This is a genomic window from Neorhizobium huautlense (genome assembly GCF_002968575.1).
Taxonomy (GTDB): Bacteria; Pseudomonadota; Alphaproteobacteria; order Rhizobiales; family Rhizobiaceae; genus Neorhizobium; species Neorhizobium huautlense.
The window spans coordinates 165,972-276,804 of sequence record NZ_PVBM01000002.1 but is presented as its reverse complement, the minus strand read 5'-3'; the positions used below and the strand labels follow the sequence as shown (position 1 = coordinate 276,804).

The following is a 110,833-nucleotide window of genomic DNA, read 5'->3' as shown; positions in this document are numbered from 1 at the left end:
ACTCGGCACCTGGACCGCGGTCATCTCGCCCGATACGGATTTGCTGGCCGAGGGGATGCGCAATTTTTCCACGCGCACCGAATGGGACAAGCTCAAGGGGCGCATCACGGTCTACGAAGGCGCGGACAAGGAACCAAGCGAGGTGCCTGTCGGCCAATTCCGCTTCAGTCCGACGCAGCCGTTCTCCTTCGAGAACGCCCGGCTGATCGCAGCGAACTGGCTTTCGGACAACATCATGTCCTATGCGCTGCTTCTGGGGGCGGGCAGCGTGTTGCTCGGCCTCGCGACCGGTGGCCTGCTTTCCCTGCTCGGCCGCGATAAATGAGCAGCTCTACGGAGCCGGGACGCCCCGGCCGACAAACCTCTTGCTGACATAAGGCGAGCCGGAAAGGCCAAAACGCCAGGGTTGGTCGACCGCCTGCGAAATGCCGATCCGCCGCCCTGTGACGATCAACGGCGGTACCTGCGGAGGGCTGAAAGCGAAGGGCGGGCCGAAAAGCGACAGCCCGTTGTGTTCTATCGTTATCCCCAGAGCCTGGCAGACCCGTCCCGGCCCTGCGCAGAGCAGCAAGGGATCCGCCCTTCCGCGCCTTTTCTCCATTTCAGCCAGACCACGGACTGGCTGCAGCGCCCTGACCAGCACTGCACTGCCCGGGCGGCATACGAAATTCAGGCACCAGTGAATTCCGTAGGAGCGATAGACATAGGCATGGCCGGGCGCCCCGAACATCACCGAGTTCCGCGGCGTCGGGCCGCGAAAGCTGTGCGATGCGAGATCATCAGGCTCATAAGCCTCGGTCTCGACGATGATCCCGCCGAGGCCCGACACATCGAGTTCGACGCCGATCAAATCACGCGCCACCTCTATCGAATTTCTGTCGAAGAACTGCTGATCCAAGGATATGTCCTGCGCATATTGTCCGGCATTGATAAATGCGCTCGCAGCGACTTGTCTTCGACTGCTAGCGGACGCCAAACAAGATGCATTGCCGAACTTTTCGGGAATAATGGTGCCCGGAGGCGGATTTGAACCACCGACACGCGGATTTTCAATCCGCTCAAAAGCCTTCGTTTCCAGCCATTCTGCTCCTACATGTTGCGTCCATGTCGCGTTAAGCCAACAAGGCGCGCTCTGCTGCGGCCATTTCGTCGGCGTCATCACCGCGCGGAAACAGGTGGCCGTAAACGTCCATGGTCATCACGATTGAGCTATGTCCAAGCCGTTCCTGAACGACCTTCGGCGGCAGGCCGAGGCCTCCATCCGCAGGCCGATTGATGCACCAGGAGGCATAGAAGTGGCGTAGGGCGTGCATGCCGGTATAGCGGGCTTTCATTATCGTCTCGCCACCCTGTAAGTCGCCAGGTTGGCGAGTTACAGGGTCGCAAACGCTGGCCGCCACCTGAACCGGAAGGAGGCCGCGATTGATGATGTTTGCCAGGCTCTCAACCTTTCCGATGCCATTGGGAAAAACAAGATGCTCCGGCCGCGCGTCCTCGCGGATCTGCTTACCGTTCTCATCCCTACCGATGACTGGGCGCGGATAGGCCAGCTTCCATTCCTTCAGCGCGTTCGCCACCATTGGCGGGATTGGAACCGTCCGATCGCCGGCCTCTGATTTCGGCCGGCCGATCTCGTTGAAACGGTCGGCGCGCTGGTGAACGTGGATTTCCTTCCGATCTAAGTTGACGTCGGCCCAACGCAGCCCACGCAGCTCCGAAGCGCGTAGGCCGGCGAAGATCGCCACGAGCAGCAGCGGTTTCCACCGGCCCTCCAGCGCGGCTACAATGGCTTTGATCTCTTCGCGGGTGGGAATATCTACCCCAACTTTGAGCTTGCCCTTCTGGCGGCGCTCCTGCCGCTTATCCTTGCCCTTCTGACGAGCGCGGGCCTTCTCCCTGACCACGTTGCGCCCGACAAGACCACGTTCAAGCGCATCGGCCAGTAGGGAGCCAAGGCTGACCATCAGTTTTCGCACCATAGCCCCAGACCTTCCGGCTTCCCGTAGCCCGTCCTCGAAAGCGCGCACCGCCGGCACGTTCAATTTCGACAGCAGCGTCTCGCCAATCAGCGGATTGATGTGCAGCTCAACATGCTGGCGATACTGATCCAGCGTGGACCGCTCTAGACCCGATGCCTTCGCGCTAGCTAGCCAGAATTCGGCCGCCTTGCTGACGGTGACGCTGGCACTATCTGCGACGTGTACACCTTCCCGAACTTCCACAGAGGCCGTCGCGGCGAAGGCGTCGGCCTCCTTCTTTTTCGCGAAGGTCTTAAGGCGACGCCTGCCGCCTGTATCGACGTAGTCTACCACCCAGGCGGACTTTGCGTCGCCTTTGGGAGTGCTCCATTCGCGTTTGCGGACACTCATTTCGAGGCTTTTGCCTCTTTGGAATCAGCCTTCGCCCGCTCCTGAAGCCACTCCCAAATCTCTTCTTTCTCTGCATCGCTAAGTAGATTGGATCGGTAATGCCCAGGCGGAAGTTTCCGGTAAGTCCGCTCCAACGTGTCTATGATTTCCGCGTTCATACTTCGCTTATTTTGCGCGGCCGCTTCTCTGATGAGGTCACGCATCCCGTCGGGGAGGCGTAAGACGTATTTGTCTTGTGGCTGCATTGTAGTTTTCTTTGTCATAATGGCTATTAGCCATAAAATATCGCTTGACGCAATGATGGCTATTAGCCATGGTTAACGTGTGGCTACTAGCCATCACCACTGACAACCAACACTGGCTCAAGGGAATCTAATGTCTGGAAACGAAAGCAAGATGGATCTGATCTGGGGAGGCGAGGAGATCGCCAAAGTTATTGGGCGCACCGCGCGCATAACCTTCGCGCTTCTCGAAAAGGGTGAAATCCCCGCCAAGAAAGTTGGCGGCCGCTGGGTCGCTGAGCGGAGCAAGCTGGTCGCCTTCTTCATGGAGGCCGCTTGATCATGACCCACAACGAGAAAGGCCCGACCAGTGCGCCAACACTGAACCGGGCCGGTTCAATCAATCCCACGAAGGATCAGAAAATGAACGAGCATGGATATAACACCGATGCTGCCTGCGCGCCAGCCCTGACCCGCCGTAAGCTATTGTCCGCCCTCGCCGCCGCCAGCACCGCTGCAACATTGCCGGCCGTGGCGCTGGCAGAGGCAAGCGGCAAAACCAGCCGCTTGCCTCTGCCTCTCGATCGCCAACTCGAGGAGTGCGTTGCTCGCCTGCGCGAAATCCTCGCTGAAATGCACCCCAACGCAACAAAGCTACACCATTACCTCGGCCGATATGATGATGGATCGTTCAGGTTCTCGTTACAGGGAGACGTGAAGTTCGGACCCTTCCAGGGCGCTGGAATCTACTTGGTCAGCGTCGCGGGCTGCATAGGGGAATACCTGGTCCGTGAGGAGCCGGTAGTTACGCTGGCGGGCAGGAGCTTGGGATATTCGCATTATTGGGGCCGGGTGCGTCTCGACGATGGCGAATGGGCTGACGACGAACGGTGGATGTCCAACTTCATCCGAAAAATAGGCGAGGTGCCGGCATGAAGCGGGAAACCACGCGTCTCGATGAAGCTCAAGAGCTGCTGTTTAACGCGCTTGCCGTCATGCGTTTGACCGAGCGTGTCGCCTTTGAAATGTCGCAGACGCCTATGAAATCGAACGATCCAAGCGACCTTTCAGCGCTCACTCGCTCGATTGCAGTTTCGTCGCGTTTGGCGCTGGAAGCGCTGCAGCTCGTCGAAACAGAAGAGAGCGAACAGCGGCAGGGGGCGGTGTGATGGAGTGCACCGGACCCGATAAAATAGAAATCGCCGGGACGTGGCTTTCACGCAATCGCGGCACTGTCGTTGGCCCACTCCTGCCCTTTCTTCGCCGCAGGTTCGACCTGACCACTTTGGAGGCCATCGAGGCCTCCAGGCTCGCTCACCGGCTGGAATACGATGAGCGATCGGCCTGAGCTTCCAGACAAGAGCGATATTCCCATTGCGTACAGGGCGATCTGTTTGGCGTCGATTTCAGGTAACGCAAAGCAGATTGCCGCGATCATCCTTGGCCATTTTAACGTCAAAACAGGGCAGTGCGACCCCGGAACGGAGACCTTAATGCGACGTGCGAACGTAAGCAGAAGAACAGTCGTCAGCGCTACGGAGGAGCTTAACCGCATCGGCATGGTTGTAAAAATCCGGCATGGCGGGAACGGTTTCAGGTCGCGTTATCAGCCAAATTGGAGGCTCTTTCGGGAGATCGTTGACGGCTTTGAAAGGGGCGAAAATCCACCTGAGAAGGTGCAGAAAGTTGCACATAGTAGGTGCAGAAAGTTGCACTTAGATAGTGCAGGTTTTTGCACCCTAACTCAATCAAGGAACTCAAGCCAGAAACTCAATGGCACTGACGGAGCAAGTGGAGGGGTTCAGGTCTCCAAGCTTGAGAACACGTCTTCGGCGGTGTCTGCGGAGAGGGTACAGGGGCTTGTGAGAAGAAGCCTGCGGCGTTCGTCTCAATTTCAACGAGGACCACTCTCGGTTGTAGATGCGGAAGAGGCGGCGAGACGACAGCTCGATGAAGCCATCGAAGCGCTAGGCGAGACGATGAGGACCATCGTCCTCGGTCGAATAACCCCAGAGATCGAACAGGCTGCCCTCGTGGCCGAGCAGAAGAGCCGAGGCGCAGGCCTTCGGCTTGTGGTCGACCGCGTGTCTAGCATCACAGGAGGCCGATAGGTGGTAAAGCTCACAACTCTGAAACCCCGCCTGTCGACGCTGCCGCCACGCCTCGGCGCTGCAAAGCCTGTCAGCCGCAAAGATGCCGAGGCACGGCGTCTCAAGCAACGCGATGCAGAGCTGCATTGGCGGAAGTGGTACGGCATCCAGCGCTGGAAGGATCTGCGTGTGGAGGTCTGGAAGCGTGATGACTGGATCTGCCAGAAAACTGGCGTGCTGTGCATCGGCGCGTACCCTGCAGGCAACAGCCCCGTCGCCGACCACATCAAGCCTCACAACGGCAATCCTGATCTCTTCTGGGACATGAGCAACATCCAGACCGTGAGCAAAGAATACCACGACAGCCAGAAGCAGCGCGAGGAGAAGGCCAGATGGTGAGCAGGATTGATCGCTCCAAGAAAGCTTTCGGCAAGATGGTTCGCTCGCTGGAACACGACGGGGTGGCTGCCAGGGATATCAACGTCGCTCTGTTTAGCCTAGCGATCGACAGATGGCTTGCTGAGGTCGGAGAAGACAAGCTTCGCAACGTGTTGCAAGGCACGATCAATCAGATCGAGGAAGGCGCGTATCGCGACGGCTATGTGACGCCGGAGGCGAGGATGTACGACGAGGAAGAGGCGCACCGACGACGGATGGCGCTGACAGTCATCGAGGGAGGGGGCGGGTCAAAAGTCTAGGAAAGCCTCATTTCCCCACCCGCATCCCCCGCACTCGCACATTTTTTTTCCGCGAACTCGGAAATTTCGCCACGCCCTTTAGCAACGGCCAATTTGGCCGCTGAAAAAGACAGCAGTAACAGTTAGTTACGCTCTCCTCGCGTCTACCGGACCGTCTCTTTCATCGAATATTTTCCTGTTTGTCTTCAGCCAGAAAGGAACCACTCATGGCGACGAAAGCCGAGACAACTGACGCAGCCCGGAAGGCGCTGTGTGACCAGCTCATCACCGGCGCAGTGCGGATGATGATCGAGGATGCGGGAGCTCCCGTTCCGCTAATCCTCGACCGATTGCTGACGTTTGCCGCCGCTCAGTCCTGCGCTATGGACGGCAAGGCCAAGACTGCCGCCGCTTTCCGCGATCTGGCCACACGGATCGAGGCTGGCGCTCTCGATAGGAAGGGCCTGCAATGACCGTCGTGAAAGCCTCTCAGCCAAAGCGGCGAACAAGTCGAGGCAAAGCGGCGGCGGCCCTCAAATCACATCCCGGCAAGCCTTCTGCCGTGCGGATCGTTGATCACGCTCTACGCGATGCCGGCTGGTCGGTCAGTGCGCGTCGCGAGATCATTCGTCTGCTTAAGGCTGGCGTCGGAGACGCGCCATTCGTCCACAGCACAGCCGATGATGCTCGCTTGACAGAAAACGGCGGTTGCCCTACCTCTGACGTTACGCATGCCACGCGCTGCGAGTGTCAGGGCATAAATCCTGACGCGGTTTGGACCTCCGGCATGTCAAGCGCTGCCGACCCAATCGACAAATGACCGCCTCGATGCGGTTCGTTTTCCACCGTTCAATTCAACGGCGGCGATTGGCAGCGCGATCTCAAGAATAGCTCCGGTCCCGCCTCAGTAGAGGCAAGTCTCATGAAAAATAATCGAATGCCACTGGTATCGGCAGCTCTGATGAGCTGTGCCTTTCCGGCTGCCGTCATTTTCGCGCCGCGCAATCAAACCGGAGATCCGGTTATGCAAGCGCTTCGGGAGATCGGGCAGGAGATAGGCCGCATCAACAATGACGTTCGGTCGCAACTCGACCGCCAGCAAGAACGGATCGAGGGGCTGGAAACCCGCCAGATCGATCTTGAACAGTCCGGAGCCGGGGGCCGGCGGCGGCGTGGCGACAGCGAAATGTCATGGGGACAGACTGTCGCCAACAGCAGCGATTATCAGGCTTTTGTCGCCAACAGCTGCAAAGGCAAGGCGAAAATCAGCGTCGCAAACTCCCTCACATCGATCAGCACTTCAGGCGGCGCACTGATCCGGCCGGACCGAGATCCTAACGGAGTCATGCTTCCGCGCCGGCGGCTCACTGTCCGCGCCCTCTGCGGTGCCGGTCGCACTACCTCAAACGCCGTCGAGTACTTCAAGGAAAAGACCTTCACGAATAACGCGGCGCCCGTCGCGGAGGGCGCTCAAAAGCCGGAAAGCGTGCTGGAGTACGAGCTGGACAATGCGCAGGTTCGCACCATCGCGCACTGGATCCCGGCATCTCGCCAAGTCATGGAGGATGCTCCGCAGCTGGCCACACTTGTGGACGGCTCCCTGCGTTATGGCCTTGCCATCAAGGAGGAGTTGCAGCTTCTCTATGGCGATGGAACCGGCCAGAACATACATGGAATGGTCCCGCAGGCCACGGCCTTTGAAATCGCTCGTGTTGAACCGGACGACACGAAGATTGATGTCATCCGCAGAGCCATCAGCCAAGCCGAAGAGTCCGACCTTCCGGCTTCGGGGATTATCCTGAACACGCGGGATTGGCTGGACATGCTCGGTCAGAAGGACGCTGACGGAAACTACCTCTCCAATGGTCCTTGGTCTGGCGGTCCCAACACCCTCTGGGGCCTGCCGGTTGTCTGGACGAACAGCATGAACCAGGACGAATTCCTTGTTGGCTCGTTTGAAACGGCGACGCAGATTTGGGACCGCATGGACCCTGAAGTTCTCACCTCCGATGAGGATCGGGACAACTTCATCAAGAACATGCTCACTGTCCGAGCTGAGGAGCGCCTGGCCTTCGCGGTCAAGCGGGCCGCTGCGCTCATCACGGGCACATTCGAAGAAGCTCTGACTCCCACTCCGTAAGCAGGTGGGTTCGGTTCCCCGCCTGCGCGGCTCCCTGGCAAAGTCAGGGGGCCGCATTGGTGGCAGATGCATATGATCTCCAATCGGGAAAAAAGTGATGGCAACCGACAATGAGAGCCTGGTGCTGTCAATCAGCGCCGATACTCGCCAAATCCAGCGGCAATTAAAGCAGCTCATCGGGCAAACCGAGCGTGACACCAAGTCGATCGAGAATGCTTTCGGCGGGATCGACAAAGCCGCAACAGGAGCGTTCGGCCGCGTGGCCGCTAATGGAAATTCTGCTTTCAGGTCGGCCGAGCAAGGCGCAAGGCGGTTCGGCTCCGCAATGGACGTCTCTAAAGTCCAGACCGCAAACCTCGCGGCGCAACTCAACGATATTTCAGTGCAGCTCGCTGGCGGTCAATCGCCCTTCCAGATCGCGCTCCAGCAGGGAACGCAGATCACGCAGGCCCTTGGAAGCCAAGCGGGTGTGCGAGGCGCGGTCTCGGCCGTGGCCGGCGCATTCACGTCGCTTCTCAATCCTGTTTCGCTTGCCACGATTGGGATTATCGCCCTCGGTGGCACGGCCATCCAGTACTTCACCGAAATGCTATCTGGCGGCGAAGCGACGGAGGAAACGCTGCAGAAGCAGGCGCAGCTTATCCAGCAAGTTGCCGATCGATGGGGCGACGCCGTTCCAGCGCTGCGAGAGTATGCGGACGAGCTGAAGCGGACGCAGGAGAGCGCCAGCCTTCAGGAAGGCGTAGCGATCATCAATGAGAAGAAGCTCGCGGACGTCCGAAAAGCAGTCGACGACACCAAGGTGAAGGTTGCAGATGTTGTGTCGCAGCTACAGGCGGCCGGTGAGGAGACGGAAACAATCACCGCATTGCAGGCCTCGTTCAACGACTTCGCTAAATCGGCCAAGGATGGATCGCTTCAGGTGGAGCAAGTTCAAAAGGTCACGGACGCCCTGGCGACCGCAATCAACAATACTGGTCTGCCTATCGTCGTTGATTTCAAGGCCGCTTTTGAGGAGTTGGGCAAGGCAGCTTTGGGCGCGGCCACTGGCGTCAATCAGGTTAAGCAGCAAGCTGCTGCTGCCAGGCTTACCTCCGATAATCTTCCCGCTCTCGGAACTCTCGCGCCGCTGCAAAGCGTCAACGGGCAAATCACGGCCGATAGCGTTGCCATCCAGAACGACCGGGCGAATGCGACAAAATCTCAGTACCAGCAGGAGAAGGAAAGGGAGGAGCGCCTGGCGTCGCGGTCGCGCGGCAAGGGCGGGCGATCTCAGGCCATCAGCGAGGCCGAGCGAGAGAAAAAGGCGGTTGTTGATCTCATCGAGCAGCTCGAATTTGAGCAAAGTATGGTGGGTAAAACTGCGGCCGAACGCGCTGAAGCAAATGCCCTGCGGCGCGCTGGATCTGCCGCAACGGAGGAGCAGCGGGCCAAGATTTCGCAGCTCGTCGAGGCGACATATGCCGAGCGCGATGCGATACGTGCCAACGAGGAGGCAATGGAGCAATTGCGGGATGTCAGCCGCGATGTTCTGGAGGGCCTCGTTTCCGATCTAAGAGAAGGCAAAAGCGGCGCCGACATCCTGGCGAACGCTCTCAGTCGCATCGGTGACCGGCTCCTCAGCTCGACATTTGATGTCATTTTCGGAGGCACGGGCGGCGCTGCGTCCGGAAAGGGTATTCTCGGCACACACTTCACCCTCAATCTAAGGAGCATCTTATGAGCGCTTATATGAGCATTTGCTACGAAGACCGGATCGAGCTGCTGACAGACGGTGCGGTCTATACCCCAGACGGGGTGTTGGTCGAAACCGCAGAAAAAGTGCGTCGCTCGTCGCGGTGGCCGCTGGCGATCACTGGTCGAGGATCCTCGGCAATTGTAGACATACTCGCCTCCTACATCGAAACACTCGGAGAGATGTCGGCGACGGTCAACGAGGTGATTTCTCGCCTTCAGATCTGGCTCGACGGTCGCAAGTTGAAGGGATCTCCAGAGCCTTTCGAGATCCTGATCGCGGCCTTTGTAGATGACGCCGGACCGGTCAACCTCTACTTTTCGAGCGAAAGGATGATCGACGGTGTCGAACCGTGGGTTATCCATACCATGGGAACGGAGTTTGGTGGCGGTCCGGCATTTTCTTTGGACGAGCTGCGCGCCGCGGGGATCTCGATTGAAAGCCTCTCGGCCGGGCTGGAAGAAGCGGGAGCCGACCTGATGGAGATGATGCGCCATCGGAAAGGCGGCAATCCGGCAGCCCCGCATTTATCCGAAGTGTATGGCATTGGCGGTCATGTGGATCTTACCGTAATTCGGCTTGATGGCGTTACCACAAAACGGCTTCGCACCTGGCCGGATGTAATTGGCGAGAAGATTGACCCGTTTAGGGAAGAAGCGGCTGCCGCTTAGATGGAAGAGCGCTTCGTGATGGTGATGTCGAAGGTATTCATGCACGGGTCGCCTTTGCGGCGGCCCGCTGGCGAACCTTCATGACCATTGCAGGAGTAGGTTTGCCGATATTCCGACCCGTCTTTCGGGGCAAACATGACCTGCATCTGCAGATCAATCCCCCCTTGTTGGCAGCGCGGATTTAAGCACCTAGCAACCCTTGGCACAGTGGCTTTAGAGTATCTGGCCGTGCGACTTGCCTCGGAACCGCTGTACATGCCGTATTTATCTTGCATTACCAAGACTTCAAAATCTTCACCGGGGAACGCCTTTTCCGGATCGGTAGTAGTGCCGAGAAACGGTCTTTTGTTAGCCAAATGCTTCCTCCCATGCGCCGTTTCGACAGCAGATCATTTTAGCTTACCACCATCAGAGCTTGCGAACGCAGAGATTATGGAAATTGCCAGCGTCGGGAAGAGATCTACGTACACCACAGGTCTATCCTTTGAGCTTTCCAGCCAGTCGAGCAACTTCGGCGGCAAGGCGCTTGTCAGCTTCCATTTTTTCCTTCTCAGCTAAATCCTGTTCGAGAATCGCAATCACGCCCGACCTGACGATCGGAAAATAGTCCCGACATTCCTCCTCGCTAAGCGCGTGTATTCCCTTTGATAGGATGGAGTAGATTGCCTTGTTCGCAACCAAGGTTTTTGGCAAGACATTGGCAAGAGCCGCTATTTTTTCGTCCATACGGAGAGTCTCGAACCCCTCTATGTCGCCCTTCTCCTTCTTGTGTTCGCTGTAGTGCTCCCAAATGAGCATCTCAAAGATGCGACGGAGATAGACGAAGGCGCCGATGCCGATACCGTGGCTCGCCAAACCTCCTGCTCTACGTAGCTCTTGAAAGTATCCCTTACCGAGAATTTTGCGAAAGCGTTCAATGTCCGCTCCCGCTATGTCTTCAAGAGACGGAAGCTGACCGACTTTCTGTATCCGGCCGCCTTCGAAACTGACGATGAAAATCAAAGCGTGCGTCTTGTTTCTCTGACAGATCATCACGACCGTGAGTAAGTGATGACTTGTCGTCAGCTCCTTAATTATATCGGTCTGCCCTCCCTGAATTCGAGCGAATGGAGAATACTTGATATAATCCGTGAACTGATCCCCGCTTTCACGTCGGAAGACACTATGTTTCCCGCACTCGGCACAATGGCAGTCGAAATTCAGTTCACCTTGATCGACCTGATATAACACCGCTGCTCCCCGAGCGTCGCGGCCGACGTCAGTAGCGTTATAAAGAGGCTGATTTAGTAGAAAATCATTTACCCATTCAATTTCACCAGAGAAGGTCTTGGCGAAATTCCTATAGTCTAGTTCGTCCGTCATGCTCGATCCGTTTTGACGCTGTCTATGCCAACCACTGCCGCGATCATGCTTCCCCGTCTCAGCATGTTGCATCCATGTTGCATGGATCAGCCGAGTGTCTACGGAAGCGCCGAGAAATCAAGGGGAATAGCACGCAACACAGCGCAACATGAAAAGCGTTCCAGAGAAGAACACTTTTACAGCAACTGATTGAAATCACTTGTGAAAAAATGGTGCCCGGAGGCGGATTTGAACCACCGACACGCGGATTTTCAATCCGCTGCTCTACCAACTGAGCTATCCGGGCATCGAGGCCATTCAGCCTTCCGGCCGAGGCCGGCGGGGGTAACTCCCCCGGAAGCGAGCGGGGTTATAACATCTTGTTCGGCCATGTCCAGCACCACAGCCCACTTTTTTGACAGCTTTGCGAAATTCCGAATTTCATCAATAAAAACAGCATAGGCCTGGACCGGCTGACTGCCGGGTTAGCGATTTCATCAAAGCGATAAAAAGTTCGCGGGTCCCTCGGTTCGGGCCTGCTGAAATTCGGTCCGGGAAAAGTTCTTGAAACCGGGTCTGCCGGTTCTACTCACTCGCGTTCGTCGGAACCGTCTGCCTTGGTCTCGTCTTCCGCCACGGGGATAGCATAGGAGCCGGTCAGCCACCGTGAGAGGTCGAGCGTCCGGCAGCGGTCCGAGCAGAAGGGATAGTGCTCGCGTGAAGATGCCTTTCCGCATTCGGGGCAAGGTCTGGTTTTTCTCAGCGGCTCGACCTTGCCGCCGGTCTTGATGGGTTCGGATGCCATAGTTTCGAAGCACTCCATTTCTTGGGGGACACCGGCGCGGAGGCTGCACCGGCTTCCTCTCAGGCTTCCGGCCAGGCGGCAGCCACGTCGAAGCCTTCGCCGGAAAGCAAGCTCGTCACCTCATAAAGCGGCAGCCCGACGACATTGCTGTAGGAGCCGACGAGCTTCTGAACGAAGGTGCCGGCGACCCCCTGGATCGCGTAGGCGCCAGCCTTGCCGCGCCATTGTCCCGACGCGATATAGTTTTCGATCTCGCGGCTGGAAAGCCGCTTGAAGCGCACTTTGGTCTGCACGACCTTCTGACGGAACTGGCCCCCAGGCGTCACCAGGCAGATCCCGGTGTAGACCCAGTGGCCGCGCCCGGAAAGCAGGTGCAGGGCGGCGGAGGCCTCTTCCGTATATTCCGTCTTCTCCAGAATGCGGCGCCCCACGGCGACGACCGTATCGGCGGAAAGAATATAGCTGTGCCGCCAGTTGGGATCGCCGTTCACCGCCGCAAACGCTGCCTCGGCTTTCTCTGTTGAAAGCCGGCGCGCAAGCGATCGGGGATGTTCGGACTTCTTCGGCGTCTCGTCGATATCCATCGGCATAAGCCGCGCAGGCGCCAGACCGGCCTGATTCAGAAGGTCGAGACGGCGCGGAGAACCGGAGGCCAGTATCAGCTTTTGTTCCAGCGCCATGGGTGCCCGCTGCAAAGGATGTGGTTACTTGAAGCGGTAGGTGATGCGGCCCTTGGTGAGGTCGTAGGGCGTCATTTCGACAAGCACCTTATCGCCCGCCAGGACACGGATGCGGTTCTTGCGCATGCGACCAGCCGTGTGGGCAATGATCTCGTGCTCGTTTTCAAGCTTCACGCGAAACGTCGCATTCGGCAGCAGTTCGGTAACGACGCCCGGGAATTCAAGGACTTCTTCTTTGGCCATCTAAAGGGTTTCTTCCTGTTTTTGAATCGAAAGCGGGGGAGCCTTTTCCGCCCGCCCGAAAATGTGCGCGGAAACTACACAATCATGTCCGCTTTGTGAACCTCGCTTGAGAGCGATTCTGAATGTCTTTCAGGCCGTCTCTGCCGAGCGCCGGTTCAAGCCCGAAAGTCGCTGCTCAATCAGGCGCCAGAGATGGTCGCGAACCTCACGATAAGCGTCGAGCGTCTGGTCACGGGTTCCCGTCGCTGCTGTGGGGTCCATGGTCGGCCAATAAACCACATCAACAGCATTGGAACGGGTCAGTTCCAGCGCCGAATGATGGGCTTCCGGCGTGAGCGTCACGATGAGATCGAAAAAATCATCTTCAAGTTCATCGAGTGTGCGGGGCTGATGCCGGCCGATCGACAGGCCGACTTCTTCCAACACGGCATCCACGAATGGATCGCGTTCGCCGGCGCGCACACCGGCGGACTGGATGTAGATATCGTGCGGCAGGAGCCGTTTTGCAATGGCTTCCGCCATTGGCGAGCGGATGGAATTGAACCCGCACATGAAAAGGATGGCGCCCGGCCGCTTGCTTTTCGTCTCGGGCGTGGGAGCGGTTGCCATGCTCAGCCGCGCCAATAGAGAACGCAGACCAGGGTAAAGAGCCGCCTTGCCGTATCGAAATCGACACGGATCTTGCCGTCCAGACGATCCATCAGCGTCTGGGAGCCTTCGTTGTGAATACCCCGGCGTCCCATGTCGATCGCCTCGATCCGGCTCGGCGTGGAGGAGCGGATCGCCTCATAATAGCTTTCGCAGATCATGAAGTAATCCTTGATGATCCGCCTGAAGGGCGTCAACGAGAGGATATGGGTCGCGACGGCCTCGCCGGCTTCCGTGGCAATGCCGAGCACCAGCTTGGAATCCACGAGCGAGAGCTTGAGCTTGTAAGGGCCGCCGGCATGACCGATGGGTTCGAATGAATTTTCTTCGACGAGATCGAAGATGGCGACCGCCCGCTCGTGCTCGACATCAGGGGTCGACCGCCCGATCGAGGCGTCGAGTTCGACATCGGAGAGCCGGAAGTCCCCCTGGCCCATCCTCACCCTCCGTCATTCACGCGAATGGCGACGGAGCGCGCATGGGCATCAAGCCCCTCGGAATGGGCAAGCGTGATCGCCGCAGGCGCCAGTGCGCGTAACTGATCCGGGCCAAGGCGCAGGATCGAGGTGCGCTTGACGAAATCGAGCACGGAAAGGCCCGAGGAGAAGCGGGCCGAACGGGCTGTCGGAAGCACGTGGTTGGAACCGCCGACATAGTCGCCGATGACCTCCGGCGTATGGCGCCCGATGAAGATCGCGCCGGCATTGCGGATCCCCGGCATGAGCGCATCCGGATCCGCGACCGCCAGTTCCAGATGTTCGGCCGCGATCCGGTTGGCGAGCGGCAGCGCGGCCTGCAGGTCCGATACGAGGATAATCGCGCCGAAATCGCGCCAGCTCGCAGCAGCGGTTGCGGAGCGGGAAAGCGTTTTCAGCTGGCGCTCGACCGCTGCCTCCACTGCCTGACCGAACTCGCGATCGTCGGTGATCAGGATGGACTGGGCTCCTGCGTCGTGCTCGGCTTGAGCGAGCAGATCGGCCGCAAGCCAATCCGGGTCGTTTTCCCTGTCGGCAATAACGAGGACTTCGGAGGGACCAGCGATCATGTCGATGCCGACCGTTCCGAAGACGTGCCGCTTGGCGGCGGCGACATAGGCATTTCCCGGACCAACGATCTTGGCGACCGGAGCAATGGTCTGCGTGCCATAGGCAAGAGCGGCCACGGCCTGAGCTCCGCCGATCCGGTAGATTTCCGTCACGCCGGCAATGCGGGCCGCAGCCAGCACGGCTGGATTGACTTTGCCGCCGCTCGTCGGAACAACCATGACGACACGCGGTACACCGGCAACCCTTGCAGGGACGGCATTCATCAGCACCGAACTCGGATAACTTGCGGTGCCGCCGGGCACGTACAAGCCGACCGCTTCAATCGCGGTCCAGCGGGAGCCGAGACCGACGCCAAGTGCATCCTCATAGATATCGTCTTTCGGCATCTGCCGCGCGTGATGCCTTTGGATCCGCTCGGCCGCGAACTTCAACGCATCCATGACCTTCGGATCGGTCTCGGCAACCGCGGCGTCGATATCCGCTTTGCTTACCCGGATACCCGCCTTGGCGAGGTCTATGCCCTCGAAGCGGGCAGAATAATCGATGAGCGCTGCATCGCCCCGGGCGCGCACATCGTCGATGATGGCGCGCACCACGGCATTGACATCCTCCGACACCTCGCGCTTGGTGGAGAGAAAGGCGGAGAATTTCGCCTCAAAATCCTGCGATGCCTGCTCCAGCCAGATTGCCAAGCGGATATTCCTTCAACTCAAGATGACGTTCTATCACGGTCGGGGCGGTCCCGGTCAGGGATGTCGGGGCCTGGATGCCGTTTCCCACGCGCCGCCGATATCCGCAAGAGCAACTTCGATGCATTCGACATCAAGCGCAATCGTGGCCTTGCCGGAGAGGACAAGTTCCACCGTTCCTTCCGGGCCGTCGCCCTTTTGCGTGAAGGTCACCGCAAGCAGCGACAGCACGTCGTCCTTCCTGTTGCGGTCGATGCCGCTGGAGCGGACCGCTTCCACACGCTTCAAGACGAGGGCCGAGCGGCGACGCTCGAAGCCCTTTCGCCTTTTGCCGGCCTCTTCCCAGACGAACCGGTTGGCCGCCAGCGAAAAGTTCTTATCGGAAGGCGACCAGCGGACATCGCCCACCTTGAACACCGCATCCTGCATATGAGCGGAAATTATCCCCAGATCATCCGTATCCAGGGCCAGCAACTTGAGTTCGGTCATCGCCTTCGACTATCCATCCTGAGACGCGATCCCGCGTCAATGTTCCTAAATCCGAAATAGGATGCCGAGAGCGCGGACGCAACTCCAGGCTAGGCCGGAAAATCCGCAGAAAGGCTGGTTTCCTTCCAGCGGTCGATCTGGGCAAGCCGCTCTTTCAACTTGTCAGTGACCGCGCTATAGGCAATCGCACCCAGCACCAGATGGCGCGGCGCCTCATCGGCTTGGGTTGCCGCGATCATCGCCTCGCCGGCCCGGACCGGGTCGCCGGGCTGCTTTCCGCTATATCCGGCGGTGGAACTCATGCGCGCGCCGGCCGTCTCGGCATAGTCGGCGATGCGGCTTGGCGTCTGTTTCAGCGAACGGCCCGCCCAGTCGGTGCGGAAAGGGCCGGGCTCGACGCCGATGACCTTGATACCAAGCGGCGCGACCTCCAGGCGCAGGCTGTCCGAAAACCCTTCGACGGCGTGCTTGGTCGCCGCGTAGTAGCCCGAGCCTGGCAAGCCCATAAAACCGGCCATGGAGGTGATGTTGATGATATGCCCGCTGCGGCGGGCGCGCATGCCTGGCAACACCGCTCGCGTCATGGCAAAAAGACCGAAGACGTTTGCGTCGAACATGGCTCGGATCTCATCCTCCTCGCCCTCTTCGATCGCTGCCTGGTAGCCATAGCCGGCATTGTTTACCAGCACGTCTATGCGGCCGAATCTCTCTTCCGCGGCTTTCGCGGCAGCATGGACCTGACCGCTGTCAGTCACATCCAGATCGAGCGCCAGGACATTGTCCCTGTCTTGGGCGAGATCGGCGACCCTTGCTTTGTCGCGGGCAGTCACAACCGTCGGCCAGCCGCGGTCGAGCGTGAGCTTGGCGAGTTCGCGGCCGAAGCCGGTGGAGCAGCCGGTGATGAACCAGACGGGATTGGAAACTTCAGCCATGGGGGATCTCCGCGATATACCGGATCAGGATTGTGAAGCGGGAGGCAAAGGTGGAATGCCTGCGGGAGATAGGAATACAAAAAAGAACGGCAAGGGCAATGCCCCTGCCGTTCCCGCGAAATCCGAATTTCAAAAGCTGTCAGTCGCTGACGCGCTGAACCGTCGCGCCGCAACGGGTGAGCTTTTCTTCAAGCCGCTCGAAGCCGCGGTCGAGGTGATAGACGCGGCTCACCATCGTCTCGCCCTCGGCTGCCAGGCCGGCAATCACCAGAGAAACGGAAGCACGCAGGTCCGTCGCCATCACCGGAGCACCCTTGAGGCGCGAAACGCCTTCCACTCTCGCCGTCTGACCGGACAGTGAAATTCTGGCGCCGAGGCGGGCCAATTCCTGCACGTGCATGAAGCGATTTTCGAAAATGGTCTCGGTTATGTTGGAGACGCCGGAGGACCGGGTCATCAGCGCCATGAACTGCGCCTGCAGGTCGGTTGGAAAGCCCGGAAAGGGTTCCGTGGTGATGTCGACCGGCTGGATGCCGTTGCCATTGCGAACCACCCGAATGCCGCTTCCGGTTTCGGTGATCTGCGCGCCGGCCATTCGCAAAGTATCGAGGGCACCCTGGAGTAGCGAAGCATCCGTGCCTTCCAGCGTCACGTCCCCGCCGGTCATGGCAACCGCCATGGCATAGGTGCCTGTCTCGATGCGATCCGGCAAAACGCGGTGGCGTGCGCCCGAGAGCGATGTGACGCCTTCGATGGTGATGGTTTTCGTGCCGGCGCCGGAAATCTTGGCGCCCATCGCCGTGAGGCACTTTGCCAGGTCAACGATTTCCGGCTCACGCGCGGCATTTTCGATCACCGTGGTGCCCTTGGCCAGCGTCGCCGCCATCAGCATCACATGCGTCGCGCCGACGGAAACCTTCGGAAAGACATAACGTCCGCCGACAAGCCCGCCCTTCGGCGCGCTGACATTGACGTAACCGCCATCGATCTCGATCTCGGCTCCGAGCGCCTGGAGCGCCTCCAGGAAAAGGTCGACGGGACGAGTGCCAATGGCACAACCGCCGGGCAGCGATACACGCGCCCTGCCCTCACGGGCAACGAGCGGACCAATCACCCAGAAGCTCGCGCGCATCTTGGAAACCAGCTCGTAGGGAGCAGTGGTATCAACGATCGTGCGGCAGGTAAAATTGACGGTGCGGGAATAGCCTTCTTCCTGACGTTCACGGCGACCGTTCACCGCGATATCGACGCCGTGATTGCCGAGAATTCGCATCAGGAGCTCGACATCGGCGAGATGCGGGACATTTTCAAGCGTCAGCGTGTCACTCGTCAGAAGCGATGCGATCATCAATGGCAGGGCCGCATTCTTCGCTCCGGAAATCGGAATGGTGCCCCTCAATTCATTGCCGCCGACGATTCTGATGCGATCCATGCGTTGTCACTCTTTCTTGTGCGAGCGCGAAAGGAGGCGTCCTTAGACGAAATCCGCCGCTACTTCAATGATTGCTAAATTTGGCCCGCCGTCAGGTCCGGTATAGATCAGGATGATTCGTCCGTTTTTGCGGCAGGCAATCCATGTGCGGTATCGGCTTCGCCCGCGCGCCGGGAGCGAGCCTGACTCTTGCGCCGCATCAGGTTCTCACGAAGCTTCGCCGCAGCGCGGGCCTTGCGCTCTGCCTCCCTCGCAGCCGCCGCCGCACGTGCACGCGCGCCCCGCGTCTCATTCGCCTTTCCCGTTTGCGAGTGCTGGTCTTCTTCTTCGGTCATGATTTTCCATAGCGAAAAAGCCGCGCCGGCGAAAGCCGCGGCGATGTTTTCCTCATTCGGGCACAAGAACTTCGAATTTGCGGCTTGCGCTACCGATGAACCTATGGCAATAGGCCCCTCGCCGACGACGCGGACATTTCGCGCCGGCCAAATGCTGCTATAGCTCAGGGGTAGAGCACTCCCTTGGTAAGGGAGAGGCCGAGAGTTCAAATCTCTCTAGCAGCACCATTTCCCCCGGAAAGATGCCTCTGTTGTCCGGACCAGCGATGAGCATTCGAAATTGCCTTCCTGTTCCTCCCCGCCTCGCGCAATATAATCCTCGACCATCCCATGCAACAAGTTGCGCTTTCGCGCGTTGCGGGGCATCGGCGTGCTTTGCGCCATCATGATTGAACGATGACCGGTGTCTCGTGCGGATAAGTGGAATTCTCAATCACTGGAACGATCAGTCGCTTGCCAGGCAGTTTCTTCTCGCGGGCGGGCTCGTCTCCTTCTGCGCCATGCTGCTTGTCGGAGCATATGTCACCAGCCTCATCGAAGCTGCCGTTACCCGCAATTCCGCCGCGTCGACGGCACTCTACGTCGACAGCATTATCGCACCCTTACTTCCCGACATGAAAACCAGCCATACGCTCGACGACGTGACGACCCGGGCGCTCGACGAGACCTTTGGGCAGGGTGCGCTTGGCGGCAAGGTGATATCCTTCAGGCTCTGGCGCAACGACGGAACAGTCCTCTATGCCACGGACAAGAGCATGATCGGCAAACGGTTCGAGCCGGACGGCGATCTGAAGGCGGCATTTTCCGGCCAGATGGTGGCGCAATACGGGCCGGTCGAGGATCTGGAGAGCGAATTCGAGCGCTCGAAGGGCGTTCCTCTTCTCGAGATCTATAATCCTATTCTCCAGCCCTGGTCGGGCGAGGTCGTTGCGGTTTCCGAATTTTACGAAGTTGCCCAGGATTTTGAAAACAGCCTGCATCAGGCTCAGCTGAGAAGCTGGCTTGCAGTTGCAGGCGTCACCGTCGCTTTCTTCCTCCTCCTTTCTGCAATCGTGTTTCGCGGGAGCCGCATTATCGACAATCAGCGGCAGGCCCTGACCCAACGGGTGGCGGAGCTTTCGGAGCTGCTCTCTCAGAACAAAGCCCTGCATGCCCGCGCGCAGCGCGCTTCGCGGCGGGCGACCGCGCTCAATGAAAGCTATCTGCGCCGCCTCGGCGCCGACCTGCATGACGGCCCCGCCCAGCTCGTCGCCTATGCTGCCTTGCGCGTGGACAGCAAAGTGCTTACCGATCCGGCCACTCCGCCGAGCGCCCGCGAAGAGGAAGTGTCTACCATCAAGGCACGGCTGGACGAAGCCATGGACGAGATACGCAGCATCTGCAGCGGCCTTGTCCTGCCGCAAATCGAAGCGGCAGAGCTGCCGGACGTGCTTTCCCGAGCCGTTGCCGCGCACCGTCAGAGGACGGGTTTCGATGTCATGCTGTCGATGTCAGAAAGCCCACACTCCCTTTCCCCCGCGGCGAAGATCTGTATCTATAGGTTCGTGCAAGAGGCCCTTAATAATGGTTTTCGGCATGGCGGCGGCGTCGGCCAAAGCGTCCGCCAGACGTTTGAGAACGGTAATGTGCTTGTCGAGGTCTCCGACCAAGGTCCCGGCTTCGATCCGGCGGCAGCGCGTCCGGAAGGGTTGGGGCTCGCAGGCCTTAGGGAGAGAATCGAGAGCTTGGGCGGCACATTCGAAATTTCTACGTCGAAAAACGGAACCAGGGTCAGGATGTCCCTGAACGTGCAGGAAATGGAGCAGGCCTGATGACAGCAGTCAAAATTGCCGTTGTTGACGATCACCCTTTATTCCGGGAAGGCGTTACCCGCAGCCTCGGTGAAATCGAAGGCTTCGAAATGGTCGGCGAAGGCGGATCCCGGGAGGATGCCATCCGCATCGTGCGGGAAATATGTCCCGACGTCATGCTGATGGACATTTCCATGCCCGGAAACGGCCTGGATGCAATTGCCGAAGCGCTCGATATCTGTCCGGAGCTGAAGATCGTGATGCTCACCGTTTCGGAAGCAAGCGACGACATAGCCAAGGCGATCAAGCTCGGTGCGAAAGGATATGTCCTTAAAGGCGTGGGATCGAGAGGACTTGCAGAGGTCGTCAAGACCGTCGCTTCCGGTGAGAGCTACGTGTCACCGGCCCTTTCCGCAAAACTTATTGCAGGCCTCTCCGCACCTGCGGAAAAAGCGGAAAAACAAGATCTGCTGGCGGAACTGACGGAGCGCGAGCAGGAAGTGTTGACGTTGGTGGCCTCAGGGCTCAGCAACAAAAGAGTAGCGCGCGAACTCGACCTTCACGAAAAGACCGTCAAGCATCACATGACCCGGATTCTGTCGAAGCTGAAAGTGTCCAACCGGACAGAAGCGGCACTCACCCTTCGCGATGCCGCAGATCAGCGCTCAGCGGCCGAACGACTTTAGGCGCGAAGCATCGGACGGAGTGGCAGCGCGGTTAACGATGGTCCTCGAACGGGAATCGCGCATCTCGTAGCGGCCCCCGGACAGCTTCTCTGTCGTCCCGTTGCCGTGGCGAACGGTGATCGAGGAACTGCGGTGATCCACCTGCACCTCGGCGGCCTTCGGCGAGGCCGGCGCCGATCTGCTAGCCGAAGGCGTTGTTACTGACGTCGATCCGGCGCCCGCCCCTTGGGCTGAGCCGGCAGACGAACCATTCCCGCTTCCATTTCCATTGCCGGCCCCACCACCTTCGGAGCCGTTTCCGTTGCCTGAGCCGTTTCCGTTGCCTCCGGAATTGCCATTGTCGTTCCCGTTGCCGTTGCCGCCACCGTTGCCATTGCCGCCGCCGTTGCCATTGCCGCCGCCATTGTCATCTTGAGCCAAGGCAGCCGGCGAAGCAAAGGACGGCAGACCGTGAAAATCGGTTGCCACCCGAAACGGCATAACGGCGAGAACGATCGCCGTGAATGTCGTGCCAAGGGCCGTGATCTTACGCGGGGCCATCTGCAACTCCTGACATTGCTTTGTTTATATCTGTCGCACTTATAATAGCGATGAAACCGGATATTTCCTTCATGGTTCCGATTCCGGCAAAAAGCCCGCCGGTCGTCACGTGACGATCGGCGGGCCAGATTCTGCGCTGAAAGGGACCGATGTCGCGCAGGAATCCTCAAAATCTTTAGCCGGCGAGCGCCCCCAACGCAGTGACGACGACAAAAAGCCCGCCCACGGGAATTAACAGCCATCGGGCCTGAAATACGCTGTTGTCCATGCGGAACCTCCTGAAGAAGCTCCGGGCCAACCACATGATAAGTCCATGGTTCCGTAATTTCATCCCCCTTGGACCTTTGCGTCGTTCAATCGGGACGAAAGGCCTATAAGCGATGGGCCTGAAGTCCCTTCCTTACCCGACTGAAGCCCCAGAGCAGGAACGTGGCTTGTTAGGCGGCGTTGGAGAACGAGTGGGCTCATGCGGAGCCTCACAAGCGAGATAAGAACAAGAGGAGACACCATGAAGGCCTTTATGAAACACACGCTCGCGATCGCCCTTTTGGCCGGATCAACGCTTTCGGTCATGCCGGCAATCGCGCAAGCTCAGCAAAGCCAGGGCGGCACGGGTGCTGCTCCGATCCTTCCCCGCCAGGGTTCCGGCACTCAGGGTTCATCTGGCACGACGGCGCCACAGGGCGGCACGGCGGGCCAATCTCAGTCGCAGTCCCAGGATATGGGCGCCACGACACAGAGGCCCTCAGACTCTGGAACCGCCAGCGGCCAGAATGCTCAGAGCCAGGAGGCTAATCCCCAGTTGAAGCCGAAGGGCGAAAGTGCGGGCCAGGAAAAACCGGCTGACGCCATGAATGCGGAAAGCGGCGATCCAAAGAAGCCGCGCAGCGACGATACCGCGCAGCAGAAGCCCGCAGGCGAGACCGGTCAGACGCAGGATTCGAACCAGGCAGCGACGAGCGCTCCCTCGAACGAGACCACCGGCAGCATTAACGTTTCGACGGAACAGAAGACAGAAATTCGCAGCATTCTCGTCGAGAACAAGGTCGAGCCCGTAGATATCGACATCAACGTGAGTGTCGGCGTCGCCGTACCCGAAACGGTGGAATTCCACCCGTTGCCGCCGCGGATCGTTGAAATCGTACCTGCCTATCGCGGCTACGAATACTTCGTGCTTGCCGACGGCCGGATCATCATCGTCGAGCCGAAGACCCATGAGGTTGTCTACATTCTGGCTGGTTGATGCCCATCTGGAGGACCGCAACCATGAGTGACCGCGAACCTACAGTGATCGGAGATAGCGGCAGCGGTTGGACGGTTGCTGCCATCTTGCTGATCGTCGTCATCGTCGGCGGATTCATTTTGTATGCGAGCGGTTATCTCGGAGACCGAGACGTCAATATCGATGTGAGCCTGCCGAAAGTCCAGGCACTTGAACCAGTCACGAAATAGGCATGACCATCCCGGAATGCTGCCCAAGACAGCCATTCCCAAACGCCCGAAGGAGAATTGTCATGAATACCAAGATCATCGTTCTTTCTGCAATGGCCCTTGGCATGTTGGCTCCGGCCGCTTCCGCTCAGCAGAGCACGGTCAACGGTGCAGCAGGCGGGGCCGTTACCGGCGCCATCGTTGGCGGGCCGGTCGGTGCCGCAGTCGGCGGCGTTGTCGGCGCCATCGCCGGCACTGCAATCGACCCGCCGCCGCAGCGCGTTGTCAGCTACGTCGAACAGGCCCCGCTTCCGGCCGACCCGATCGTCGTGGAAGAAAGGATCGTGGTCGGCAAGCCGGTCCCATCGGCCGTCGTGCTGACGCCGATTCCGGAGGCTCCGCAATACGCCTATGCGGTCGTCAACCAGCAGCGGGTGATCGTCGATCCCCAGACCCGCACCGTCGTCCAGATCGTCCGCTAGCAGCGATTTTATTATGTAACGATCATTAAAGAGGGGCCCCAGTGGCCCCTCTTCGCCGTTCAAATTCAGCGCCGGGTGCTATTGCGTGGTGCCGGCGTCGCCGGTCCCGCTGACGTCCGAAAGCCGCACGAACTCGAACCCTCTGCCCTTGAGTGCAAGAAGCGCATGCGAAACACCTTCGCCAGCTGCGTGGGTTGGCTGGTTGATGTGGGCAAGTATCACGTCGCCATCCCTTGCCGCCGCAATACGCCTCTGGGCGGTGCCGGCATCCAACAGGGACCCGCCATCGCCATTCAACGAATAGCCGGCGATCCGATATCCCATGGCCCGGATCTGCCGTATTGCGGAAAGATCGTATTTTGCCGTCGAGCCGCGAAACCAATGGGGTTGGGCAAAGCCGGCCGCCAGTATCGCCTCCGCTCCACCAGCCACTTCCTGCCGGACGCCTTCCGGCGAACCGGCAGCCGCAATGCCATAGATGGAAATTGCTACATCCACTGCCGGCACATGGTTTTGGCCATGATTTTCCAGTTCGAAGAGATCGGGATTTTGCAGGAAAATGGTCACTGTCTGCGGGTTTTTCTTGATCCAGCGGGCCGTGACGAAAATCGTCGCCGGAATTCTCTCGCGCACAAGAACCGAGAGTATCCGTTCGTCCGCCTCCCCCATGCAAGCGTCGAACGTCAATGCCACCCTGGGCCGGGCCGCGTTGCCGGTACCCTCCACGCGCAGGTGGGGCTCGATCAATTTCGGCCGTTGCGGCTCATTTGGCTGGCCGGGCAGATTTTCGGCGCTCGCAGCAAAGGCCACCAGCGCAAAGAACGCGGAGAAGGAAAGGAAGCGCATGAGATACCGAAGGTGAGATGGTTCTCGTTAACGCCAAATTCCGAAAATCTCCATGCGACCAACTGACCCGGCAGAAAAAAGGCCGGTCCAAGCCGGCCTTTCGCAACGAAGTCCTTATTCCTCAGCAGTCGCTGGCCTGGCCGTTGGTATTGGCACCAGCTTCGCCGGCGGAAGTCGAAGCACTGCCTGTCGCATCCGTCGAAGCAGAACCTTGAGCCTGAATGTTAGGCGCGCAATTGGTGCGCTTATCCATCGTCGCACCGCCGCTTGCGCTACCGCCAGTCGTGCTGTTGGTCGTATTCGGATCCAATACCCGATTGGTATCGTCGCTGCCTTGCTGCTGCTGTGAACCGGCACCAAGGTTTGCCCCGCCGGTTCCCAATTGAGCAAACGCGCTGGTGGCCAGGCCGAGGGAGAGAACGGTTGCAGTAACAAGTTTGAAATTCATTGGGATTCCTCCGTGAAAAACCGGCTGGGCCGGTAGGTTTGTTTGCCTACACGGCCCCAACCCAACACAATGGAGGAAGTTCCAGTTAAAATTTCCGTGTTCTTCGGGAACCTCAGAACCGGACGGCTGCCAGTCGGTGCTGCAGAGACCGAAGATCCTCGGCCTTGCGAGAAGCCAGGCCTCTCTCCCAGGCGATCGCCGTCTCGACGATGAGATCCAGTTTGTCATGACGCGGCGTCCAGTCGAGCAGCCGGCGCGCCAATGTCGAATTGGCGACCACGCTCGCCGCATCCCCGGGACGGCGGGGGCCAAAGCGAATTTCAAATTTCCGGCCACCGATCCGCATCACGGTCTGCAGGACTTCCAGGACCGAATAACCGCGACCATATCCGCAATTGGCGATCAGGGGCTCGCCGCCACGGCGCAAATAGCTGAGTGCCTTCAGATGCGCATCCACCAGATCGGAAACGTGAATATAGTCGCGGATACCGGTACCATCGGGCGTCGGATAATCCGTCCCGTAAACATCAACGCCGCGCCGCTTTCCAAGCCCTGCCTCGCAGGCGATCTTGATGAGATGCGTCGCCCCGTCGGTCGACAGCCCTGTCCGCCTAAGTGGATCCGCGCCGGCAACGTTGAAATAGCGAAGAGCCACGAACCGGAAATCATGAGCCATGGCGGCATCCCGGAGCATCATCTCGGACATCAGCTTGGATTGGCCGTAGGGATTTTTCGGCTGCAAAGAGGCGCTTTCGAGCACCGGGGCGTCGTCCTTCTGATCTCCGTAAACGGCGGCCGTGGATGAAAAGACGAAATGACGAATGCCGGCTTCGATCGCGGCGGCCGCGAGCAATCGCGTGTTTCCGGTGTTGTTTTCGTAATAATCCAATGGCTGGGCGACGGACTGCGGTACGACGATGGAGCCCGCGAAATGCAAGATGGCGTCGATGTGGTTTTCCGCAAAGATCTGCTGAAGGATCGAACGATCACCGACATCGCCGAGATAAAAGCGTGCCTCACCGGGAACCGCCCAGCGAAAGCCTGTCGAAAGCCTGTCGAGGACAACGACCTCCTCCCCGGCATCAAGCAAAGCCCAAGCCATGTGGCTGCCGATGTAACCTGCACCGCCTGTTACCAGAACTGCCATGCTATTCTTCCCTGCCTTTTGTCTTGGCAGGAGAAAAACACGGGCTCGCTTCAGCAATGCTTACCCGATGGGACGTGCGCCGGGTTTATCTCGCATCAGGGCAAACCTACTCTTGAGCAAACCGTTCGAATTTTATCGATTCATCTCAAATCGGCTCAGAGCCGGATGATATATTCCGCGAGACGCCCGGCAGCCTCTGAGATTTGCTGCGCGTCGCGCAGGAAGCAGGCGCGCAGGAAAAGCTCTCCTCCCTCGCCGAATGCGGAACCCGGTGCAAGTGCTACGCCGATCTTGTCGACGATATCGAGCGCGGCCCTGCGGCTGTCGGTAATTCCGTCCACCTTCACGAAAGCATATAGGGCGCCCTCCGGTTTTAAGGTCTCAACCCGATTGGTCGCGATCAAAGCATCGCAGAGGATGTCGCGCGCCTTTGTCGCCCGGCCGATATTTTCCTGGACGAAGTCATCACCTTGGTTGAGAGCCACGACTGCTCCGCGTTGCATGAATTGCGCCACGCCGGAATTCGAATACTGCACCAGGTTCTCGATCACCTGACCCATTTCAGGCGGAGCCACCAGCCAACCGATGCGCCAACCCGTCATCGACCAATTCTTTGAGAAGGAATTGGCGAAGATGATCCGGTCTCCCTCCTCCATGATGTCGAGGAAGGAAGGAGCCCGGGGCGCGCCGCCGTAATAATAACGCGCGTAGATTTCATCGGCGATGATCCAGAGGCCGTGCCTGCGCGCGAGCGCCAGGATGTTCTTCAAATCGTCGAGGGTGGCTGTCCATCCCGTTGGATTGGAAGGCGTGTTGATGAAGAGACCTTTGGTCTTCGGTGTAATCTTCGCTTCAAGCTTGGCGAGGTCGAGCGACCAGCGCCCGCCGATGAAATCAAGCGGAAGCCCGATCGAACGGGCACCGGAAATGTCGATTGCCGAGATGATGTTCGGCCAGGTCGGCGACAGATAGATCATCTCATCCCCGGGGGAGGTGATGGCCTGTACCGCCAGCATGATCGCGTGCATGCCCGACCCGGTCACATAGAAATGTTCGACCGGGAGGCTGACGGCGAAATGCCGGGTGTAATAGTCGGACAGCGCCTGACGGAGTTCCGGAATGCCCCTCTGCCAGGTGTAGAACGTCTCGCCGGCCAACAGCGCGTCGGCTGCCGCCCGGTTGACGAAGTCCGGGCTTGGCAAATCCCCTTCACCTGCCCAAAGCGGAATCAGGCCCTCGCGGCCACGGGCATGGTTGATGATTTCGACGATCCCGCTTTCAGGCGCGGAGACGGCACGGGGGCTGAGGCTGGCAATGATCGACATGAAATTTTCCTGCGTGTTTCCTTTGTGTAACTCAGGAAGGCCTGAAAATCCCATGATAATCCGTGCGCCAGCAATCGATTCCGCTGATGATTGCCGAACGTGATCAAAGGATCATTTCGACTGAAGAATGTCTCTGATCTCAGTCAAAAGCTGAACATCAGCCGGTGGCGGAGCGGCTTCGGCCGGTTTCTTCTCCTCCATCATGCGCATCCTGTTCACCGCCTTGACCATCAGGAAAATGATCCAGGCCAGAATGAGGAAATTGATGAACACGGTGATAAAGCTGCCATAGGCGAAAACGGCACCTTGTTCGCGGGCCTGAGCAAGTGTCGGCGCGGTGACGGTGCTCGAGAGGGGCAGGAAATAATTGGAAAAATCGAATCCGCCTCCGGTAACAGCGCCAACGATCGGCATGACGATGTCGTTTACAAGAGAGTTTACGATTCCGGTGAAGGCCCCGCCGATGATGATGCCGACCGCGAGGTCAATCACATTGCCCTTGGCGACGAAAGAACGGAACTCGCTGATCATTGACATTTCTGTACCCCCGGCTTGTCAGGTTTCGCTCCCGCCCAAGATAGCGCGTTCGGCGGGCCGGAAAAGACGAAAATTTCCGGACCCGCGAAGCTGACCCTCTATTGGACTTTTTGCCGAGAGCGCCGCGATTTCCAACCGCATGCTTTTCCCCTAATGTTCAAGCTGCCGCAATTCTTTGCGGGGAGGAACGATGCTTCCAGGCTGGATCATATTGGCTGCGGCTTTCGCCTATGTGCTGCTGCTGTTTGCGGTGGCAAGTTATGGCGACCGGCGAAGCCGTGTGTTCGGCGTACCGAAGAACGGCCGGCCCGTGGTGTATGCGCTGAGCCTTGCCATTTATTGCACGTCCTGGACCTATTTCGGCGGCGTCGGACTGGCCTCGCAGCGAGGATTGGAATTCACCGGGATCTATATAGGCCCGATCCTCGCCTTTACCCTCGGAATGCCGGTGCTTAGGCGGATCGTCGACCTGGCAAAGGCCGAGAAGCTGACTTCGGTCGCGGATTTCATCGCCGCCCGCTATGGCAAGAACTCCACCGTCGCGATGATCGTTGCATTCATCGCGCTTGTCGGTGCGGTTCCTTATATCGCCCTGCAGCTCAAGGCCGTGTCGAGTTCAGTTGCCGCCGTGGTCAATCCATCCGACTACGGCATCGGCAGCGGCAATCTCTATTTCATCGACCTCGCGCTGATCGTGACGCTGCTGATGGCCTGCTTTGCGGTAATGTTCGGCACACGGCATACCGATGCGACGGAACATCAGGACGGGCTGATCCTGGCGGTTGCGATGGAATCCGTCGTGAAGCTGGCGGCTTTTGTCACCGTCGGGCTTTCCGTTCTGTTCGTGCTGTTCGATGGCCCCGCCGACCTGCTTGCCAAGGCGTCCGACAATCTGCTTGTCCAGTCGGCCCTCGCCTACGAGACGCCGCTCAGCCGCTGGCTGATCCTGATCGGGTTGTCTGCTTTCGCGATCATCCTGCTGCCGCGGCAATTCCATGTGACGGTGGTCGAGAACCGCACCACGCGCGAACGCAAGGTCGCCGGCACGCTGCTGCCCCTCTATCTCATCGCCATCAATCTTTTCGTCCTGCCGGCGGCAATGGCAGGCCTCGTTACCTTCGGCGGTATCGGCGATCCCGACCTCTATGTCCTCACGCTGCCGCTCACGGGCGAACTGCAGGTCGTCTCGCTGATCGCCTTCATCGGGGGGTTTTCCGCCGCGACTGCGATGGTGATCGTCGAATCCGTCGCCCTGTCGATCATGGTGTCGAACGACATCATCATTCCGATCTTTCTCCGACAGCGCCTGATGGCCGCCCGTTCCGGCCAGCGCATGGATTTTACGAGAACACTCCTTAACATCCGGCGGCTGGCAATCTTCGTGGTGTTGTTTCTCGGCTATGGCTACTACCGCATGGCCGACAGCCAGTCGGGCCTTGCGTCGATCGGACTACTTGCCTTCGCGGCAATCGCTCAGGTCGCGCCTGCCCTGTTTGGCGGCCTGGTCTGGCGGCGTGCCAATGCCCGCGGCGCCATCCTCGGCATGTCCTTCGGCTTCCTCGCCTGGGCCTATCTGCTCTTTGTCCCGAGCCTTGGCGGCCCGGACAATTCCTACGTGGCTGCAGCAATCCTGAACTTCATCTTTCCGGGTACCACGATATTTGCCGGCCCGGAAACCGACCCGCTCGTCAATGCGACGATCTTCAGCCTGTCTTTGAACACGCTCGCCTTCCTTCTCGGTTCTTTGTCGCGCAATCCGCGGCCGGTCGAGCGAATCCAGGCGGGAATCTTCGTCAAAAGGCATCTGCGCTCGCAGTTCGCCACACGCGGATGGAAAACCCGCGTCAGCGTCGGTGATCTGAAGGCCGCCATCGCCCGCTATCTCGGCGAGGAGCGCATGCACCGCTCCTTCTCGAACTATGAAAGAACCGCCGGCCGAACCTTCAGCGACGAACAACCTGCCGATATGGCGATGATCCATTTTTCCGAGCAGTTGCTCGGCAGCGCGATCGGCTCCTCCTCCGCAAGGCTTGTCTTGTCGCTGATCCTGCAGAAGGCGGAAGACACCAATGCAGACACGGCCTGGCTGCTCGATCAGGCCAGCGAGGCGCTGCAATACAATCAAGACATGCTGCAGACGGCGCTGTCGCAGATGGATCAGGGTATCGCCGTCTTCGACAATTCCGAGAGGCTCACCATCTGGAACCGCCGGTTCCGCAATCTTCTCGATCTGCCCGAACAGGTTGGCCAGGTGGGTTATCCCCTTGCAGATATCGTCGCGATCCTTTCCGAGCGGGGCGATATCGTCGCCACAGAGCAGGCGGAAGTGATCCGCCACTTCCATACGCTGGATGCGCCGTTTTCCCTGGTGCTTGCCGGCGGCGAACGAATCATCGAAGTCCGCTCCAACGCCATGCCGGACAAGGGAATAGTCGCCACCTTCACGGATATTTCCGAACGCGTCGCGGCCGACAAGGCACTCAAACAGGCCAATGAGACGCTGGAGCAGCGCGTTGGCGAACGCACGGCCGAACTCACCCGCGTCAATCACGAACTCGCCGAGGCCCGCGCCTCCGCCGACGAAGCGAATATCGGCAAGACCCGTTTCTTCGCCGCCGCGGGTCACGACATTCTTCAGCCTCTCAATGCTGCCCGCCTCTATTCTTCGGCCCTCGTGGAACGCCTCGGCGGCTCCGATGCCGACAGTACACTGGTGCGCAACATCGACTCCGCACTCGAATCCGTCGAGACAATTCTCGGTGCGGTTCTGGATATCTCGCGGCTGGATACGGGTGCAATGAAGCCGCGCTTCACGTCCGTCCCGCTCGACGATCTCCTGAAGCGGATCGAAACCGACTATGCGCCCATGGCGCGCGAGAAAAAGCTGGAATTCGTGGTCATGCCCACGTCGCTTCGGGTTCGGTCGGACGCCAATCTGCTGCGCCGTCTGGTGCAGAACCTCGTCTCCAATGCGATCAAATATACGATCGACGGCAAAGTGCTGATCGGCGCCCGACGGCGCGGCGATAAGGTGATCATAGAAATCTTCGATTCCGGCATTGGCATTCCTTCGTCAAAATTCCGCACCGTCTTCAAGGAGTTCGCCCGTCTCGATGAAGGCGCCCGAACCGCGGCGGGCCTCGGCCTTGGTCTCTCGATCGTCGATCGGATTTCCCGTGTCCTCAGCCATCCGGTCCAGCTCTCGTCGACCCCCGGGCGCGGGACGCGCTTCCGAGTGGAGATGCCGATCGACCTTTCCGTACCGCAGGCATCACGGACCGGCGATCAGCCGGAACGACGTCACCGGTCGCAGCCGCTCAACGGGCTCCGCGTCCTTTGCATCGACAACGAGCCGAGGATCCTCGAGGGCATGGCTCTGCTGATCAGCGGCTGGGGCTGCACGGTGGGTCAGGCGGACTCGATTGCCGCGCTCGACGAAATCATCGCCCGCCGCGAGCCTCCGCCGGAGATCATCATCGCCGACTACCATCTCGACGATGGAAACGGCATCGACGCAATCCTTAAATTGCGGGGGGAATATCAGGCGGCCATCCCGGCCCTGATCATTACGGCCGATCGTACGCCGGAAGTCCGCGCCGAGGCTGAGCGACACGAGATAGCCGTGCAGCACAAGCCGGTCCGCCCGGCTGCCATGCGAGCCTATCTTACCCAGGTTGCAAGCATCAAACGGATTGCCGCCGAATAGTCAGGCCCGCAGTCAATCTCGCGTTCATCGCAGGGTCATCACGCATTGTTTAGGATATATCCGGTCTAAGCGTTCGTTTCGGCTGGAACTGTCCGGCTTTTTATGACGTTTAGGCGCGTGACATCCTGGCCCGCAGAGGCCTTACGGACCCAGAGGCGCAAGCCATCGGGACCGGCAGAGACGGAGACCGCGACCGATGAAACGCTTTGATATTATTGATGGTATGCGAGGATATTTCCTCGTTTTCATGGTTCTGAACCACCTGATCTTCGCCGGCGGCTATTTCCTGGTCAAGATCAATCACAATCAGCTCGCTTTCGTGGAAGATGCTCAGGGCTTCGTCTTCCTGTCGGGTCTGCTGATCGGCATGGTCTATGCCAAGAAAATGATCAAGAACGGTTATGCGGCCGGCCGCGCGGCAATCTACAACCGCGCCTTCGAGCTCTATCGCTATGCTATGGGCATCGTGCTGGTTGTACTGGTCGCACAGATGCTGCTGCCTGGGGCATACACCATCTGGTTCAACTGGTTGGGCTACACTAACTTCGATGATCCGCTTCGTCTCGCGGCGATTGCGGCCTTTTTCTATCAGCCGACCTTTATGGATATCCTGCCGCAATACATCGTCTACATGCTGTTTGCGCCCATGCTTGTGAAGCTCGTGCTGGAAGACAAGTGGCATTACGTCATCGCCGGTTCCGTGATGCTCTGGATGGCCGCCCAGCTAGGCCTGCAGCAAATCGTGACCACGCCTGTCCACGACATGATCATGGGGGCGGACGAACAGGGCATTCGCGCGTCGTTCAATCTGCTCGGCTGGCAGATCGTCTTTTATACTGCGCTGGTGCTGGGTGCACTCACCTCCGCAGGCAAGATCGACTGGAAGAAGATCCTCTCCCCGGAGAACACCTTCATACCGAAGGCTGCGCTGCTGATGGTGCTTTTCTTCCTGCCGCTTCGCCTCATCACCGCGCATGAGTTGATGCCTCCGCACATGATCGGCAAGTTCGCCTCGATGGAAATCCGTGCCGACTTTGGCCCAGTCTATCTGCTGAACTTCGCTGCCATGGCGATGTTGGTTACCTGGCTGATCGTTGCGGGGCCGAAGCACAAGGCCGCATGGGTACGCCGCATCGCTTCCGCGATCACCTGGGTCTTCTCGCTGAAGTATCTGCAGCTGCTCGGCCGCCACTCGCTCTATGTCTATGTGTGGCACGTCGCGATCGTCTACTTCGTCTACTATTTCGACGGACGTTCGCCGGAACTCAACGAGATCACCAAGACGGCAATCGCGCTGGTTTCGATCGGCCTGCTGTCGCTTCCCGCGCTCTGGCGCGAACGCGACAAGCTGTTTGGCGCAACACCGGCTCCGCAACCGGTGAAGGCCCAGCAGTCGCAAACAGCTCGGCCGCAGCAGATGGTACTTCGGTAAGGGAAATTCCCCGAGACAAGGCATAACGAGGCGGCTACCTGCCGCCTCGTTTCGTTCAAAGGCTGCCGGCAGGCAGACGAGAGGGTCAAGCGACAGAACGCGCCTTCCCCCTCATCCGTACCTTCGAGCCACTTTTTCCCCGAAGGGCGAAGGGAAGATCAGGTCACCGCCCCGACCTGCCACGGCACGAATTCGTTGTCGCCGTAGTCGTAGATTTCGCTGAGCGTCTTCTTTCCCGACGCAACCGCGATCACATCCTCGAAAATCCGCCTACCCGCCTCCTCGATCGTCTCGTCGCCGGTGACGATCCGGCCGCAGTTCAAGTCCATATCCTCCTTCATGTGTTCGTACATTTCGGAGTTGGTGGCAATCTTGATGCACGGCGCCGGCTTGAAGCCCGAGACCGAGCCGCGGCCGGTGGTGAAACAGATGACATTGCAGCCGCCTGCTACCTGCCCGGTGACGGCGACCGGATCGTAACCGGGCGTATCCATGAAGACGAAGCCCTGGTCCGTCACGGTCTCGGCAAACTCGTAAACCGCCTTCAGCGGCATGGAGCCACCCTTGGCGACTGCACCGAGCGATTTTTCGAGGATCGTGGTCAGTCCACCGAGCTTGTTGCCGTGGGAAGGGTTGTTGTTCAGCTCATCGCCGTTGCGGGCCGTATAGTCCCGCCACCAGTCGATACGCTGCAGCAGTTTCTTGGCCACATCAGGCGTTACGGCACGACGGGTCAGCAGATGCTCGGCACCATAGATTTCCGGCGTCTCGGAAAGCACCGTCGTGCCACCGTTGCGGACGATGAGATCGGAGGCGTAGCCGAGCGCGGGATTGGCGGAGATACCGGAATAGCCATCGGAGCCGCCGCATTCGAGCGCCAGCTTCAACTTCGACAACGGCTGCGGCGTGCGCTTTGCGGCGTTCACGCCCGGCAGCATTTCCTTGATGATGGCGATCGCGGCATCGATCGTCTTCTTGGTGCCGCCATGCTGCTGGATCGTCATGGTGCGGAGGCGGTCGCCCTCTTCCATCCGGTAATGTTCGAGGATCGGCGCGATCTGGTTCGTCTCACAACCGAGGCCGATCATCAGGATGCCGCCAAAATTCGGATGCTTGGCATAACCCTGGATGGTGCGGATGAGCAGCCGATAGCCTTCCGACTTGGTGTTGAGTGCGCAGCCGCCGCCATGGGTGAGCGCCACGACCCCATCGACATTCGGAAAGCCGTCCAGGCCTCCCATGCGATTGAAGTAGTCGGCGATGTAACGCGACACGGTGGCGGAACAGTTCACGGACGAGATGATGCCGATGAAGTTTCGCGTTCCCGCTCCGCCGAAGCCGCGGTCATAACCAAGGAACGTACGCCGCTCCGCTTCCGGCAGCATTCCTTTTTCCTCGATATCGACGCTGAACTGATATTCGTGTTCCGACGGGAGCATGGCGAGGTTATGCAGATGGACATGGCTGCCAGGCGCAATATCCTGCGTGGCGACCCCGATCACCTGCCCGTATTTCTTCACCTCCTGGCCGGCTGGGATGGCCTTGATCGCCACCTTGTGGCCGCGACCGATCAGTTCGCGTGCGACCAGATCCCCATAGCCCGTAGCCCCCCCGGCGGGCATGGGCTTCCGCGCCACACCGACATCGTCGACCGGGTTCAGGATGATGATTGGCGAAACCGCCTCGTTCATGTCTTGCTCCTCCCAAGGCGCTGCTTCAGCGGGCCTCGTTATTCATCCACCGCTGTTTCGATTCCTCCAGATGCGCATGCATCATGGCCTGGGCGAGCAGCGGATTGCGCGCTTCCAGGGCGGCGTAAATTGCTTCATGTTCGGCAAGCGCCGAACTCCAGGTTTCAGGCGTCTCGTAGCGCACCCGAATTTGAGCCGAAAGCGGACTGTGCCGCTCGTCGAAGAGATCGCCGACAATGTGGGCGAGCACCGAATTTCCCGACTGATTGGCAATCGTCAGATGAAACAAACGATCAAGGTCGAGCGGTTTTCGTCCCTCGGCAATTTCCGCCTGCATCTGGTCCAGCGTCTGGCGCAGCGACTTCAGCCCTTCCACGGTGATCTTCGAGGCAGCTAGCACGATGACCGCCCCTTCCACGGCGGCGCGGGCCTGCATCAGCTCCAGCGGGCTTTCGCCCATGGAGCCCGCCTGCCACTGCCGCCGATCCGGCTCAGCCGTGACATAAATGCCTGATCCCATGCGGATTTCGACGCTTCCGTCGATTTCAAGCGCAATCAGGGCTTCACGTAAGGAGGGCCTGGACACCCCGAGCTGCTGCGCGAGATCACGTTCGGCAGGAAGTCTCGTGCCGATCGGAAAATGCCCGCCCTGAATGAGCGATCGGATCTGATCAGCAATTTGCTGATACAGCCGACGCGGCTCCGCTGCCTTGATGAATCCGTTCATGGTTTGGCGATCCTAAGAATGCGGCCTTACCATAACTGCCGAAACCGCGGAGAGCAAGGAGCAAATCAGATCATTGAAATTTCAGGATTTTTCTAGATGTTCCACTGTACTCGCCTGCAGGAACAGCCCTCTTTCGTATTAAGAGGTAAAAATTGGCTTGACCAGTTTTAGATGCGGGTTTACGCATTAAAGAAGTCCTCGGGAGGAGCCGAGGGGATATCGGGCTGCAATAGCCTGGGAGGGGAGTTCATGGAAAGCCGGCCGACCGAGCATCACGGAAGCGTTCCGGGCATCGCCACGACGGCGACCCGCGGCGTGCCGGCTTCCAGTACGGAATTTCTGCTGCGCCTCGACAATATCAGCAAGGAGTTTCCCGGCGTACGGGCGCTATCCAACGTACATTTCGACCTCCGCCGCGGCGAGGTGCATGCGGTCTGCGGCGAAAATGGTGCGGGCAAATCGACCCTGATGAAGATCATCAGCGGCGTCTACCAGCCAAGCGGCGGCACGATCATCTACAAGGGCGAGGAACGGCAGTTTTCGTCGACGCGCGAGTCCGAGGCGGCAGGCATCGCCATCATCCATCAGGAACTCAACCTCGTTCCGCATCTTTCGGTCGCCGAGAACATCTATCTTGCCCGTGAGCCAAGGCGAGGCTTTTTGGTCGACCGCAAAAAGCTGCGCGCCGATGCAAAGCGCTGTCTCGATCGGCTTGGCGTCGACATCAACCCGGATGCTCCGGTACGCGGCCTGTCGGTCGCCCAGTGCCAGATGGTGGAGATTGCCAAGGCGCTTTCGCTCGACGCCGAAGTGCTGATCATGGACGAACCGACCTCCTCGCTGACCGAGCAGGAGACGCGGCTTCTCTTCAAGGTGATCCGCGACCTGAAGGCATCCGGCGTCGGCATCGTCTATATTTCGCACCGGCTGGACGAGATGGCGGAGATCGTCGATCGCGTCACCGTGCTCCGCGACGGCCGCTATATAGCCACCGACGACTTCGGCGCCACCAGTATCGACGCGATCGTTTCGAAAATGGTCGGTCGGTCGCTGGAAGAGAAATTTCCCGACCGGACCTCCGTCCCGAGCGACGAGATCATCCTGAGCGCCGAAGGCCTGTCGCGCGCCGGCGTCTTCCGCAACGTCTCCTTTACCTTGCGCCGCGGCGAAATCCTCGGCTTTGCCGGCCTGATGGGCGCCGGCCGCACGGAAGTAGCGCGCGCCATTTTCGGCGCCGATCCGCTCGATGCCGGCAAGGTCACGTTGCACGGTCAGGCTCTTTCGATCACATCGCCACGCGATGCGATCGCTGCCGGCATCGCCTACCTCTCGGAAGACCGGAAAGCTCAGGGTCTCGCGATCAAGATGCCGGTCGACGTCAATATGACGCTTGCCAACATGGAGGCGGTGTCGAACCGCTTCGGGCTGATCGATTTCGGCAAGCATGCCACGGCCGCGAAGGAATACATCGATCTGCTGAACATCCGCACGCCGTCGATCAAGCAGCCGGTCCGGCTGCTCTCGGGCGGCAACCAGCAGAAGATCATCATCGGCAAATGGCTATTCCGCAAGTCGAAGGTGCTGTTCTTCGATGAGCCGACCCGCGGCATCGATGTCGGCGCGAAGCTGGCGATCTACCGCATCATGGACGAGCTTGCGGCCGAGGGCATCGGCGTCGTGCTGATCAGCTCCGAGCTGCCGGAAATATTGGGCATGACCGACCGCGTCGCCGTCTTCCACCAGGGCCGGATCACCGGCGTCCTGGAAACGAAGAAGACCGACCAGGAAGAGATCATGCGATACGCCTCCGGCTATGGCCGGCGGGATGGGGAAAGACATGGCTGAGATTACCGAAGTTTCCAAGCAGAAGAGCGTCTCGCTCAGCGACCGGCAGAAGGACATCATCCAGAAATTTGCGGCACTTGGCAGCCTTTTCGTGCTGATCGCCGTCTTTTCGTTCACGAGCAGTGCCTTCTTCACCATCGACAATGGGATGACGGTGGCGCTGCAGGTCACTTCGATCGCACTTCTCGGCATCGGCGCCACTTGCGTGATCATTACCGGCGGCATCGACTTGTCGGTCGGCTCGGTTCTGGCGCTTTCCGGTGTCGTGGCGGCGCTTGCCGTCAAGGACTACGGAACGCCGGTCTGGCTCGGCATGATGATCGGCATTCTGACCGGCGCGATCTGCGGCTGGATCAACGGCTTCGTGGTCACGCGCCTGCGACTGCCGCCCTTCATCGCGACGCTCGGCATGATGCTGATCGCTCGCGGCGTTGCACTGCAGATCACCGGCGCAAGGGCAGTTTCCGGTCTCGGCGAATCCTTCGGCGAGCTCGGCAATGGTTCTTTCCTCCGGGTCGTGAATATCGGCGAGGACGGGTTTCCGACCGTCGTTTTCCCGGGCATCCCCTATCCCGTCATCCTCATGGTGGTGATCGCGGTCGCCGTCTCCTTCATGCTGAACCGCTCGGTGCTCGGCCGGCATATCTATGCCGTCGGATCAAACCCCGATGCCGCCCGTCTTTCCGGCGTCAATGTCAGCCGCATCGTCAGCTTCACCTATGTGCTGTCCGGCACGCTTGCAGGCCTCACCGGCTGCGTGCTGATGTCGCGGCTCGTGACCGCCCAGCCGAACGAGGGGGTGATGTACGAGCTCGACGCCATCGCCAGCGCCGTGATCGGCGGCACCTCATTGATCGGTGGCGTCGGCACGATTTCCGGCACCGCCATCGGCGCCTTCGTTATCGGTATCCTTCGCAACGGACTGAATATGAACGGCGTCTCGGCCTTCACCCAACAGATCATCATCGGCCTCGTCATTCTGGTCACCGTCTGGATCGACCAGCTGCGCAACCGCCGCTGAGGAGGGGGCACGCGGTCCTTTAACCGCGACACTGCCAAGAGAGCGAGGAGCTCTCCTGAAACCGGCCGGTCAGGCCAATCTCAAGAGGAGGAATACAATGAAAAAGCTTGCTGCAGCACTGCTGACATCCGCAATCGCCCTTACGACGGCCTCGATGGCTCAGGCAGGCGAAATCGCGGTCATCGTGAAAACCGTCAATTCCACCTTCTGGCAGAACGTCCAGAAGGGCGCCGATGCAGCCATGAAGGCCGGCGGAGGCAGCAATACCATGACCTTCCAGGGTCCTGCGGCGGAATCGGCGATCGCCGACCAGGTCAATATGGTCGAGAATGCCGTCAACCGTAAGGTTTCCGGCATCGTGCTGGCGCCTTCCGATCCGGACGCGCTGGTTCCGGCCGTAAAGAAGGCATGGGAAGCCCGCATCCCCGTCGTGATCATCGACTCCATGCTCTCCAAGGGCTCGGAGCAATATTACCAGTCGTTCCTGGCGACCGACAACAAGAAGGCCGGCGAACTGGCCGCCAAGGCGCTGATCGACAAGGTCGGCAAGGAAGGCAAGATCGCCGTGATGTCCTATGTCGCGGGCGCCGGTTCGGAAATCGGCCGTGTCGGCGGCTTCACCGATTACATCAAGGCGAACTCCAAGCTCCAGATCGTCGGACCGTTCTACTCGCAGTCGCAGATGGCGACGGCACTCAACCAGACCACCGACGTTCTGGCTGCGAATTCCGATCTCAAGGGCATCTTCGGCGCCAACGAGCCGACGGCAATCGGCATGGGCCGCGCCCTGAAACAATCCGGCAAGGCCGGCAAGGTGGTCGCGATCGGCTTCGACGGAAACCAGGACCTGCAGGAATTCGTGAAAGACGGCACGCTTGCCGGGATCGCTGTCCAGGGCTCGTTCCAGATGGGCGAACTCGGCGTCCAGACCGTGCTCAAGGCCATGAACAAGGAAAAGGTCGAAAAGTTCGTCGATACCGGCGTTGTCGTCGTCACCAAGGACAACATCGAAAAGCCGGAAGCCAAGAACGTCCTTTACTGATCCTCCCCCGCCTGGGCACGCGTCGCAAATGGCGCGTGCCCCCTTTATTCAGCCGATTGCTCAAGGTCATACTGATGAACGTCGCCGACAAGAGAACCCTGCCCCGCCGCCCGGTCGAAATCACCCTCATGGGTCTTGGCTGCGCCCAGATGGGCAATCTCTATCGCAAAACGTCCTATGAGGAATCGGCAGGCGCCTTCAAGGCAGCCTGGGATGCCGGCATCCGCTACTACGACACTGCTCCCTTCTACGGTTTCACCCGCTCCGAACGCCGGCTAGGCACGATGCTGACCGACCTGCCGCGCAGCGACTACGTCCTCAGCACCAAGGTCGGGCGCGTCATGACGCCGGACGACACCGTCGGCCCGGAAGAAGATGGCTATATCGAGCCTCTGCCCTTCCGCCCAGTTTACGATTACACCTATGACGGCATCCTGCGCTCGTTCGAAGCAAGTCAACAGCGTCTCGGCATCCTGAAGCCGGACATCCTCTACGTCCACGATATCGGCAGCGTGACGCATGGGGACAAGCACCAGCACTATTGGCAGCAACTGACCGAAGGCGGCGGGTTTCGCGCCCTCGGCAAGCTGCGCGATGAAGGCCTGACCAAGGCCGTTGGCCTCGGCGTCAACGAATGGGAGATCATCCGCGACGCCATGCAGGTCTTCGACATCGACGTTGCCATGCTTGCCGGCCGCTACACGCTTCTGGAGCAGGAGAGTCTCGCCTTGATGGACGATTGCACCAAGCGGGGCGTGGGCATTGTCGTCGCCGGCCCCTTCAATTCCGGCCTGCTCGCCGGCAACAAGAAGTTCAACTATACCGAGGCGCCTGCCGATATTCTTGCCCGCGTCGACGAACTGCAGGCAGCCTGCAGCCAGGAAGGAGTTTCCCTTCAGGCGGCCGCGCTGCAGTTTCCCCTTGCCCATCCCGCGGTGATCACGGTCGTTTCCGGCGCGCGCACGGCAGGGCAGATCAAGTCGAATGTCGAGTGGTTTGCGGAAGAGGTTCCAATGTCCTTCTGGAGGCTCCTGAAAGAGCGCGGATTGGTTGCCGAAGGTGCACCTATCCCCCGTGAAGGCGCCTGAGTCATGCGGATCGACGCGCACCAGCATTTTTGGCGGATTGCCGACCGAGTGGGTCAATGGCCGCCGCCGGAACTCGCCGCGATCCATCGCGACTTCATGCCCGAAGACATGAAGCCTCTGCTTGATGAAGCGAAAATCCACGGCACCGTGCTGGTGCAGACGGTGGAACACGAGGCAGACACCGCCTTCATGCTTCGCCTTGCGGATAAGACGCCGTTCATCTTCGGGGTGGTCGGCTGGACTGACATGAATGCGGCGGACGCCGCGGCCAATATCGCCGATCTGGCTAAGCACCCGAAGCTCAAGGGTTTCCGCCCGATGCTGCAGGATATTGCCGACGACAGGTGGATCGACGATCCCAGACTGGATGCCGCGGTCGCGGCGATGGCCGAACGCCATTTGGTCTTCGACGCACTCGTCCTGCCGCGTCATCTGGAGCCTCTGCTTGCTTTCGCCCGCCGCCATCCGGATCTGCCGATCGTGATCGACCATGGGGCCAAGCCGCCGATCGCGGAAGGCCGCTTCATCAGTTGGTATGGCCGCATGAAGGCGCTTTCCGAAGTTCGGAATGTCCATTGCAAGCTTTCGGGACTGCTGACCGAAGCAGGCGACCAGAAGCCTCAGGCCGTTCGGCCCTACGCGGAAACGATTCTCGATCTCTTCGGTCCGCAACGGGTGATCTGGGGCAGCGATTGGCCGGTGCTGCGGTTGGCCGGAGAATATAGCAAGTGGCTGGCTCAATGCCTGGATGTCGTGCCCGCCGAACATCATGCGGCGGTTTTCGGAGGCAATGCCAACCGCGTCTATCGGCTTGGAGTGTAAGTAAATGCTGACGATAATCTGCGACGAACCCGGTCGACTCAGCGCCATCCACCGCCCAAAGCCGGTCCGCGGCGAAGGCGAAGTTCTAATAAAGCTGCAGCGCATCGGCGTCTGCGGCACGGACCTGCACATCTTCACCGGCAACCAGCCGTATCTCTCCTATCCGCGCGTGATGGGTCATGAGCTTGCGGCAACGGTGGAGGAGGCTCCGGCCGGAAGCGCCCTTTCGCCCGGCGATACGGTTTCGGTCATCCCCTATATTTCCTGCGGCCGCTGCAGCGCCTGCCTCAAGGGCAAGACGAATTGCTGCCGCAATATCGGCGTGCTCGGCGTCCATCGCGACGGCGGCATGACGGAATATCTGAGCTTGCCGGAAGAATTCGTCCTCAAGGCGGACGGTCTTTCGCTGGACCAGGCTGCGATGGCGGAGTTCCTGGCGATCGGCGCCCATGCGGTAACCCGGGCTCGTGTAGAGCCCCGCCAAAAAGTGCTCGTGGTCGGTGCCGGTCCGATCGGGTTGTCGGTGGCAATCTTCGCCAAGCTCGATGGCGGCGAAGTCACCATCATCGACGGCAGAACCGACCGGCTCGATTTCGCCAGCCAGCATCTCGGCATCTCCTCCACCGTCACCCTCGGAGCCGACGACGCGCAGCAGCTTGCGGCCGTGACAAACGGCGATTTCTTCGACGTCGTCTTTGATGCCACCGGTAATCCGAAGGCGATGGAACGCGGCTTTGGTTTCGTCGGCCACGGCGGTACCTATGTACTCGTCTCGATCGTCTCAAGCGATATCACCTTCTCCGACCCGGAATTTCACAAGCGCGAAACCTCGTTGCTCGGCAGCCGCAACGCAACGCGGGCGGATTTCGAGCGCGTGATGCAGGCCATGCGCGCAGGCGAAATTCCCGATGCCCTGATTACACACCGAATGACACTGTCTGAAGTGCCCGAGCGCTTTGCCGGACTGACCGACCCTTCGGCCGGCGTTGTCAAGGCGTTGGTGGAAGTCTGAAGGAGAAGCGCATGCAAAGAATGGGCATGGTTATCGGCGTCGAGCCGGGAATGGTCGCCGAGTACAAGCGGCTGCACGCCGCAGTCTGGCCGGAAATCCTCGATCTCATCAGCCGATGCAACATCCGTAACTACACGATCTTTCTGCGGGAGCCGGAAAACCTTTTGTTCGGCAGCTGGGAATATCACGGCACCGATTTCCAGGCCGACATGGCGAAAATGGCGGCTGACCCGAAAAATCAGGAATGGTGGTCCTTCACAATCCCTTGCCAGAGGCCGCTCGAAAGTCGCAAGGAAGGCGAATGGTGGGCGATGATGGAAGAGGTCTTCCATCATGACTGACGCCTTCCGCCAGAGAGTTGAGGACAAGACATGACGATCAGACTGGATGGAAAAACCGCCCTCGTAACCGCTGCAGGCCAGGGCATCGGTCGGGCAAGCGCAATCGCATTCGCCGAAGCGGGCGCTACCGTCTACGCCACCGACATCAACGAGCAGCTTCTCGCCGCCCTGCCGGCGCTGCCGAACCTGAAGACCGCGAAGCTCGATGTGCTCGACGATGCCGCCGTCAAAGCCTGCGTCGAAAAGATCGGCACAGTCGACGTCCTTTTCAATTGCGCCGGTGTCGTGCATGGCGGAACCGTCGTCGACATGAAGGACAGCGATCTCGAATTCGCCTTCGACCTCAACGTGAAGGCGATGATCCGCACCATCCGCGCCGTGCTGCCGGGCATGTTGGCGAAACAGGAGGGTTCGATCGTCAACATATCGTCCGTCGCCTCCAGCATCAAGGGCGTGCCGAACCGCTTCGCCTATGGCGTGACCAAGGCCGCCGTGATCGGGCTCACCAAGTCGGTTGCCGCAGACTATGTCACGCAGGGCATCCGCTGCAACGCGATCTGCCCGGGCACCGTCGAAAGCCCTTCGCTGCAGGATCGTATGAAAGCCCAAGGCGACTACGAAACCGCTCGCGCCGCCTTTATCGCCCGCCAGCCGATGGGCCGGCTCGGCACGCCGGAAGAAATTGCCGAACTCGCCCTCTATCTTGCCGGCGCCACATATACATCAGGCCAGGCTTACGCAATCGACGGCGGCTGGACCATCTGACTTCACGAAGAGAGCCTCATGACCCGTATCACCGATCTCCGCGTCTTCGACCTCCGTTTTCCCACATCGCAAAGCCTTGACGGATCCGATGCGATGAATCCGGATCCGGATTACTCGGCGGCTTATGTCATTCTCGACACCGATAGCGAAAATCTGTCCGGCCACGGACTAACCTTCACCATCGGGCGCGGCAACGACATCTGCTGCATGGCGATCAAGGCCATGCGGCATCTGGTGGTCGGGCAGGAGCTGGAAGCGTTCCGCCAGAACCCGGGGAAATTCTGGCGGCACCTAACGAGCGACAGCCAGTTGCGCTGGATCGGCCCCGACAAGGGCGCGATGCATCTCGCAACCGGCGCAGTAGTCAACGCTTTCTGGGATCTTTATGCCAAGGATGCGGACAAGCCGGTCTGGCAGCTTGTCGCGGAACTATCGGTCGAACAGATCGCCGATATTGTCGACTACCGCTACCTAACCGACGTGCTGTCGCGCGAGGACGCGCTGGCGATCCTGAAAAAGGCGGAAACGGGCAAGGCCGAACGGATCGCGACGCTGAAACGCGAGGGTTACGCCTGCTATACGACGTCCGCCGGCTGGCTCGGTTATCCCGAGGAAAAACTCCGCCGGCTCTGCAAGGAGGCGGTCGATGCCGGCTTCAATCACGTCAAGATGAAGGTCGGCCGCGATCTGGAGGATGACATCCGCCGCCTCACCATCGCCCGAGAGGTGATCGGCCCCGACCGCTACCTGATGATCGACGCCAACCAGGTCTGGGAAGTCGGCCAGGCCATCGACTGGGTGAAGAAGCTCGCCTTCGCAAGGCCCTTCTTCATCGAGGAGCCAACAAGCCCGGACGATATCGCCGGTCACCGCAAGATCCGCGAGGCGATCGGCCCGGTCAAGGTCGCGACTGGCGAGATGTGCCAGAACCGCATCATGTTCAAGCAGTTCATCGCCGAAGGCGCGATCGACATCGTGCAGATCGATTCATGCCGCATGGGCGGGCTCAACGAAGTTCTGGCCGTGCTGCTGGTCGCCGCGAAATACAATCTGCCGGTCTGGCCGCATGCCGGCGGCGTCGGGCTTTGCGAATATGTGCAGCACCTGTCGATGATCGATTATGTTGCCGTCTCCGGCACCAAGGAGGGCCGCGTGATCGAATATGTCGACCACCTGCATGAGCATTTTGTCGATCCTTGCGTCATCAAGAATGCCGCCTATATGCCGCCGCTAATGCCGGGTTTCTCGATCGAAATGAAGCCTCAATCGATCGCCGAATATACCTTCAAGGGCTGAGAGAACGGGTAAGAAAACAGGCAACGCCGGCATCAGCCGGCGTTTAGCTTTTCGAGCTCTGCATTCACCCGCGCACGCCATGCGCCATTTTCCATGAGAGCCTGCGGGAAAAGCCCAGGCAGTTCGAAAAACGGAGCCGAGGGGTCGTTGCCGGCGGACCTGGACGCGGCAGCGCACAACTCGTCGCGGCGCGGATCATCCAGATCCGGCGTACGCATCACATAGGCGATCCAGAGAGCGGTCGCAAAGGCGCAGGAGTCGGCGTCACCTTCGGCCGCAAGCGCCTCGGCTGCGCCCGCAAAAATCCGCTGCGGCAGTTTCTGGCTGCCGTCCATGGCGATCTGCCTGGTCTTGTGAGCAACCGTCGGGTTTTCGAAGCGCTGGATCAGTTCGTCCATATAGCCATCGAGGTCCATGCCGGGCACCGGATCGAGCGTCTTGCGCGCCTCATCCATATGCCGACGTGCAAGCGCCCGATACTCCGGCACGGCCATGACGTCGCGGATATATTCCAACCCTTTCAACTGCCCGAGATAGGCCATCAGCGAATGGGTGCCGTTGAGCAGCCGGAGCTTCATCTTTTCATAGGGCTCGACATCGTCAACGAAAAGTGCCCCGCCGGCTTCCCATTTCGGCCGACCAGAAATGAAGTGGTCCTCGATCACCCACTGCAGGAAAGGTTCGGTATCGAGCGCCAGCTTGTCCGCAGCGCCGAGCAGCTTTTCGGCACGTTCACGGGTTTCTTCCGTGGCCGCCGGCACAATACGGTCAACCATGCTGCAAGGGAAAGCGCCCTGCGCCGCGATCCAGTTGGCGAGCGCCGGGTCGCGGGCGCCTGCCATTTCGATTACAAGACGGCGGACGATGCGGCCGTTGGTCGGCAGGTTGTCGCAGCAGAGCACCGTGAACGGCGGCAGCCCGACGGCATGGCGGCGGGAAAGGCCCTCTACGATATAACCGACGACGCCGACGGGTGAGGCGGGATCGGCGAGGTCAGCGGCGACCGACGGATGCTTGCGGTCCAGGCCTCCGGAACCCGGATCGTAGCCATATGCCTTTTCCGTGACCGTCATGGTGACGATCTTTGTCGTCGGATGGGCCATCAGCGACAAGATTTCCTCCCGATCTTCGGTTCCGGACATCCCTCTGATCACCGAGCCCACGACGCGTGCATCGTCTCCCGCCGCGCTGCGGGCGACGACAGTGTAGAGGCCGTCCTGGGCTCTCAAGTCGTGGACGATATCGACGGAACGTAAGCTCACACCGACGATGCCCCAATCACCGAATTCCGCTTCCAACGCTGCATCCGTGCAGACCGCCTGATGCGCCCTGTGGAACGCGCCAAGCCCCAGATGAACGATGCCGGGCTTCAGCGCAGCCCGGTCATATCCGGGCTTTCCAACATCGGCAGGAAGGGGTGTGGATGCGGTGAGACGAGCCATATTTGATCAATGATGCCCGGCACTTCACGAGGCATCCTCCCATTGGAACAGCATCGAGTGATAGCGTTTGCCGGCAAGCATGGTCAACGGCATACTTCCGACATTTCGTCCTTTTCGTCTTGCCCACGAGGCGGCTTGAGAATGACGGCATGAAGCTTATCTCCATGATAGAAATTCTCGCCCGCAGGAGACCAGCATGACGGCGCCTCACCCTTCGAAGACGCATATCGGCAATCACAAGCTCCATCCCGAAACACAGATGCTGAACTATGGTTACGACCCGGAACTTTCCGAAGGCGCCGTGAAGCCACCGGTCTTCCTCACCTCCACATTCGTGTTCAAATCGGCGGAAGAAGGCCGCGACTTCTTCGACTTCGTTTCCGGTCGCAAGGAGCCGCCACCCGGGACCGGTGCGGGCCTCGTCTATTCCCGCTTCAACCATCCGAACAGCGAGATCGTGGAAGACCGGATGGCGGTCTACGAGCAGACGGACAGCTGCGCGCTGTTTTCTTCCGGCATGTCGGCGATCGCCACGACGCTGATGACCTTCGTGAGGCCTGGGGACAGCATCCTTCACTCCCAACCGCTCTACGGCGGGACCGAAACGCTGCTGGCCAAGACTTTCCTCAATCTCGGCGTTGCGGCGGTGGGTTTTGCAGATGGTGTCAACGAAAAATCCGTCATGGCCGCTGCGGAAGAGGCGATGTCGAAGGGCCGCGTTTCGGTGATCCTGATCGAGACACCGGCAAACCCGACCAATAGCCTCGTGGATGTCGCGATGATCCGTCGCGTCGCCGAGACGATCCGGGAAACCCAGGGGCATCTGCCGATCATCGCCTGCGACAACACGCTGCTCGGCCCGGTCTTCCAGCGGCCGATCGAGCATGGGGCTGATATCTCCCTTTATTCCCTGACCAAATATGTCGGCGGCCATTCGGACCTGATCGCCGGGGCCGCGCTCGGCTCCAAGGCGGTAATCAAGCAGGTGAAGGCCTTGCGCGGGGCAATCGGCACCCAGCTCGATCCGCATTCCTGCTGGATGCTCGGCCGCAGCCTCGAGACGCTGTCGATCCGCATGGAAAAGGCGAATGCCAATGCGGCGGCGGTCGCCGAGTTCCTGCGCAGCCACCCGCGGGTTGAAAAGCTCCACTACCTGCCGTTCAACGACCCGCAGTCTACGACCGGACAGGTCTTTGCCCGCCAATGCACCGGTGGCGGATCGACCTTCTCCTTCGACATCAAGGGCGGGCAGCCGGCCTCCTTCCGGTTTTTGAACGCGCTGTCGATCTTCAAGCTGGCGGTCAGCCTCGGCGGCACGGAATCGCTTGCGAGCCATCCGGCGACGATGACGCATTCCGGCGTGCCGGCGGATGTGCGCCAGCGGATCGGCGTGCTCGACTCGACCATCCGGCTGTCAATCGGCATCGAACACCCGGACGACCTGATCGCCGATTTGACGATGGCGCTCGATAAGGCGTGACGTCCGCTTCCAAAATCCCCGGAATCTGTTAGCAAAGACGGCGGGTAAAGGGGATAACTGCCGACCGGATGGCGACGGGAGCCTGCAGGGTTCCGAAGCGTGGCGGCAGCCGGCACGGGGGTTACGGCATGCGTTTTGCGACAATTCTGTCGATCGGCCTCGCCATCGCTTTGGCGGGGTGTTCTCAAGTTGCGGAAAAGGCGGAGAGTGCCGCCAACCGCTCGTTCACCAGCTATGCGCTGGGCAAGCCTTATCAGGAGGTCGCCAATCTCGGCCAATCGCCGATGGCGCGGCTTTCCGGCTCGGAGGCGCCATTCGGGCCGATGATCGGTGAGACACTACTTACCAATGGCATGACGATCTACCGCCACATGGCGCCCGGCGCCAGGACCGAGAGCGGCACGAATTTCGCCGGCCTTGTCGGCAGTTCGAGCGTCTCGCAGAACAACCGGCTTTCCTATTTCCTGGTGGGGCCGGACGGGATCGTGAGGGACTGGGCGACCGGTTCGGTGCAGGGAACCGCCAGCGACTGCGTGCAATATATCGGCGGCATCATCAACCGCTGCAGCGACATGCGGCAGCTTCAGGCCTCGCTTGCGCTCTACGACATGCGCGTTGCGACCAAGGCGGGCCAGCCGATCTCGACCTGGGGCCAGCCCGCGGCACCTGAGATGAATTGAGAGCGGTGGGAGCATCATTTCTCTCTCCCGCCATCCCGCCTGAATTCCACCGGTGTCTTCATGATGATCTCCCGGTGCGGGAAAGGTATGTCGATGCCAGATGCCTTGAAGGCATCCCAGAGCGCCAGCAGGACTTCGCCGCGGATATTGGTGAGACCGTTGGCGGGATCGGAAATCCAGAAGCGCAGGCGGAAATCGAGCGACGAGGCGCCGAAGGCGGTTAGCCAGCAGACGGGCGGTTTGTAATTGTTGGCGACGCGCGGCACGGCGGAGGCCGTTTCGATGGCAATCCGCACCACCTCGTGGGGGTCGCTGTCATAGGACGTGCCGAAATCGACATCGATGCGGACATAATCGCTGGAGAAGGACCAGTTGACCACCTGCTGCGAGATGAAATCCTCGTTGGGAATGAGATATTCCTTGCCGTCGCGGGTGATGACCGAGACGAAGCGGGAGCGGAGATCCCGGATCGATCCGAAGGTATCGCCGAGCGTGATGGTGTCGCCGGGTTTGATCGACTTGTCGAGCAGGATGATGATCCCCGAAATGAAGTTCGACACGACTTTCTGGAGCCCGAAACCGACGCCGACGCCGACGGCGCCGGAAAAGACGGTGAGCGCGGTCAGATCAATCCCGGTGGCCGACAGCGCAACGGCGCCGGCAACGATGATGAGGCTGATCTTGATCAGCTTGGTGATCAGCACTTTGAAGGACGGCGACAGGTCGCTGGAGCGCTGCACCCAATGGCCGAGCACGTTTCCGAAGAGCACGGCGAGCCAGACGAGGGCAACCGCCAGCACGATCGCCTTGACGATGACGAGCAGCGAGAGCCGCATGGCGCCAAGCGTGATCGCCGCGCCGTCCATGGCCGAGATCAGCGGCCCGTCGAGGCCGATCGCGTAAACCGCGACATAGGCCCAGCTGACGACCGCCACCAGCCGCGACAGGGTCGGGTTGCGGATGATCTTGGTAAGCACGGCGACGGCGAACCAGGCGGCAACCAGGGTGAGAACAGTGGCAAGCAGCCAGCGCTGCGACGGCCATGTCCTCGGCGCCAACGCCGCATGGGCAATCCACAGCCACAGGACGAGGTAAAGCCATCGAAGCCGCCGCATGAACGCGATGATGACCCTGAGAAGATCCGGATTTCCCTTGATGCGGCGGGCGCGAGCTTCAAAGACCGGTTCGGTGCGCGACGCGAGGAAGGACGACAGGACGAAACCGACCGCGATGATCCCAAGCTGATAAAGCGTCCATTCGCTCAGAACGAAGGTCCTGAGCCAGGCTTCCAGCTCCTCGATCATGGGCATGAGATCCACGGCGGCGCGCCCCTTTTCGGCTTGTTCCTTCAACCCGTGAAAATGCCATTTGGTTCAATAGGGAGGGCGAAGCAAGCCGCCAAAGCCGGTCTGCCGCGGGCAGCGGCTCAGGCGGTCATGGGTATCGGTCCTCCGTTTCCTTGCGGCCGTCATATTTCGGCTCGTCTTTCTCCTCCGTTCCTGCGAGCTGCCTCATGCCCGCCAGCACCTCCTGCTGGCGTGCCCCACGAGGGCCGACACAGGGTGGGAAGCTCTCGTGATAACCCGGCTCGGCGCGATATTGCGCCTCCGTGAGAAAGCCCTTGCAGGCCTTGGCGCGGCGGCAGGATGAGAGGTCACAGGTCTTCCAGAAGCCGAGATAGGTCGTGACATATTGGCTGAACTTCTGAAGTTCACGGGATTTCTGGCGCCTGGAGAGCCGGTTGAATTCGCCATAGGTCATCCAGGGCAGCTTCAGTTGCCGATCCTCTTCCTCCATCAGGCGCTGTCTTTCTTCTTCGGTTCTCGGCATTGCCTGCTTCTCCTTTGGATGCGCCTCCGCGTTCACGCGGCCGGTTCGGTCCGTGGCTTGATGGTCGATGGAGAGCCCACACGAATGCGGAACCTCATTGAGTACGTATTGTGTGGCTCCGCATTCGCGTGGCCTTCGGCGTTCTCTCGGGGTGTCCAGCCCCTACAGGTGATCATCTCGCCTCGCTGCGTGGCCTTATTCGCGGTCTCCTTTCGGGAAACCCTGCCACTTGCACGGCTCAACCGAACCGGACATGGCTGCCCGGGGGAGGCTTGATAGGAGGAAGCCCGGTTACCCATTCCGCCTCCATGGCTTTCACCTCCCTCACCTTTTCCGCACGTTACGGATCCAGTGAGGGCGCCGGCTCCCGCCTGCCCGCGAACGTCTCGCGAAACACTCCGGCGACGGAAGCGGGATAATTGTAGGCATGGGTTCGGAGGGCGGGGAAAATCCGCAGCGGTTTTTTGTGTCGGTTTCTGTCAAGGCTTTGATTTGCCTCGCCACACCCCCCTCTGTCCTGCCGGACATCTCCCCCACAAGGGGGGAGATCGGCTGGAGGCTCGCTCCTCGTTCCCTCTCTGACGGTCCACTCTCCGCCACCCTGCTTTGGGCGCGTCGGTCATGCCACTTGTGATCTCCCCCCTTGTGGGGGAGATGCCCGGCAGGGCAGAGGGGGGTGCTGCCACCCGTCCCATTGAAATGTGGAATCATCCGCCGGCGCGACAGAAGATCGCCCTCAATCGCTGCCGCTGCGCACCTCTTCCACCGCGAGCGAACCTTCGGGCAACGGCCGCAGGAGTTCGTTTTCCGGCTTGGTCAGATGCAGCCAGTGGGGCCAGTCCTCGGGTCTGAGCACCACCACCTGGCGGTTGTGGATCGGTGCGACATCCGGACCCGGCGCGGTGGTCAGCATGGTGAAGGCGGGCGGCTGGTTTCCCTGCCCTTCCCGCCAGAGGCCGGCAATGCAGAGAAAGGGCGCATCGTTCAGCGTGAAACGATGTTTCGCCTTCGGATATTTCGTGCCGGTGAATTCGAAGAAGGCCGAGGCCGGGATGAGGCAGCGGCGGCTTGCCGCAAAGCTGCGGCCCTCGGAACGGAAATTGAAGACCGGCCCGGCCTTTTTTCCCGCCGGCGGCGGGAAACCGAAGGTCATCGGGAAAAGCTCGACCGCCTCGTCCTCTGCCACCCGCATCACCGGACCGGTATCGCCAATGCGGATGTCATCGGCTTGAGGCAGCGCGAGTTCGGTCTCGTGCGGCGGCACGGGGAGGTCGATCGCCTCCAGGGCCTTGCGGTATTCTGCGTACGTGACGCGCTGTTCGTAATCGTTGCACATGAGGAGGAAGGTAGGGCGAAGAAGGGTGGTGGGGAGGTGCAGTTTCACGTCATGTGGCCTGTCGCCTTAACTGCAGGAGGGTGCTTACTCACCTGTTTTCCCACGATTTCCTCAGCAACTTTTTGCTGATCCACTTCCCCAGAAACATCAGGTATGCATCGAAATACCTCAACTCTCACTAGATGACATGATTCGGATGAATTCGCTAGAAATCACGGCTTCACTCACCAGAAAGGTGTGGCGTCAGCTAGCAACAAGTCAGGTCCCGATAGTAGGTGTGAAAGAAATGTCTGAGATTCCCAACTGGGTCTCTCAAATTAATAAAGATATTCATAACCATTCGTATCTGCCTAATATCGTTCACGGCTACTTAGGTGTTGAGAAACATCTAGGCGTAACGCGATTTATTCCTGTCCTTACCAAAGAGGATCTTGCTGTTTTCTATCAGTTGTGCGGGGAGATCGGTGACGCGGTGATCGAGAACCTGCCTGGTGTATATGGAGGTTGGCGCTCAATCCCGACGCCCGCAAATCTACCTCAGCTGATAGCAAATAGGAGAATCGAGAGTATCGCCACCTTGTACCAGCAGAACTACTACTCCTCTACTTTTTCCAACGCGGCGTGGTTTCAAGAATTTAGAAGTTTCAATGAGTTGATAACGTCCCTTGTGAAGAACCGGTCATATGGGCGCTATGTAATCAAGACGGATATAGCAAATTTCTACGATTCGATAGATGTTGGCCGCCTTTCAGCTAAACTTCGGCAAGACGCTCCTACTCTATCGAGGCATGTAGAAATTCTCGATCTGTTTTTGAGTTATTGGAATCGGCGCACTGCAGGGTATCAACGTTCTACTAAGGGAATTCCACAAGAAATAATTTCAGATGGCTCTCGCAACCTTTCACACTACTACCTTTTGGATTTTGACAAGAAAATTATCGGATATTGCACATCAAAAAACCTTAAATACATTAGGTGGGCCGACGATATACTAATATTCGGAAATTCTGTCTCGAAACTGGAAGCCGCAGTGCATAATGCGTCGAAGTTTCTTCTTGCGGATGGCCTAAACTTGAGTGCGCAGAAAACCGCGCTCTTCTCAACGCAAGATTATGGACGATATCGCGGGCTAACCATCCTGCAAGCGGTCGAACGCAAGGATCAGACCGCTTTCCAGAAGGAAATAAGAGCCATGCAGAAGTGGTCCGAGAATAACTCTGTCAAACGCGATACCATCTTTCGGGCTGCTATCGGCTTCACCGCAGAACTTGGAACGCGGGCGACCTCGTTCGAACGCAACTTTCTACAAGAGACCGTCTTAGATCATCCGGAATTGATTGGAGGACTGAACACCAAGCAAATGCTTCGACTCATCTCGTCGTCTGACAAGCCTCTCACCATGTTCAATCGTATAGCGAACCTCGCAAAGCGAACAGAGATAACCGCTCCAAAAGCGAACCTTCTCATGCTAATACGGGATGCTGCACCGGTTCTCACGAAAATAGGCATCAGCCGACGCTCTTTGGAGAAAACCATCGTCGAGATATCAGCCGGCGGCGAAAGTGATATTATCACAAGCTTCTGTGCACCTGCAGCAATGGCTAAAATCTAGCCGGCGGCAAAACACTCTAGGTATGGCATCACAACCCAAATAAGTGCGACAAGCACCAAGCAAAATATGGTAAAAAAGACGGTAGAGTACTTGGAAAGCCAATACATGAAGGGCCCGTTGAACCAGCTCACCGCCTTGGCTTTCTCAGGAATTTCCTCCCGGTACTGATACAACGTCATCAAATAATCAATAGGGTCGTGATTATCTTCGTATTGAGAGACTATCTCCTCGTATCTAGCAGCAGCAGCATCCACCTGCAAAACCTCGAATTGCAGTTGCCTATAGATTTGACTGATATCCCTTCCGCAACGATGAGCGTCGCTTGCTTTCTTAGCAAGCACGGAAACGGGCTGCTCTAATGATAGTAGTAGCGATACAACGGATACGCCCGCGATGAAGACCCCGATGAGGCGTGAGACATCCGCACTGACGCTTCCAGCATAAGCTAGCAGATAGACACTCACTATTATCGAGAGAACCGAGAGAAGATTAGTGACTGTCGATTTAACCGATGCTTTTGCTTGAAGCCGTTTCGCGTAGTTAAATCTGTTGCTCTTAGTAATTTTCATTTTCTGCAAGAGCTTCTTGCTCTCGCTCTTCGGCATATTATCTTCCGCAGATGTTTCGCTCATCGTCCCAATTGCGCTCGGTTTTCGCTATGAATTCTAAGATAGCCAGTTCCAGGCGTGTCGTCATCAGTGGGCCGCGCGGCGGAGCCACTCTGTGTTAGCGTTCGTGGCAACAATAGCGCTGCTTTCGGCAAGGCCAGAGCAAAAGGCGGCCTAAGCCGCCTCCCTCGCCTTCCCATACGGGTCGAACCGCCCGTAAAACGTCTCACCCTTCGCCGCCATGTCCTGCAACAGCTCCGTCGGCTTGAAGTGCGGGCCGTAGCTCGCCGCCAGTTTTTCGCAGAGCGCGACAAAGTTCTTTACGCCCATGCCGTCGATGTAGGAGAGCGTGCCGCCGGTATAGGGGGCGAAGCCGAAGCCCAGGATGGAGCCGACGTCGGCTTCGCGGGGGTCGGTGACGATGCCTTCTTCCACCGTGCGGGCGGCTTCGAGCGCGATCGTTACCAGCAGGCGCTGCTTCAGGACGGTGACATCCACCTCCTCGGCCTTTTTCTGCGGGTAGAGCGTCTTCAGCTCCGGCCAGAGATATTTCTTGGCGGGCTTCGCCGGATATTCGTAAAAACCCTTGCCGTTCTTGCGGCCGCGGCGGTCGAGCACGTCGACCATCTGGTCGATGAGCGCCATATGCTCCGGCTTGACGGCGTTGGGGCCGAGATCGGCGATCGAGGCCTTCATGATCTTCTGGGAGAGATCGACGGCGACCTCGTCGTTCAAGGACAGCGGGCCGACCGGCATGCCGGCCATCTTGGCGGCGTTTTCGATCATCGCCGGCGGCACGCCCTCGATCAGCATGTCATAGGCTTCGTTGATGTAGCGGAAGACGCAGCGGTTGACATAGAAGCCGCGGGTGTCGTTGACGACGATCGGGGTCTTCTTGATGGCCGCGACATAATCGAGTGCCGCAGCAAGCGCCTTGTCGCCCGATTTTTCGCCGAGGATGACCTCGGTCAGCATCATCTTTTCGACCGGCGAGAAGAAATGCACGCCGATGAACTGGTCGGGGCGCTTGGAATTTTCCGCAAGGCCGGTGATCGGCAGAGTCGAGGTGTTGGAGGCGAAGATGGTGGTTTCGGGGATGACCGCTTCCACCTGTTCGATGACCGCCTTCTTGACGGCGCGATCCTCGAAGACCGCCTCGACGACGAGCGAGGCGTCGGAAAGGGCGGCGTAGTCGGGCGTCGGGGTAATGAGCGAAAGTAGCTTTTCGCCCTCTTCCTTGGTCATCCGGCCCTTACCGACCTGTTCGGCCACCAGCTTTTCGGAATGTGCCTTGCCCTTGTCGGCGGCCTCCTGGTCGCGGTCGATGAGGGTGACCGGAATGCCGGCGGCGGCCGTGACATAGGCGATCGAGGCGCCCATGAAACCGGCGCCGACGACGCCGACCTTCTTGAATTCCGTCTTCGGCGGGCCGGCCGGGCGCCGGGCGCCCTTGCCGAGTTCCTGCATGGAGACGAAGAGGGAGCGGATCATCGAAAACGCTTCCGTCGTGCGCAGGATCTCGGTGAAATAGCGCTGCTCGACCTTCAAGGCCGTGTCGAAGGGAAGCTGCAGGCCTTCATAGACGCATTTCAGGATCGCAAGCGCGCCCGGATAATTGCCGGCGCTTTCACGGCGCAGGATGGCGGGGGCGGCCGGCCAGAGCTGGGCTGCGGCCGGCGTCCAGATGCCGCCACCTGGGACCTTGAAACCCTTCTCGTCCCAGGGGGCGACCGGCTTCAGGCCGTCCTTGATCATCTGCTTGGCGGCATTGATGAGCTCGCCGGGCTCGACGACCTGGTGCACGAGGCCCATGGCCTTGGCGCGCTGGGCGGTCAGTGACGAACCTGTCGTCATCATCTGCAGGGCATCCTGGGCATTGGCCAGCCGAGGCACGCGCTGGGTGCCGCCGGCGCCCGGGAAGATGCCGACCTTGACTTCCGGCAGTGCGATCTTCACCGACTTGGAGTTGGCGGCGACGCGGCCATGGCAGGCGAGCGACAGCTCGAAGGCGCCGCCCATGCAGGTGCCGTTGATGGCGGCAACCCAGGGCTTGCCGTTGGTCTCGACCTTGCGCCACAGCCAGGACATGCGGCCGGCGGCATCGAACAGTTTTTGCGCGGCGGTCGCCGGATCCTTCGCCTGCTCTTCGGCGAGTATCGAGAACATCGACTTGATCATGGTGAGATCAGCGCCGCCGGAGAAGGACGATTTTCCGGACGTGAAGACGACGCCCTTGACGGCGCTATCCGCGACGGTCGCATCGACGATCTGGTCGATCTCGTCCATCACCTCCATGGTGAAGACGTTCATCGACTTTTCCGGCATGTCCCAGGTGACGAGAGCAATGCCGTCCGCATCGGTTTCGACGGTGAAGTTCTTGTAGGTGCTCATGGTGGGATTCCTCTTCCCTTGAATTATTTCCGTCAGGAGATGGCAAAGGCGACTGCAACGACCACGCCGAGCAGGACCAGAAACAGCAACAGGCCGCGATTTTCTGCCTTCAGCTTCCGCGCATGTTCCTTCGGGTCTTTGGCAAGGCTTGAGCGATAAGCAGCAGCCATATCCTTATCGAGGCTATGCTGTGCGTATTGCTGTTCGAGCTCGTTTTTTTCCAGCTCATAAACCTCGCGCCGCGGCCCCATCGGTGCCTCCTCAGACGCGTTCGATGATCGTTGCCGTGCCCATGCCGGCGCCGATGCAGAGGGTTACCAGCGCTGTGTTGAGGTCGCGGCGTTCCAGTTCGTCCAGCACCGTGCCCAGGATCATCGCGCCGGTGGCGCCGAGCGGGTGACCCATGGCGATGGCGCCGCCGTTGACGTTGATCTTGTCGTGCGGGATCTCGAAGGCCTGCATGTAGCGGAGAACCACGGCGGCGAAGGCTTCGTTGAGCTCGAAGAGGTCGATGTCGGAGATCTTCATGCCGGAGCGCTTCAGAAGCTTCTCGGTGACGTCAACCGGGCCGGTCAGCATCAGTGCCGGGTCGGAACCGATATTGGCGAAGTGGCGGATGCGGGCACGGGGTTTCAGGTTCATGCTCTCGCCACCGGCCTTGGAGCCGATCAGCACGGCCGCGGCGCCATCGACGATGCCGGACGAATTGCCGGCGTGGTGGACGTAGTTGATCTTCTCGATCTCCGGATGGGCCTGGATGCCGACGGCTTCGAAGCCGCCCATCTCGCCCGGCATCTGGAAGGACGGATTGAGCGAGGCGAGCGACTGCATGTCGGTGGTCGGGCGCATGTGCTCGTCGCGGTCGAGGATGACAAGGCCGTTCTGGTCCTTCACCGGAATGACGGAATTCTTGAAGTAGCCGGCCTCCCAGGCGGCACCGGCGCGCTTCTGGCTTTCGACGGCATAGGCGTCGACGTCATCACGGGAAAAGCCGTATTTGGTGGCGATCAGATCGGCCGAAACACCCTGCGGCATGAAGTAGGCAGGGAAGTTGACGGACGGGTCCATGTACCAGGAGCCGCCGGACATGCCCATGCCGACCCGCGACATCGACTCGACGCCGCCGGCGATGACGATGTCGTCCGAACCGGCCGCGACCTTGCCGGCCGCGAAGTTCACGGCATCGAGGCCCGAGGCGCAGAAGCGGGAGATCTGCATGCCGGGCGCCTTGGTCGAATAGCCGGCCTCGAAGGCGGCCGCCTTGGGGATGACGGCGCCTGCATCCATGATCGGATCGACGCAGCCCATGATGATGTCGTCGACGGTCGTCGTGTCGAGGCCGTTCCGATCGCGGATTGCTTCGAGCGCCTTGGCGGCGAGGCGGACGGACGGCACTTCGTGCAGCGCACCGTCCTTCTTGCCGCGGCCGCGCGGGGTGCGGACGTGGTCATAAATGAAGACTTCGGTCATGGTGTCATCTCCCTGGGTGGCGCATGTGGCGCCGTAGAATTCTGTGGGACCGGCAGCCCGGCCCTTCGCTCAAGCTCAGGGCGTTCGGCGCTCGAAACGATTCACTGGATCGTTTCGTCGGCTGCGCCGACCGCTTCTCACCCCTCATCCGGCCCTTCGGGCCACCTTCTCCCCGAGGGGAGAAGGGGAAACTCAAAACGCCTCGGCTGCCAGTTCCATCAGGCTGTCGGCACCGGCCTCGATGCGGGTTTTGCGCATGGCGGTTTCCGGCATGACCTTTTCCATGAAGAATTTTGCTGTGACGAGCTTGTTCTTCAGGTAATCGGCGCGGGCGTCGCTGGCAGCAAGCTTTTCCTGCGCGGTCTTCGCCATCTTCGCCCACATATAGCCAAGCGTCACAAGGCCGAAGAGGTGCATGTAGTCGGTCGAGCCGGCGCCGGCATTGTCGGGCTTGGCCATGGCGTTCTGCATGAACCACATGGTTGCGGCCTGCAGGTCGTTCAAGCCCTTCTTGAGAGCCTTGGTGAAGGGGGCCATCGCCTCGTCGGCCCGGTTTTCCTCGCAGAAATCGCCGATCTCCTTGAACATCGCCATGACGGCGCGGCCGCCGTTCAGCGCCAGCTTGCGGCCGACCAGATCGAGTGCTTGGATACCGTTTGCGCCCTCGTAGATCATGGTGATGCGGGCATCGCGGACATACTGGCTCATGCCGTGTTCTTCGATATAGCCGTGGCCGCCGAAAACCTGCTGGGCCATGACGGCATGGTCGAAACCCTTGTCGGTCATGACGCCCTTGAGGATGGGAGTCGCGAGGCCGAGGAGATCGTCGGCGTTCTGGCGCTCGGCGGCGTCTTCCGAGCGGTGCGCGATGTCCGACTTCAGCGCCGTCCACAGCAGGAAGGCGCGGCCCGCTTCGTTGAATGCCCGGATCGTCATCAGCGAACGGCGGATATCGGGATGGACAATGATCGGGTCAGCTTTCTTGTCCGCCGCCTTGGGACCGGAAAGCGAGCGGCCCTGAATGCGCTCGCGGGCATACATGACGGCGTTCTGGTAAGCGGTTTCGGCAATCGCCAAACCCTGCAGGCCCACGCCCAAACGCGCCTCATTCATCATCACGAACATCGCAGCAAGGCCTTTGTTCTCGGCGCCGATCAGGTAGCCGGTCGCCTCGTCATAGTTCATGACGCAGGTCGAATTGCCGTGGATACCCATCTTGTGTTCGATCGCGCCGCAGGTGACGCCGTTGCGCTTGCCGAGCGAACCGTCTTCCTTGACCATGAACTTCGGCACGATGAAGAGCGAGATGCCCTTGGTGCCCTCGGGCGCGCCTTCGATGCGGGCGAGAACCAGGTGCACGATGTTGTCGGTCATGCCGTGTTCACCGGCGGAGATGAAGATCTTCTGGCCTGAAATCTTGTAGGAGCCATCGGCCTGCGGCACGGCTTTTGTGCGCAGGAGGCCGAGATCGGTGCCGCAATGAGGTTCGGTAAGGTTCATGGTGCCGGACCAGGTGCCTTCGACCATCTTCGGCAGGTAGGTCTGCTTCTGCTCTTCCGAACCGTGCACGAGGATTGCTGCAATCGCGCCCTGGGTGAGGCCCGGATACATCATCAGCGACATATTGGCGGAGGACATGTATTCGCCGACCGCGGCATGCAGCGTGTAGGGCAGACCCTGACCGCCAAACTCCTCTGGAACGGCAAGGCCAATCCAGCCGGCCTGGCAATACTGGTCATAGGCTTCCTTGAAGCCTTTCGGCACGGATACCGTACCATTGTCGTGGCGGGTACAGCCTTCCTGGTCACCGGAAAGGTTCAGCGGAAAGAGAACATCTTCCGCCACTTTGGCGGCTTCGCCGATGATTGCTTCCAGCATATCGGGCGTGGCATCGGCAAAACCTGGAAGGTTGCCATAGCGCTCCAGCCCCAGAACATCGTTCAAGATGAAAAGCGTATCGTTTACCGGCGCCTTGTACACTGGCATGGTCGAGCTTCCTCCATATCCTCGTCCCGGGCCTTCGGCTCATGGCGGGCCCGCATTCCGTCACTATGAATAATTGACGTTTGCGTAAACGTCAAATGTGAACAGCGGGATTTTTCGTCGCGGCTCATCCTCTCTTCTCCTCCTCCGACATCCGGTTAATACCTCAAGCGGTCGCCAAGCTGGATGCGAGAGGCGGGAAGATAGGGCCAGCAAGCGAAACCGCATCACAACAAAAGAGGCCATGGACGCCGAAAAGGTTAAAATTTTCGGCCGGATTAACGGCTTGTTTACCACGTTTCGGGAAATAGTGGACCTTGGCGCGACGCAGAGCATTGATCCGCAAGGGATGCCACGTTCGCCGGATGGCAAGTCTTGCGTAGGCAATCTCGAACATGCGGCTGAATTTGACGGAGGGAGCCCTCCGACCGGCCCTGGCGAGAGCCTGCAGGAGCAACGTCGAAACGAGCGAGCAAATGAACGGATCACGATCGACCTCTCACCGTCATGGCGACCGCTCCTCCCTGGATGCGTTGAACCGCACCATCGAAGGGCTGGAGGCTCGTATCGAAGGACTGATGTCGGGAAAGGGCCGCGAGGGGCCTCAGCCGAAGGCCGGCGATTATCGCGGCCCGCGGCAGGAAGTCCGGGCGTCCGAGCCGCGCAAGGCCGCTTCGAACCGTATGCCAGCCAGCGACCCGCTCGCCGAAATCCGCGAGCGCCAGCGCATCCTCGACGCCGGACGTGGCACAAGGCCGGAGCGTACGTCCATGCCCGAGCGGCGGCGCGAGGAGCCCCGTTATGCCGAGCCCCCCCGCAACGAGATCAGGCCGCCGGAAGCCCATAGACCATCCGATCGTCCGGTGCTCCGCACGGAACCGGCCCGTCACCACGAGCCGCGCGCTCTGCACGAAGATACCCGACGCGCCTCACCCCAGCCACGTCCACAAGCGCCGCAGCCTCAACAGGCCGACGGCCTTCGCGACATTGCCCAGGCATTGATCAGTCTTCGCCAGGACTTAAAACAGGACATCTCCGAGGGCGTCGCCCGGGAAATGAACGCGCTTCGCGGCGAGATCCGCTCGATACGGTCGATCGCCGAGGACCAGCGGTTTGCAGACGACCTGCGCAGCGACCTTGCCCGGCTTGCCGAGAGCATCGACCAGCTGGGGTATCAGGCAACGCCGGAAGCCGCCGACCTGCGCGCCGAGTTCGAGGAGATGCGCTCCGTCATGGAAGGGCTTGCCCGCGAAGATTCGGTCCGCCGGATGGAAAGCCACTGGCAGGGTCTTGAAGAGCGGATGCATGACCTCGATTCAGCGGCTCTTCGCGAGGAGCTGATCGCGCTTGCTTATCGCATCGACGACATCAAGGGCCAGCTCGGCGAGATGAGCGACAGCCCCGCCATCCGGGCACTCGAACAGAAGCTGATCGCAGTGGCGAGCGCCATGGAGCAGCTCGGTTCGCGCATGCAGCCCAATGACGCGATCATTGCCGAACAGTTCGCGAGCCTCGACCAGCGGCTCGACGAAATCAGCCGCGCCATCGCTGTCGGCGGCCGGGCTTCCGCAGCGGCTTCCATTGACCAGTCGTTCCTGCAGCGGCTCGAGGGCCGGATCAATGTGCTCTCCGACCAGATCGAGACGATGACTCAGGCGACCAGCCGCCGGGCCGATCCGACCGAGGCGCTGTCCGCCCGCATCGAGGCGCTGACGGTCCGCATCGAGGAGCTTTCCGACGAACAGGCCGGCACGCGCCTGGAGGAGCGGCTTGAGCAGCTTTCGCTGCTCATGGAACAGGCGCACAGGCCCGTCCAGCAATCCGATCTCTCCGATCATCTCGCCGATATTTCCCGCAAGATCGACGGACTGGAACAGGGCACGGTCAACGACGTGCTTGCCGAGCGGCTCGAATACCTCGCCCGCCGAATCGACGAAATGGACTTCCAGCCGCGCAATCAGCCGGCGCTGGACCAGACGGCCTTCGGACGGATTGAGGACCGGCTGAGCGACATAGCGGCGCGCCTTGACGAAGCGACGAACGCACCGCGCGGCGACGAAAGCGCATTGCGCAATCTGGAAGACCAGATCGCTCATCTTTCCGCCCTCATCAGCCAACCGCAGGCGGCCGCCGGCGCGCTGCCTGCCGACTTCGACGACCGCATGAGCGCGATCGAAGGCTACATGGCGACCAATGACGAATATATCATCGAGGCTGCCCGCCAGGCGGCCGAGGCGGTAATCGAGTCCTATTCCCGCAATACCGCGGCCGGCAGCCCCGTCGCGGCGTCCGATATGGCGGCGCTTTCCGCGCTTGCCGACGACCTGCGGCACCTCGAGGACCTGACACGTAACTCCGAGGAAAGAACGCACCAAACCTTCGAAGCCCTGCACGGCACGCTGGTACAGATTGCCGACCGGCTGGACGGCATGGACGAGCGGCTTGCGGCGGCAGCCCACGCGGAACCCCAGCACCAATATGCCGAGCCGGCACGGCAGGAAGTTCGGGCCGCGCCGGTCATGCCGGCAGCGGCGCCGCTTGCCGTCGCATCGCTGGAGATTGCGGACAAGGAGATCGAGGAGGCAAGAGCGCAGGCTTCGACGTTCGGTACCCGCGAGCCAGCCCCCGGCGACACTCGGGAATCCGAGGTGATGCTGCATGCGGACCACGCCGAGCCGAAAGCCGCGACGCTGGAGAAAGCAGCCAAGCCAAGCCTGCTGACCGAACTTTCACGTCGCTTCCTTCCCGGCCAAAAGCAACAGGCTCCTAAAAATGCGCGGGCCATTATCGACCCGACGCCGTCGATCGACCCGTCGAACGTTTTGCCGCCCGACCACGAGAACGATCTGCTGGAGCCGGGCTCCGGCGCACCCGACGTCAAGAAGATCCTGGAGCGGGTCCGCGCCAGCCAGGCCGCCGGCGACTTCGACGGAGACCGGGCGAGCGGTGCCGCCAAGGCGGATTACATCGCAGCCGCTCGTCGCGCGGCCAAGGCAGCCGCGCAGGAAGCCGATCCGGCAAAGCCGGTCTCGCCAGCCAAAGACATGCGTAAAGCCGCTCAACCTTCCGCCGGCGGCATCGGAAGCCTGCTTTCCCGACATCGCCGCCCGATCCTGATGGCCGTGGGCGCCGTGCTTCTGGCCCTGATGGCGATGCCGCTTGCCAAGACCTTTACCAGTGGCGCGAAAGCACCCGAAACACCTGCCGCCAGGATCGAAGCGCCAGCCCAGCCTGCAGCGCCTGCCAACGTGACCGGCAGCAGCGACACCTCGGAGACCCAGGCCCAGCCCGCAACCGATGGCGCCGAGGCGGACGCCGCGCTGCCGGAAGCCACTGAACCTCCGCGACAGATCGACACCGGCAGCCACCTTACGGATCCGCAACCATCCGCAGGTGAGATTTCCCCGGTGCAGCCGGCAAACACCCCGGTCCAAACGAGCGAAGGGTTCACGCCGCCTGAGAGGGCGGAAGCGGCGCAGATCGTTGTCCCGGCAGACATCGCGCCGAAGTCGCTCGCCGATGCGGCAGCGGGCGGCGATCCCAACGCGCTCTTCGAAATCGGCGCCCGCTTCACCGAAGGACGCGGCGTCAAGGCCGACCTCTCGGAAGCTGCCAACTGGTACAAGCTTGCGGCCGACCGCGGCCTTGCCCCGGCGCAATACCGGGTTGCCAACCTTTTCGAGAAAGGCACCGGCGTCACCCGCGACGTCAACAAGGCGCTGCACTACTACAAGCAGGCCGCCGAGGCGGGCAATGCGAGCGCCATGCACAATCTCGCCGTCCTCTTTGCATCCGGAGCCGCGGGCCAGCCGGACTATGCCGCCGCGGTCGAATGGTTCGGCAAGGCCGCCGACCTTGGCGTCTCCGACAGCCAGTTCAACCTCGCGATCCTCTATGCGCGCGGCAATGGCGCGAAGCAGAATCTCGAGGAATCCTACAAGTGGTTCGCCGTCGCCGCAAAGGACGGCGACAAGGATGCTGCGCAGAAACGCGACGAGGTGGCGAACGCCATGCGCAAGGAGCAGCTCGAAAGCGCCCGCGCCAAGGCTGACGCATGGAAGGTAAAGCCGCTCGATCCCAAGGCGAACTCGGTCAACCTGCCCGACGAATGGGCCTCGGGCAAACCGCTCACCACCGCTTCGGTCGACATGGAAAAGGCGATCCGCAACATCCAGGCGATCCTCAGCAAAAACGGCTTCGACGCTGGTACTCCGGATGGCAAGATGGGCGCCAAGACGGTTTCGGCGATCAAGGCCTTCCAGACCTCCGTCGGCCAGGAGCCGACCGGCAAGATCAACGACGCGCTGGTCAAGGAGCTTCTGGCGCGCAACAAGTAACTCGACTTACCCGACCGGACTTGAGGAGAAGCGGCATATTCATCACGCCGCCGCAAAAACGGCAAACCTGCCGCCTTATCTGAGACTTGCGGTTTGACTCGGCCGGTGGCCGGGAGCATGACGGATGAAGCCCTTCATGCCCCGTTCACGCGGCATGTGAGATTGATTTCCCATCACCGCAGCGGGTGGATAGCCACATCGCGATCTGTCCGCGGGGGTGTCGCGTTTTTTTGCCTTGTCGGGGTTCGGCCGTGACTGTTTACCTGCCGATTGCAGAGCTGTCGGTGAACATCTTCATCATTCTCGGCATGGGCGCAGCCGTCGGCTTCCTCTCCGGCATGTTCGGCGTGGGCGGCGGCTTCCTGATCACGCCGCTCCTGATCTTCTACAACATCCCGCCTGTGGTGGCGGTGGCGACCGGCGCGAACCAGGTCGTGGCTTCGTCGATTTCCGGCGCGATCACCCATTTCCGGCGCGGCACGCTGGACATGAAGCTCGGCTGCGTCTTGCTAGTCGGCGGTCTGGCTGGTGCCACGGCGGGCGTCTGGGTGTTTTCCTGGCTCCGCCGGGTCGGGCAGCTCGACCTGTTCATTTCGCTCCTCTACGTCGTGCTGCTCAGCACCATCGGGGCGCTGATGCTGCAGGAAAGCCTGCGGGCCTTGCGCCGCGCCAGGAACAACGAGCAGCTGCCGCTCAAACGTCCCGGCCAGCACAACTGGGTCCACCGGCTGCCGCTCAAGATGCGGTTCAAAAAATCGAAGATCTATCTCAGCGCCATTCCGGTCGTCGCACTCGGTTTCGGCATTGGAGTGCTGACCTCGATCATGGGTGTCGGCGGCGGTTTCATCATGGTGCCGGCGATGATCTATCTGCTGCGCATCCCCACCAGCGTGGTCGTCGGAACCTCGCTTTTCCAGATCATCTTCGTCACGGCCTATACGACCATGGTGCAGGCCGCCACCAACTACTCGGTGGACATCGTGCTGGCGACGATCCTGATGATCGCCGGGGTGATCGGCGCCCAATACGGGGTGCGCGTCGGGCAAAAGCTGCGCGGCGAGCAGCTGCGCGCGCTGCTCGCGCTGCTCGTGCTCGCCGTCGGCATCCGTCTTGCGATCGGCCTCATCGTGACGCCGGAGGAGATCTATTCGGTCGCGGTAGGGGGGCTCTCCTACTGATGCGCCGACTGCTTCAAACGCTCCTTCTCGTGCCTCTCCTCGCGTTCGCTCCACCGGCTGCGGCGCAGGTGCCGATGGGCGAGGCGTCGACGGTGAAGGAAGGGCTCGAGATCGGGGCGTCGACAAGCGAAATCGCCATCGCCTCGGATTTTCGCGGAGCCGATCTGACGATCTTCGGCGCTCTCACCAATGCCGACGAGCTGTTCCTGGCGATCGGCCAGTATGACGTGGTCGTGACGCTAGAGGGCCCGAGGGACTATGCGACGGTGCGCCGGAAGGAACGCATCTTCGGCATCTGGATGAACGCCCAATCGATGACCTTCGAACAGGTGCCGGAAAGCTATTCGCTGGCCAGCACCCGCCAGATCGAAAGCATCGACGAAGCGCCGAGCCTCAACAGTATCGGCGTCGGCATCGCGCACCTGCCGCTCAATCCCGTCGGGTATATTGCAGATTCCGGGTCGATCAGGGAATTCCGCGACGCCTATCGACGCCTGAAGCTCGCGAACGGCCTCTACCAGCGGGATACAAGCGGCGTGCGATTCGTCTCGTCCAGCCTGTTCCGTGCGTCGGTCAAGCTGCCTGCCAACATCCCGGATGGAATGCATATGGTGCGCGCCTACCTGTTCAAGAGCGGCCAGCTGATTGCCCAGCGCGAGCTGCCGCTCCGGGTGGTGAAGACCGGCATCGAACAGGCCATCACCGATGCCGCCCACGAGCGGCCGCTCGCCTACGGCTTCCTGTGCGTCCTGATCGCCGTCGTTACCGGCTGGGGCGCAAGCCTGATGTTCCGCAAGGATTGATCACTCGGCGGCGGCCGCAGCCGCCTTGTTGCGGGCGACAACCTCGAGATAGGCCGCGCGCAGCCGGTCGAACACTGAGGGTTTGGAGGGGTCGCGGGGGGCGTGCAGGTGCAGCACGCGCAGCTCCTCCATGAAGTCCTCCCAAAGCGGCCGGCCACCCTCCTCCAGAAGCTGGGCCCGGATCGAAAGCTCTTCCGACACCGGCATGAAATGCCGACCCCAGGTGCCCATTTCCGCAAAGATCGGCACGAGCCGAATGGACATTTCCGTTAGACTGTAGATTCCTTTCTGCTTGTGGCTCGGATCGTCCTCGCGGGAGAGCAGTCCCCGCTCCACCAGCCGCTTCAGGCGGTCGGCGAGGATATTGGAGGCGATTCCCTCCTCCGAATTCTGCAGCAGCTCGCGGAAGTGCCGGCGATTGCCGAACATGATGTCGCGAATGACGATCAGGCTCCAGCGGTCGCCCAGGACTTCCAGAGTGAGGTTGATCGGGCAACCCGAGCGATAGGTGTCTTGCATTTTCTTCTCCAAAACTACTTGCATTATAAAATCAGTTTAGCTAACTTTCAACCGATTGCTAATCGCAACTGGTTTAACATTGGGAGGAATGAGATGAGAAAGCTGGTGGTCTGGAACCTGATGACGCTTGACGGTTATTTCGAAGGCGAAAAGCCTTGGGATCTAGCCTTTCACAACTATGCCTGGGGGCCGGAGCTCGAAAAGCTTTCGGAGCAATTCGGGGAGGAAGGCGATTTGCTGGTCTTCGGCCGCAAGACCTATGAGGGCATGGCGGCCTACTGGCCGACGGCCGAGGAAGACTCCAAGGTCAAGGAATACATGAACAATATTGCCAAACTGGCAGTCTCCAGGACGTTGAAGGAGGCCGCGTGGAACAATACCCGGGTCGTCAGCGATCCCGCCTCCGAACTGAAAAAGCGGAAAGCCGAAGAGGGCAAGACGATCTTCGTTTTCGGAAGCGCGGAACTGGTGGCTTCGCTGATGAAGGACGGCCTGGTGGATGAGTATCGCATTTGCATCGCGCCGGTCCTGCTCGGTTCGGGCAATCCGCTTTTCAAGCAAACCGGGCAACAGACGGGATTGAAGCTGATCTCGTCCAGCATAGCAGCCAACGGCTCCGTAATCTTGAACTATGAGGTCGGGAAGGCAGTTTGAGATGGCGAAGGAACTGAGGGGGCAGGTAGGGATTGGCCGACCTTTCCTCTTGGTCGATCCCATTCTCTTCCTGCTCTGTCTTCTCCCTTTGGCTTATTGCGCTGCAAGGAGCTGCGAATATTCTCCGTCCAGGAGGAGGATACCATGACCGACAGCCAATCCGCCGAAACCGCGGACATTGCGGATGCCGGCGCGGCATCAAAACCGCGTCCAACCGGCGAAGCGGTCAGCCTGACCTGCCGCGATGGCGTCGTGTTGCACGGCCATTTCTGGCCGGCGCATGGTTCGGCAGTTGCGAGCATCATCATCAATCCGGCCACCGGCGTTCTTGCCCGCTACTATCATTATTACGCGGATTTCCTGAGCCGGGAGGGTTTCGATGTCCTGACCTATGACTACCGGGGAATCGGACTTTCGCGGCCGGCGACGCTCAAGGGCTGCGGCTATCGCTGGCGGGAATGGGGCGAGCAGGATTTCGACTCGGCGCTCCGGCATATGGATCTCGCCCGCCCCGACCAACCGCTCCACGTTGTCGGCCATAGCATAGGAGGTTACCTGCCTGGGCTTTCGCCAAAGGCGGAGCGGATCGACCGTATGCTGACCATGGGCGCGCAATATGCCTATTGGCCCGATTATGCCGCCGGCCATCGCATGCGATTGTTTCTGAAATGGCACGTGACCATGCCAGCCCTGACGGCGCTCCTTGGCTTTTTCCCGGGAAAACGGCTCGGCTGGCTGGAGGACCTGCCGGCGGGTGTCGCCAACGAATGGAGCTTTCGCCGCGCCCGAATGGAACTCACCCATCCTGCAACGGAGCGCTCCGATGTGATCAAAAGGTTCGACGCGGTCAAGGCCGCGATCCTTGCGGTGGCGGTGGAAGACGACGACATCGGCACGCCGGCGGCAATCCAGCGGACACTCGGCTATTATCGCAATGCGGCCGTGGACCAGGTCCTCTTATCGCCCGCCCACTACGGCCTTCGGGAAATAGGGCATTTCAGCCTTTTTCATTCCCGTCATTCAGACGGCTTCTGGCGCGATACGCTTTGCTGGCTGCGGGATGGAGTAAACCCTTGGGATAACAGCGAGGCCACCTCCCTCGCCCACCGAAATTGCGCAATATCAATGTAGAATCGCGCCGGGCGTCCATACTATCCAAAACAACGGAGGCCTCAGATGTACAAACACGTTCTCATCCCCACCGACGGATCGGCGCTTTCGACGCAGGCGCTCGAAAAGTCTCTCGATTTCGCCCGCGAGATCGGAGCGGAAGCGACGGTGCTTGTCGTCATGGAGCCGCTACAGGTGATGACCCTCAACCCGACGGGCCTGGAAGTTGCCTATGCGGCCTATGACCAGAGCAACAACAAAGCCGCCGACGGCATCCTGGCCGACGCCACCCAGGCGGCCAAGCAACGCATGGTCGCTTGCGAAACCCTCAAGCTGACGAGCCTGGATCCGGCCGGCACCATCGTCGAGACTGCCGAGAAACAACATTGCGACATCATCGCCATGGCGTCTCACGGCCGATCCGGCTTCAAGGCCTTCATGCTCGGAAGCGTAACCATGAAGGTGCTGGCGCATTCCAAGACGCCGGTGCTGGTTTATCGCTGATCAGGCGGTCAGATTGGTATAACGGACCGAATAGATGCGGTCGCGGCCCAGCAGGTGCGCGACCAACTTCTCCCGGTCGAAGAGGCCATGCATCGCCTGATGACGAAGATCAAGGCCGCCGGCGAGCACGCCGAATGCCGGCATCAGCAGACGGCTGCCGTCACTCGCAAAGCATGGGCGGCGGACGGATTTTTCGCGGCGGCGGACGGTGGCCAACGGATGCAGGTGACCGGCAATTTCGCCCTTGCCGGAAATCAGACTCGGTTCGTGCCGGAATACGAGGCCGCCATAAATCAGTTCATCGGCGCAGCTACCGGGCAGATCGACCGTGCCATCCGGATCGTGGTTGCCGTTGATCCAGATCCAGTCGCGGCCGCGCGCCATGCCGGCAATCAACGCGCGAAGCTCGGGGGCAAGGTATTTCGAGCCTTTCCGGTCATGAAAATTGTCGCCGAGCGAGATGACGAGCTTCGGATCGTAGCGGGTGATGACGGCCGAAAGGATATTGAGGGTCGCAACCGTGTCGTAGGGCGGAAGCATAATGCCGCGGCGGGCAAAGGCTGCCCCTTTTTCAAGATGCAGGTCGGAGACAACGAGCGTGCCGGTTTCCGGCAGGTACAGGCCGCCCAGCGGATCGCAGACGGCGAGGACGCCATTTACGATAATCTCTTCCGCGCCCGAGGCCGCATCTGTCATCGATAATGTCCGGGCGGCCAGGCCGAGGCGATGCATCAATTCAATGTCTTCCCATGGTGCGGCGGGCATCAGCTGAGCGCCTCCGCTATCAGTTCCTCGGCGGCCTCTTCCAGCACCGCATCATGCGCCTCGCCCGGTACTGATTCCTTGCCGATCTCCAGCATGATCGGAACGGCAAGCGGCGAAACACGGTCGAGATCGCGGTGGGTAATGTGCCCCCTGATTCGCTTCAGCATATCGCCTAACCGGCTCAAATCCAAAAGGCCGGATGCCGCATCCCGTCGTGTGGCCTCCAGAAGCACATGATCCGGCTCGTGGCTTCTGAGAACGTCGTAAATGAGATCAGTCGAGACCGTGACCTGCCGTCCAGTCTTTTCCTTGCCCGGATGGCGGCGCTCGATCAAACCGGAAATCACGGCGCAATTGCGGAATGTGCGCTTCAGCATGTAGCTTTCATTGAGCCAGGCCTCCAGATCGTCGCCCAGCATGTCTTCGTCAAAGAGGTCGGACAGGCTCAACCGGTCCGCCTTGATCATCGCGCCGATGTCGTTCAGGCCCCAGACGGCCAGCGAGTAATCCGTCGCGACAAAGCCGAGCGGGCGGGCGCCGGCGCGCTCGAGCCTGCGGGTGAGCAGCATGCCGAGCGTCTGATGCGCCAGGCGCCCTTCGAAGCAATAGGCGATCATGAAGAAGCGTTTTCCCCGCGGAAACGTCTCGATCAGCAGTTCGTCCTTCTTTGGAAGCATCGAGCGTTCCAGCTGGATATTCAGCCAGTCCCGCACCTGATCGGGAAGCTTCTGCCAGCGATCGGGGTCGGCGAGCATGCCGCGCACCTGATCGGCGAGATAGGTGGAGAGCGGGAACTTGCCGCCGGCATAGGCCGGTATCTTCGGGTCCAGCGAAAAGGCGTTAGAGACGAGGCACTCGTTTTCACGGATGCCTTCGAAACGCAGCACCTTGCCGGCGAAGAGGAAGGTATCGCCCTGCACGAGCTGCTCAAGGAAATATTCCTCGACCTTGCCGAGCGACATGCCACCGCGCCCGAGTGCACCATTGGCTCCACGCCGGACGAGGCGGACGTTGAGCTCTGTCGCCTCGACGATCGTGCCGAGGTTCAGCCGGTATTGCTGCGCGACCTGAGGATTGGAAACGCGCCAGCGCCCCTCTTTGGTCTTCCTGATCTTGGCGTAGCGCTCGTAGGAGCGCAGCGCATAACCGCCGGTCGCGACAAAATCGACGATACGCTCGAACATTTCCCAGGAGAGGTCGGCATAGGGCGAGGCTGAAATGATCTCCTCGTAGAGTTCGAGCGGATCGAAGGGTTCGGCGCAGGCCATGCCGAGAACATGCTGGGCGAGGACATCGAGCGCGCCTTCGCCTACCGGAGGCGTATCCTGAGCGCCGAGATAATTGGCATCGAGTGCCGCCTGGCATTCCATCACCTCGAAACGGTTGGCAGGCACGAGGATCGCCTTGGACGGCTCGTCCATACGGTGATTGGAGCGGCCGATGCGCTGGGCAAGCCGCGAGGCGCCCTTCGGTGCGCCGACATGAACCACGAGATCCACATCGCCCCAATCGATGCCCATGTCGAGCGTCGAGGTGGCGACGATGGCGCGCAGTTTGTTCGCCGCCATGGCAGCTTCCACCTTGCGGCGCTGGCCGACATCGAGCGAGCCGTGATGGAGCGCGATGGGCAGATTGTCTTCGTTGATCGTCCAGAGCGTCTGGAAGAGCAACTCCGCCTGGAAGCGGGTATTGACGAAGATCAGCGTCGTCTTGTGGCGTTTGATCTCCTCGTAGACCTCCGGCATCGCATAGGTGGAGACGTGTCCGGACCAGGGGATGCGGTCCTCAGTCTTCATGATGGTGATGTCAGGTGCGGCTCCCCCCGTGACATGCACCAGGCCGGCAGGGGGCGCCGGATCTTCGCCTTGCGGCACCAGCCAGCGCTGCAGGTCCATCGGGTCGGAGACGGTGGCCGAAAGGCCGATAGTCTGCAGGGCCGGCGCGTGTCTTCTCAGCCTTGCCAGACCGAGCGAGAGCAGATGACCGCGCTTCGAGGTGACCAGCGAATGCAATTCATCCAGCACTACATATTTCAGGTCCTTGAAGAAACGCTCGGCCTCCTTGTTCGCAAGCAGCAGCGCCACCTGTTCCGGGGTGGTCAGCAGGATATCCGGCGGGTTGAGCTTCTGGCGCTGGCGCTTGGCTTGCGGGGTATCGCCGGTGCGGTTTTCGATCGTGACGGCTAGGCCCATTTCCGTCACCGGCTTCATCAGGTTGCGTTCTATATCCACCGTCAGCGCTTTCAGGGGCGAGACGTAGAGTGTGTGGATGCCGGTGAAGGCCGAGCCGGGTGGGATCTTACCGCGACGGGTGAGATCGGTCAGCGACGGCAGGAAACCGGCGAGCGTCTTGCCGGCACCCGTCGGGGCAATCAGCAGCACGCTTTCGCCAGCGGTGGCGCGCGAAAGCAATTCGAGCTGGTGCGCACGCGGCTGCCAGCCCTTATCGGCAAACCATTTCAGGAACGGCCGGGGCAAAAGCGCGGCATCACGGCCGGAAGATGAGGTTTCGACGATATCCACGCCGATAAGGTAGTCGCGAACAGGCAAAAAAGAAGGCTTGACGCCTTCGCACAATCATGGATAAATAATATCCATGATATGGAGCGAATGATGAAACTCAGCGACGGCATCGAACAGGCGATCCATTGCATGACCATGCTTTCGGGCGTTTCCGAAGGCGGCGTGCTTTCGGCCGCAGCCCTAGCGGAGTTCCACGGCGTCTCCACGAGCTATCTCTTGAAACATCTGCAGGCGCTTTCCGGCGCCGGGCTGGTCAGTACCGTCCCCGGCCCGAAGGGCGGCTATCGGCTGGCGAAGAGGCCGGAGGAGATCACGCTGCTCGATATCGTACTGGCGGTGGAAGGGCCTGCGCCGGCTTTTCGCTGCGCCGAAATCCGTCAGCGTGGCCCTAACCCGCTGCCGGGGCGATATTTCGCCAAGCCCTGCGGCATCAACGCCGCCATGCTGAAGGCCGAAAAGGCCTATCGCGCCGAACTCGCCAAGGTGACGATCGCCGATATCCTAGCGGACCTGAAGGCCACTGACGACGGCGGCATTGCCGCCCGCGGCTGCGCCTTCCTCGAAATCCACGAACGCAAAACGGCCCGTTGAGACGGCCACAACCCAAGGAGAAGACCGATGCAGCCTCGTTTGAACTTCGCCAAGGCCTCGCCGGATGCCTACAAGGCCGTTCTTGATCTGGAAAACTACGTCCAGAAATCCGGCCTCGAGCGCCGCTTCATCCATCTGATCAAGCTTCGCGCCTCGATCATCAATCACTGTGCCTATTGCGTCGATATGCATGTCAAGGAAAGCCGCCACGACGGCCTCTCCGAGCAGTGGATCAACATGATGAGCGTGTGGGAAGAATCGCCGATCTACGACGAAAAGGAACGCGCGCTGCTGACCTGGGTCGATGCGGTGACCAAGGTTGCCGACACGCATGTTCCCGACAGCGCCTACGAGGTGCTGAAGGCGCATTTCTCGGAAGAGGACATGATGAAGATCACCGTCGCAATCGGCGTGATCAACGTCTGGAACCGGCTCTGCGTCGGCTTCCGCGCGCTTCACTCGATCGACCAGCCGGCCAAGGCTGCGTGATCAAGTCACCTAGCGAACGATGTAACGATCCGTGCGGTGGTTGATCGCGAGCGTCAGGTTCAGCGTCACCGCCGCGAGAATCGAGCAGAGAATGACAAACGGGCTGGCGACGAAAAAGGAAAGCGTCAGCACCAATCCATCCAGTCCGAGCTGCACGAAGCCGGCGCGCCAGCCGAAGCGGTCCTGCAGATAAAGCGCCAGAATGCCGAAGCCGCCGAGCGAAGCCCGGTGACGAAAGAGCGCCAGCATGCCCGCACCGATCAGCAGTCCTCCGAAGAGAGCGGCGGCGATCGGGTTGATGTGGCCGAAGCCGATCAGTTGCGGCAGGAATTCCGTGAGCACGGAGGTCAGCGCGACGGCTGCAAAGGTCTTGACCGTGAAGGAGAGACCCAGCCGCTTGTAGGCCATCCAGTAGAACGGCAGGTTGAGGGCGAAGAAGACGAGGCCGAAACTCAAACCCGTGGAATAGCGGATCAGAAAGCCGAGGCCGGCGGTTCCACCGATCAGGAACTCCGCCTTGGCCAGCATCGTCACGCCAAGCGCCGCCAGCATGCTGCCGGCAACCACGCCCTGCATGTCTTCCAGCGGCGAGTGTTTATCCGAACTGGAGGCCCAAAAGCCGACCGGGCTTTTCTTGGCTGCGGCATCCGACATCAGCGCACCACGATATAGCGATCCGAGCGATGGTTGATCGCCAAGAAGAGGTTGAGAACGACAGCGCCGACCACCGACCAGGCCACGGTCATCGGGCTGACCACCGCAAAGGCACAGAGCATGACGCAGAGGTCGAAGGCAAGCTGGATCAGCCCGGCCTGGATGCCGAACCGGTCTTGGATGTAGATCGCCAGGATGCCGACACCACCGAGGCTCGCCCGGTGGCGGTATAGCGCCAGGAGACCATAGCCGAGAAGCAGCCCGCCGAGCAGAGCCGCCCAGAAGGGATGTAGATAATCGATCAGAAAGAAGCGGCCCTCGACCTCGGAGATCACGGAGACAAGCCCGATCGCGACGAAGGTCTTTACCGAGAAGGAGAGCCCCAGCCGGCGAAACGAAAGATAATAAAACGGCAGGTTGACGATAAAGAACAGGAGGCCGAAGGAAATACCCAAGGCGTAGTGCAGAAGAAAAGCAACGCCTGCAGTGCCGCCGGTGAGCAGGCCGACCTTGTTCAGGAAATAGAAGCCGAGGGCAGCAACCATGGCGCCGGTCAAAAGCCCCTGACCGTCCTCAAGGAGCGTGTGCTGCGACGGGTCGGCGCTATAGAGCCCAAGGTTTTTTCTCTGAACCTGCTTCTGCTGCCCGGCCAATTCCGATCCCTTCATTCGCGGTGATATTGCACTGCAATAAAACCGTCATCAAGCCCGTTCAAGCGGGGATATGGCGGCTGCGAAAAAAGCAAGAAACATTCGGTCAGGCGAGCTTTCGCGACAGAAAGAGGATGCCATCGATTGGTTTGCCGGCGTCCATGCGAATGGCGGTCTTTTGCAACGCGAGAATTTCGAAGCCGTAGCGATGAAGCAGAGACCGGATATAGGTTTCGGAATGGGCGTAACGCAGCGAATCTCGGAGAAGGTAAGACCCCTTCTCGCCCGCATCCTCGACGGAGAAACCGAAGAGCCCCGTGGATGAGAGAAGCTCGAGAACCAGCGGGAAGACGGTTTCCAGCGAACCGAGATACATCAGCACATCGGCGGCAGAAACGAGATCGGCGCGATGCCGGGCAAGGTTTCCGGAAAAAAGGCCGGACAGGTCCGGAGAAAGGCTGAGGTCCGATTGGCCGAGATGGTCATAGAGGCCCTTTGCCTCCGCCCTGGCAAGCATGTTTCCGGAAAGGTCGAAGCCCTCGAGGCGCTCCGTCCTGTCACGGATTTCGGCACCGAAAAGGCCCGTGCCGCAACCGAGATCGACGGTATTCCTGAACGGCGCATGGGGTGCGACGAGAGCGGCGAGCTTGCCGGGCACGGAATATTCTAGCCTCTCGACAAGCGCCGTATCAAACCGGTCGGCATAGTCATCGAACAGGCCCTCGACATAACGGCTCGGGGGCTGGGCCGGCATTTCCTCGGCGCCGAGCAGCGCGAGCTTCAATCTTGCGCCGAAGATGTCGTCTGGCTGGAGATCGAGCGCCTGCCGATATGCGTCCGCGGCGGTCGCAAGTGTGGCCTTCTCACGATATTCGCCGAGCCGGAACCAGCCCGCGGCCCAGCCGGGGACGAGTTCCAGGGCCTGTTCCACGAGTTCCGCGGCGGCGGCGAAATCGCCCGCCTCCGCCAACATGCGGGCATAGTCGGCGCGGCGGTCGGCGATCACATCGCCGGAGGAGAACTGGCTGGCGGACATGATCGGCTCCCAAGGGTCGCGGGTTCTTTGCCGAAGCCACAAAAAAACTCAAGTTCTATTTGAGGAGGCCAAGGCGCTTGCGGCGCAGACGAGCCGCGGGTATGCGTTTCAGGCAATTCGGAGACAGACAAGGATGGCGGACGGGATGAACAGGTTCCTGGGCGATACGCCGGGTCGCACGATCATCAAGCTGATCGTCGTGTGCCTCATCGTAGGGTTCGTACTGGCGTTTTTTGGCTTCACGCCGGACAATATCGTCGATACGGTCCGCTACTGGTTCCTGGACCTCTGGTACAACGGTTTCCGGGCTCTCGGCCGGGTCGGCAACTATCTGGTGCTGGGCGCCATCGTCGTCATTCCGATCTTCGTCATCCTGCGCCTGTTGAGCTACCGCCGCTGACATGACCGACCTCTATATTTCCTCCCGCCGGGGTTTCCTCATGATGTCAGGAATGGGCCTGCTGCTCGCCGGCTGTTCCACGACATCTGTTCTCACCCCGACCGCAGGCGCCGAGGACGAAACGGAAGCGGCGCTGCCGATGGTCAACAAGCTGAGACAAAGCCGCGGTCTGGCGGCACTGACCCTCGATACGCCTGCACGCAAGGCTGCCTCCCAGCACGCTATCCGCATGGCAAAAGCCGAGAAGATGAAACACCTGATCGGCTTCGGCGACGACTTCGGCTCGCGCATGAAGCGCAATGACGTGGCGCTGCCCGCCGCCGAAAACATCGCCAGCGGCCAGGATTCGGTAAACGCAGCCGTGCAGGCCTGGATCGACTCTCCCAAGCATCTCGAAAACATGCTCGGTTCCTTCAGGGGGCTCGGCGTCGCCGTGGCGCGCGCCGATGACAGCCGCACCTATTGGGCCATGGTCCTTTCGGGTTAGGCGATGGATGGCCGCGGACCAGAAGGGCAGGCCGCAAAGCCGTTCGACGTGACGCACCGGCTGGTACTCGGCATCGCGATCCCGATGACGCTCGGCTTTCTCACGACCCCGCTGCTCGGGCTTACGGATACCGCGGTCGTCGGCCAGTTCGGAAAGGCCGAGGCGCTCGCCGGGCTGGCGATCGGCGCAATCCTCTTCGACCTCATCTATGGCAGCTTAAGCTTCCTGCGCACGTCCACCACCGGTCTCGTCGCTCAGGCTTTCGGCCGTGGCGACCATCGCGAACAGCAGGCGGTGTTCTGGCGAGCGCTTCTTAGCGCATTCGGGCTCGGCTTCGTCATGCTGGCGCTTTCTCCGCTGATCCTCGCTTTCGCGCCGGAGCTGATGACCAGCGATCCCGCCGTCGCTGACGTCACACGCCAATATTTCAGGATCCGCGTGCTGACCAGCCCCGCGACCTTCGCCAATTTCGCGATCCTCGGCTATGTGCTCGGGCGCGGCCAGGGCTTGCTGGGCCTTGTCCTGCAAATCATTCTCAACGGCACGAACATCATGCTTTCGATCTTTCTTGGCCTCGGTCTCGGCTGGGGTATTGCCGGAGTGGCCTGGGGAACCGCGCTTGCCGAAACCGCGGCGGTCGTGATCGGCTTCCTGATCGTCAGCCGGCAGTTTTCTGCTGTCCATCGGCCGAGCCGTGTGGACATCTTCGACGCGGCCAAGCTCAAACAGCTCTTCCACCTCAATGCCGATATCCTGATCCGATCACTGATATTGAACGGCGCATTTGCGCTGCTGACACGCGTCGGATCCAGCTTCGGCGCCGTGACGCTCGCCGCCAACGCCGTGCTGATGAACGTCTTCATGCTGTCTGCCTTCTTCCTGGACGGTCTAGCGGGGGCTGCCGAACAGCTGGCCGGCAGGGCGGTCGGGGCGCGGTATCGTCCTTCCTTCGACCGTGCGCTGAAGCTGACCGGCCTCTGGTCCTTCGCCATGGCGGGCGCCGTCGGACTGTTCTTCATTCTCTTCGGGCAGCCGATTATCGACATGCTGACGACGTCCGAAGACGTGCGGCAGACGGCCTACAGCTATCTCGGATGGGCGGCATTGACGGGTTTGACCGGCGTGCTGGCCTTCCAGATGGACGGCGTCTTCATCGGCGCCACATGGTCACGGGAGATGCGCAACATGATGCTCGCCTCCTTCGCCGGATATTGTTTAGCGCTCGCCGCGCTCGTGCCGCTTTTCGGCAATCACGGGCTCTGGCTGTCGCTCAACCTCTTCCTGCTGATGCGCGGCATCTTTCTCGCGGCAATGGTGCCGCGCAAGGCGCGTCAGAGCTTTTCCGCCGCCCACTGATCGAGACGGGTGTCGCGGATTTCCCGGATCGAGGAGAGCTTTTCCCGGTCGAGAAGCGACGAGAGGCCCTTCAGGATTGTTGCCGGCAGGCTGGGGCCTTCATAAACCATGCAGGAATAAAGCTGCACCAGGTCCGCGCCGGCGCGGATTTTTTCCAAGGCGTCCGTCGCACTGGAAACCCCACCCACCCCGATAATCGGCAGAGCCGGGCCGACGCGTTTGCGCATCTTGGCAAGCATGACCGTCGACCGTTTGAAGAGCGGCACGCCGGAAAGACCGCCCGCTTCTTTCGCCTGGATCTGATCCTTCAGCCCGTCGCGGGAAAGCGTGGTGTTGGAAACGATCAGGCCGTCCAGCGGATGGGAGGTCGCTTCGGAGGCAATATCGTCCAACCCCTCCTCCGTCAGATCGGGCGCGATCTTCAGAAAGACCGGCACGGTTCGTCCATACCGCAGCCCCTCTTCCGCCCGCGCCGCAAGCACGGCTTCCAGCAGCGTCTTCAGGCTGTCGCGGGCCTGCAGGTCGCGCAGGCCCGGCGTGTTCGGAGAGGAGATGTTGACAGTGAAATAGGTGGCGAGCGCGTAAAACTTTCGAATGCCCGCGACGTAGTCGGCCACGCGATCGGCGGTATCCTTGTTGGCGCCGATATTGACGCCAACGATCCCCGGGGCATTGTGCCGCGCCGAAAGCCTGGCGAAGGCAGCCTCATGCCCCTCGTTGTTGAAGCCGAGCCGGTTGATGACGCCGCGGTCCTCCACCAGGCGGAAGATGCGCGGCTTGTCGTTGCCTGCTTGAGGTTTCGGCGTCACGGTGCCCACTTCGGTGAAACCGAAACCGAGCTTCAGCATCGCATCCGGCACTTCGGCATTCTTGTCGTAACCGGCGGCAAGGCCGAGAGGGTTCGGAAAGGTGATCCCGGCAATCGTCTGGGCAAGACGTGGATCGTTCGCGATACGGCAGGTGGGTACGAGGCCCGTCTTCAATGCCGTGATCGACAGGCCATGTGCCGTTTCCGGGTCGAAGACGAAAAGGCCACGTGAGGCAAGCCCGGCAAATGGACCGATCATGGCATCTTCTCCGGAAAGGCATGCACGCCGTCTGCGCCGATCAGCAGCGGCATTTCCCAAAGCACGGCCGAAAAAGGCAGCTTGGCGTAAAGATGCGGGAAGAGGTCACCCCCGCGCGAGGGCTCGTATTTCAGCGCCTCGCCAAGCTCCGCCGCGTTGACGGCCACCAGGACAAGGCCCGCAACGCCGGCAAAATGCAGCCGGGCCGTCTCTCTGGCCTGAGGCCCGGTTGACAAATGGATGTAGCCGTCCTGGAGATCGATACCCGCGCCGTCGAAGACACCGCTACCCTTCGCCTGGCGCCAGAGCGTTTCCGGCACGATCTTATACACCATATCCGTCATCATGAACTCTCGAGTATCTGTTATAATCGGTGCGTTTGCCGCAAAGCCCGGCGCTTGTCCACCTGAGGAGGACCAAAAGATGAAGGTTCTGACACTATTCACCGTGGCACTCGTCATTCCCGCGGCCTCCTACGCCCAGGCGCCGCAGCAGAACCGTTTTCAGCTGGAACGGACCGAAAGCGGCGTCGTTCGGCTCGATACGCAGACCGGCGCCATGACGCTTTGCCGCGAGGAAAACGGGACGCTGACCTGCCGCATGCAGCCGGACGAGCGGGCAGCTTACGAAGAGGAACTCGACAGACTGGAAAAGAGGGTGACGTCGCTTGAGGAGCGGCTGAGCCAGACGCCGCCGACGGCACTGCCCACCGACGAGGAAGTGGACAAGTCTCTCTCCATCATGGAGAAGTTCATGCGGCGTTTCATGGCGATCGTCGGCGAATTCATCGACGAGCGGGAAGCGGACAAACCTCAACCAAATCGTACGTGAATTCCCGCACTTGTTTCCGTCGCTCCGGAGGTTTACAACTTTCGAAGATACAGAGGCACAACTATGCTCTTGGGAGGGAGCGTGGGAATGCAGACACTTACAATTATCATCGCTGACGACCATCCGCTGTTTCGCGGCGCCCTGCGCCAGGCTGTTCAGGGGATCGCAGAAAAAGTCCTGATCATCGAGGCGGGCGATTTCGAAGCCGCGCGGCGTGCCGCCGATTCCAATCCGGAGGCCGACCTGATGCTGCTCGACCTGGCAATGCCGGGCGTTAGCGGTTTTTCCGGGCTGATGTCGCTGCGGGCGGAATTCTCCGGCCTGCCGATCGTTATCGTCTCGGCGAGCGACGACGGCACCACGATACGCCGCGCCCTGGAACTGGGAGCCTCGGGTTTCATTTCGAAATCCTCCGGCCTTGACGACATCCGGGCCGGCGTTCAGGCGGTTCTCGAGGGCGATATCTGGGCGCCAAAGGGCGATTCCACCCAGCCTGAAGAAGATCCCGGCCTTGCCGAACTCATGGACCGGCTGAAAACGCTCACGCCGCAGCAGAGTCGGGTGCTGACCATGCTCGGCGAAGGCTTGCTGAACAAGCAGATCGCTTACGAACTCGGCGTCTCGGAGGCGACCATCAAGGCGCATGTTTCGGCAATCCTGCTGAAGCTCAACGTCGACAGCCGGACGCAGGCGGTGATCAAGCTCGGCAAGATCAACATGGCCCTGGTGGCCTAGCGCCAGCCTCATCCATATCGCAGGATTTTATTCCTTCCCTCTCTTTACGCGAGGCCCGCCCTCCGTTAAAATCCGGGGTGTCTGGGCTTGCTGTCATGCAGCCTGAAGGCCGTGGAGAGATTGATCGAAGGGGTGCCGCCGAGCGCCGGTTTGTCCGGCCCTGTCTCGCGCGCCGGGTACGGGCAAAATGCTGTCACATGAAACGATCTGGAACGCGATCGATACGCTGGCCCAACGCCATCAACTGACACCGTCGGGCCTTGCGCGGCGTGCCGGCCTGGATCCGACATCCTTCAACAAGTCGAAGCGGCTCGGGCCGGACGGGCGCCTGCGCTGGCCTTCGACGGAATCGATCGCCAAGGTGCTGGAGGCGACGGGGGCGACGGTAGACCAGTTCATGAGCTATCTGCCGACCTCCTCCAGCCGTTCGGCATTTCCGGAAGGCAATTTCCCGCCGCAGGGGGGCACCATCCCGCTCCTCGGCTTTGCTCAAGCGGGTGCGGGTGGTTTTTTCGACGACGGCGGCTTTCCTGCCGGCCAGGGCTGGGATGTGGTGGAGTTCCCGATCGACCCTTCGCGCAAGGCCGGCGTCTATGCGCTTGAAGTCCAGGGCGAGTCGATGATGCCGCTTTATCGCGACGGCGATGTGCTCATCGTGGAACCGGGCGCACAGGTGCGGCGCGGCGACCGCGTCGTCCTGAAAACCCGCGAGGGCGAAGTCATGGCCAAGGTTCTCTCGCGCCAGACGGCCCGGACGGTCGAGCTGATGTCGCTCAATCCCGAGCATCCGAACCGCAGCTTCGATCTTTCGGAAGTGGACTGGATGGCACGCATCATCTGGGCGAGCCAATAGGCATGGCGAACCGCTAGGAAAGAATTCCCCTCAATAAAGCCCATTCGGAAAATACCGCAGGTAGATGTCCTGCAAGCGTCCATTGCGGGAGAGCGCGCCGAGAGCGTGGTCGAAAGCCGCAACAAGCAAGGGATCGTTCTTGCGGAACATGACGGTCAGCGCCTCGCCGAGGAACTTTTCCGAAAGATAGGGGCCGTCAAAGAGCGCGCAGCATTTTGCCGACATTTCTCCCGCAACCCAGAAGGGCAGTCTCAGGCCATCGGAAAACACGGCATCCACCTTGCCGGCCTTCAATGCCTCCAGCATCATCTCATGGCTGTCGAACGGGATGATCGTGACCTTCGGGAAGAAGGCTTTCAGCATCACCTGATGGGCCGTTCCCTCGACCACGCCGACCGGCTTGCCGGCAAGCGCCGCAGCCGTGTCGCCGTCGATCTTGGCGGCGAGGTTGCGGGCAAAGCGAGCCGGCACGCCGAGATAAGGCCTCGAAAACGAAAACCGCCGGCGCCGATCCGGCGTAACCGCGACGCCGGCCATCACCGCCTCGCCTGCCCCGCTTTCCAGCGTCTTTTCCAGTTCCTCGAACGGCAGCGCCTGGATCTGGCACTTCGCCTCGATCTTCAACTCAGCGCAGATTTCGCGGGCTAGATCGACATTGAAACCGGCGAGCCGACCTGTCTGATCGGCAAAGTTGAACGGAGGAAAGTCGATTGTCGTCAGTATCCTCAGCCGGACGAGGCTGGAAAGATCCGGCCGCGGGAGACGCTCGCGCGCATCGAACATCAACGGCAGCCCATCGTCCGCGCGAGCCGCATGGCTCGACACGAGAAAGACGAACAATGCGCCCGCCGCAAGGCAAAGCTGCAAAATGGTGAAGAACCCCTTAATATTCGGGCATGCAATCAGAAGACGCATCGCTATGATCCAGATCGGGACAAGGTTGGGGCGTCCGCTTGCGGGCGGTGTAGCAGAGTCATGCGTTTAGGGGAATATCCGCCGGCATCGCCGCCGGTGCAAGATGGCGTGTGGCAAGATCACGCTCCACCGGCAAGCAAGGCTGCCGAAAATGTCCACGTTTCGAGTGAAGACCCGGAGCTGATAGCCCTTGCGGCGCTCGGCTTTTCAAAACCCCTGCGTTCAACGCTTGCCGAGCGGGCGCGGCAAAACGGCACCACCATCGAATGCGAATTGCTTCATAGCGGCTAGGTCGAGGAAGACGCCTATTACGGAGCCATGGCGCGCTTTCTGCGCCTGCCTTTTATCGGCACCATCGATCCGTCCCTTTTAACCGACATACCTCTGCTCGACACGCAATTGCGGCGCCCCAGCCAGATCCGCATCGCCCACCGGCATCGCGCTCCGCAGGTGGCCGTGGTGCCGGAAGCCTCAAGGCTCGCCGACCTCGGCGCGGCCCTTGCGGCCATGCCCGCTCTCGGTCGCGATCTTGCGATAACCACGCCTTCGGCGGTCCGCAGCGCAGTCTGGAGGGCCGGTGCCCGCAGACGCGTCCAGGAAGCTGTCACCACTCTTTTCGACCAATTTCCCGACTTCTCGGCCCGCATCGTTTTGGCCGGCCACCAAGGTTTTTATGCGGGACTTGGGCTTGCCGCCATTATCTCCGCGCTGATCTTCATGCCGCTCGCAACACTGCTTATGCTGCATATCGGGCTGTCATGCATCTATCTGGCATCCCTATTCCTGCGATTTGCCGCCTTCACCCGGCAAAATTTCGCCCCGGCCATGCTGCCGGCGCTACCCGCGCGGGATGCGCCGCTTCCCTGTTATACGGTGATGGTAGCGCTCTACCGCGAGGCCGCCGTTGCAGAGCAGCTGATCTCAAGCCTCAAGCGGCTGGACTGGCCGGCCGCGCTGCTCGACATCAAACTCGTCTGCGAGGCGGACGACCACGAGACGATCACAGCCCTCAAGGCGCTTGCCTTAGGCCCATGTTTCGAGATCGTGGAGGTGCCTCCCTGCAATCCGCGCACCAAGCCGAAGGCTCTCACCTACGCGCTGGCTGCGGCACGCGGCGAATATCTGGCGATCTATGACGCCGAAGACCGGCCCCATCCGCAGCAACTTCGCGAGGCTTACGCGCGCTTTCAAACCTCACCTGCGGAGGTTGCCTGCCTGCAGGCGCCGTTGATCATCACCAATGCCAAGGAATCCTGGATCAGCGCGCTATTTTCCCTCGAATATTCGGGCCTGTTTCGCGGCCTGCTGCCGATGCTCGCCGGCAGCCGGATGCCTCTGCCGCTCGGCGGCACCTCCAATCACTTCCGCACCGAAACCCTGCTTGCCGTCGGCGGATGGGATCCGTTCAACGTCACCGAGGACGCGGATCTCGGTCTACGCCTCTACCGCCTCGGCTACCGCGCGGATGTGATCGTGCGCCAGACGCTCGAGGACGCCCCGACCGCGATCCGCGTCTGGATGGCTCAGCGAAGCCGATGGTTCAAGGGCTGGCTGCAGACCTGGCTGGTGCTGATGCGCCATCCCCGCCGTCTCGCCCGGCAGATGGGCCTGACGGCGTTCTGCACTTTCCAGCTGATGGTCGGAGGCATGCTGCTCTCCTCGCTCCTGCATCCCTTGATCATCGTCTTTGCCGGCATCGGCGCCCATTCCATGCTGGAAGCGCCGACGGACGATATTCCCACCGGCATGCTGTCGCTGTTCGTGATCGACGTGATCAATATTCTCGGCAGCTATCTGGTCTTCCTCGCCCTGGGGCTGAGCTCGATGATCGAACACGAGAAGCGGCTGATCGGCCGGCGCTGGCTCGCCGTGCCGCTTTACTGGCTGATGACCTCGATCGCAGCATGGCAAGCGGTCCTGGAACTACGGTCGAAACCGTTCGTCTGGAACAAGACGCCACACCAACCCAGCACCCGGAAAATATAGAGTCTCCGGCGTGAACCGCCCTACTGCCGCCTGCCTTTTGCGCTTATCAACGGGCGTGATATATGCGCAGCGCTGAGCCGTGCCGCCGAGGATCAAGAACAACATGGAAAAAGCGAAGCTCGTGGTCGTCTTCCCGATCTATAACGGCGCCCAGACGATGCGCAAAAGCCTGCAATGCATTGCAGATCAGGACTTTTCAGATTTTCGCGCGATCATCGTCGACAACAAATCCACGGACGCCACGCTGGAAATAGCCCGTGAATTTTGCGCTCAAGACGAACGCTTCGAGGTCATCCAGCAGGAACGCCATCTCGGCGTGATCGACAATTTCATCTTCTGCATCAAGCTCGGCGCCGAGAAGGGAGAATATTTCTGCCTGCGGGCTTGTGACGATCTGTCGACTAGCGATTACCTCTCCGCGCTGCTCCATGCGCTGGAGCAGAACCCGGACAAGCTTTTAGCCGTCGGGTCGTCGGAACGGATCGATTCGGACAAGACGCAAATCCTGAAACCGGAACCGAACATATTCAACTTTCAGGAGAACGCATCCCAAGGCAAGGTGCCGCGTGGTTTGAGATTTCCCTCCGAATGGTTTTACGGGGTCTACCGGTCGGCAGGCGGCGCGGATATCCTGCTGGAGCGATGGCCGGCCCTCGGGGGCCCGTGGTGCGCGGCCTCCTACGCCGTTGCCGAGTTTGTCATGCGCGATCTGATCGTCTGGGTGGACGGGCCGATGTACATCTTCTTTCGCGGCTCGGATTCCGAACAGCTCTATGCTGCGAAATCCATCACCCATAAGATCCAGCAGCGCTGGCTTTACGCGGTCGGATGCTACCGGGTCGTGGACAAGCTTCCCCCGCTGTCCTGGAACACGCGCCGGAAGATATTCAAGATGGCCTGGCGAGATGCGCGCGGGAAGACGAACTATCGCATCCGCCGGCATGTGCTGCAGAAGCTGAGGTCGCTTTTCTGAAGCCAATATGAGGAACATTTCGAGCCTCCGCACGTCAGATAGGTGAACCTGACGATGGAGGCGAGAGATGCATACCTATTACCGCTATCACGGAACCGACCCGGCTCCCGGCGCTCTGATCATCAAATTCTACCATTCAGGGGATCAGGTCCGCGGCTTCATCCGCAAGGTGACCGAACCTTCAGAAGACGACATGGTTTTCCCCGGCGAAGAAATGGAGCCGGAAGCGGCTTTCCGTATGGCGGAAAACAAAAGCCGCGGCCCGGAGCAGCACCCGATCTACGTGGAACTGGCAGAGGGCCTGGAATGGGACCCGGCTTGGGGCAAGCTGATCTGACGGATTTGAGAAACTGGAGCGGGTGAAGGGAATCGAACCCTCGTATTCAGCTTGGGAAGCTGCTGCTCTACCATTGAGCTACACCCGCTTTTCGCATGCTGTCCGAAAACGAAACCCGGTTTCAGACGGCAGCATGCGTAACAGGACAACCCGAGACTTTCAACAGATGAGGCCGGCTGTCAAGCGGCGCCCCGCCGCTCAGACGCGAAAATGCTTTGAGAGTTTCAGGCCCTGTGCCTGATAGTTGGACCCCATGCCAGCTCCGTAAAGCCCTTCCGGCTTTTCCTGCATGTGCTCATAGACCAGCCGTCCGACGATCTGGCCGTCCTCCAGGATGAAGGGCACCTCGTGGCTGCGGACCTCGAGCACTGCGCGGCTCCCTCGGCCACCCGCCGCCTCATGGCCGAATCCGGGATCGAAAAAGCCTGCATAATGGACCCGGAATTCGCCGACCAGCGGGTCGAAGGGCGTCATCTCGGCCGCATAGAGCGGCGGCACATGAACCGCCTCACGCGAGACGAGGATGTAGAATTCGTCCGGATCGAGAATGAGCTCGTTGCGGCCGCGGCTATAGAGCGGCTCCCAGAAATCGAAGATGTCGTGCTGGGCCTTCTTGTCGACGTCGACAACAGCCGTGTGATGCTTGCCGCGATAACCGATCAGGCCCTCCTTGTCGCCGGAGAGATCGATCGAGAGAGCGATGCCACCCCCGGAGACATTCGGGTTGCTCGCGGCCACCAATATCTCGTTCTTGTGGAGCTGCAGCAAATCCGGCTCGCTCAAAAGAGCGTTGCCCACGCGGAAGCGGATCTGAGACAGGCGCGAGCCGCGGCGAACGACGATCGGAAACGTTCGGGGCGAGATTTCCAGATAGAGGGGGCCGGAGTAACCGACCGGGATCTTGTCGAATTCCTGGGCGTAGTCGGTGATCACGCGCGTGAAGATATCGAGGCGGCCGGTCGAGCTTTTCGGATTTGCCGAGGCCGACATATTGGCCGGCAGGTCGAGCCTTTCCATCAGCGGCACGATATACACGCAGCCTGTTTCCAGCACCGCGCCTTCGGTGAGATCGATGACGTGCAGCTTGAGGCGATCGAGCTTGTCGGAGACCAGGCTGTTCGGTCCCGGCATGAAGCTTGCCCGGACCCGGAAAGCCTTTGCGCCGAGACGCAGATCAAGGCTCGCTGGCTGAACCTGATCCCGATCAAGCTCGCGCTCGGAGATCAACCGTCCACTGTCGAAAAGCGCCGCTATTGCGCGGTCCGCCAGAATTCCTGTTTCGCGAGCCATCATGTCTCTCTCAGAGTTTTCGTCGAGACAAAACCAAATGCGAGCCATTGACGCAAGCGGGACGCGGCGCTATGCCACTCTTATCCCGTGGTGATTTGGCCGGTCGGCTTGCAGCCACGTTAAATAAGTGGCTAAAAAGACCGGGTGCGAAACCGGTCTGCTTATGCGACCGGTTTTTTTGTTCTGAATGGGGACACGCATGACCAAGAAATGGCGCCCGGCAACGCAGCTCGTACACGGCGGCACGTTGCGTTCGCAATATGGCGAAACCTCCGAAGCGATCTTCCTGACCCAAGGTTTCGTCTATGATACCTCGGAAGCGGCCGAAGCCCGCTTCAAAGGCGAAACCGACGGTTTCATCTATGCGCGCTACGGCAGCCCCACCAACGACATGTTCGAGAAGCGCATGTGCGCGCTGGAAGGCGCCGAAGACGCACGAGCCACCGCCTCCGGCATGGCTGCGGTCACTGCCGCGATCCTCTGCCAGCTGAAGGCCGGTGACCATATCGTCGCGGCGCGCGCCCTCTTCGGCTCCTGCCGCTGGGTGGTCGAGACGCTCGCTCCGAAATACGACATCGAATGCACGCTGGTCGACGGCCGCTTCCTCGAAAACTGGGAAAAGGCCATCACGCCGAAGACCAAGGTATTCTTCCTGGAGAGCCCGACCAATCCGACGCTCGAAGTGGTCGACATTGCCGGCGTCGCCAGGCTCGCCGACCAGATCGGCGCCAAGGTCGTCGTCGACAACGTGTTTGCGACCCCGCTCTTCCAGAAGCCGCTGGAGCTCGGCGCGCATATCGTCGTCTATTCTGCCACCAAGCATATCGACGGCCAGGGGCGCTGCCTTGGGGGCGTCGTGCTTTCCGACAAGGCGTGGATCGACGAAAACCTGCATGACTATTTCCGTCACACAGGCCCGGCGATGTCGCCCTTCAATGCCTGGACGTTGCTGAAAGGCATCGAGACGCTGCCGCTGCGCGTCAAGCAGCAGACGGAAAGCGCGTCCAGGATCGCCGATTTCCTTGCCGAACAGAAACAGGTCGCGCGGGTCATCTATCCGGGCCGCAAGGACCATCCGCAGGCCGATATCATCGCCCGGCAGATGACGGGCGGTTCGACGCTGGTCTGCTTCGAGCTGAAAGGCGGTAAAGAAGCAGCCTTCAAGCTGCAGAACGCGCTTGATATCGTCAGGATTTCCAACAACCTGGGCGACTCCAAGAGCCTGATCACCCATCCGGCCACGACGACCCACAAGAACCTGACGGATGAAGCGCGCGCCGAACTTGGCATTTCGGCCGGCACCGTCCGCTTCTCCGCGGGCATCGAAGACACCGACGACCTGATCGAGGACTTCGCGCAGGCGCTTGCCAAGATTTCTGCCTGACGCGGCTGGTTATGGTAAATCCGGTCTTGCCGGATTTACCAACTAAATTATCCCTAACCTCAAGAAACGCTCACACTCGCTTGTTCAAACCGCGAGAATTCTTGACGTTTCCGCAGCTCTGTACAATATCGAGTAAGTAACCATTCTCAGGTGCCGCATGTATCGCGCCCGTACACGAGACATAGAAGTTGCCGTCGAACCTTACTATCTGGAGGAGCAATCCAACCCGGAAGAGAGCCGCTATGTCTGGGGCTACCGCATTGTCATTGAAAACCATTCGGCGTTGACGGTTCAGCTCGTTCATCGCTATTGGCACATTACCGACCAGAACGGCCTTGTGGACGAGGTGGAAGGTCCTGGCGTCGTAGGTGAGCAGCCGCGACTGGAACCCGGCGACTCGTATGAGTACTCATCCGGCTGCCCGCTCGACACGCCCTCGGGCATGATGTTTGGCCATTATGACATGCAGACGGATCAGGGCGAGACCTTCAAGGTGACGATCCCCGCCTTTTCGCTGGATTCTCCGGGTCTCATGCGCGTGCTGAACTAGCACTTCGTTGAGGCGAATTTAGCCGTATCTTAATCGTTGTACAATTTATTCACTATGTACGAAGCGGCCCCGACCGCTCGCATGATGCGTTCGTCACCAGCCTGCCGAGGCATTTCCACACCCCTTCCCCAACCATTGTCCTATGGTCCGTCGACACTGACGACCTCGGGCGACAAGGAACCTCCATGCTTGCAAGAATTGGAATCAAGGCAAAGATTCTGTCCGTACTGCTCCTGCTCGGTCTGATCTCTCTTTCAGGCCTCGGCTATGTTTCGCTGCGGTTCAGCCAGGCGAATGCCACCTATCATGGCTTCATCACCAACGAGAGCAAGGCGGCCGTGCTCGGAGCACGCGCCGCAGCCGGGATCTGGACCGCCGTCTCCATGGCGGGTCGCCTCATGGAGCTTCCGGCAACAGCGCCGAATTACCAGCCGATGAAGGACAAGCTCAACGGCGACTTCAAGACCGCCATGGAGCGCTTCCAGATGGTCGGCGAAATGGTGCCGAGCCGGAAGGAGGCGATGGCCAAGATCCTGACGATCGTCGGGGCGGTGAAATCCAATTTCGAAAAGGCAATCGAACTGTCTGCCGCCGGCGACAAGGCCGCGGTTCAGGAGATCCTCATCAAGAACGACGAACTCCTGAAGCAGATGTCGTCCGAGACGGGCTCCAACAACACGGTGATGATGGACTTGCTGGCGTCGGGCGGCGAGGAGATGTCAGCCTCGGTCAACTCGACGATCACCACCAGCATCATCGGGTTGGGCATCGGCGTGGTGTCGAGCATCGCGCTTGCCTTCTACGTGTCGCATGCAGGGATCACCGCGCCCATGGCGCGTCTTCGCGAGCGGATGACGACGCTGGCGGACGGCCAGACGAGTGGCGAGATCGAAGGCATCGGCCGCGCCGACGAAATCGGCCAGATGGCCGCTGCCGTCGCCATCTTCCGCGACAATGCCATAGAGCGTATAAAACTTGCCAAGGAGGCGGATTCCACGCGCCAATTGAGCGAGGCGGAACGGCTCCAGCGCGACGCCGAGAGGGCAAAGGAAGCAGCTTCCGTGCAACATGCGGTCGATGAACTTGGCGCGGCGCTCAACCGGCTGTCGGACGGCGACCTCGCCTACCGCATCGAGACGCCTTTCCAGGGTCAGCTGGACAATCTCCGCCGCAACTTCAACAATTCCGTCGAAAAGCTGAACCAGGCGATGAACAGCGTCGGCACCAATGCCTCCGCGATCAACGCCGGCGCCACCGAACTGCTCAACGCGGCCGATGACCTGGCAAAACGTACAGAACAGCAGGCCGCCTCCGTCGAGGAGACTGCCGCTGCCCTGGAGCAGATCACCACCACCGTGAAGGACGCGGCCAAGCGTGCTGAGGAGGCAAGCCAGCTGGTGCTGCGCACGAAGGGCGGGGCAGAAGTCTCCGGCAAGGTGGTCAACGACGCCATCGACGCAATGAGGCATATCGAAAATTCATCCAACGAGATCGCGAACATCATCGGCGTGATCGACGACATCGCCTTCCAGACCAATCTCCTGGCGCTCAACGCAGGGGTGGAAGCAGCGCGCGCGGGTGATGCCGGCAAGGGTTTCGCAGTCGTTGCCCAGGAAGTTCGCGAACTTGCCTCGCGTTCCGCGAATGCTGCCAAGGAAATCAAGACGCTAATCACGGCGTCCAGCCAGCACGTGCAGTCGGGCGTGGATCTGGTGGCGCAGACCGGAACTTCGCTTCAAAAGATCGTTGGCGAAGTCCAGGAGATCAATCGTCACGTCCAGGCGATCGCCGAGGCATCGCGCGAGCAATCGCTCGGCCTGCAGGAGATCAACACCGCCGTCAATACAATGGATCAGGGCACCCAGCAGAACGCCGCGATGGTTGAAGAGTCGACGGCGGCGAGCGCAGCACTGGCAAGCGAGGCCCAGAGCCTGACCGAGATGCTCGGCCAGTTCCGTCTCTCTGCGACGGCGACCTACCGCCAATCGGCTGCCTCCGGCTCACGCCGCGCGGCTTAAATGCTCGAAAAAGATACGGCGGCTCTGTTCAAAACAGAGCCGCCGTATTCGACAATCCCGAGCGGCCCGTTCAGGCCGCGGCGAATTCCGCCACCTCGTAGTGATAGGTGGTCGAGCAGAATTCGCAGGTGACTGCGATATGGCCGTCCTCCTGGCTTGCTTCAATCTCTTCTGCCGTAAAGCCGTTCAAAACGCTTTTGATCTTGTCTCGCGAACAGCTGCAGCGATCATGAACCGTCTGCGGTGCGTAAACACGAACGCCGCGCTCATGAAAAAGACGGAAAAGCAGTCGTTCGATTGCAACCTGCGGATCGGTCAGTTCGTCCGTATCGATCGTCTCCACCAGAGAACGAGCTTCGTTCCAGGCGTCGTCGACCACATCCGTGTCCCGTTCGTCGCCGTCGCCGCCGTGCAAGTCAGGCTGCCGCATGCGCTCCGGAGCCTGGGGCAGAAATTGCGCAACCAGGCCACCCGCCCGCCAGTTGTGGCGCGGCTTGCCCTGCGCATCCCGGTCGAAGAGCTCGGCTACGCCGAGACGCACCTTTGTCGGGATCTGCTCCGACTGACGGAAATAGACGCCGGCGATCTCTTCGAGAGAAGAGCCGTCGAGGGGCACGATGCCTTGATAGGGCTGCATGCCGCGACCCTGGTCAATGGTGAAGGCTAGCACGCCCTGCCCCAGAAGCTCCGGCGGAGAGGTGCGGCCGTCCTTGACCGCATCAGCCAGCGCTTCTTCGTCGTAACGGGCGTAAGCGCGTAGGCTATCAGGCGTCGAAAAGTCCGCGACCAACAGATCGACCGGACCGTCGCCTTTCGTCTGAACGGTGAACTTGCCATCAAACTTCAAGGACGTACCAAGCAGCGCGGTCAGCACGATGGCTTCCGCCAGCAGCCGGGCAACCGGCCCCGGATATTCGTGGCGACCGAGGATGGTGTTCAGCAACGGACCGAGCTGTACGGCCCGTCCGCGCACATCCAGCCCTTCTACCTGAAAAGGAACGACCCGGTCGTCTCCGGCAAAATGAAGATCGTTGAGGTTCACAGTCGCTTCCGCCATGACTTCGCTCCTTCGCGCCGAGCCTTACAACTTTTTACACAAGCGCCGGCCAGAGCGGAACCTCAGGCCGGAGGAAAAGACATCGACGAAGTGTGTTGAGACACCGGTTTCTGACAACACGGCGCAAATGATAGCCGGTAGATGGGCCCGGCTCTTTTGAAAATCAAGATTTGGCCTGAAACGGCATTCAGACGGCGCCGAAACACCAGGCCAGGATGGACTTCTGGGCGTGCAGGCGATTTTCCGCCTCATCGAAGACGACCGACTGCGGCCCGTCGATGACTTCATCGGTGACTTCCTCGCCGCGGTGGGCGGGCAGGCAGTGCATGAAGAGCGCGTTCTTATCCGCCCGCTTCATCAGCTCCTCATTGACCTGGAAAGGCTGGAAGACGTTATGACCGCGCGCCTTATGCTCCTGGTTCATGGAAACCCACGTGTCGGTGACGACGAGATCGGCACCCGCAACCGCCCGTTCGGCATCGTGGCACAGCATGATTTCGCCGCCGTTATTGCGCGCCCAGTTCAAAAACTTGTCGTGCGGTTCGGACCCCATGGGAACGGCCATGTTCATGCGATAACCGAACCGTGCGGCACCCTCGACAAAGGAATGGAGGACATTGTTGCCGTCACCGGTCCAGGCAAAGGTCTTCCCCGCGACCGGGCCGCGATGTTCTTCAAACGTCATCAGGTCGGCCATGATCTGGCAGGGATGCGTATCATCCGTGAGGCCGTTGATGACCGGTACGGTTGCGTGTTCGGCAAGCTCCAGCAGGCGCGAATGATCGGTGGTGCGGATCATGATTGCATCGACATAACGGGAAAGAACCTTGGCGGTATCGCCGATCGTTTCAGCTCTGCCAAGCTGCATTTCCGTACCCGACAGGAAAAGGGTTTCCCCGCCAAGCTGGCGCATGCCGACGTCGAATGAGACACGAGTGCGGGTAGATGGTTTCTCGAAGATCATCGCCAGCATCTTGCCGGCCAGGGGTTTTGCTGCCGTTCCGGCCTTGGTCGCCTGCTTACGGGTCTTGGCGTCTTCCAGGATCACGCGCAGGTCTGCAGCGGAAACAGCGGAAAAATCAAGAAAATGCTTCGGTGATGCCATTTTGGTTCCCTGTCGAGAGGGAACCAGAAACGGCGCCCCCTTCTACCTTCTCAGGCCGATTTTTTCATCAACGACGCGGAAAGCTTTTCCGCCGCCTTCTCTATGCGAGCAAGTCCTTCTCGGGCCTCCTCCGCAGTAACGGTCAGAGGTGGCAGCAGGCGCACGACATTGTCGCCCGCCGGAACGCCCAGCAGGCGTTCGCCACGCATCGCGCCGACCAGATCACCCGCGGGGACTTTCGCCTTGATGCCAAGCAACAGCCCCTCGCCGCGAATTTCCTCAATAATATCGGGGAACCGATCCTTGAGGCTTGCCAGACCCTGACGGAAAACGAGCGAAACGTCGCGAACATGATCGAGGAAACCCTCGGCCAGGACGACATCCAGCACGGCGTTGCCGACGGCCATGGCAAGCGGATTGCCGCCATAGGTCGTGCCGTGGGTGCCGGCGGTCATACCGGACGCCGCTTCGGCCGTCGCCAGGCAAGCGCCGACCGGGAAACCGCCGCCGATACCTTTGGCAAGCGCCATGATATCCGGCGCCACGCCCGACCATTCATAGGCAAAGAGCTTGCCGGTACGGGCCACACCGCACTGTACCTCGTCAAAAATAAGCAGAAGGCCGTTGTCGTCGCAGATCTTGCGCAGCGCCTGCAGGAACTCCTTGGGTACAGGACGAATGCCGCCCTCGCCCTGGATGGGTTCGATAAGGATCGCGGCTGTCTTTTCGCCAACTACAGCGTTCAAAGCGTCGAGATCGCCAAACGGAACCTGGTCGAAACCTTCCACCTTCGGACCGAAGCCTTCAAGATATTTCGCCTGTCCGCCAGCGGCGATGGTCGCCAGCGTGCGGCCGTGGAACGCGCCCTCGAAGGTGACGATATGGAACCTCTCGGGATGGCCCTTCATATATTGGTAGCGGCGGGCCGTCTTGATTGCGCATTCCAGCGCTTCGGCTCCGGAATTCGTGAAGAACACCTTATCCGCGAAGGAATTGTCGGTCAGGCGGCGAGACAGCGTTTCCTGACCGGGCACTTCATAGAGGTTCGACGTGTGCCACACCTTCTCTGCCTGCGCCTTCAACGCCTCGACGAGATGCGGATGAGCATGTCCCAGCGAATTGACGGCAACGCCGGCGCCGAAGTCGAGATATCGCTCGCCGCCTTCCGTCACGAGCCATACACCCTCGCCACGCTCAAAACGCAACGGGGCCCGGGCAAAGGTGTCGAAAAGCGTGGCTTCAGCCATGGCGACATCACTCCTCTAGGCAGCTTAAAGACCAGCGAACCAGCCTGAAAAATCAAAAATGCCGCCCAATGGGCGGCCAGCCGCACTATCGATGTTTAAGGCCCGGATGTCAACAAAGCTCGGCATTCTGCCGCACTACAACCGAAAACAGGCAACGCCTGCCCATGTGACAAAAATGACTCTTCCAGACAGCAAGTTGGGGAAAACCAAGAAATCGATTCTCTGCGAATCCCGCGACTCTTGCCACGGAGTCAGCCTCACACTAGGTTAAAGATCAATTACTAGACTGCATGCGGCGGAACTAGTCACCTCAAACATATATGTAGTGGGTGCTGCGGAATGATGTCTGCGGCAAAGGTGGAAGGATTCTGCATGCCGACAACGTTCAAAGGCGGAGAACGGGCATGAATTGGACAGACGAGCGTGTCGAGAAACTCAAGAGACTGTGGTCGGAAGGTCTGAGCGCCAGCCAGATCGCCGCACAACTCGGAGGCGTAAGCCGTAATGCCGTGATCGGAAAGGTGCACCGCCTCAGCCTGCCGGGCCGGGCAAAGGCTGGGGGCACTGTCGCTACGGGCCGCGCGGCGGCCAAGCGGGCGACTTCAGCGCCTCGGGCACCGAATTATGCATCTCGCGTCGCGACCCGGACAGTCGCCCGTGCCGTCGGCGCGACCGTGGTCAAGGAAGAGATCGAAGTCGAAGCCTTCGAGGAGATGGAATACCGTCCGGCTTCCAACGTGGTGGTGCCTATCTCCCGTCGCCTTGCATTGACCGAGCTGACGGAACGCACCTGCAAGTGGCCGGTCGGCGACCCGTTGAAGGAAGATTTCCATTTCTGCGGCTGCGAATCCCCGGACTCCTCCCCCTATTGCAGCTACCACGCACGGCTTGCCTATCAGCCGATACACGATCGCCGCAGGACTGCTGCCCGGGCATAAGACCGGTACGCTCCGAGACGGGAATTGAAGCGGGCTTTTGCCCGCTTTCTTCATTCCGCATAGCAGCCATGTCTTCCGGCGCTTGCCTCGTCGTTAGATGATGCCTATTTTGATGTGCGCGAGGACGACCTCCCCCTCATGGGCATCACATCGGGACGACCCGGTAAGAACAAGGACCTTGGGTTCAGGGCTCCCTGGAGGTTACCATGCGTTCCACACGCGACCGCATCCGCCACGCAATCAGCTTCGAACTGATCGGGCTCGCTCTTGTCACGCCGCTCGGCGCCATAGCTTTCGGCATGCCGGTGGAAGATATCGGGATTGTCGGGATTGGCTCAGCTACGCTGGCAACGGGATGGAACTACCTCTACAATATCGGTTTCGACCACCTGATGCGGCGGCTGACCGGCAGCACGCAAAAGAGCCCTGTCGTGCGGATAGCGCATGCGATCCTGTTCGAGCTTGGCCTGCTTATCGTATTGCTGCCGCTGATCGCCTGGTATCTCGACGTGAGTCTCATTCAGGCGCTGACAATGGATATATCCTTCGCAGTTTTCTACGTGATCTATGCCTTCGTCTTCAACTGGGCCTATGACCGGCTGTTTCCGCTGCCGGAATGGTCCAAGGCAGCTACCACCGGATAACGGTCTCCCAACGCCTTAGGCACCTTGGCCAACCCACGTAGGATCCCCGATCAACGTTCTGTTTTTGCTCGTAGAACCGGCATGGAACGTTCTATGTCATCAACCGTTGATGCGGATATCCGATCACGGTTTGAAGGTTCGATCATGTCTTTCCTGCGAGCTAACGGTCTGACGATCGTGCTGATGGTGGCGGCGCTTGCCACGATCGGCGGGACGTTTATTTCCGGGTGGAGCGTTCATAACGACGAACTCGCCGAACACGGACAGGTCGCGCTCTCGGCTGTCGACTATCTCACCTCTGGACATTTTCTCTCCGCCATCTTCGAGAACTGGGAGAGCGAATTTCTGCAGATGTCCGCCTATGTTATGCTGACGGCGATGCTCTATCAAAAGGGCTCGGCGGAATCGAAGGATCCGGATCAACCCAACCCGCAGGATGAAGATCCGCGGAAGCATCTACGCGATCCCGAGGCGCCATGGCCGGTAAAGGCGGGCTCCTTCATTCGCGGCCTCTATTCCTATTCGCTCGGGATCGCGCTCGGCCTGCTGTTCCTGCTCACATTCGTGCTGCATCTTCGCTACAGCTTCGAGGCTGCCAATGTGGAAGCCGCCATGCACGGGCAGCCGACAATGCCTTTCTGGCAATATCTGGGAGACGCGCAATTCTGGTTTGAATCCTTCCAGAACTGGCAATCCGAATTCCTCTCGACTGCGGTGCTGGTGGTTCTGTCGATCTTCCTGCGCTTCAAGGGGTCACCGGAATCCAAGGCCGTGGCCGACCCGATCAGCAAGACCGGTTAAACAAGCCCGATCAGCAACGCCGCCCGTCAGGACTCCATCGAATAACCGGCGCCGCGAACGGTGCGGATGACATCCTGCATGTTGGAGAAGTTGAGCGCCTTGCGCAGACGACCGACATGCACATCGACCGTGCGTTCGTCCACATAGATATCATGACCCCAGACGCCGTCGAGAAGCTGCGAGCGAGAAAAAACCCGGCCTGGCGAGGCCATCAGGAACTCCAGCAGGCGGAATTCGGTCGGGCCCAGGCGAACCTCGCGGCTCTTGCGATGCACGCGATGGGTCTCGCGATCGAGCTCGATATCGCCGCAACGCAGCACGCTGGACAAGACTTCCGGCCGGGCACGCCGCAACATGGCCCTGACACGCGCCATGAGTTCCGGCGTCGAAAACGGCTTCACCACATAGTCGTCCGCACCCGTTGCGAGACCGCGAACGCGTTCGCTTTCCTCGCCGCGGGCCGTCAGCATGATGATCGGCAGGCGCTCGGTCTCCGAGCGCATGCGCAAACGGCGGCAAAGCTCGATGCCTGAGACGCCCGGCAGCATCCAGTCGAGGATCAGGAGATCCGGAGTGCGTTCCTGAAGCCTGATTTCAGCTTCGTCGCCGCGCAGGATCGTCTCGACCTCATACCCTTCAGCTTCCAGGTTGTAGCGAAGAAGCACGCTCAGCGCTTCCTCGTCTTCCACCACAGCAATTTTTGGCAGCATCTCAGCTCTGCTCCATCAGCATTCCGTCATTCGGTGATCGCGCCAAGCGTATTCGATGTATCGTCCTTCGGGCGCTCGCCCTCCGGCTGGGCGCCCGTCGTCATGTAGTAGATCGTCTCGGCGATGTTGGTGGCGTGGTCGCCGATGCGCTCGATGTTCTTGGCGCAGAAGAGAAGATGCGTGCAGGTGGTGATGTTGCGCGGATCTTCCATCATATAGGTGAGGAGTTCCCGGAACAGCGAGGTGTACATCGCGTCGATCTCTTCGTCGCGGATGCGGATCGCTTCGGCCTTTTCCGCCGAGCGGCTGGCATAGACGTCCAGCACTTCCTTGAGCTGTACCAGCGCCAGATCGGAAAGGTGCTCGATGCCGCGTGCAAGCTTGCGGGGCACGCCCGTGCCCTGCACCGCGATGACACGCTTGGCGGTGTTCTTGCCCAGATCGCCGACGCGTTCGAGATCGGCTGCTATGCGCAGCGTGCCGACGATCTCGCGCAGATCGGCAGCCATGGGCTGGCGTCTGGCGATCGTGACGATAGCTTTGTCCTGAATCTCCCGCTCAGCATGATCGAGGATCACATCATCCGATATGACCTTCTGAGCCAAAGCCGAGTCCGAATTCACCAGGGCGCGCACAGCATCCGCGCACATCTGCTCAGCAAGACCGCCCATCTCGGAGATACGGCGGCTCAAATATTTCAGTTCGTCATCATAGGCCGACAGGATATGGGTCGATGCCATCGTCTAGTCCTCGATATTGGGTTGTCGGGCGGCGCAGTCGGCAGATCAGCCGAAACGGCCCATGATGTAATCTTGAGTGCGCTGGTCGTCCGGATTGGTGAACATCTTGTCTGTGTCGTTTTCTTCGACAAGCTGACCCAGATGGAACATGGCAGTGCGCTGCGACACGCGAGCCGCCTGCTGCATCGAATGCGTCACGATGACGATCGTATAGTTGGCCCGGAGTTCGTGGATCAGCTCCTCGACCTTGGCGGTTGCAATAGGATCGAGCGCCGAGCAGGGTTCATCCATCAGGATCACTTCCGGCGACACTGCCACCGCGCGGGCAATGCAGAGACGCTGCTGCTGACCACCGGAGAGGCCGGTGCCGGATTCGTGCAGGCGATCCTTCACCTCGGTCCAGAGGCCGGCCCGCTGGAGGCTGGCTTCGACGATCTGATCCATGTCGGCCTTGTTTCTGGCCAGACCGTGGATACGTGGGCCGTAGGAAATGTTTTCGTAGATCGACTTCGGAAATGGGTTCGGCTTCTGGAAAACCATGCCGACGCGGGCGCGCAATTCAACGACATCGATATTCTGATCATAGATATCGTCGGCATCGAGTGTGATCCTGCCCGTGACGCGGCAGTTCTCGATCGTATCGTTCATGCGGTTGAGGCAGCGCAGAAAAGTGGACTTGCCGCAACCGGAAGGACCGATGAGGGCAGTCACCGTGTTTTCCCGGACGTTCAGGTTGACGTCGAAAAGCGCTCTCTTTTCGCCGTAATAGACCGACACGTCCTTGCCGATCATCTTGTAGGAAGAATCGTTCATCTTCTGATCCAGCGCCTTTTCAACTGCTGCTTCTGACATCATGTTCATCGTGTCCTACTCCTTTTACCAGCGCCGCTCAAAGCGTCGCCGCAAGAGAATTGCGCCAACATTCATTACGATGAGGAACAGGAGCAGAATGATGATCGCTCCAGAGGTACGTTCGACGAACGCACGTTCGGCCTCATTCGCCCACATGTAGATCTGGACCGGCAATGCCGTTGAAGGATCGAGCGGCGTCGCCGGATAGTTGGCCACGAATGCCACCATGCCGATCAGGAGCAACGGCGCCGTCTCTCCGAGTGCGTGAGCAAGTCCGATGATGGTGCCGGTCAGGATACCAGGCATGGCGAGGGGGAGGACGTGGTGGAAGATCGTCTGCATCTTCGACGCCCCGAGACCAAGGGCGGCTGCCCGGATCGACGGCGGCACCGCCTTCAAAGCGGCTCGCGTGGCGATAATGATCGTCGGCAGGGTCATGAGGGTCAGCACCAGGCCGCCGACGAGAGACGCGGAGCGGGGCAGGCCCATGAAGTTGATAAACACAGCCAGTCCCAGCAATCCGTAAACGATAGAGGGGACCGCCGCGAGATTGTTGATGTTCACCTCGATCAGGTCCGTGAACTTGTTCTTCGGTGCAAATTCCTCAAGATATATCGAAGCAGCAACACCGATCGGCAGCGACAGGACCAGAACGATCAGCATCATGTAGAACGAGCCTATCAGCGCGACGCCGACGCCTGCAGCTTCCGGCCGGCTTGACGCGCCGTTGACGAAGATCCCCGTATTGAAGTGCTTGGCGAGCACGCCGCTTTCTGCGAGCTGGTTCATCCAGGTCACCTGCTGGTCCGAAATCTTGCGGTTCCCTTCGGCAACGGAGAGATTGATCTGGCCCTTGAAGGCAGAATCAATATCACCGGCAGCAAGCAAGGCGACGTTCTGAGTTGTTCCGATGATCGCCGGGTTGGCGACGACCATGTCGCGAAGCTGGGTACGCACGCCGTCAGACAACAACTGCCCGACAGCACGGATCTTCACACGGTCATCGACGCTGACGCCGAGCGTCTTGGCAAGTGCATTGCGGGCGACGACCGGATAGTTCGCGGTCATCAGCTTCTGGGGATTTGCGGCACGTTCGTTCTGCGGGTCGATGGTCTGCTCGGAGAATTCGATCGGTATGGTGATCATCGTCTGCTGGAAGGCAGTGTAGCCCTTTGAGACCACCGACCACAGGAGAAGCATCAGAAAGATGATGCCAAAGGAAAGAGCGGCGACACCATAGGCCCTGAAGCGACGCTCGGCGGCGTAGCGGCGCTTGATGCCGATATCCCTGCGACCGGCCTTGGTCTTGGGAATACCTGAGACGGGAGAAACCACATCGGTCATTCGTACTGCTCCCGATATTTGCGCACGATGTAAAGTGCATAGATGTTGAGGCAAAGCGTGATGGCAAAGAGCGTGATACCGAGTGCGAAGGCCACCAGCGTCTGCGGCGACGTGAATTCGAGGTCGCCCGTCAACTGGTTTACGATCTTGACGGTCACCGTCGTCATCGGCTCGAAGGGATTGAGCTGGATGCGGGCGGCAACGCCGGCGGCAAGAACCACGATCATGGTTTCGCCGACCGCACGCGAGGCGGTCATCAGCAATGCGCCGACGATACCGGGCAGTGCCGCCGGCAGGATGACACGTTTGATGGTTTCCGACCGGGTGGCGCCGAGCCCGAGAGACCCGTCACGCAGGGCGCGGGGTACGGCAGTAATGATGTCATCCGACAGCGACGAGACGTATGGGATCAGCATGATGCCCATGACGAAGCCGGCGGTCAGAACGCTCTGTGCCTGAATGAAGTTCGAATAGTCACCGGTTACCAGCCCGTTCAGCTGCGAGGACAGGTCCCTGAGAAAGGGGCCAACCGTCGTCAGGGCAAAAAAGCCGTAGACGATGGTCGGGATGCCGGCGAGGACCTCCAGCAGCGGCTTGGCGGTCGACCGGACGTGCGGCGACGCATATTCAGCCATGTAGATCGCAGAGAAGAGACCGATCGGCACGGCAAAAAGCATAGCAACGAAGCCGATATAGAGGGTGCCGAGCAGGAGCGGGATCAGCCCGAACTGGCCCTCCGAACCCCCGGAGCCGGCCGCCGCGAAACGCGGATCCCAGACGGTGCCGAAGAAGAACTCCCACGCCGGTACATGCGTAAAGAAGCGCGTCGCTTCCGTCAGCATGGACAAAACGATACCTACGGTTGTCAGGATCGCGATGGAGGATGCAACGACCAGACTGACAAGGATCACCTTTTCCACCCGGTTGCGGGCACGGAAACGCGGCGCGATCCTGCGATAGGCGAGACCTGCACCAAGCACGGAAAACACCACCACGACGGCAGTCATCGCCAGCCGGCTGGCATAGGTCATGGTGTTCAGGTTTCCGGCGGCCTCGATCATATAGGGCTGCGGATCGCCAGCAAGCGGAACACCCTTGGCGCCGAGTGCCGAGCGAAGCTCGACAGGATTGCTGCCGATCCGGTCGATCTCCTCCAGGCTCAGGACGTTCATACCGCGGGCGATCGACGTGATCATTCCGAATGCCAGTCCCTGCTCTGCTTCGGATTGCGCCTTCACCTCTTCGGGAAAGGACCCGCGTATCGAGGAACTGATAACGGCCGGGCTGGCAACCAGCCAGACAAAAAGGATAAAAACGGCTGGAACGATGGCACATACGGCCACGAAAGACCCATAATAACCGGGCCTCGAATGAAGCTTCGAAGAAAGCCCTCCGGCGATGGCCAGCGAACGCCGTGCGCCGATCCCGTAACCGGCGAGGCCGACTATCGCCACAATCAACAATATCAATGATGTACTCATCAAAATCCCCCGGCGTACCGCCTTCGGCGGCAATCCATCACCGCCCAGCTCCGTTCATCGGAGCCGATCGCATTCGCGGTCGCGCAAGCGCAACAATCTCAGCAACAAACTCACTTGCCGGCCGGGCACCCAACCTCCGACAGAAAAGTGGCCGGCACCGCGAAGCGGCGCCGGCCTTTGGTATTACATCGTCTTGCCGGCGGCAAAGTCCTTGCGGACCTGTTCGCGCTGATCGTCCGGAGCAGCTACGAGACCGTATTCGGCCAGCGGGCCTTCAGGACCGACCATGTCGTCGGAGATGAAGTATTCCACATATTCCTTCAGGCCCGGGATAACGCCGAGATGCGCCTTCTTGACGTAGAAGAACAGCGGGCGGGAGACCGGATACTTGCCCGAAGAGATTGTTTCCGTGGACGGAACGATGCCATTGACGGTCGCGACCTTTAGCTTGTCGGCGTTGTTTTCGTAGAAAGCGAGACCAAAAACGCCGAGGCCAGTCTTGTTGGCGGAGATACGGGCCAGGGTTTCGGTGTAGTCGCCGTCGATGTCAACAGCCACGCCATCCTTGCGGACTGCAACGCACTTCGCAGTTGCCTGCTTGGCATCGGTGATGGCGGCCTTGATGACGTCCTGAGCGCCAGCGTCCTTGCAGCCGTGCGCCATGATCTTTTCTTCGAAGACTTCGCGGGTACCGTGCTTCGTGCCCGGGATATAGGCGGCGATCGGGCCCTTCGGCAGGGTCGGGTTGATTTCGGACCAGTTCTTATAAGGGTTGGCAACGAGCTTGCCGTCTACGACGACCTCTGCGGCAAGTGCCTTGTAAAGGTCCTTTGGCTCGACCTTCACGTCGCCGTTGCTGGAATCGACGGCGAAGACGATGCCGTCATAACCGATGCGGATTTCCTGGACATCTGCGACACCGGCTGCCTTGCAGGCCTCGATCTCGCTCTTGTTGATCGGGCGCGAGGAATTAGCGATGTCGATCGTAGCCTCGCCGACGCCCTTGCAGAATTCCTTCAGACCGGCGCCCGAACCGCCCGACTCGACGATCGGCGTCTTGAAGTCCGGGAAGGTTTCACCAAAGGTTTCAGCGACGATCTTTGCGTAGGGAAGAACGGTCGAGGAGCCAGCAACCTGAACCTGGTCGCGTGCGGCGGCAGCGCCGGCAAACGCAACAGAGGCCACCAGGGCTGCCGCAGAAAGTTTCATGATGTTCATGAGGAATCTCCCATTATGGGGCTTGTGTGAATACGGAGGTCACCGGCTCTCGCTCTCGCCGGCGTTCAGCCCGCTTGTCTTAACGGCTATTGCCCGTCTCTTTTATGTCAGTTCGGTGAAACATTTATGACATATTAAATAACTGAAATTAAACGATGAATCTCGTTCGTATCCTGGATGCGACTGGTTTTATGTCAAAACCTGACGGTGAACTCGCTTCCCTTGCCAACCTCGGACTTCACAATCAGCCGGGCGCGGTGGCGGGTGAGGATGTGTTTGACGATCGCAAGCCCCAGACCGGTGCCTTTCTTGGAGCGGCTGTCTGCCACGCTGACCCGATAAAACCGCTCTGTCAAACGCGGGACATGCTCGGCGGGGATGCCCGGCCCGCGGTCAACGACGCTTACCTCGACGGGCTCCGTGGGATCGTTCCGGACATAGACATCGACAACCTCGCCCTCCTGCCCGTATTTGCAGGCGTTCTCGATCAGGTTTTCAAAAACCTGCACAAGTTCGTCCCGGTCGCCCAGCACTTCGACCTTGCCCTCCGGCAGATGAGTGCGGATCTCCACGCCAAGATCTTCGGCAAGAGGCAGGAGTGCGTCTCGGACATGACCGATCAGCGGCTTCAGATCGACCGTCTGATCCGGTGCGATGTGTGATTTGAGCTCAAGGCGCGAAAGCGACATGAGATCATCGATCAGGCGGCTCATGCGCGTGGCCTGGTCGAACATGATCGCAAGGAAGCGTTCCTGGGCGGCAGGGTCGGATCGCGCCGGCCCCTGCAGGGTTTCGATGAAGCCACGCAGCGAAGCAAGCGGGGTGCGCAGCTCATGGCTGGCATTTGCCACGAAGTCCGAGCGCATTCGGTCGATCCGGCGCAATTCCGAGATGTCCTTGAACGACAGGAGGTAGAGTTTCTGCGGCGCCTGATCAGGCTGATCGCCTACCCGGCCAAAATCGATCGGAGCGATACGCAATGTGTAAACACGCTCGGACGGCAGCCGTTCGGAATGTTCGATCTGGTTCGGCTCATCGGTGGCGATCGTTTCGCGCACCATGTCGAGAATACCAGGCGAGCGGAGTCTCGCGGAAAGATGCGAACCGGCGGGCAGCGCTCCGAGAGCCTTTTCTGCCGCCTTGTTCTGAAAAAGAATGATGGCATCCTGGCCGAGCACCAATGCCGGCGTGTCCAACGCGGCCAAGGTTGCGGCCACCTGCGGCATCGGATCGAAGGCCGGTTCCACCTCAATCACCATCTGCCGCTCTGCTGCCGGAGCCTCGGCCGGCTTGCGGGCCACCACCACCAGCAACAGCAACAACCAGCCGGCAAGTACGCCCGGCCACTGCATTCCGGCAACGAGGGCAAGCGCGGCGACCAGCGTCAGGAGCAGCAGCAGGGGACGTTCCCGGCGTGCCCGCGCCGCGAACTCACCAAACCTGTCCCACCATTTCGTCTGTGCCGACTCCACGATCCGACTCGCTGTTTTGATATTGAACACGCGCACATATACCCCTTGCATGACAGATATACATCGCCCGCAGCGGTCGGCGCAAAAAACGATGGCCGCCCGATGGTGCCCGAACATTGAAGCTGCTCTACATATGGGGAAACCAGCACATCGGAGGGATAAACCATGGCGGATCCGACGGGGAACCGGGCAGTCAATCTGGAAATCGACGGCAAGCTCAGACGGTTCGACATAGATGATCCCGTTCTGCCGGACTGGATCGAGGACGTGTCGCTAGCCTCGGGCGGCTATCCCTATGACGACAAGATGGACAAGGACAAATACGAAAAGCAGCTTGAACAACTGCAGATCGAGCTCGTGAAAGTGCAGTTCTGGCTGAAGGCCACCGGAAAGCGGCTAATGGCATTGTTCGAAGGGCGGGACGCCGCCGGCAAAGGCGGCACCATCTTTTCGATCCATGCCTATCTCAATCCGCGCTCGGCCCGCGTCGTTGCTCTAAATAAACCGACGGAGACAGAGGCCGGGCAGTGGTATTTCCAGCGCTACGTCGCACATTTTCCGACGGCGGGAGAAATCGTCCTCTTCGACCGGTCCTGGTACAACCGGGCCGGAGTGGAACCGGTCATGGGCTTCTGCACGCCCCAACAATACGAGGATTTCCTAAAGGCAGTGCCGCGGTTCGAAGATACGATCCACGACGAGGGCATCATCTTCTTCAAATTCTGGCTGGATATCGGCCGCGAGATGCAGCTCAAGCGCTTCCACGACCGCCGGCACGATCCATTGAAGATCTGGAAACTCTCGCCGATGGACATCGCCGCGCTCGACAAGTGGCACGACTATACCAAAAAGCGTGACATCATGCTCGAAAAGACCCACACGCGGGAGACGCCCTGGACGATCCTGCTGGCCAACGACAAGCGCCGCGCCCGGCTCAATGTCATTCGCCACATGCTGCTGGCGCTCGATTACGAGGGCAAGGACAAGAGCGCCATTGGTGAGATCGACCACAAGATTCTCGGCCAGGGCCCGAAATTCCTGAAATAAGGACTATTGTCCCGGCAGGATGCGGACCGAATAAAGCAGTACGGGCAGATCAGGCCCGTCAAGACCGGCATTGATGACCAGGTGACCGGGGGCATTCGGCGCAAGCGAGCGCTCGAACGTGACGCGGAAGAGCGCCTCTAGCTTTTCCTGCGTGGCGGTAAAGCGATGACGGCTGCAGTTGCCGAGGCTTCCGAAGTCGCAACGTACCGACAGCTGCACGGAACGATCCTGCGCAGATTGCAACGTCAGCGCCACGGTCGAGCTTTTGCCGGCCATTTCGCGAAGCACTTCGGCCGGCACTTCGATTGAGACGTCGCCTCCCTCGCCAGTGGTCGTCGAGAGGATACGGACCGCCTGTCCCTCCGCTCCGGCCACGGCTTCGACGCGCGCCTGACCGGCGGGCTTCAGCTTCGCGATACCGGAAGGAACGAAAATTTCCACCCAATCGTCGGAAAAACCGTTGCGCGGATCGAAACCTCCTGCCTCCTGCCCGGTCTGCTGACGGCTCAGAGACTGATCGGCAACCTTCATTGCCTCCTCGATGAACGACTGGACCATTCCGGATTGGTAGAACCACCAGCAGGCGCCACCGACAACGCCTAGGGTGATCAACCACGTAAGAAGATGCGACAGGAAACTGCGGCGCTTGCGCGGTTTGGCGGCCCGCTCCGGCGGCACGTCCAGCCCTGTGCCTGAGGGTTCGGGCCGGCTTTTTCCGGCTTTTCCCGGCTTCGGCTCCTTGACCGGCGATCCAGCTTCAATGCGTTCATCACGATCGACGGCAATCCGGCCAAGATCACCTTCGCGCGTCACGAAAGTCTCCGGCGCGGATGTCGCAACGGGTGCGGCAACCGGCGCCACGGGCGAGGCCTCGGAGGTGACGGGGGCAACGTGGGGCGTTGAGAATGCGGCAGAGCGTGTTTCGCCACCGAGCGTCACGTCCGGCTCGAGCTCTGCCCGCTGCTGAGCTGCGACAACCACGGGCGGCGCAACCGGCTCGGAGGCGGGGATATAGGGAAGCTCGGTTTCGAGTTCGATCTCGGGCGGTGGCGCTGCCTCGGTCAGCCGACGCACTTCCTCCGTCTCGATCTGATGGATCTTGTCTTCCAGCAGCTCATGCTGCTGCATGATGATCAGCCGATCGGTCACGCCCTGCTTGCGAAGGCCGGCATCAAGCGCCTGCCGCGCCGACTGATAAATACGAACCCTGGTTTCTCGGTCCGCTCTGTTGGAGCGATCCAGCGCGTTCCTGATGGCCGTTTCCAAACCGCTCACTGCCGGTCCTTCTTCTACTCATTCCCCAATACGCGGGAGTTTACGTTTCGGTAACCTCTCTCACGCGGAACTGCAAGCGCCGCACACTGCTGAAAAATAAGGTCAGGTTATGTCTCATGCGCTCCCGGAAGAAATGAGCAACAAATGTTCCGAAATTTTTCCACCGGCTTTTCCTGCGCGACCCGATCTGCTAGACAGACTTACGTTTGCGTAAACGTCAATCGGAGGTTCTTTTCCGCATGCTTCCAGCAATCCTCAGGGACAGGCTGCGTCTGCCCGTGATCGCGTCACCACTTTTCATCATCTCTCATCCGGAACTGACGCTGGCGCAATGCAAGGCAGGTGTCATCGGCGCCTTTCCGGCGCTTAATGCGCGGCCGGAAAGCCAGCTCGACGAATGGCTCGCGATGATCACCGAGGATCTCGCCGCCTACGATGCCGCCAATCCTGAAAAGCCTTCCGCGCCCTTCGCCGTAAACCAGATCGTACACACGTCCAACAAGCGGCTGGAACATGACCTGATGATGTGCGTGAAATACAAGGTGCCCATCGTCATCTCGTCGCTTGGCGCCGTACCCGAGGTCAATGCGGCGGTGCATTCCTACGGCGGCATCGTGCTGCATGACATCATCAACAACCGGCACGCGAATTCGGCAATCCGTAAAGGCGCAGATGGATTGATCGCCGTTGCCGCAGGCGCCGGAGGCCATGCCGGAACGCTTTCGCCCTTTGCGCTTGTCCAGGAAATCCGTGAATGGTTCGACGGGCCTTTGTTGCTGGCCGGAGCGATCGCGACGGGCGGCGGCATTCTCGCAGCACAGGCAATGGGCGCCGACATGGCCTATATCGGTTCGCCCTTCATCGCCACTAAGGAGGCCCGCGCGGTCGACGCCTACAAGCAGATGATTGCCGATTCGAACGCCGCCGACATCGTCTATTCCAACTACTTCACCGGCGTTCACGGCAACTATCTGAAAGGCTCGATCAAGGCGATGGGCATGGATCCCGACGCTCTGCCGGTCGCCGATCCCACCAAGATGGATTTCGACCAGGCGGTGAGCGGACCGAAGGCCTGGAAGGAAATCTGGGGTGCCGGACAAGGCGTGGGCGCGGTGAAAGCAGTGGTTCCCGTCGCTGAGCTTGTCGATCGGCTCGAGCGGGAATACGAGGCGGCACGGAAGCGGCTCGCGCTTTGAGCGCGGGTTCCGGCCGCAGCCGACAGGAAAATCGCAGACCGGGTCAAATCACGGCTTGAAATTGCAGATCATTGCCTGTATCAGCCGCATCACTCGCAGCCCGGCCGAGCCGTCCGCTGCCCGTGCCGCTTTAGCTCAGTCGGTAGAGCACATCATTCGTAATGATGGGGTCACGTGTTCGAGTCACGTAAGCGGCACCATTTTCACACCATGTGACGGTTCAGAATGGACGGTAGGGCAAGTCCGCTTCTGCGATCAGCGCCGGATCAGGCGTATTGGACGGCAGAAGCTCGCCTTTTGCCCAGACACGTTTCAGATCATCGAGACCCATACCGGCGACATTGACGTCGATGTCCGTGGAGGTTCCGGGGACGCGGTACGGGCAATGCCGCTTCGAGCAGTTCGATGAAGACGAAAACTGCCAGAGAAAGTAGTTCGACCAGCTTCCCATCGGAAATACCTGGGCAACATCCGGCTTGTAGCGGGCGTACCAGATCGGAAGCCGGGACAACAGCTTGTAGTCGTTGCGCCGGGCCGCGATGTATCGGGCGACGCTGTGGTTCGTATAGAGAATGGGGTAGCGGCCGGTTCTCGCCTTCAGATGCCGCGCAAAAATTTCGGCATCCTCGAGCGACATGAACTTGTCGTCCAGGTCCTCAAGGTCGAGAACCATGAGATCCTTGTCGTCCGGCTCCGCATAATCGAGAAAATGATTTGCCTGGTCAATCGGATTTCCCGGCCGCGCAAGATGATAGGCGCCCCAGAGGAGGCCGGCGCCACGAGCGACGAGGCGACGCGTCTGGTAGAGTTCACGGCTCACCGCATACTTCCGCCACATCGTCTTGCAGTGCGCAACCGTATCGCCGCCATGTTTTCCGGTGCAGCTGTAGCTTTCCGGAAGCCCGTCGGAGGCCTTGTGGATGAAGCCGGCTATACGTTTGTCGGTGAGGAGTTTCCGCCAATCGATGACGTTGAGTTCGTAGGCGTCGATGACGAGAGGGGCATTGGTATCCCGCCACACCTGCTTTTGCCCGGCGAGCCCGTCGGCGGGGCTTACGAGGTTGAATGCGAGGGCGGCCAGCGCAGTGGCCAATCGGAAAATCCCCTTGTCCATTCGAGGAGAGTAAGTCCTTAACCTTAAGCGAGGCTTAATTTAGCGCATCCTTAATGATGGCCGGTTACGCCATTCTGGCCCCGCGGGATACCTCCGCTTGTTCCTTGACGACGGAAGCAGGTCGAAGGAATATCGCCCGCCGCCGGCCGTGGCGGTCCAAAGAAATTCCCGAGGAGAATTCATGTCGCTGGACCCTGACATCACCGAGACGCTCAAAAGCGTTTCCACCGCCACGCTCACCACGGTGCTTTTGAAGAAGGGGCTGCGAAACGTCTGGATGCGTGGCACCAAGCCGCTGAAGGCCGGCCAGGGCCGCGTCGTGGGCAAGGCTTTCACGCTGCGCTTCGTACCGGCACGCGAGGATCTCGCGACGCCGGAAAGCTGGTCTTCGCCGATCTCCACCCGCGCCGCGATTGAAGCCATGCCGGAAGGGTGCGTGGCCGTGGCCGACGCGCTCGGCGTGACCGATGCCGGTATTTTCGGCGACATCCTCTGCGCCCGCATGGCCAAGCGCGGCGTTGCAGGCCTGATTACCGACGGCGTGTTGCGCGATGCGGAAGGTGTTTTCGGCAGCGGCATGAAGGTCTGGTGCAATGGTATTGCCGCGCCGCCGTCGGTCGCCGGCCTCACCTTCGTCGGCTGGCAGGAGCCGATTTCCTGCGGTGGTGTTGCCGTGTTTCCGGACGACATCGTCGTCGTGGACGAGGACGGTGCCGTTCTGATTCCCGCAAAGCTTCTCGATGCGGTGCTGGCAGAAGCTCCGGAACAGGAGCGCATGGAAGCCTGGATCATGACCGAAGTCGATCGGGGCGTACCGCTGCCTGGTCTTTACCCCATGAATGCCGAAACCAAGGCCCGTTATCAGGCCTGGAAGGACAGCCAGAAATGACATTCAGCGTGGAATCCAAAGGCGTCTATGCAATTGCGACCACTCCGTTCCTGGAAAACGGGGCAATTGACTTCAACTCGGTCGACCGGTTGACCGACTTTTACCAGGAAAGCGGCTGCACCGGCATTACCATCCTCGGCATCATGGGCGAAGCGCCCAAGCTTGAGCCGGAGGAGAGCCGGGCAATCGTCAAACGCGTCGTCTCGCACGCCAAGGTACCGGTGATCGTCGGCGTCTCGGCACCGGGCTTTGCCGGCATGCGGTCCCTGGCGCGCGATTCCATGGAAATGGGAGCGGCAGGGGTGATGATCGCACCGCCGCCGTCGCTCCGCACCGACGACCAGATAGTTAATTACTTCGCCGGCGCCGTCGAAGCAGTCGGCGAAGACGTGCCCTGGGTGCTGCAGGATTACCCGCTGACGCTGACCGTCGTGATGTCGCCCGGCGTGATCGCGAAGATCATTTCCAACTATCCGTCCTGCCTGATGCTGAAGCACGAGGACTGGCCGGGGCTCGAAAAGATCTCCAGGCTCCGCACCCTGCAGAAGGCCGGCGAATTGCGGCCGTTCTCGATCCTCTGCGGTAATGGCGGCATGTTCCTCGATTTCGAACCCGAGCGCGGCGCCGACGGCGCAATGACCGGTTATGGTTTCCCGGACATGCTGACGGAACTCGTCGGCCTCTTTGCGGACGGGAAGCGGGACGAGGCCCACGACCTCTTCGACGCCCATCTGCCGCTGATCCGTTACGAACAGCAGTTGGGCGTCGGGCTTGCCGTGCGCAAGCATGTGCTGAAGCGGCGCGGCGTTATCGCCACGGACGTGCAGCGCAAGCCGGCGCAGATGCTGTCGGCCGCCGCGAAGGCGGAGGTGGACTACTTGCTTGGCCGGCTGGCGAAGCGGGACAAGCGGGCGGCGTTTTGAGATAGTCGCTTAACGCTGCCCCCTCACCCCGAAGGGCCGGATGAGGGGGTATCTTCGAGGTTCAGCCTAACATCAGGCGTCTAACCCGCTCCGCGATCGCCATGGAGGCCGTCAGGCCGGGGGATTCGATACCGTAAAGCGCGACATAGGCGGGATGGCCGGTTGCGTCCGGTCCCTGAATGATGAAATCGCCGCCGCCTCCCGCTTCCGGCCCCACCACTTTGGGCCGCATGCCGGAATAGGCCGGCTGCAGCGCGCCCTCCGCCAGATCCGGCCAGTAGCGGCGGATTGCAGCATAGAACCTGTCGGCTCGCCGAGGGTCGACGTCATAGTCGATCGTCTCCACCCACTCGACATCCGGACCGAACCTCACCTGTCCCGCCATATCGAG

The 110,833-nt window shown here is 60.3% G+C and carries 113 protein-coding genes, 5 tRNA genes and 1 riboswitch (2 of these 119 only partly in view); of the genes, 59 read left to right on the top strand and 59 right to left on the bottom strand.

Annotation, left to right across the window (positions count from 1 at the left end; translation table 11 throughout):
- Positions 1-325, top strand: partial view of a cellulose biosynthesis cyclic di-GMP-binding regulatory protein BcsB gene (locus C5L12_RS03520; RefSeq protein ID WP_105370618.1) — the 3' end only. Its footprint begins 2,063 nt before the window's first position; 325 of the gene's 2,388 nt are visible here — the last part of the coding sequence; its start codon lies beyond the left edge, outside the window; the stop codon is at positions 323-325.
- A 6-nt stretch (positions 326-331) separates the two neighbouring features.
- Here C5L12_RS03520 and C5L12_RS03515 read toward each other — a convergent pair whose 3' ends face one another.
- The 4 genes from C5L12_RS03515 to C5L12_RS03500 all read right to left on the bottom strand — a co-directional run bounded on the left by C5L12_RS03515 (position 332) and on the right by C5L12_RS03500 (position 2,614).
- Positions 332-898 carry a DNA-3-methyladenine glycosylase gene (locus tag C5L12_RS03515; RefSeq protein ID WP_105370617.1) on the bottom strand — a complete coding sequence of 189 codons (567 nt, stop codon included), beginning with the start codon at positions 896-898 and terminating at the stop codon, positions 332-334.
- A 110-nt stretch (positions 899-1,008) separates the two neighbouring features.
- Positions 1,009-1,080 (bottom strand) — tRNA-Leu (locus C5L12_RS03510).
- A gap of 32 nt (positions 1,081-1,112) precedes the next feature.
- A complete protein-coding gene (locus C5L12_RS03505; RefSeq protein WP_105370616.1) occupies positions 1,113-2,369 on the bottom strand; it encodes a tyrosine-type recombinase/integrase in 1,257 nt (418 codons plus the stop codon).
- Positions 2,366-2,614 (bottom strand): Arc family DNA-binding protein, encoded by a 249-nt coding sequence (locus C5L12_RS03500; protein WP_280952510.1) that lies wholly within the window; start codon positions 2,612-2,614, stop codon positions 2,366-2,368. Before C5L12_RS03500 ends, C5L12_RS03505 begins: the two co-directional genes overlap by 4 nt.
- A gap of 130 nt (positions 2,615-2,744) precedes the next feature.
- Here C5L12_RS03500 and C5L12_RS03495 point away from each other — a divergent pair, with 130 nt between their 5' ends.
- The 3 genes from C5L12_RS03495 to C5L12_RS03485 are packed head-to-tail and all read left to right on the top strand — an operon-like array spanning position 2,745 to position 3,759.
- Positions 2,745-2,930: a hypothetical protein gene (locus tag C5L12_RS03495; protein WP_105370614.1), complete on the top strand. Its 186-nt coding sequence runs from the start codon at positions 2,745-2,747 to the stop codon at positions 2,928-2,930.
- A 2-nt stretch (positions 2,931-2,932) separates the two neighbouring features.
- Positions 2,933-3,526 (top strand): hypothetical protein, encoded by a 594-nt coding sequence (locus C5L12_RS03490; RefSeq protein WP_105370613.1) that lies wholly within the window; start codon positions 2,933-2,935, stop codon positions 3,524-3,526.
- Complete coding sequence (locus C5L12_RS03485; protein ID WP_105370612.1) at positions 3,523-3,759, top strand: hypothetical protein; 237 nt, start codon at positions 3,523-3,525, stop codon at positions 3,757-3,759. The genes C5L12_RS03490 and C5L12_RS03485 overlap by 4 nt, the downstream gene beginning before the upstream one ends.
- A 47-nt stretch (positions 3,760-3,806) precedes the next feature.
- Here C5L12_RS03485 and C5L12_RS28030 read toward each other — a convergent pair whose 3' ends face one another.
- Positions 3,807-4,028, bottom strand: a complete 222-nt coding sequence (locus C5L12_RS28030; RefSeq protein ID WP_157948982.1) for a hypothetical protein — start codon at positions 4,026-4,028, stop codon at positions 3,807-3,809.
- A 673-nt stretch (positions 4,029-4,701) separates the two neighbouring features.
- Here C5L12_RS28030 and C5L12_RS03470 point away from each other — a divergent pair.
- From C5L12_RS03470 to C5L12_RS03440, 6 genes are all read left to right on the top strand, one after another.
- Positions 4,702-5,079: an HNH endonuclease gene (locus C5L12_RS03470; protein WP_105370609.1), complete on the top strand. Its 378-nt coding sequence runs from the start codon at positions 4,702-4,704 to the stop codon at positions 5,077-5,079.
- Positions 5,073-5,378, top strand: coding sequence for a hypothetical protein (locus C5L12_RS03465; protein WP_105370608.1), 306 nt, complete (start codon positions 5,073-5,075; stop codon positions 5,376-5,378). Before C5L12_RS03470 ends, C5L12_RS03465 begins: the two co-directional genes overlap by 7 nt.
- 206 nt (positions 5,379-5,584) lie before the next feature.
- Positions 5,585-5,830: a hypothetical protein gene (locus C5L12_RS03460; RefSeq protein ID WP_105370607.1), complete on the top strand. Its 246-nt coding sequence runs from the start codon at positions 5,585-5,587 to the stop codon at positions 5,828-5,830.
- 551 nt (positions 5,831-6,381) lie between these two features.
- Entirely contained in the window at positions 6,382-7,497 is a 1,116-nt protein-coding gene (locus tag C5L12_RS03450; protein ID WP_205839300.1) for a phage major capsid protein, read from the top strand.
- Positions 7,498-7,594: 97 nt separating this feature from the next.
- A complete protein-coding gene (locus C5L12_RS03445; RefSeq protein ID WP_105370604.1) occupies positions 7,595-9,220 on the top strand; it encodes a phage tail length tape measure family protein in 1,626 nt (541 codons plus the stop codon).
- On the top strand, positions 9,217-9,903 hold the full coding sequence (locus C5L12_RS03440; RefSeq protein WP_105370603.1) for a hypothetical protein: 687 nt from the start codon (positions 9,217-9,219) through the stop codon (positions 9,901-9,903). The genes C5L12_RS03445 and C5L12_RS03440 overlap by 4 nt, the downstream gene beginning before the upstream one ends.
- Here the strand turns inward: C5L12_RS03440 and C5L12_RS28025 are convergent.
- The 13 genes from C5L12_RS28025 to C5L12_RS03380 all read right to left on the bottom strand — a co-directional run bounded on the left by C5L12_RS28025 (position 9,900) and on the right by C5L12_RS03380 (position 18,543).
- Positions 9,900-10,259, bottom strand: a complete 360-nt coding sequence (locus tag C5L12_RS28025) for a hypothetical protein (RefSeq protein ID WP_157948980.1) — start codon at positions 10,257-10,259, stop codon at positions 9,900-9,902. The two genes, C5L12_RS03440 and C5L12_RS28025, sit on opposite strands and share 4 nt — an antisense overlap.
- 121 nt (positions 10,260-10,380) lie before the next feature.
- Positions 10,381-11,265 carry a hypothetical protein gene (locus tag C5L12_RS03435; protein ID WP_105370602.1) on the bottom strand — a complete coding sequence of 295 codons (885 nt, stop codon included), beginning with the start codon at positions 11,263-11,265 and terminating at the stop codon, positions 10,381-10,383.
- A 210-nt stretch (positions 11,266-11,475) separates the two neighbouring features.
- Positions 11,476-11,551, bottom strand: a tRNA-Phe gene (locus tag C5L12_RS03430).
- A 282-nt stretch (positions 11,552-11,833) separates the two neighbouring features.
- Positions 11,834-12,049 carry a DNA gyrase inhibitor YacG gene (gene yacG, locus C5L12_RS03425; protein ID WP_105370731.1) on the bottom strand — a complete coding sequence of 72 codons (216 nt, stop codon included), beginning with the start codon at positions 12,047-12,049 and terminating at the stop codon, positions 11,834-11,836.
- A 59-nt stretch (positions 12,050-12,108) separates the two neighbouring features.
- Positions 12,109-12,729, bottom strand: coding sequence for a Maf-like protein (locus C5L12_RS03420; protein WP_105370601.1), 621 nt, complete (start codon positions 12,727-12,729; stop codon positions 12,109-12,111).
- A gap of 24 nt (positions 12,730-12,753) precedes the next feature.
- The gene (gene infA / locus C5L12_RS03415; RefSeq protein WP_004435948.1) at positions 12,754-12,972 is read right to left on the bottom strand and encodes a translation initiation factor IF-1; all 219 of its coding nucleotides are present in this window, start codon (positions 12,970-12,972) and stop codon (positions 12,754-12,756) included.
- Between the two features lie 129 nt (positions 12,973-13,101).
- Positions 13,102-13,581: an arsenate-mycothiol transferase ArsC gene (locus tag C5L12_RS03410; RefSeq protein WP_105370600.1), complete on the bottom strand. Its 480-nt coding sequence runs from the start codon at positions 13,579-13,581 to the stop codon at positions 13,102-13,104.
- A 2-nt stretch (positions 13,582-13,583) separates the two neighbouring features.
- Complete coding sequence (locus C5L12_RS03405; RefSeq protein WP_105370599.1) at positions 13,584-14,057, bottom strand: UPF0262 family protein; 474 nt, start codon at positions 14,055-14,057, stop codon at positions 13,584-13,586.
- 2 nt (positions 14,058-14,059) lie between these two features.
- The gene (gene hisD / locus C5L12_RS03400) at positions 14,060-15,358 is read right to left on the bottom strand and encodes a histidinol dehydrogenase (protein ID WP_105370598.1); all 1,299 of its coding nucleotides are present in this window, start codon (positions 15,356-15,358) and stop codon (positions 14,060-14,062) included.
- Positions 15,359-15,412: 54 nt separating this feature from the next.
- The gene (locus tag C5L12_RS03395; RefSeq protein ID WP_105370597.1) at positions 15,413-15,844 is read right to left on the bottom strand and encodes a DUF2948 family protein; all 432 of its coding nucleotides are present in this window, start codon (positions 15,842-15,844) and stop codon (positions 15,413-15,415) included.
- Between the two features lie 89 nt (positions 15,845-15,933).
- Entirely contained in the window at positions 15,934-16,776 is an 843-nt protein-coding gene (locus C5L12_RS03390; RefSeq protein ID WP_105370596.1) for an oxidoreductase, read from the bottom strand.
- 139 nt (positions 16,777-16,915) lie between these two features.
- Positions 16,916-18,208 (bottom strand): UDP-N-acetylglucosamine 1-carboxyvinyltransferase, encoded by a 1,293-nt coding sequence (gene murA, locus C5L12_RS03385; protein WP_105370595.1) that lies wholly within the window; start codon positions 18,206-18,208, stop codon positions 16,916-16,918.
- A gap of 107 nt (positions 18,209-18,315) precedes the next feature.
- On the bottom strand, positions 18,316-18,543 hold the full coding sequence (locus C5L12_RS03380) for a hypothetical protein (protein ID WP_105370730.1): 228 nt from the start codon (positions 18,541-18,543) through the stop codon (positions 18,316-18,318).
- 153 nt (positions 18,544-18,696) lie between these two features.
- On the opposite strand from C5L12_RS03380, the gene C5L12_RS03375 reads away from it, so the two are divergent.
- The 3 genes from C5L12_RS03375 (at position 18,697) to C5L12_RS03365 (ending at position 21,019) form a co-directional block, all read left to right on the top strand.
- Positions 18,697-18,771 (top strand) — tRNA-Thr (locus tag C5L12_RS03375).
- Positions 18,772-18,932: 161 nt separating this feature from the next.
- A complete protein-coding gene (locus tag C5L12_RS03370) occupies positions 18,933-20,354 on the top strand; it encodes a sensor histidine kinase (protein ID WP_162712263.1) in 1,422 nt (473 codons plus the stop codon).
- A complete protein-coding gene (locus C5L12_RS03365) occupies positions 20,351-21,019 on the top strand; it encodes a response regulator (protein WP_105370593.1) in 669 nt (222 codons plus the stop codon). The genes C5L12_RS03370 and C5L12_RS03365 overlap by 4 nt, the downstream gene beginning before the upstream one ends.
- Here the strand turns inward: C5L12_RS03365 and C5L12_RS03360 are convergent.
- Positions 20,999-21,559, bottom strand: a complete 561-nt coding sequence (locus C5L12_RS03360; RefSeq protein WP_105370592.1) for a hypothetical protein — start codon at positions 21,557-21,559, stop codon at positions 20,999-21,001. The genes C5L12_RS03365 and C5L12_RS03360 overlap by 21 nt on opposite strands.
- A gap of 508 nt (positions 21,560-22,067) precedes the next feature.
- Between C5L12_RS03360 and C5L12_RS03355 the strand changes: the two genes are divergently transcribed.
- The 3 genes from C5L12_RS03355 (at position 22,068) to C5L12_RS03345 (ending at position 23,472) form a co-directional block, all read left to right on the top strand.
- Positions 22,068-22,802 carry a DUF1236 domain-containing protein gene (locus C5L12_RS03355; RefSeq protein WP_245422739.1) on the top strand — a complete coding sequence of 245 codons (735 nt, stop codon included), beginning with the start codon at positions 22,068-22,070 and terminating at the stop codon, positions 22,800-22,802.
- A 23-nt stretch (positions 22,803-22,825) separates the two neighbouring features.
- Positions 22,826-23,011, top strand: a complete 186-nt coding sequence (locus C5L12_RS03350; RefSeq protein WP_105370591.1) for a hypothetical protein — start codon at positions 22,826-22,828, stop codon at positions 23,009-23,011.
- Between the two features lie 62 nt (positions 23,012-23,073).
- The gene (locus tag C5L12_RS03345) at positions 23,074-23,472 is read left to right on the top strand and encodes a DUF1236 domain-containing protein (protein WP_105370590.1); all 399 of its coding nucleotides are present in this window, start codon (positions 23,074-23,076) and stop codon (positions 23,470-23,472) included.
- 78 nt (positions 23,473-23,550) lie between these two features.
- Here the strand turns inward: C5L12_RS03345 and C5L12_RS03340 are convergent, their stop codons facing one another.
- From C5L12_RS03340 to mscL, 5 genes are all read right to left on the bottom strand, one after another.
- On the bottom strand, positions 23,551-24,318 hold the full coding sequence (locus C5L12_RS03340; protein WP_105370589.1) for a polysaccharide deacetylase family protein: 768 nt from the start codon (positions 24,316-24,318) through the stop codon (positions 23,551-23,553).
- Between the two features lie 121 nt (positions 24,319-24,439).
- Positions 24,440-24,766 (bottom strand): hypothetical protein, encoded by a 327-nt coding sequence (locus C5L12_RS03335; RefSeq protein ID WP_205839299.1) that lies wholly within the window; start codon positions 24,764-24,766, stop codon positions 24,440-24,442.
- 112 nt (positions 24,767-24,878) lie between these two features.
- Positions 24,879-25,913 (bottom strand): UDP-glucose 4-epimerase GalE, encoded by a 1,035-nt coding sequence (galE, locus tag C5L12_RS03330; RefSeq protein WP_105370588.1) that lies wholly within the window; start codon positions 25,911-25,913, stop codon positions 24,879-24,881.
- A gap of 155 nt (positions 25,914-26,068) precedes the next feature.
- On the bottom strand, positions 26,069-27,238 hold the full coding sequence (locus tag C5L12_RS03325) for a pyridoxal phosphate-dependent aminotransferase (protein ID WP_105370587.1): 1,170 nt from the start codon (positions 27,236-27,238) through the stop codon (positions 26,069-26,071).
- A gap of 111 nt (positions 27,239-27,349) precedes the next feature.
- Positions 27,350-27,769, bottom strand: coding sequence for a large conductance mechanosensitive channel protein MscL (gene mscL / locus C5L12_RS03320; RefSeq protein WP_105370586.1), 420 nt, complete (start codon positions 27,767-27,769; stop codon positions 27,350-27,352).
- Positions 27,770-27,965: 196 nt separating this feature from the next.
- Between mscL and C5L12_RS03315 the strand changes: the two genes are divergently transcribed.
- Both C5L12_RS03315 and C5L12_RS03310 read left to right on the top strand, forming a co-directional pair.
- On the top strand, positions 27,966-31,481 hold the full coding sequence (locus tag C5L12_RS03315) for a hybrid sensor histidine kinase/response regulator (protein WP_105370585.1): 3,516 nt from the start codon (positions 27,966-27,968) through the stop codon (positions 31,479-31,481).
- A 196-nt stretch (positions 31,482-31,677) separates the two neighbouring features.
- On the top strand, positions 31,678-32,913 hold the full coding sequence (locus C5L12_RS03310; RefSeq protein ID WP_105370584.1) for an OpgC family protein: 1,236 nt from the start codon (positions 31,678-31,680) through the stop codon (positions 32,911-32,913).
- A gap of 158 nt (positions 32,914-33,071) precedes the next feature.
- Here C5L12_RS03310 and C5L12_RS03305 read toward each other — a convergent pair whose 3' ends face one another.
- The gene (locus C5L12_RS03305) at positions 33,072-34,604 is read right to left on the bottom strand and encodes a UxaA family hydrolase (RefSeq protein WP_105370583.1); all 1,533 of its coding nucleotides are present in this window, start codon (positions 34,602-34,604) and stop codon (positions 33,072-33,074) included.
- A gap of 25 nt (positions 34,605-34,629) precedes the next feature.
- Positions 34,630-35,331 (bottom strand): FadR/GntR family transcriptional regulator, encoded by a 702-nt coding sequence (locus C5L12_RS03300; protein WP_105370582.1) that lies wholly within the window; start codon positions 35,329-35,331, stop codon positions 34,630-34,632.
- Positions 35,332-35,580: 249 nt separating this feature from the next.
- Between C5L12_RS03300 and C5L12_RS03295 the strand changes: the two genes are divergently transcribed.
- The 9 genes from C5L12_RS03295 to C5L12_RS03255 all read left to right on the top strand — a co-directional run bounded on the left by C5L12_RS03295 (position 35,581) and on the right by C5L12_RS03255 (position 44,563).
- Entirely contained in the window at positions 35,581-37,176 is a 1,596-nt protein-coding gene (locus C5L12_RS03295) for a sugar ABC transporter ATP-binding protein (protein WP_105370581.1), read from the top strand.
- Positions 37,169-38,197, top strand: coding sequence for an ABC transporter permease (locus tag C5L12_RS03290; RefSeq protein ID WP_105370728.1), 1,029 nt, complete (start codon positions 37,169-37,171; stop codon positions 38,195-38,197). The genes C5L12_RS03295 and C5L12_RS03290 overlap by 8 nt, the downstream gene beginning before the upstream one ends.
- A 97-nt stretch (positions 38,198-38,294) precedes the next feature.
- Positions 38,295-39,239 carry an ABC transporter substrate-binding protein gene (locus tag C5L12_RS03285; RefSeq protein WP_105370580.1) on the top strand — a complete coding sequence of 315 codons (945 nt, stop codon included), beginning with the start codon at positions 38,295-38,297 and terminating at the stop codon, positions 39,237-39,239.
- A 74-nt stretch (positions 39,240-39,313) separates the two neighbouring features.
- Positions 39,314-40,327, top strand: a complete 1,014-nt coding sequence (locus C5L12_RS03280) for an aldo/keto reductase (protein WP_105370727.1) — start codon at positions 39,314-39,316, stop codon at positions 40,325-40,327.
- Between the two features lie 3 nt (positions 40,328-40,330).
- On the top strand, positions 40,331-41,149 hold the full coding sequence (locus C5L12_RS03275; RefSeq protein WP_105370579.1) for an amidohydrolase family protein: 819 nt from the start codon (positions 40,331-40,333) through the stop codon (positions 41,147-41,149).
- Between the two features lie 4 nt (positions 41,150-41,153).
- The gene (locus tag C5L12_RS03270; RefSeq protein WP_105370578.1) at positions 41,154-42,161 is read left to right on the top strand and encodes a zinc-binding alcohol dehydrogenase family protein; all 1,008 of its coding nucleotides are present in this window, start codon (positions 41,154-41,156) and stop codon (positions 42,159-42,161) included.
- 11 nt (positions 42,162-42,172) lie between these two features.
- Positions 42,173-42,502 carry an L-rhamnose mutarotase gene (locus C5L12_RS03265; RefSeq protein ID WP_105370577.1) on the top strand — a complete coding sequence of 110 codons (330 nt, stop codon included), beginning with the start codon at positions 42,173-42,175 and terminating at the stop codon, positions 42,500-42,502.
- Positions 42,503-42,532: 30 nt separating this feature from the next.
- Positions 42,533-43,267, top strand: coding sequence for an SDR family oxidoreductase (locus C5L12_RS03260; protein ID WP_105370576.1), 735 nt, complete (start codon positions 42,533-42,535; stop codon positions 43,265-43,267).
- Positions 43,268-43,285: 18 nt separating this feature from the next.
- Entirely contained in the window at positions 43,286-44,563 is a 1,278-nt protein-coding gene (locus tag C5L12_RS03255) for an L-fuconate dehydratase (protein ID WP_105370575.1), read from the top strand.
- 32 nt (positions 44,564-44,595) lie between these two features.
- Here C5L12_RS03255 and C5L12_RS03250 read toward each other — a convergent pair whose 3' ends face one another.
- Positions 44,596-46,005 (bottom strand): mannitol dehydrogenase family protein, encoded by a 1,410-nt coding sequence (locus tag C5L12_RS03250; RefSeq protein ID WP_105370574.1) that lies wholly within the window; start codon positions 46,003-46,005, stop codon positions 44,596-44,598.
- Positions 46,006-46,201: 196 nt separating this feature from the next.
- Between C5L12_RS03250 and C5L12_RS03245 the strand changes: the two genes are divergently transcribed.
- Both C5L12_RS03245 and C5L12_RS03240 read left to right on the top strand, forming a co-directional pair.
- Complete coding sequence (locus tag C5L12_RS03245) at positions 46,202-47,485, top strand: cystathionine gamma-synthase family protein (protein WP_105370573.1); 1,284 nt, start codon at positions 46,202-46,204, stop codon at positions 47,483-47,485.
- Positions 47,486-47,613: 128 nt separating this feature from the next.
- A complete protein-coding gene (locus C5L12_RS03240) occupies positions 47,614-48,165 on the top strand; it encodes a hypothetical protein (RefSeq protein WP_105370726.1) in 552 nt (183 codons plus the stop codon).
- Between the two features lie 14 nt (positions 48,166-48,179).
- On the opposite strand, the gene C5L12_RS03235 is transcribed toward C5L12_RS03240, so the two are convergent.
- From C5L12_RS03235 to C5L12_RS03220, 3 genes are all read right to left on the bottom strand, one after another.
- Entirely contained in the window at positions 48,180-49,469 is a 1,290-nt protein-coding gene (locus tag C5L12_RS03235) for a mechanosensitive ion channel family protein (protein WP_170109044.1), read from the bottom strand.
- A gap of 130 nt (positions 49,470-49,599) precedes the next feature.
- Positions 49,600-49,995: a hypothetical protein gene (locus C5L12_RS03230; protein ID WP_105370572.1), complete on the bottom strand. Its 396-nt coding sequence runs from the start codon at positions 49,993-49,995 to the stop codon at positions 49,600-49,602.
- Between the two features lie 736 nt (positions 49,996-50,731).
- The gene (locus C5L12_RS03220) at positions 50,732-51,331 is read right to left on the bottom strand and encodes an SOS response-associated peptidase (protein WP_105370724.1); all 600 of its coding nucleotides are present in this window, start codon (positions 51,329-51,331) and stop codon (positions 50,732-50,734) included.
- Positions 51,332-51,617: 286 nt separating this feature from the next.
- On the opposite strand from C5L12_RS03220, the gene C5L12_RS03215 reads away from it, so the two are divergent.
- Positions 51,618-52,943 carry an RNA-directed DNA polymerase gene (locus C5L12_RS03215; protein ID WP_157948979.1) on the top strand — a complete coding sequence of 442 codons (1,326 nt, stop codon included), beginning with the start codon at positions 51,618-51,620 and terminating at the stop codon, positions 52,941-52,943.
- On the opposite strand, the gene C5L12_RS03210 is transcribed toward C5L12_RS03215, so the two are convergent.
- The 5 genes from C5L12_RS03210 to C5L12_RS03190 form a co-directional block, all read right to left on the bottom strand.
- Entirely contained in the window at positions 52,940-53,548 is a 609-nt protein-coding gene (locus C5L12_RS03210; RefSeq protein WP_105370570.1) for an SLATT domain-containing protein, read from the bottom strand. The genes C5L12_RS03215 and C5L12_RS03210 overlap by 4 nt on opposite strands.
- Positions 53,549-53,725: 177 nt before the next feature.
- Positions 53,726-55,942 (bottom strand): FAD-dependent oxidoreductase, encoded by a 2,217-nt coding sequence (locus C5L12_RS03205; RefSeq protein ID WP_105370569.1) that lies wholly within the window; start codon positions 55,940-55,942, stop codon positions 53,726-53,728.
- Between the two features lie 32 nt (positions 55,943-55,974).
- Positions 55,975-56,193, bottom strand: a complete 219-nt coding sequence (locus C5L12_RS03200) for a lysozyme inhibitor LprI family protein (protein WP_105370568.1) — start codon at positions 56,191-56,193, stop codon at positions 55,975-55,977.
- Positions 56,194-56,203: 10 nt separating this feature from the next.
- Entirely contained in the window at positions 56,204-57,412 is a 1,209-nt protein-coding gene (locus C5L12_RS03195; protein WP_105370567.1) for an acetyl-CoA C-acetyltransferase, read from the bottom strand.
- A 192-nt stretch (positions 57,413-57,604) separates the two neighbouring features.
- Positions 57,605-59,398: an acyl-CoA dehydrogenase C-terminal domain-containing protein gene (locus C5L12_RS03190; RefSeq protein WP_105370566.1), complete on the bottom strand. Its 1,794-nt coding sequence runs from the start codon at positions 59,396-59,398 to the stop codon at positions 57,605-57,607.
- A gap of 473 nt (positions 59,399-59,871) precedes the next feature.
- Here C5L12_RS03190 and C5L12_RS03180 point away from each other — a divergent pair, with 473 nt between their 5' ends.
- The 3 genes from C5L12_RS03180 to C5L12_RS03170 all read left to right on the top strand — a co-directional run bounded on the left by C5L12_RS03180 (position 59,872) and on the right by C5L12_RS03170 (position 65,713).
- Complete coding sequence (locus tag C5L12_RS03180) at positions 59,872-63,732, top strand: peptidoglycan-binding protein (protein WP_105370723.1); 3,861 nt, start codon at positions 59,872-59,874, stop codon at positions 63,730-63,732.
- A gap of 251 nt (positions 63,733-63,983) precedes the next feature.
- The gene (locus C5L12_RS03175; protein ID WP_105370564.1) at positions 63,984-64,910 is read left to right on the top strand and encodes a sulfite exporter TauE/SafE family protein; all 927 of its coding nucleotides are present in this window, start codon (positions 63,984-63,986) and stop codon (positions 64,908-64,910) included.
- Positions 64,910-65,713 carry a TIGR02186 family protein gene (locus C5L12_RS03170; RefSeq protein ID WP_105370563.1) on the top strand — a complete coding sequence of 268 codons (804 nt, stop codon included), beginning with the start codon at positions 64,910-64,912 and terminating at the stop codon, positions 65,711-65,713. Before C5L12_RS03175 ends, C5L12_RS03170 begins: the two co-directional genes overlap by 1 nt.
- On the opposite strand, the gene C5L12_RS03165 is transcribed toward C5L12_RS03170, so the two are convergent.
- Positions 65,714-66,232 (bottom strand): winged helix-turn-helix transcriptional regulator, encoded by a 519-nt coding sequence (locus tag C5L12_RS03165; RefSeq protein ID WP_105370562.1) that lies wholly within the window; start codon positions 66,230-66,232, stop codon positions 65,714-65,716.
- A gap of 93 nt (positions 66,233-66,325) precedes the next feature.
- On the opposite strand from C5L12_RS03165, the gene C5L12_RS03160 reads away from it, so the two are divergent.
- From C5L12_RS03160 to C5L12_RS03150, 3 genes are all read left to right on the top strand, one after another.
- A complete protein-coding gene (locus tag C5L12_RS03160) occupies positions 66,326-66,886 on the top strand; it encodes a dihydrofolate reductase family protein (protein ID WP_105370561.1) in 561 nt (186 codons plus the stop codon).
- A 144-nt stretch (positions 66,887-67,030) separates the two neighbouring features.
- Positions 67,031-68,017 (top strand): alpha/beta hydrolase family protein, encoded by a 987-nt coding sequence (locus tag C5L12_RS03155; RefSeq protein WP_105370560.1) that lies wholly within the window; start codon positions 67,031-67,033, stop codon positions 68,015-68,017.
- Positions 68,018-68,062: 45 nt separating this feature from the next.
- Complete coding sequence (locus C5L12_RS03150) at positions 68,063-68,500, top strand: universal stress protein (protein ID WP_105370559.1); 438 nt, start codon at positions 68,063-68,065, stop codon at positions 68,498-68,500.
- Here the strand turns inward: C5L12_RS03150 and pdeM are convergent, their stop codons facing one another.
- Both pdeM and C5L12_RS03140 read right to left on the bottom strand, forming a co-directional pair.
- Entirely contained in the window at positions 68,501-69,232 is a 732-nt protein-coding gene (gene pdeM / locus C5L12_RS03145) for a ligase-associated DNA damage response endonuclease PdeM (RefSeq protein WP_105370722.1), read from the bottom strand.
- Between the two features lie 32 nt (positions 69,233-69,264).
- Positions 69,265-71,781, bottom strand: a complete 2,517-nt coding sequence (locus C5L12_RS03140) for a ligase-associated DNA damage response DEXH box helicase (RefSeq protein WP_105370721.1) — start codon at positions 71,779-71,781, stop codon at positions 69,265-69,267.
- Positions 71,782-71,877: 96 nt separating this feature from the next.
- Between C5L12_RS03140 and C5L12_RS03135 the strand changes: the two genes are divergently transcribed.
- Together C5L12_RS03135 and C5L12_RS03130 are read left to right on the top strand one after the other, a co-directional pair.
- Positions 71,878-72,378 carry an RrF2 family transcriptional regulator gene (locus C5L12_RS03135; RefSeq protein ID WP_105370720.1) on the top strand — a complete coding sequence of 167 codons (501 nt, stop codon included), beginning with the start codon at positions 71,878-71,880 and terminating at the stop codon, positions 72,376-72,378.
- A 27-nt stretch (positions 72,379-72,405) separates the two neighbouring features.
- Positions 72,406-72,867: a carboxymuconolactone decarboxylase family protein gene (locus C5L12_RS03130; RefSeq protein WP_105370558.1), complete on the top strand. Its 462-nt coding sequence runs from the start codon at positions 72,406-72,408 to the stop codon at positions 72,865-72,867.
- 9 nt (positions 72,868-72,876) lie between these two features.
- On the opposite strand, the gene C5L12_RS03125 is transcribed toward C5L12_RS03130, so the two are convergent.
- The 3 genes from C5L12_RS03125 to C5L12_RS03115 form a co-directional block, all read right to left on the bottom strand.
- Complete coding sequence (locus C5L12_RS03125) at positions 72,877-73,521, bottom strand: YitT family protein (protein ID WP_105370557.1); 645 nt, start codon at positions 73,519-73,521, stop codon at positions 72,877-72,879.
- Entirely contained in the window at positions 73,521-74,174 is a 654-nt protein-coding gene (locus C5L12_RS03120; protein ID WP_245422736.1) for a YitT family protein, read from the bottom strand. Before C5L12_RS03120 ends, C5L12_RS03125 begins: the two co-directional genes overlap by 1 nt.
- 103 nt (positions 74,175-74,277) lie before the next feature.
- On the bottom strand, positions 74,278-75,207 hold the full coding sequence (locus C5L12_RS03115; RefSeq protein WP_105370555.1) for a class I SAM-dependent DNA methyltransferase: 930 nt from the start codon (positions 75,205-75,207) through the stop codon (positions 74,278-74,280).
- A 133-nt stretch (positions 75,208-75,340) separates the two neighbouring features.
- On the opposite strand from C5L12_RS03115, the gene C5L12_RS03110 reads away from it, so the two are divergent.
- Genes C5L12_RS03110 through C5L12_RS03100 form a run of 3 tightly spaced genes read left to right on the top strand, consistent with a single transcriptional unit; the run spans position 75,341 to position 77,450 of the window.
- Entirely contained in the window at positions 75,341-75,607 is a 267-nt protein-coding gene (locus C5L12_RS03110; RefSeq protein WP_105370554.1) for a DUF6460 domain-containing protein, read from the top strand.
- A gap of 1 nt (position 75,608) precedes the next feature.
- The gene (locus C5L12_RS03105) at positions 75,609-76,094 is read left to right on the top strand and encodes a CAP domain-containing protein (RefSeq protein WP_105370553.1); all 486 of its coding nucleotides are present in this window, start codon (positions 75,609-75,611) and stop codon (positions 76,092-76,094) included.
- Positions 76,095-76,097: 3 nt separating this feature from the next.
- Positions 76,098-77,450 (top strand): MATE family efflux transporter, encoded by a 1,353-nt coding sequence (locus C5L12_RS03100; RefSeq protein WP_105370552.1) that lies wholly within the window; start codon positions 76,098-76,100, stop codon positions 77,448-77,450.
- Here the strand turns inward: C5L12_RS03100 and C5L12_RS03095 are convergent.
- Both C5L12_RS03095 and C5L12_RS03090 read right to left on the bottom strand, forming a co-directional pair.
- Positions 77,426-78,517: a quinone-dependent dihydroorotate dehydrogenase gene (locus C5L12_RS03095; protein ID WP_105370551.1), complete on the bottom strand. Its 1,092-nt coding sequence runs from the start codon at positions 78,515-78,517 to the stop codon at positions 77,426-77,428. The genes C5L12_RS03100 and C5L12_RS03095 overlap by 25 nt on opposite strands.
- Positions 78,514-78,864, bottom strand: coding sequence for a DUF952 domain-containing protein (locus tag C5L12_RS03090; protein WP_205839298.1), 351 nt, complete (start codon positions 78,862-78,864; stop codon positions 78,514-78,516). The genes C5L12_RS03095 and C5L12_RS03090 overlap by 4 nt, the downstream gene beginning before the upstream one ends.
- A 76-nt stretch (positions 78,865-78,940) precedes the next feature.
- Here C5L12_RS03090 and C5L12_RS03085 point away from each other — a divergent pair, with 76 nt between their 5' ends.
- From C5L12_RS03085 to C5L12_RS03075, 3 genes are all read left to right on the top strand, one after another.
- Positions 78,941-79,348 carry a hypothetical protein gene (locus C5L12_RS03085; protein ID WP_105370550.1) on the top strand — a complete coding sequence of 136 codons (408 nt, stop codon included), beginning with the start codon at positions 78,941-78,943 and terminating at the stop codon, positions 79,346-79,348.
- 87 nt (positions 79,349-79,435) lie between these two features.
- Positions 79,436-80,083: a response regulator gene (locus C5L12_RS03080; protein ID WP_105370549.1), complete on the top strand. Its 648-nt coding sequence runs from the start codon at positions 79,436-79,438 to the stop codon at positions 80,081-80,083.
- Between the two features lie 187 nt (positions 80,084-80,270).
- Positions 80,271-80,936: a S24 family peptidase gene (locus C5L12_RS03075; RefSeq protein WP_105370548.1), complete on the top strand. Its 666-nt coding sequence runs from the start codon at positions 80,271-80,273 to the stop codon at positions 80,934-80,936.
- A 30-nt stretch (positions 80,937-80,966) separates the two neighbouring features.
- Here C5L12_RS03075 and C5L12_RS03070 read toward each other — a convergent pair whose 3' ends face one another.
- A complete protein-coding gene (locus C5L12_RS03070; RefSeq protein WP_105370547.1) occupies positions 80,967-81,851 on the bottom strand; it encodes a transporter substrate-binding domain-containing protein in 885 nt (294 codons plus the stop codon).
- 60 nt (positions 81,852-81,911) lie between these two features.
- On the opposite strand from C5L12_RS03070, the gene C5L12_RS28665 reads away from it, so the two are divergent.
- The 4 genes from C5L12_RS28665 to C5L12_RS03055 all read left to right on the top strand — a co-directional run bounded on the left by C5L12_RS28665 (position 81,912) and on the right by C5L12_RS03055 (position 85,147).
- Positions 81,912-82,142 carry a hypothetical protein gene (locus C5L12_RS28665; protein ID WP_245422735.1) on the top strand — a complete coding sequence of 77 codons (231 nt, stop codon included), beginning with the start codon at positions 81,912-81,914 and terminating at the stop codon, positions 82,140-82,142.
- A gap of 27 nt (positions 82,143-82,169) precedes the next feature.
- Positions 82,170-83,837: a glycosyltransferase family 2 protein gene (locus C5L12_RS03065; RefSeq protein ID WP_245422734.1), complete on the top strand. Its 1,668-nt coding sequence runs from the start codon at positions 82,170-82,172 to the stop codon at positions 83,835-83,837.
- A 103-nt stretch (positions 83,838-83,940) separates the two neighbouring features.
- On the top strand, positions 83,941-84,810 hold the full coding sequence (locus tag C5L12_RS03060; RefSeq protein WP_105370546.1) for a glycosyltransferase family 2 protein: 870 nt from the start codon (positions 83,941-83,943) through the stop codon (positions 84,808-84,810).
- A 67-nt stretch (positions 84,811-84,877) separates the two neighbouring features.
- A complete protein-coding gene (locus C5L12_RS03055; RefSeq protein WP_105370545.1) occupies positions 84,878-85,147 on the top strand; it encodes a hypothetical protein in 270 nt (89 codons plus the stop codon).
- Positions 85,148-85,161: 14 nt separating this feature from the next.
- Here C5L12_RS03055 and C5L12_RS03050 read toward each other — a convergent pair.
- Both C5L12_RS03050 and C5L12_RS03045 read right to left on the bottom strand, forming a co-directional pair.
- Positions 85,162-85,235, bottom strand: a tRNA-Gly gene (locus C5L12_RS03050).
- A gap of 110 nt (positions 85,236-85,345) precedes the next feature.
- The gene (locus C5L12_RS03045) at positions 85,346-86,440 is read right to left on the bottom strand and encodes a 2'-deoxycytidine 5'-triphosphate deaminase (protein WP_165924083.1); all 1,095 of its coding nucleotides are present in this window, start codon (positions 86,438-86,440) and stop codon (positions 85,346-85,348) included.
- A 74-nt stretch (positions 86,441-86,514) separates the two neighbouring features.
- Positions 86,515-86,593: riboswitch (SAM riboswitch) on the top strand.
- A 43-nt stretch (positions 86,594-86,636) separates the two neighbouring features.
- Between C5L12_RS03045 and C5L12_RS03040 the strand changes: the two genes are divergently transcribed.
- The 3 genes from C5L12_RS03040 (at position 86,637) to C5L12_RS03030 (ending at position 90,389) form a co-directional block, all read left to right on the top strand.
- Positions 86,637-87,821, top strand: a complete 1,185-nt coding sequence (locus C5L12_RS03040; protein ID WP_105370544.1) for an O-succinylhomoserine sulfhydrylase — start codon at positions 86,637-86,639, stop codon at positions 87,819-87,821.
- A gap of 157 nt (positions 87,822-87,978) precedes the next feature.
- The gene (gene apaG, locus C5L12_RS03035) at positions 87,979-88,371 is read left to right on the top strand and encodes a Co2+/Mg2+ efflux protein ApaG (protein ID WP_105370543.1); all 393 of its coding nucleotides are present in this window, start codon (positions 87,979-87,981) and stop codon (positions 88,369-88,371) included.
- A 185-nt stretch (positions 88,372-88,556) separates the two neighbouring features.
- Positions 88,557-90,389 carry a methyl-accepting chemotaxis protein gene (locus tag C5L12_RS03030; RefSeq protein WP_105370542.1) on the top strand — a complete coding sequence of 611 codons (1,833 nt, stop codon included), beginning with the start codon at positions 88,557-88,559 and terminating at the stop codon, positions 90,387-90,389.
- 70 nt (positions 90,390-90,459) lie between these two features.
- Here the strand turns inward: C5L12_RS03030 and C5L12_RS03025 are convergent, their stop codons facing one another.
- The 3 genes from C5L12_RS03025 to C5L12_RS03015 form a co-directional block, all read right to left on the bottom strand.
- Entirely contained in the window at positions 90,460-91,446 is a 987-nt protein-coding gene (locus C5L12_RS03025; protein WP_105370541.1) for an Hsp33 family molecular chaperone, read from the bottom strand.
- A 187-nt stretch (positions 91,447-91,633) separates the two neighbouring features.
- Complete coding sequence (argF, locus tag C5L12_RS03020) at positions 91,634-92,551, bottom strand: ornithine carbamoyltransferase (RefSeq protein ID WP_105370540.1); 918 nt, start codon at positions 92,549-92,551, stop codon at positions 91,634-91,636.
- 50 nt (positions 92,552-92,601) lie between these two features.
- A complete protein-coding gene (locus C5L12_RS03015) occupies positions 92,602-93,798 on the bottom strand; it encodes an aspartate aminotransferase family protein (protein WP_105370539.1) in 1,197 nt (398 codons plus the stop codon).
- Between the two features lie 404 nt (positions 93,799-94,202).
- Between C5L12_RS03015 and C5L12_RS03010 the strand changes: the two genes are divergently transcribed.
- The 3 genes from C5L12_RS03010 (at position 94,203) to C5L12_RS03000 (ending at position 96,181) form a co-directional block, all read left to right on the top strand.
- Positions 94,203-94,736, top strand: coding sequence for a GcrA family cell cycle regulator (locus C5L12_RS03010; protein WP_105370538.1), 534 nt, complete (start codon positions 94,203-94,205; stop codon positions 94,734-94,736).
- A gap of 206 nt (positions 94,737-94,942) precedes the next feature.
- Complete coding sequence (locus tag C5L12_RS03005; RefSeq protein ID WP_105370537.1) at positions 94,943-95,380, top strand: PACE efflux transporter; 438 nt, start codon at positions 94,943-94,945, stop codon at positions 95,378-95,380.
- 144 nt (positions 95,381-95,524) lie between these two features.
- A complete protein-coding gene (locus C5L12_RS03000; RefSeq protein ID WP_105370717.1) occupies positions 95,525-96,181 on the top strand; it encodes a DUF6766 family protein in 657 nt (218 codons plus the stop codon).
- Between the two features lie 26 nt (positions 96,182-96,207).
- On the opposite strand, the gene phoB is transcribed toward C5L12_RS03000, so the two are convergent.
- The 7 genes from phoB to phoR all read right to left on the bottom strand — a co-directional run bounded on the left by phoB (position 96,208) and on the right by phoR (position 104,049).
- Positions 96,208-96,891, bottom strand: coding sequence for a phosphate regulon transcriptional regulator PhoB (gene phoB, locus C5L12_RS02995; RefSeq protein ID WP_105370536.1), 684 nt, complete (start codon positions 96,889-96,891; stop codon positions 96,208-96,210).
- Between the two features lie 26 nt (positions 96,892-96,917).
- Entirely contained in the window at positions 96,918-97,631 is a 714-nt protein-coding gene (phoU, locus tag C5L12_RS02990; protein WP_105370535.1) for a phosphate signaling complex protein PhoU, read from the bottom strand.
- A 45-nt stretch (positions 97,632-97,676) separates the two neighbouring features.
- Positions 97,677-98,492, bottom strand: a complete 816-nt coding sequence (pstB, locus tag C5L12_RS02985) for a phosphate ABC transporter ATP-binding protein PstB (protein WP_105370534.1) — start codon at positions 98,490-98,492, stop codon at positions 97,677-97,679.
- A 15-nt stretch (positions 98,493-98,507) separates the two neighbouring features.
- On the bottom strand, positions 98,508-99,827 hold the full coding sequence (gene pstA, locus C5L12_RS02980) for a phosphate ABC transporter permease PstA (protein ID WP_105370533.1): 1,320 nt from the start codon (positions 99,825-99,827) through the stop codon (positions 98,508-98,510).
- Entirely contained in the window at positions 99,824-101,308 is a 1,485-nt protein-coding gene (gene pstC, locus C5L12_RS02975; RefSeq protein WP_105370532.1) for a phosphate ABC transporter permease subunit PstC, read from the bottom strand. The genes pstA and pstC overlap by 4 nt, the downstream gene beginning before the upstream one ends.
- 183 nt (positions 101,309-101,491) lie before the next feature.
- Positions 101,492-102,526, bottom strand: coding sequence for a substrate-binding domain-containing protein (locus C5L12_RS02970; RefSeq protein WP_105370531.1), 1,035 nt, complete (start codon positions 102,524-102,526; stop codon positions 101,492-101,494).
- A 194-nt stretch (positions 102,527-102,720) separates the two neighbouring features.
- On the bottom strand, positions 102,721-104,049 hold the full coding sequence (phoR, locus tag C5L12_RS02965) for a phosphate regulon sensor histidine kinase PhoR (RefSeq protein WP_105370530.1): 1,329 nt from the start codon (positions 104,047-104,049) through the stop codon (positions 102,721-102,723).
- A gap of 114 nt (positions 104,050-104,163) precedes the next feature.
- Between phoR and ppk2 the strand changes: the two genes are divergently transcribed.
- Entirely contained in the window at positions 104,164-105,045 is an 882-nt protein-coding gene (gene ppk2, locus C5L12_RS02960) for a polyphosphate kinase 2 (RefSeq protein ID WP_105370529.1), read from the top strand.
- 3 nt (positions 105,046-105,048) lie between these two features.
- Here ppk2 and C5L12_RS02955 read toward each other — a convergent pair whose 3' ends face one another.
- Positions 105,049-106,320 (bottom strand): hypothetical protein, encoded by a 1,272-nt coding sequence (locus C5L12_RS02955; RefSeq protein ID WP_105370528.1) that lies wholly within the window; start codon positions 106,318-106,320, stop codon positions 105,049-105,051.
- Positions 106,321-106,559: 239 nt separating this feature from the next.
- On the opposite strand from C5L12_RS02955, the gene C5L12_RS02950 reads away from it, so the two are divergent.
- A complete protein-coding gene (locus C5L12_RS02950; protein WP_105370527.1) occupies positions 106,560-107,516 on the top strand; it encodes an NAD(P)H-dependent flavin oxidoreductase in 957 nt (318 codons plus the stop codon).
- Positions 107,517-107,640: 124 nt separating this feature from the next.
- Positions 107,641-107,716 (top strand) — tRNA-Thr (locus tag C5L12_RS02945).
- A 20-nt stretch (positions 107,717-107,736) separates the two neighbouring features.
- Here the strand turns inward: C5L12_RS02945 and C5L12_RS02940 are convergent.
- Positions 107,737-108,630 (bottom strand): glycoside hydrolase family 25 protein, encoded by an 894-nt coding sequence (locus C5L12_RS02940; RefSeq protein WP_105370526.1) that lies wholly within the window; start codon positions 108,628-108,630, stop codon positions 107,737-107,739.
- Between the two features lie 181 nt (positions 108,631-108,811).
- Between C5L12_RS02940 and C5L12_RS02935 the strand changes: the two genes are divergently transcribed.
- Both C5L12_RS02935 and C5L12_RS02930 read left to right on the top strand, forming a co-directional pair.
- Entirely contained in the window at positions 108,812-109,519 is a 708-nt protein-coding gene (locus tag C5L12_RS02935; protein ID WP_105370525.1) for a ribonuclease activity regulator RraA, read from the top strand.
- Positions 109,516-110,442: a dihydrodipicolinate synthase family protein gene (locus C5L12_RS02930; protein WP_105370524.1), complete on the top strand. Its 927-nt coding sequence runs from the start codon at positions 109,516-109,518 to the stop codon at positions 110,440-110,442. Before C5L12_RS02935 ends, C5L12_RS02930 begins: the two co-directional genes overlap by 4 nt.
- A 61-nt stretch (positions 110,443-110,503) precedes the next feature.
- On the opposite strand, the gene C5L12_RS02925 is transcribed toward C5L12_RS02930, so the two are convergent.
- Positions 110,504-110,833 carry the end of an NAD(P)/FAD-dependent oxidoreductase gene (locus tag C5L12_RS02925; RefSeq protein ID WP_105370523.1) on the bottom strand. Its footprint extends 786 nt past the window's final position, so 330 of the gene's 1,116 nt are visible here — the last part of the coding sequence; its start codon lies beyond the right edge, outside the window; it ends in the stop codon at positions 110,504-110,506.

Excerpts from the sequence above, each read along its gene's own strand:
- C5L12_RS03505 (WP_105370616.1), bottom strand. The coding sequence starts at position 2,369 with ATGAGTGTCCGCAAACGCGAATGGAGCACTCCCAAAGGCGACGCAAAG.
- C5L12_RS03500 (WP_280952510.1), bottom strand. The coding sequence starts at position 2,614 with ATGCAGCCACAAGACAAATACGTCTTACGCCTCCCCGACGGGATGCGT.
- C5L12_RS03495 (WP_105370614.1), top strand. The coding sequence starts at position 2,745 with ATGTCTGGAAACGAAAGCAAGATGGATCTGATCTGGGGAGGCGAGGAG.
- C5L12_RS03490 (WP_105370613.1), top strand. The coding sequence starts at position 2,933 with ATGACCCACAACGAGAAAGGCCCGACCAGTGCGCCAACACTGAACCGG.
- C5L12_RS03485 (WP_105370612.1), top strand. The coding sequence starts at position 3,523 with ATGAAGCGGGAAACCACGCGTCTCGATGAAGCTCAAGAGCTGCTGTTT.
- C5L12_RS28030 (WP_157948982.1), bottom strand. The coding sequence starts at position 4,028 with ATGATCGCGGCAATCTGCTTTGCGTTACCTGAAATCGACGCCAAACAG.
- C5L12_RS03465 (WP_105370608.1), top strand. The coding sequence starts at position 5,073 with ATGGTGAGCAGGATTGATCGCTCCAAGAAAGCTTTCGGCAAGATGGTT.
- C5L12_RS03460 (WP_105370607.1), top strand. The coding sequence starts at position 5,585 with ATGGCGACGAAAGCCGAGACAACTGACGCAGCCCGGAAGGCGCTGTGT.
- C5L12_RS03450 (WP_205839300.1), top strand. The coding sequence starts at position 6,382 with ATGCAAGCGCTTCGGGAGATCGGGCAGGAGATAGGCCGCATCAACAAT.
- C5L12_RS03445 (WP_105370604.1), top strand. The coding sequence starts at position 7,595 with ATGGCAACCGACAATGAGAGCCTGGTGCTGTCAATCAGCGCCGATACT.
- C5L12_RS03440 (WP_105370603.1), top strand. The coding sequence starts at position 9,217 with ATGAGCGCTTATATGAGCATTTGCTACGAAGACCGGATCGAGCTGCTG.
- C5L12_RS03435 (WP_105370602.1), bottom strand. The coding sequence starts at position 11,265 with ATGACGGACGAACTAGACTATAGGAATTTCGCCAAGACCTTCTCTGGT.
- yacG (WP_105370731.1), bottom strand. The coding sequence starts at position 12,049 with ATGGCATCCGAACCCATCAAGACCGGCGGCAAGGTCGAGCCGCTGAGA.
- C5L12_RS03420 (WP_105370601.1), bottom strand. The coding sequence starts at position 12,729 with ATGGCGCTGGAACAAAAGCTGATACTGGCCTCCGGTTCTCCGCGCCGT.
- infA (WP_004435948.1), bottom strand. The coding sequence starts at position 12,972 with ATGGCCAAAGAAGAAGTCCTTGAATTCCCGGGCGTCGTTACCGAACTG.
- C5L12_RS03410 (WP_105370600.1), bottom strand. The coding sequence starts at position 13,581 with ATGGCAACCGCTCCCACGCCCGAGACGAAAAGCAAGCGGCCGGGCGCC.
- C5L12_RS03405 (WP_105370599.1), bottom strand. The coding sequence starts at position 14,057 with ATGGGCCAGGGGGACTTCCGGCTCTCCGATGTCGAACTCGACGCCTCG.
- C5L12_RS03395 (WP_105370597.1), bottom strand. The coding sequence starts at position 15,844 with ATGACCGAACTCAAGTTGCTGGCCCTGGATACGGATGATCTGGGGATA.
- C5L12_RS03390 (WP_105370596.1), bottom strand. The coding sequence starts at position 16,776 with ATGGCTGAAGTTTCCAATCCCGTCTGGTTCATCACCGGCTGCTCCACC.
- murA (WP_105370595.1), bottom strand. The coding sequence starts at position 18,208 with ATGGATCGCATCAGAATCGTCGGCGGCAATGAATTGAGGGGCACCATT.
- C5L12_RS03380 (WP_105370730.1), bottom strand. The coding sequence starts at position 18,543 with ATGACCGAAGAAGAAGACCAGCACTCGCAAACGGGAAAGGCGAATGAG.
- C5L12_RS03360 (WP_105370592.1), bottom strand. The coding sequence starts at position 21,559 with ATGGCCCCGCGTAAGATCACGGCCCTTGGCACGACATTCACGGCGATC.
- C5L12_RS03355 (WP_245422739.1), top strand. The coding sequence starts at position 22,068 with ATGAAGGCCTTTATGAAACACACGCTCGCGATCGCCCTTTTGGCCGGA.
- C5L12_RS03350 (WP_105370591.1), top strand. The coding sequence starts at position 22,826 with ATGAGTGACCGCGAACCTACAGTGATCGGAGATAGCGGCAGCGGTTGG.
- C5L12_RS03345 (WP_105370590.1), top strand. The coding sequence starts at position 23,074 with ATGAATACCAAGATCATCGTTCTTTCTGCAATGGCCCTTGGCATGTTG.
- C5L12_RS03340 (WP_105370589.1), bottom strand. The coding sequence starts at position 24,318 with ATGCGCTTCCTTTCCTTCTCCGCGTTCTTTGCGCTGGTGGCCTTTGCT.
- C5L12_RS03335 (WP_205839299.1), bottom strand. The coding sequence starts at position 24,766 with ATGAATTTCAAACTTGTTACTGCAACCGTTCTCTCCCTCGGCCTGGCC.
- galE (WP_105370588.1), bottom strand. The coding sequence starts at position 25,913 with ATGGCAGTTCTGGTAACAGGCGGTGCAGGTTACATCGGCAGCCACATG.
- C5L12_RS03325 (WP_105370587.1), bottom strand. The coding sequence starts at position 27,238 with ATGTCGATCATTGCCAGCCTCAGCCCCCGTGCCGTCTCCGCGCCTGAA.
- mscL (WP_105370586.1), bottom strand. The coding sequence starts at position 27,769 with ATGATCAGCGAGTTCCGTTCTTTCGTCGCCAAGGGCAATGTGATTGAC.
- C5L12_RS03315 (WP_105370585.1), top strand. The coding sequence starts at position 27,966 with ATGCTTCCAGGCTGGATCATATTGGCTGCGGCTTTCGCCTATGTGCTG.
- C5L12_RS03310 (WP_105370584.1), top strand. The coding sequence starts at position 31,678 with ATGAAACGCTTTGATATTATTGATGGTATGCGAGGATATTTCCTCGTT.
- C5L12_RS03305 (WP_105370583.1), bottom strand. The coding sequence starts at position 34,604 with ATGAACGAGGCGGTTTCGCCAATCATCATCCTGAACCCGGTCGACGAT.
- C5L12_RS03300 (WP_105370582.1), bottom strand. The coding sequence starts at position 35,331 with ATGAACGGATTCATCAAGGCAGCGGAGCCGCGTCGGCTGTATCAGCAA.
- C5L12_RS03295 (WP_105370581.1), top strand. The coding sequence starts at position 35,581 with ATGGAAAGCCGGCCGACCGAGCATCACGGAAGCGTTCCGGGCATCGCC.
- C5L12_RS03290 (WP_105370728.1), top strand. The coding sequence starts at position 37,169 with ATGGCTGAGATTACCGAAGTTTCCAAGCAGAAGAGCGTCTCGCTCAGC.
- C5L12_RS03285 (WP_105370580.1), top strand. The coding sequence starts at position 38,295 with ATGAAAAAGCTTGCTGCAGCACTGCTGACATCCGCAATCGCCCTTACG.
- C5L12_RS03280 (WP_105370727.1), top strand. The coding sequence starts at position 39,314 with ATGAACGTCGCCGACAAGAGAACCCTGCCCCGCCGCCCGGTCGAAATC.
- C5L12_RS03275 (WP_105370579.1), top strand. The coding sequence starts at position 40,331 with ATGCGGATCGACGCGCACCAGCATTTTTGGCGGATTGCCGACCGAGTG.
- C5L12_RS03270 (WP_105370578.1), top strand. The coding sequence starts at position 41,154 with ATGCTGACGATAATCTGCGACGAACCCGGTCGACTCAGCGCCATCCAC.
- C5L12_RS03265 (WP_105370577.1), top strand. The coding sequence starts at position 42,173 with ATGCAAAGAATGGGCATGGTTATCGGCGTCGAGCCGGGAATGGTCGCC.
- C5L12_RS03260 (WP_105370576.1), top strand. The coding sequence starts at position 42,533 with ATGACGATCAGACTGGATGGAAAAACCGCCCTCGTAACCGCTGCAGGC.
- C5L12_RS03255 (WP_105370575.1), top strand. The coding sequence starts at position 43,286 with ATGACCCGTATCACCGATCTCCGCGTCTTCGACCTCCGTTTTCCCACA.
- C5L12_RS03250 (WP_105370574.1), bottom strand. The coding sequence starts at position 46,005 with ATGGCTCGTCTCACCGCATCCACACCCCTTCCTGCCGATGTTGGAAAG.
- C5L12_RS03245 (WP_105370573.1), top strand. The coding sequence starts at position 46,202 with ATGACGGCGCCTCACCCTTCGAAGACGCATATCGGCAATCACAAGCTC.
- C5L12_RS03240 (WP_105370726.1), top strand. The coding sequence starts at position 47,614 with ATGCGTTTTGCGACAATTCTGTCGATCGGCCTCGCCATCGCTTTGGCG.
- C5L12_RS03235 (WP_170109044.1), bottom strand. The coding sequence starts at position 49,469 with ATGATCGAGGAGCTGGAAGCCTGGCTCAGGACCTTCGTTCTGAGCGAA.
- C5L12_RS03230 (WP_105370572.1), bottom strand. The coding sequence starts at position 49,995 with ATGCCGAGAACCGAAGAAGAAAGACAGCGCCTGATGGAGGAAGAGGAT.
- C5L12_RS03220 (WP_105370724.1), bottom strand. The coding sequence starts at position 51,331 with ATGTGCAACGATTACGAACAGCGCGTCACGTACGCAGAATACCGCAAG.
- C5L12_RS03215 (WP_157948979.1), top strand. The coding sequence starts at position 51,618 with ATGTCTGAGATTCCCAACTGGGTCTCTCAAATTAATAAAGATATTCAT.
- C5L12_RS03210 (WP_105370570.1), bottom strand. The coding sequence starts at position 53,548 with ATGCCGAAGAGCGAGAGCAAGAAGCTCTTGCAGAAAATGAAAATTACT.
- C5L12_RS03205 (WP_105370569.1), bottom strand. The coding sequence starts at position 55,942 with ATGAGCACCTACAAGAACTTCACCGTCGAAACCGATGCGGACGGCATT.
- C5L12_RS03200 (WP_105370568.1), bottom strand. The coding sequence starts at position 56,193 with ATGGGGCCGCGGCGCGAGGTTTATGAGCTGGAAAAAAACGAGCTCGAA.
- C5L12_RS03195 (WP_105370567.1), bottom strand. The coding sequence starts at position 57,412 with ATGACCGAAGTCTTCATTTATGACCACGTCCGCACCCCGCGCGGCCGC.
- C5L12_RS03190 (WP_105370566.1), bottom strand. The coding sequence starts at position 59,398 with ATGCCAGTGTACAAGGCGCCGGTAAACGATACGCTTTTCATCTTGAAC.
- C5L12_RS03180 (WP_105370723.1), top strand. The coding sequence starts at position 59,872 with ATGAACGGATCACGATCGACCTCTCACCGTCATGGCGACCGCTCCTCC.
- C5L12_RS03170 (WP_105370563.1), top strand. The coding sequence starts at position 64,910 with ATGCGCCGACTGCTTCAAACGCTCCTTCTCGTGCCTCTCCTCGCGTTC.
- C5L12_RS03165 (WP_105370562.1), bottom strand. The coding sequence starts at position 66,232 with ATGCAAGACACCTATCGCTCGGGTTGCCCGATCAACCTCACTCTGGAA.
- C5L12_RS03160 (WP_105370561.1), top strand. The coding sequence starts at position 66,326 with ATGAGAAAGCTGGTGGTCTGGAACCTGATGACGCTTGACGGTTATTTC.
- C5L12_RS03155 (WP_105370560.1), top strand. The coding sequence starts at position 67,031 with ATGACCGACAGCCAATCCGCCGAAACCGCGGACATTGCGGATGCCGGC.
- C5L12_RS03150 (WP_105370559.1), top strand. The coding sequence starts at position 68,063 with ATGTACAAACACGTTCTCATCCCCACCGACGGATCGGCGCTTTCGACG.
- pdeM (WP_105370722.1), bottom strand. The coding sequence starts at position 69,232 with ATGCATCGCCTCGGCCTGGCCGCCCGGACATTATCGATGACAGATGCG.
- C5L12_RS03135 (WP_105370720.1), top strand. The coding sequence starts at position 71,878 with ATGAAACTCAGCGACGGCATCGAACAGGCGATCCATTGCATGACCATG.
- C5L12_RS03130 (WP_105370558.1), top strand. The coding sequence starts at position 72,406 with ATGCAGCCTCGTTTGAACTTCGCCAAGGCCTCGCCGGATGCCTACAAG.
- C5L12_RS03125 (WP_105370557.1), bottom strand. The coding sequence starts at position 73,521 with ATGTCGGATGCCGCAGCCAAGAAAAGCCCGGTCGGCTTTTGGGCCTCC.
- C5L12_RS03115 (WP_105370555.1), bottom strand. The coding sequence starts at position 75,207 with ATGTCCGCCAGCCAGTTCTCCTCCGGCGATGTGATCGCCGACCGCCGC.
- C5L12_RS03110 (WP_105370554.1), top strand. The coding sequence starts at position 75,341 with ATGGCGGACGGGATGAACAGGTTCCTGGGCGATACGCCGGGTCGCACG.
- C5L12_RS03105 (WP_105370553.1), top strand. The coding sequence starts at position 75,609 with ATGACCGACCTCTATATTTCCTCCCGCCGGGGTTTCCTCATGATGTCA.
- C5L12_RS03100 (WP_105370552.1), top strand. The coding sequence starts at position 76,098 with ATGGATGGCCGCGGACCAGAAGGGCAGGCCGCAAAGCCGTTCGACGTG.
- C5L12_RS03095 (WP_105370551.1), bottom strand. The coding sequence starts at position 78,517 with ATGATCGGTCCATTTGCCGGGCTTGCCTCACGTGGCCTTTTCGTCTTC.
- C5L12_RS03090 (WP_205839298.1), bottom strand. The coding sequence starts at position 78,864 with ATGATGACGGATATGGTGTATAAGATCGTGCCGGAAACGCTCTGGCGC.
- C5L12_RS03085 (WP_105370550.1), top strand. The coding sequence starts at position 78,941 with ATGAAGGTTCTGACACTATTCACCGTGGCACTCGTCATTCCCGCGGCC.
- C5L12_RS03080 (WP_105370549.1), top strand. The coding sequence starts at position 79,436 with ATGCAGACACTTACAATTATCATCGCTGACGACCATCCGCTGTTTCGC.
- C5L12_RS03075 (WP_105370548.1), top strand. The coding sequence starts at position 80,271 with ATGCTGTCACATGAAACGATCTGGAACGCGATCGATACGCTGGCCCAA.
- C5L12_RS03070 (WP_105370547.1), bottom strand. The coding sequence starts at position 81,851 with ATGCGTCTTCTGATTGCATGCCCGAATATTAAGGGGTTCTTCACCATT.
- C5L12_RS28665 (WP_245422735.1), top strand. The coding sequence starts at position 81,912 with ATGCGTTTAGGGGAATATCCGCCGGCATCGCCGCCGGTGCAAGATGGC.
- C5L12_RS03065 (WP_245422734.1), top strand. The coding sequence starts at position 82,170 with ATGGCGCGCTTTCTGCGCCTGCCTTTTATCGGCACCATCGATCCGTCC.
- C5L12_RS03060 (WP_105370546.1), top strand. The coding sequence starts at position 83,941 with ATGGAAAAAGCGAAGCTCGTGGTCGTCTTCCCGATCTATAACGGCGCC.
- C5L12_RS03055 (WP_105370545.1), top strand. The coding sequence starts at position 84,878 with ATGCATACCTATTACCGCTATCACGGAACCGACCCGGCTCCCGGCGCT.
- C5L12_RS03045 (WP_165924083.1), bottom strand. The coding sequence starts at position 86,440 with ATGATGGCTCGCGAAACAGGAATTCTGGCGGACCGCGCAATAGCGGCG.
- C5L12_RS03040 (WP_105370544.1), top strand. The coding sequence starts at position 86,637 with ATGACCAAGAAATGGCGCCCGGCAACGCAGCTCGTACACGGCGGCACG.
- apaG (WP_105370543.1), top strand. The coding sequence starts at position 87,979 with ATGTATCGCGCCCGTACACGAGACATAGAAGTTGCCGTCGAACCTTAC.
- C5L12_RS03030 (WP_105370542.1), top strand. The coding sequence starts at position 88,557 with ATGCTTGCAAGAATTGGAATCAAGGCAAAGATTCTGTCCGTACTGCTC.
- C5L12_RS03025 (WP_105370541.1), bottom strand. The coding sequence starts at position 91,446 with ATGGCGGAAGCGACTGTGAACCTCAACGATCTTCATTTTGCCGGAGAC.
- argF (WP_105370540.1), bottom strand. The coding sequence starts at position 92,551 with ATGGCATCACCGAAGCATTTTCTTGATTTTTCCGCTGTTTCCGCTGCA.
- C5L12_RS03015 (WP_105370539.1), bottom strand. The coding sequence starts at position 93,798 with ATGGCTGAAGCCACGCTTTTCGACACCTTTGCCCGGGCCCCGTTGCGT.
- C5L12_RS03010 (WP_105370538.1), top strand. The coding sequence starts at position 94,203 with ATGAATTGGACAGACGAGCGTGTCGAGAAACTCAAGAGACTGTGGTCG.
- C5L12_RS03005 (WP_105370537.1), top strand. The coding sequence starts at position 94,943 with ATGCGTTCCACACGCGACCGCATCCGCCACGCAATCAGCTTCGAACTG.
- C5L12_RS03000 (WP_105370717.1), top strand. The coding sequence starts at position 95,525 with ATGTCTTTCCTGCGAGCTAACGGTCTGACGATCGTGCTGATGGTGGCG.
- phoB (WP_105370536.1), bottom strand. The coding sequence starts at position 96,891 with ATGCTGCCAAAAATTGCTGTGGTGGAAGACGAGGAAGCGCTGAGCGTG.
- phoU (WP_105370535.1), bottom strand. The coding sequence starts at position 97,631 with ATGGCATCGACCCATATCCTGTCGGCCTATGATGACGAACTGAAATAT.
- pstB (WP_105370534.1), bottom strand. The coding sequence starts at position 98,492 with ATGAACATGATGTCAGAAGCAGCAGTTGAAAAGGCGCTGGATCAGAAG.
- pstA (WP_105370533.1), bottom strand. The coding sequence starts at position 99,827 with ATGACCGATGTGGTTTCTCCCGTCTCAGGTATTCCCAAGACCAAGGCC.
- pstC (WP_105370532.1), bottom strand. The coding sequence starts at position 101,308 with ATGAGTACATCATTGATATTGTTGATTGTGGCGATAGTCGGCCTCGCC.
- C5L12_RS02970 (WP_105370531.1), bottom strand. The coding sequence starts at position 102,526 with ATGAACATCATGAAACTTTCTGCGGCAGCCCTGGTGGCCTCTGTTGCG.
- phoR (WP_105370530.1), bottom strand. The coding sequence starts at position 104,049 with ATGCAAGGGGTATATGTGCGCGTGTTCAATATCAAAACAGCGAGTCGG.
- ppk2 (WP_105370529.1), top strand. The coding sequence starts at position 104,164 with ATGGCGGATCCGACGGGGAACCGGGCAGTCAATCTGGAAATCGACGGC.
- C5L12_RS02950 (WP_105370527.1), top strand. The coding sequence starts at position 106,560 with ATGCTTCCAGCAATCCTCAGGGACAGGCTGCGTCTGCCCGTGATCGCG.
- C5L12_RS02940 (WP_105370526.1), bottom strand. The coding sequence starts at position 108,630 with ATGGACAAGGGGATTTTCCGATTGGCCACTGCGCTGGCCGCCCTCGCA.
- C5L12_RS02935 (WP_105370525.1), top strand. The coding sequence starts at position 108,812 with ATGTCGCTGGACCCTGACATCACCGAGACGCTCAAAAGCGTTTCCACC.
- C5L12_RS02930 (WP_105370524.1), top strand. The coding sequence starts at position 109,516 with ATGACATTCAGCGTGGAATCCAAAGGCGTCTATGCAATTGCGACCACT.